The sequence below is a fragment of the Marinomonas sp. 63XJN7_7_ISO-PGPR-S23-202 genome (assembly GCF_056173505.1).
The window spans coordinates 4,290,422-4,405,764 of the sequence record NZ_CM149677.1 but is presented as its reverse complement, the minus strand read 5'-3'; the positions used below and the strand labels follow the sequence as shown (position 1 = coordinate 4,405,764).

The following is a 115,343-nucleotide window of genomic DNA, read 5'->3' as shown; positions in this document are numbered from 1 at the left end:
GTTGTTGTAATACAGTGAGATGGTCCTGATAGAGAGTTGTCATCGTAATCGGCTCTTATTCGTTTAAAAGGTATTTGCTACGTATGCTTAAAGCGTAATGCTCGCTACCCTTGATCCATCAAGAATGCTCAGCATCATGTGTTGGGGGGCGTTAATGATTAGCATACTCTAAAGGAATAGGGCATTTATATCTAGAACCGCAAAAAAGTCCCAAATATGGGCATGATACAGGGGAAGGGCTCTATTGTTGATTAGACCGAAGCTTTGCCCACAGTTTAGTTTTTTCAACCTGTTTATAGACAACATCTGCGACTAAATAACTTGAGGAAACGGCCAAAAAACCTAATAGCCAACTATTATTTATATGGAAAAGATGTTTAAAAACATAGAAAAAGGCAATCGTAAGTATTAACTCAAATGCGCGGTCTATAAACCAGAGCTGGTGGTCAGAGATCATCATTTTTCATCCTTAAAGTGAGTAGATATTAGACTTCTTTATTCTCGATTTTACCCTTAACGAATAAAAAAGCTACTTAATTGGTAAGCATACCTTTGTAACGTACTCTTTTGGGCTGTTGGTTTGGCCTGGTCCCATTTCGTAGATCTCTATACTCGGGTGCTTTTTATCTGGTCGATGGCCTTGTAAGCGCATCATGTTGTAAATCACATGCCACGCCAGAGAAAGATGTTGATAGCTACCATGGTAGAGTAATTGCAGGTATGTTCCGTTAAGGGTGATCCGTTCTGGGTGCAGGTCGCAGGGCTCTACATTTTGTACTAATACCCCCAGAACGCCTTCAAAGTCATGATGAATCGGGTCGGCTTTGCTATAGAGGGTAAATCGATGACCCGTTGTTGGGTTTTGTGGGCCAAGAGCCGTGAATAAATCGTGAAAGCCCTGTTCTATTTTTTGTGGGATGGATTGATCTTTTGCCGTAAAGGGGCGAGTAACCGCATCGAAATGACCAAGTTGCTTGGTGTCTAAAAATGTGTAGGAAGGGTCTGAAAACTCGTAATCCGTGCGTTGGCTGTATTGAACCAAATGAGCGTTTAATCGTAATAGGGAGAGCTCAAGGTCTTTGTTAGCACGAATTTTTAGAAGGGCCGTTTTGTAACGCAATAGAAAAGGGACGCTTCCCGTGAGTTGCAGGTTAATTCCCGTATGGGAGCCTTGTTTAGTAAGGTCGATACTAAGAAACACATCCTTTGGATAAAACGCATTGGCCTCGATGACAGCATGACAGTAGCTGGCGCTGGGGCGAGCCGGTTTCATGAGAATATACCCTTCTTTAATGAGTTTACCTTTCCAACTTAAGCATGAGGGTAACAGGGTGGTTTCTCCAGCGTGGGAGTAGTCATAATGCACTTTTGTGTTCGGTTCAAAGAGCAGCCAAGGTATCCATTGTGGCCAGTTGCTTAGATCTTTTAGGTTTTCTGATACGATGTCAAAAGGCAGGTCAATAACGAGGTTTTGTCTCGCAAAAAATCGGCCTTTAAAAAGATAACTGTAGCCAATGGCCAGACAGGCCAAAGCAATAATAAAGAGAAAGCCTAGCAACATGGTGTCACTCCTTGTTATATGGCGTTGTTATGTTAATTAAGAAAAGAGAAAAAGCGTCTAAACTTAATAGATAAATAAATACCATGAGCGGAATGAACTTATGGCGATTTTTTTGTCTACTATGAATATATTTAGCAGGGTGATGGTGCTTGCCAATACCTCAATCAAGAGACGCCCGTTAAACTGCCTTCGTTAAAAAATAGTCTGATGATGTATTTTTAGCGAACGAATGCGGTTATTGCATAGGAAAAAAACAAATATGAAATCTGAATTAGTATGGGATTGGCCGATTCGAGTCAGTCATTGGTTGATGGCGCTTTTGTTTACGGGATTGATCATAACTGGCAATGAAGGAGGTGACTGGCTCAAATACCATTTTTATATGGGGTATAGTTTGTCGGCGTTAATCATAGCCCGTGTTTTATATGGCATTTGGGGATCTCATTATGCGCGTTTTGGACAGTTTGTACGCTCTCCTAAGGTGGTCTTCTCTTATTTGAAGGGATTGCTTACCGGACATCATGAGCACTATGCGGGTCATAATCCGATTGGCGCATTAATGGTGGTTGTATTATTTCTTGGGTTGAGCCTCCAATGGTTGACGGGACTGTTTACCAGTGATCAGATTTTTTGGTTTGGGCCTTTCAATGGTTATGCTTCCGATGATTGGCTAGATCGTATTTCAACCATTCACCATACATTACCTAATATTTTATTAGCATTAGTCGCCTTACACATCTTGGCCGTTTTGTTCCATGAAATTCATCTTAAGGAACGGTTATTTCTCGCCATGCTGCACGGCAAAAAGAAAGGTCTAACGGGGCCTGTGCAAGTACAGACGCCTCGCTTGGGTATCGTTCTGTCACTGGTCATCGGGCTTGCTTGGTTGGCTGTATTATGGATGATGCCGATATAATCGTCGGTATTATCACAAGAAGAAATGCGCATGTTAGGTTGAATTGTCTATACAAGTCTATTGTTTGATGCTTGAGCGTCGCGATATAATAGCACTTCATTCATCAGCAAACGGATATTCCATTGTCAGAAGACACTCTATCAATGCTTGCGCATTTATTTGATGATATGCCCGATGCGTCACAGCCCATTTATGCCAAACTAAAGCAGGCTATCACCCAAAAAATCAGTCATGGTCAGTGGCAAGTGAATCAGCGCGTCCCATCCGAGGCGGAATGGGTGAAAGCCCTGGGTGTGAGCCGGATGACGGTGAATCGTGCATTGCGGGAATTAACCGCTGAAGGGATATTGGTTCGTCATCAGGGCCTTGGAACATTCGTGGCAGAAAAGAAAGCCCATTCTGCTTTGTTTGAAGTGCATAACATTGCCGAAGAGATCATTGCTCGTGGCCACCAGCACCGTTCGGAGTTATTAGTGCTGGAATCCGCTAAAGCCAGTGTAGAAGAAGCCGTGATGCTCGGGGTGCGCACCAATCATGGTATTTTCCGTTCCGTGGTGATCCATTATGAAGACGATCTGCCGATTCAAATCGAAGAGCGCATCGTGAATGCCAGTCGCGCACCCGATTACGATAAGCAGGACCTTTCCAAACACACCTCCTATGAATACCTAATGACTACTGCTCCCATGACGGAAGGGGAGCATTTGGTCGAAGCGGTGTTGCCAACGCCAACGGAGTGCGAGCGTTTGCAAATTTCGCCTACCGAACCATGCTTACAGATTAATCGTCGTACTTGGGCGGGAGACGATATCATTACCGTGGCGCGCTTGCTGCACCCGGGTTCCCGCTTCCAACTGTTTGGGCATTTTGGACGTTAATTAAGCGTCCAAAATAGTGATAAAAATGCCGTGCCCCTGCGTCAATGTTAGATGCGTATCTTTTGATAACAGCATCATGCTGTGGGCCTTTAGCAGCAAGAGGTCGCCATTATTTTTTTCAACGACACTGTCCTCAGAGACATAAATACCGCAAAACACAGTACGCTCGTCAGTTGGCAATGTTATGGAGTAAGGGGCTTTCACCACCTCCACATTGGCTTGGGTGTCGGCTTCTCGCACCATAATATTGAGGTCTTCAATGGCGCCCTTGATCAGTGTTGCGTGGGTTTTATCGCCTCCCGCAAAACGTGCTATATCAAGTGGCTGAGTCAGGCGATGAGAATAGGGCGGCGTGTTGACTCCCTGGTGAGTCAATATCATCCCCTCACCAGAGAGCAACACCAAGGTGCGATGCAACTCGCTGAAGTCGGAAAATACACCATCTTCTACAACTGAGGCTTGGCTGATACGAAAACGTAGGCCGTTTTTATCTTCATGACGTTGAATTTCTAACGCTTCGCCAAGACCATTTTTCCATGGCATGCGTTGGTAATCGCTCTGCGAAAGAATCTGGTAAGGCAACCGAGTGTTAGGCGTCATACATCACCTTTTTAATGACTTGAATAAAGGCCAGACGGCTGTTTTCTTCTTGCTGGTGGTGGAAGTTTTTAATGATGTGGTTGCCTGCTACGAAGACGTCTTTAACAAGGTTTTCATTGCTGGCAAACAGCCAGCGATTGAGCAGATCTTTGGGTTCGCTTGCCGCCATAAAAGGGTGAGACTCGTCGAGTACCATAAAATCAGCCCGGTTACCTTTCGTTAATCCCAATGATACATCACAGGCTTGATTGCCGCCCTGTAAGGATTGTTGGTAAAGGTTATCGCCAACGCGGGTTTGATCTGCGCGATACAAACGGTTGCGTTGTTGATCGCGTAGACGTTGTCCGTATTCATAGGTTCGCAGCTCTTCGACAATCGATAGGCTCACATGGCTGTCAGAGCCGATGCCCCAACGGCCATTATCTTGTTCAAAGGCGACGCCAGGAAAAATACCATCCCCTAAATTCGCCTCCGTTGTCGGACACAATCCAACGACGGCTTGGCTTTTGGCAATGGCGTGACGCTCGCTCTCGGTTAAATGGGTGGCATGAACCAAACACCAACGCTCATTTAGACCAATTTCGTTATGTAGCCATTCCACAGGTCGCTGACCACTATAAGCCAAGCTGTCTTGGACTTCTTTTTGTTGCTCTGCAATATGAATATGGATTGGGCAAGTATCGCGATACGACGCATTAAGGGTGTTGAGTACCGTCTCAATTTGAGGCTTAGTCACAGCTCGCAATGAATGAAAACAGACGCCCAATTTATGATGTGGGTGATCGTTAAGCTTAGACTGGCAAGCCTGATGCAGCTTGAGATACGACTCTGTCGAGTTGATAAACCGCGCTTGGCCTGCATTGGGCGCCTGACCACCAAAGCCAGAATGGGAGTAGAGCACCGGCAGTAGCGTTAATCCCATGCCAGAGTCGTCCGCCGCCGCAATAAGCTGGTTCGCCATTTCACCCACTTGATCATAGTGCTTTCCACCCAAGCCATGGTGTAAATAGTGGAATTCGCCCACTTGGGTGTAACCCGCTTTTAGCATATCAATATAAAGCTGAGTCGCGATGACGCGCGCGTCGTCAGGCGTCAGTTTCTGCACGATTTTGTACATTAAATCGCGCCAACTCCAAAAGCTATCGTTGGGATTGAGGCAGACCTCCGTCGCCCCTGCCATTACCCGCTGAAAGGCATGAGAATGCAGGTTGGCGATTGTTGGTAGGACGGGGCCTGTCAGTCTCTGGCAGCCTGTCGTTGGTGTGCTGTCTCGCTCAAATGAGAGGAATTGACCGTTTTTGATAGAAAAAAGCACATTATTTGCCCAACCAGAAGGCAATAGCACCCGTTTAGCAAAATAGGTTTGGGGAAGGCTCTCGTTATCAAAGAGATCCGTCTGGTCGTGGTTGGGCATAATCAATTCCTGAGTTGGACAGGGTTACTGTGTGGTTGACAAGTATGAGTGTAATGGAAAATAACTTGTACATACAAGATGACGTTTCTTCTCTTTTTGGCTTTTTTATAAAACCTATTTTTAACTTATTAGTAAATAAGGAATTTTTTAATGTCCATTCTTTTTTTTCGTTTTCCTTGCTTTAAAAACCTCTATTGGATAGAAAAAAAGCTTGCAACAGACGCATTAAAAAATTATGTTTTAGTTAAGTTGTATATACATTTGAGATAACACATCATTTTAAAGGTACGGATCATGACTAAGCCAACTATTTCGCAAAAGCGCTACCGCGCTGGTGTTGTTAAAGCGCCAACGGGTACCACTCTCACCGCCAAGTCTTGGTTGACCGAAGCGCCGATGCGCATGTTAATGAACAATCTCGATCCTGATGTTGCAGAAAACCCAGAAGAATTAGTGGTTTACGGTGGTATTGGCCGTGCAGCGCGTGATTGGGAGTGCTATGACAAGATTGTTGAATCCCTAAAAGAGCTAGAAGCAGACGAGACGCTTTTGGTTCAGTCTGGTAAGCCAGTGGGCGTGTTTAAAACCCATAGCAACGCACCTCGTGTTTTGATTGCCAACTCAAACTTGGTGCCACATTGGGCAAACTGGGAACATTTCAACGAACTGGATGCCAAAGGCCTCGCAATGTATGGACAAATGACCGCCGGTTCTTGGATCTACATCGGTAGCCAAGGCATTGTGCAAGGGACATACGAAACCTTTGTCGAAGCAGGTCGCCAACATTACGATGGTAAGCTAGCAGGTCGTTGGGTATTAACGGCAGGTCTTGGTGGTATGGGGGGCGCTCAGCCACTAGCCGCAACCCTAGCGGGTGCCTGTTCTTTGAACATCGAATGTCAGCAAAGCCGCATCGATTTTCGTCTACGTACGCGCTATGTGGATGAACAAGCCACTGATCTTGATGACGCCATGGCACGTATCAAAAAATACACAGCGGAAGGCAAAGCCGTCTCAATCGCATTATGTGGTAATGCTGCAGACATCCTACCTGAAATGGTAAAACGTGGCATTCGCCCAGACATGGTAACGGACCAAACCTCTGCCCATGATCCGCTAAATGGCTATTTGCCAATCGGTATGAGCTGGGAAGAATACCGTGAGAAATCTCAAACTGAGCCGCAGGCAATTGTTAAAGCCGCGAAACAATCTATGGCGAAGCATGTTGAAGCCATGTTGGCATTCCAAAAAATGGGCATTCCCACCTTTGATTATGGTAACAACATTCGTCAAATGGCCATGGAAGAGGGGGTCGAAAACGCATTTGATTTCCCAGGTTTCGTACCGGCTTACATTCGCCCTTTGTTCTGCCGTGGCGTGGGCCCTTTCCGTTGGGCAGCACTGTCTGGTAATCCAGAAGACATTTATAAAACCGATGCGAAAGTAAAAGAATTGATTCCAGACGATGAGCATCTACATCACTGGTTGGATATGGCCCGTGAGCGTATTCAATTCCAAGGTCTGCCAGCACGTATTTGTTGGGTGGGTCTTGGTCAACGGGCCAAACTTGGCCTAGCCTTTAATGAAATGGTGCGCAGCGGTGAATTGTCGGCGCCAATCGTGATCGGCCGTGACCATCTAGATTCCGGCTCGGTGGCCAGTCCAAACCGGGAAACCGAAGGCATGCAAGACGGTTCGGATGCGGTATCCGATTGGCCGTTGTTAAATGCCTTGTTAAACACCGCGTCTGGCGCGACCTGGGTGTCGTTGCATCATGGTGGCGGCGTAGGTATGGGCTTTTCACAACACGCGGGTATGGTGATTGTCTGTGACGGTAGCGATGACGCAGCTGAGCGTATTGCGCGGGTTCTTCATAATGATCCAGCAACTGGCGTGATGCGTCATGCGGATGCAGGTTACGATATTGCCATTGAGTGTGCGAAAGAGCAGGGGCTGAATTTGCCGATGGCACTGAAATAATGGGTTGTGGAGCGTCAAACAAGCATTGCAAACTCCGACTAACTTAACATTTACGAAATCGTCTTGCAGAACACCGCAACATATTAGAGAGAAACATCATGTTTGAATTAACCATAAAACCGGGTCAATTGAGTCTAAACGATCTGCGCCAAATCAGCCGTCGTCACGTTAAGCTAAGCCTTGATGACAGTGCCATTTCTGCGATTCATGCCAGCACACAGGTGGTGAACGATGTGATTGCAGAAAACCGCACTGTGTACGGTATTAACACAGGCTTCGGGTTGCTGGCCAATACACGTATCGCGCCAGAAGATTTGGAAGAGCTACAACGCAGTATCGTGCTGTCTCATGCGGCAGGCATCGGCGAGTTAATGAATGACAAAACCGTCAAACTCATCATGGCGCTGAAAGTAAACAGCCTAGCCCGTGGGTTTTCTGGTATTCGCCTTGAAGTGATCGAAGCCTTGATGACTTTGATCAACAAAGAAGTCTACCCATGCATTCCGAAAAAAGGTTCAGTCGGTGCATCGGGGGATTTGGCACCATTGGCTCACATGAGCACGGTATTATTAGGCGAAGGCAAAGCCCGTTATCGCGGTGAAATTATTTCCGGGCAAGCGGCGCTGTCTATTGCAGGATTAGAGCCCATTACTTTGGCGCCCAAAGAAGGGTTGGCGCTACTAAACGGCACGCAAGCGTCCACGGCATTTGCCTTGGAAGGTCTGTTTGAAGCAGAAGATCTGTTTGCATCGGCGATTGTCTGCGGATCTTTGTCAGTGGAAGCCGCGCTGGGTAGCCGCAGCCCATTTGATGCGCGTATTCATGAAGTACGAGGCCATCAAACTCAAATTGATGCCGCAGCGGCTTACCGTCATCTATTGGGCGAAACGTCAGAGCTTGGCGATTCCCATAAAGGTTGTGAGAAGGTTCAAGACCCTTATTCACTGCGTTGCCAACCACAAGTGATGGGGGCCTGCCTTGAGCAAATCCGCAGCACAGCAAAAGTCTTGTGTGTGGAAGCTAACTCGGTGTCGGACAATCCATTGGTGTTTGCGGCAGAAGGGGACATCATCTCAGGGGGGAACTTCCATGCAGAACCGGTTGCCATGGCCGCAGACAATTTGGCGTTAGCGATTGCCGAAATCGGCAGCTTGTCTGAGCGTCGTATGGCGTTATTGATCGACAGCAACTTGAGCAAATTACCGCCATTCCTTGTGGACAATGGTGGTGTTAACTCGGGTTTTATGATTGCCCAAGTCACCGCAGCGGCGCTTGCGAGCGAAAACAAAACGTATGCCCATCCAGCGTCGGTAGACAGTTTACCTACCTCTGCCAACCAAGAAGACCATGTTTCTATGGCAACCTTTGCGGCACGCCGTTTGAAAGACATGGCAGAAAATACTCGCGGTATCTTAGCCGTGGAAATTTTATCTGCGGTACAAGGCTTAGATTTCCGTGCACCACTGAAATCCAGTAAACGTCTAGAAAACGCCCGTGCGACTTTGCGTGCTCGCGTGCCTTTCTACGATAAAGACCGTTACTTCGCACCAGACATTGAAAAAGCCAATGGATTGCTTCTGGAAGCGGTTCATAACGAAGCCATGCCAGCGGGTTTACTACCGAGCGTTTAATGGTCGAAATGCATTAAGGAGTAAGCAATGACGACACCTAAGGCCGATTCTCAAACGCCCGTGCTCTTTGATAGCCTATGGCGTGGTGCCCATGTCGCGACGATGAAAGGTGGGAAGTACAGCTCCATTGAAAATGCGGCCATTGGTGTGGTCGACGGTCACATCGCTTGGATTGGCGAAGCCGCTGACTTACCTCATTACCAAGCGCATGCCGAGCATGATTTAGCGGGTGGTTGGGTCACCCCCGGTTTAGTCGATTGCCATACACACTTAGTGTTTGGCGGCAATCGGGCGGGGGAATTTGAGCAACGTCTCAATGGCGTTAGCTATCAAGAGATTGCCCAGCAGGGCGGCGGTATTGCCTCCTCTGTAAGAGCTACCCGTGATGCCAGTGAAGACGACTTAGTCGTCAGCGCTAAACGTCGCTTACAAAGCTTAATGCAAGACGGTGTCACCACGGTTGAAATCAAATCTGGCTATGGTTTATCCCTTGAAAGCGAGCTGAAAATGCTGCGAGTCGCCGCGCGTTTAGAGCAAGAGCTGCCTGTTAACGTGAAACTGACTTGTCTGGCGGCCCATGCCATGCCACCAGAATACACAGATAAAGACGAATATATCGATTACCTTTGCGAGACAGTGTTGCCAAAAGTTGCTGAACTGGGAATGGCCGATGCCGTCGATGCTTTTTGTGAAGGGATTGCCTTTAGTACCGAGCAAGTGGCGCGTTATTTTAACACCGCCGAGTCGTTAGGTTTGCCCGTGAAAATCCATGCGGAACAGTTGTCTTCCTTAGGTGGTACTCGCATGGCATCGTCGTTTAAGGCTTTGTCGGCGGATCATATTGAATTTATTGAAGAAGCTGACGTGAAAGCCATGGCGGATTCTGGCACGGTGGCCGTGTTGTTGCCGGGGGCGTTTTTCACGTTAAAAGAAACCCAGCGCCCGCCAATTGCTTTGCTGCGTCAATATGGTGTGCCGATGGCGATTGCTACGGACGCCAACCCAGGGACGTCCCCCGCGTTATCTTTGCGTCTTATGATGAATATGGCCTGTACCTTGTTCGCGCTGACGCCAGAAGAAGCACTGGCTGGCGCCACTATTCATGCAGCAAAAGCATTGGGAATGGCCGATACTCATGGTAGCTTAGAAGTCGGTAAAGCGGCAGATTTCATCTGTTGGGACGTAGAAAGCCCTGGCGAACTCAGCTATTGGTTGGGTGGCAATTTAATAAAAGAGCGCATTTACTTTGGTAACAAGAGCCACGGAAATAAGGGCTATGGCAACAAATTCAGACAATAAGAATCTAGGAGAAGCACCATGACAACCCCAGCACCTCTCACTCCCCCAGCGTTTGATTTTGTGCAAGGGGGCTCGCCTTTACTGGTTAGCATGCCGCACTGCGGATTGAATTTGACACCAGAGGTGGCAGCAGGTTTGACGGAGAAGGCGAAAAAACTACCGGATACAGATTGGTATATGCCTGAGTTATACGACTTTCTTGTCTCTTTAGGCGTGGGTTTTATTAAAGCAAACTACTCTCGCTACGTGATTGACCTGAATCGTCCCTATGATGACAAACCCCTTTACGCGACCAAAACCACGGGCTTGTTTCCTGATATCTTATTTGACGAAAGCCCCATTTTTGAAGCAGGAAAAACGCCAAGCGCTGAGCACCGAACCTTCTGTAAAGAGCAGATTTGGATGCCCTATCACGACGCGATTGCCCAAGAACTAGCACGTTTAAAAGCCAAATTTGGCTACGCGATTTTATTTGACGCACACAGTATCGCGGCCGAAGTGCCCATGTTATTTGAGGGGCATTTGCCAGACTTTAATTGGGGAACCAACGAAGGCAAGGCTTGTGACAGCACGTTAGCGAATGCCGCCACGCAAATCCTAAGACCCAACTACACACAAGTACTCAATGGTCGATTTACAGGGGGCTATATCACTCGTCATTTTGGCCAGCCACATCATGGGGTTCACGCGATCCAGCTTGAACTCTCCCAAGACACTTACTTAGACGACGAGCTAGCGAAACAGTCGGAATATCAACTGGACGAGCAGAAACGACCTTTTATTACACAACAATTGAGAGATTTGATTGAAGCGTTAATGGTGATTAAGCTTTAGTTAGTTTGTTGATTTGAGGCTAGCGTTATGTATCAAGAAGTATTGGATTTTTGGTTTAACGAGATTGATTCAGAGTTGTGGTTTCAGAAAAACACCGACTTCGATAATAAAATCATCACCAGATTTGGCAAACTTCATCAACAAGCGGTTCAGGGGGAACTGTCCGCTTGGCGTCATTCTCCTAAAGGTGCATTGGCTGAGATAATTTTACTCGATCAATTTTCACGTAATATTTACCGCGACCAACCAGAAGCTTTTGCTGCTGACTCGATGGCGTTAGCACTGGCTCAAGTGGCCATTCAAAACGGTTTTGATCAATCCTTATCGCTTTCAGAACGAAGCTTTTTATATATGCCTTTTATGCACAGTGAATCCGCCGTGATTCATGAAGAGGCCGTAAAGTTGTTTAGAAGCTTGGGAATTGTGAATAATTTGGACTTTGAGCTGAAACACAAAAAAATTGTGGATCGTTTCGGTCGTTATCCACATAGAAATGCCATTTTAGGGCGAAAATCGTCACTTGAAGAATTAGCATTTTTAGAGGAACCTAACTCTAGTTTTTAGCTCAGTCGTCTTTCTATCATATTATTTTCTTCACCTCTCTTAGCGGAGAAATAATCGCCTAACACCGCGAGTCTTTGCCGTGCCAAGGATGTAATACTTTGGTGTCTGTCTTGCATATAAGTTTAAGAAATAGTCTGGGATTTAGAAACAACTTAATAAAACCAAGTCGAGTTCATTCTGGAGTATGCCGCGAGGTCTAAATACCAACCATAAAAAAACCTAGCCTCAGTGCTAGGTTTTTTGTCATCTGCCATTCTGCTAAGCATTGCATACCTAGATGCTGGATATCGCACCTAGACCATTATTTTGTGAAACTGTGCTCTTCCTGCGTTATGCCTGCATACCCATAGGCCGATGCCCGACAATCAACGATATGAATGTTCGAGTGTGGATGAAGATTCCCAATAACCCTCTTAAGCACTGCAAAGGCTTGCCGATGAAAGTTAGCTTTTTCCGCCTTGGTATTGGTCTCATCAGTAACCATGACTTGAAGACGAAAAGCGTTTTTGCCGTGTACCTCTAATGACTGGCCAGCGATGAACCACTGATTCTTGGGTTGGTACTGAATAATCATTGTACACCGCTCAAGATCCTTTTTTAGAGCCTTACAGGTAAGGTTTGAAATCTCCGTAACGAGGTGCTTAGTTAACTCTGCATCGGGTGTTCCCGAAACGATAAGTATGATTCCCGGCATGTCTGTCTCCTATCTGAGTGTTTTTTGTCATCACCATAATAGGTCGATCTTTTTTATTGGAAAAGCGGGAATAAGTGATATCATCTATCGGAAAATAGGGTGGATAAAATGGCACGACTTTTTGATCTTGATCTTCTAAAAACCTTGGTTGTCGTTGCAGAAACCGGTAGTTTGTCGGCAGCAGCACCATGCCTTAATCGCTCACAATCAGCCGTTAGCGAACAGGTTCGCAAACTTGAAGATATGTGCGGCGTAACTCTTCTTGATCGCGGAAAAATGGGGGCTAAGCTGACACCGTCAGGCCAGCGACTTGTCAGATATGCCCATGAATTACTAGCCCTGAGTGACGCGGCACTGCGTGATATGCAGGACGCCCAGCTCGCGGGCAATTTACACTTGGCGATTACTGATTATTTCCGTCCAAATGCCTTGCCAGGACTTCTGAGACGCTTGCGCGACCAATTTCCCAAGTTACATTTGCATGTTTCAATCCGTAAAAGTGCCATAATTGATGACGACACTGGTGAAGAGTTTGATATCGGACTTTCAATGGAGGTCTTGGATGCCGCAACTATTTCCCCTGCAGAAACAGTCAACCATACTTATCTGCGACAAGAGCCTTTGGTCTGGGTGGCAGATAAATCGTTCTCGCTCCCTGACAGCGGTGTCATACCGCTTGTCGTTTTGCCTGATACATGTTCGCTTCAGCGCTTCATCGTAAAGTCGCTTAAATCACACGGGACATCCTATAAAATAGCCCATTCGGCGTCCGGCATAGGTGGTTTGCACATGGCGATAGAAGCAGGATTAGGTGTTACTTGTCTCAACTCCTCTGCCATTCCCCCAAATACAGTGTCACTCAATTCTCTACCGGACTTTCCGAAAATGCCCGATGTTAGGTTTCGTCTTGTCGCGCCGCGTGTTGGTGAACCAGCACATATTTCTGATGTTCGAAGCATGTTAGTTGATTATCTCAGCTAATATCGGACTATCTCCAAACGCATATTAGATGTCAGGTAGCCCCAACAAATTCATATTGAAGTATCATGTTTTAAATCAGTAAGCTTTGCTCATTAAATGAAGCAATACTTCGATGTCTGTCTTACGTATACGGAATCCTCTTATTATAAAAGTGGTAAGAAGGTTTTTATAATATTTGAGGCTTAACCTTAGCTGTTTTAGGTCTGTAAAAAACACGAATAGCGATGATAACGCCTCCTATGAGAAGAATTAAGCCACTGATATCAAGCCCTGTCGGCCAACGATGACGTGTTATTAGGCCAAAAATAACACCAAAGATTGTCTCGAAAACAACAAGTTGAGCAGACAACGCGATGGGAAGACGGCGAGAGGCAATCGTCCATGCCCAAACACCGCCAACAGAGGACATAAATGCCAATGATACGCCCCATACCCATAGTGAACTGGCGGATGCCCAAGATAAGCCTAATTCTGGGATATTAAATAAACCGATAAACGACCCTATGGGAAAGAAAAGTAGCATTTCGATTCCCCCACCAATCAATAGCATTGCGCTCCATACTGAGGAATCCATTGACGGTCTAGCTTTCAAGGCGCTTGCATTCAGTAGCCCAAACCATGTCCATACTATGACGGCTCCAATGGCAAGCATTATGCCTGTATAAGGGAGTGCCAATATCGCCTTTTTGTGAACTGTATAATAGTTACCGTTTACCAGTGCTAGTCCTCCAATAATGAGTATCAAAGGAATAGAAAGCGCACGCCAAGGGATGGATCTATGATATAGGTTACCGCTAATAGATAGGACAATAGGTACAAGGCTTAGTATGGCGGGTGCGATAATTGGGCCTGCAAAGATAGCAGAACTGGATACCAGAAGAAAAAAGCCCACATAGCCTGTAAAAGATAGCCAAGCAATAACTGCCAAATCTTTGATGTCCATTCTACGAAGCTTATTGCGTTTTAAAATAAGAATTATGACTCCAACAAAACCAGAAATAACAAATCTAAAGAGAGCGAAATCAAAAATAGAATACTGTCCAATAACAAAAGGAATAACAAAGTTAAGGGACCAGACGCCTGTGGCAAATAAAGCGGCTAAAATGCCTAGGGCATATAATGAAATATCCCATTCTTTATCTTGATAGACTATTTCTTTATATTGGCTCATAAGGGTGACCTTTAATTGATGGATTTTTGCAGGGCTAAATCTCTAGATCTCAGTAATAAGTGACACTCGTTTCCTGACATCTTCTAGGTCAATTGACAGAATGACAAAGGATAATAATTTCAAAGGGCATGAGAGGAATTCACAAGTGAGTATGGGGTATGCAAAACGTAGTCTCCCTCCGCTGGCGGGGATGATTGCAGCGGATGCTGTCGCTCGGTTGTCCAGCTTTACTGCCGCCGCAGATGAGTTACATGTGACGCCATCGGCTATTAGTCACAGGATAAGAGCTCTTGAAGATTGGCTGGGTTTTGCGCTTTTTACGCGTAATACACGATCCGTCACTATGACATCATTGGGGCGTGATTATCTAAATGATGTGGCTGAATCCTTATCGGGATTGGAAAATATCACCGCCCATGCTCAAGCCCGCGCAGGAAAAAGCCAAGTAATAAGACTACAAACAACGGACTCGTTTGCTAATCGCTGGTTAGTTGATCGGTTACCAACTTTTTTGCAAACTCATCCTAATATATCAGTGCAAATTATTACCCGAGAATACACTGAAGGATTCCGAACGAGCGATGCGGATATTGCCGTTTTGTACGGGCAAGGGGATTGGGATGGCTGCATTGCGACTGCCCTTTTAGAGGAAACGATTTTTCCCGTTGTTAGTCCGAAAATTTTAGAAAACGTACATCACAAGGACGAGATTTTTCAGCATTGTCCTTTAATCCATGATGATAATTTAGGAACAAGCTGGCTTGACTGGTGGCAGGCTGCTGCTATCAATCCTGGGAGTTCTCAAGATTATGAATCAACGGCAGGGCTCCACTACAACCATTCACATTTGGCTTTAAAAGCAGCAGAACAAGGGGGTGGAATTGCATTGGCCAGCGAGCCGTTAGTGGTAGATGCCTTGAGTAGTGGTCAGCTTATTGCGCCTTTTAAATTTAAGCTCTGTACTGAATATGGCTATTACCTATTACAGCGCCACGAAAATCAGCAATATTGTCTTCTGTTTGTTGATTGGCTATTAAATGAAGCAATAAAGGCCAGATAGCAACATCATACTGTTGGTATTTGGCTATTTGCTTGATCTATCGCAATACTTCTTTCCTGAATCCAGCTTAGTCTGATATCACCAACATTTTGCCAGTCATAAACTTGTGTCAGGAGGGGAAGGTGAAGACGACTCAGACGCTACTCGGAAAATACCAAAACCCAGCCACTAAAGATGAATACCTTGTACTTGAGATCAAGGACTTTGATCGTATTGTGAATCATGTTGATCATTCTGAACGGACGTTGGTTCGCTGCCGTTATGAAACCTTTAATGGTGAGGTCTTAGAGCGGGTGGGCGGGCTATCGCATCCGCGCTTTAAAATGTCAACCACTGGCACGGTGCTGGAACAGACGGGTTAAGTTTTCGTATTCGTCTTCTTTATGCTGGATAAAAAAGAGCAAGTTAATCTGCCGACTTGCTCTTTTTTTGTTTGTGTATCAACGGAATTAAATCACGGTTATCACGTCTTCTAATGCCAAACGCGATTTAGGCAACGCGGCGTTAAAGTCTTCTTCCTTGTGGTGGTAACCCATGGCTAGGCCCACGTCACAGCGGTAGCCTTCCAATTCATCTTTGAAAATTTCACTTAGCAATTCATGGTCAACCCCTTCCATTGGGGTGGAGTCGATGCCTAGGCGAGCTAGGGTGTGCATTAGGTTGCCAAGAGCTATGTAGGTTTGTGCTTTGGTCCAGTGGCTAGTATCACCGTTTTCATCTGTGTTCATTTCAGCGAAGGCAAAGCTGCCAAAGGCTTGCTCGCGTTTTTCGGCTTTGGTGCGGCCATCTTGAATGCCTTTATCCACCACTTTGGCGAAGTCCTCACGGGTATAGTGGGTTTTGTGGGCCAATAAAATAATGTGTGAGGCGTCTTTGGAACGTATCTGGTTGAACTGGAATTTGTTTGCAAAGGAGTCTTGAAAGCGTTGTTTGGCCGTTTCACTTTCGATGACGACAAATTTCCAAGGTTGTGAGTTGATGGAAGAAGGGGACAGACGAAGCGCTTGGTAAATGATGTCTAGGTCTTCTTGAGAAATGCGCTTACTCGCATCGTAGTGTTTTGATGTATAACGCTTTTCTAAGTCTTCAATAATCTGATGTGACATGATGGTCTCCGTAAATAGGATAAGGCTCGATATCTGTACGAGCGTGTTGGCATCCATACTAGCTCGGAAAAAGATGAATAAAAACATGGTAATTATTGAATTATTGTCAAAAAAAAATTAATAATTGTATGGTGATTTGTGGAGAGAAAAGTATATGCAGATTGATGATCTGAACGTGGTGTTGAAAGTCGCGCAACTGCGCAGTATCGCGGCTGCGGCCACACACCTTGATATGCAGGCCGCGACGGCGAGTGCGGCGGTTAAGCGGGTGGAAGCGCAGCTTGGAGTAGAGCTGTTTGTGCGTACGACTCGCCAGCTGCGTTTATCCAGCGCGGGTGAGCGTTATTTGCCGCAATGTGCAGCGGCTATTGCCATGTTGGATCAAGCGCAGCAAAGTATTTTCGAAGACTGTAATGAAATCTGTGGCGAAATTCGTATCGCGGTGTCGTCGGATTTGGGGCGTCATTTAGCGTTACCCTGGATCGATGAGTTCATGTTGCAGCATCCAAAAGTCACCATAAGAGCCCATTTAAGCGACAGCAATATCGACTTTTACCGCGATGCGCTGGATATGGCATTGCGCTATGGTCCGCCATCCGACTCCAATTTATACGGTTTTAAAATCTGCAATGTACCGCGTTTTATCGTGGCCAGCCCAGAGTATCTAGATTGCCATGGCGAACCGAAACACCCCGATGAGCTGGCCGATCATCTGGGCTTGTTTTATCAGCTACAAGAGATTCTCAATGATACTTGGCGTCTAAAAGACGAAGAACAAGTTTATAAAGTCAAACCCAAATCCAGCCGCGCTGCAAACGATGGCGATATGGTGCGACGCTGGTGCGTGGCGGGTCATGGTGTGGCTATGAAGTCAGGGTTGGATCTGGCCTATGATTTGTTAGAAGAGCGTCTGGTGCCGATTTTGCAGGATTATACTCTTGATCAAGGAGAGCTTTGGTTAGTTAGCCCCAGTCGTCAATCCATTACGCCGATAGTGCGTTTGTTGCGAGATTTATTCCGTGAGAAAACCCACCAGCTATTGAGTCAAATGGTGGCAAAAGGCGAGACTGTAACTAATTTTGTGTAACTGCCTACCACAACATATTCTATTAAGAATTAAGGATAGGTAGATGCAAATGAACAAAAAAGAACTTGAAGCGTTCGCAAAAGAAGCCGCCAAGGGAATTAAAACGCCTGAGGATCTCAACGAATTTAGCCAAATGCTGAAGAAGATTACCGTTGAAGCGGCATTGAATGCAGAAATGGATGACCATCTGGGTTACGAGAGACATCAAAAGTCCACCTCAACCAATAGTCGTAATGGCAAGAATAGCAAGCGTATTAAGACGGAAGATGGTGAGTTTGAACTGGATACGCCTCGTGACCGAGAAGGCTCTTTTGAACCCAAGCTGGTCAAAAAACACCAATCCCGATTCACTTCTATGGACGATAAAATCCTGTGGCTCTATGCGCAAGGCATGAGTACCCGAGACATCGTCAATGCCTTCGATGAATGGTATGGTGCCGAGATATCTCCAACACTGGTATCACGCGTTACCAATGCGGTCATTGAGCAAGTGACTGAATGGCAAGCACGCCCTTTGGATGCCATCTACCCCATTGTGTATCTTGATTGTATTGTGTTGAAAATCCGCCAAGATAAACGCGTCATCAATAAATCGATCTTCTTGGCACTCGGTATCAACACTGAAGGTCATAAAGAACTCATGGGCATGTGGATTGCGGAGAACGAAGGTGCGAAGTTCTGGCTCAACGTCCTCACTGAGCTTCAGCAGCGCGGCGTAGAAGATATTCTCATCGCTTGTGTTGATGGTCTAAAAGGCTTCCCAGAAGCCATCAATGCTGTTTTCCCACAAACTAACATCCAACTGTGCATCGTACACATGGTACGCAACTCATTGAAATATGTATCATGGAAAGACTATAAAGCAGTGACGGCGGATTTAAAGCAAGTTTACCGCTCCGCAACGGAAGAAGAAGCCTTGCTAGAGTTAGATCGTTTCGGCGACATCTGGGACGATCAATACCCGCAAATTACCAAATCATGGCGCAATCACTGGCATCACCTCAATACGTTGTTTAATTACCCTGACGATATCCGAAAAGCGATCTACACAACGAATGCGATTGAGTCCCTGAACAGTGTTATCCGTAGAGCCATTAAAAAACGTAAAGTCTTCCCAAGCGATGATTCTGCGAGGAAAATGGTATACCTTGCCATTAAAGAAGCCAGTAAGAAATGGACGATGCCAATTCAGAACTGGCGCCAAGCAATGAGTCGATTTATTATTGAGTTCGAGGAGCGTCTCGAAAAGCACCTTAACTAAATGGCAGTTACACAGAATCTGTTACAGGGTCCAAAAGGCTTGATTCAGGCATCTGTTTTAGAAGAATAAAACGCTCTATTTTTATAAAACTTTTTTCTAAAAATCCGCCTTGAAAATACCTTTGATGGACCTATTTTAAGAAGTGTAACGGGGTCGTCTCTATTGAGAGTCTCTGTTACGTCTTTTGATGATTAGTATTTTGCTTCATTTAGGAGGATTTATTATGAACTCAATTGATTTTACCCCACTTTATCGCAGTAGCATTGGTTTTGATCGTTTGGCTTCTTTACTCGACAATGCGCTAACAACCGATAATGTGTCTGCCGGTTATCCCCCTTACAATATCGAAGTGGTTGACGATAATCGCTATGCTATTTCGCTTGCGTTAGCGGGGTTTGAGGAAGGCGATCTAGACATTAAAGTGGAAAAGAATGTGCTAACCGTTCGTGGTGAAAAAGCGGATGCTGGTGAGCACAGATATCTCCATCAAGGCATTGCAAACCGCTCGTTTGAGCGCAAGTTTAACCTTGCCGATTACGTTGAGGTAACCAATGCTGAGTTAAAAAATGGGCTATTGACCATCAGCTTGGTAAAAGAAATTCCTGAGGCAATGAAACCAAGAAAAATTGCCATTAACCAAGCCAATAATGGTGTGCTTGAGCATCAAAAAGAAGACTCAAGACAACAGGATGCAAAAGTAGCCTAAGCAATAAATGGCTTATCACGATGATGGGGCTGTGAGCGATCGCAGCCCTTTTTGTTTGCCCAGCGAAGCTTCGCTTATTGTTTTGTATAATCGAAAGAACGGTTAATGCGCCCTTGAATATGGTCTCCAGCCAAAATAGGTTCAAACTTTGAATCTTCTGGGGGAATACCTAAGTCAATGGGAGAGACGTTCGCGTTGTAGGATGGATCGTAAAAGGTCGCGACAGAAATTCGTTCTTTACCACTTAGGTTTTTGACAGCGTGTTTTGTGGAGACAAAACGACCATTACTCCAACGTTCTAACAAATCACCAACATTGACGACCAGTGAACCTGGTATAGGTGACGCGTCTATCCACTCATTTTTTCTGTTGAGTACTTGTAATCCACCCACATCATCTTGGTATAACAAGGTGATGCAACCATAGTCTGAATGAGGAGCGACACCAAATGCCTCTTCGGATGAGTCAAAGTTGTTGGCTGGGTAGTAAATGGCTTGTGTTCTCTGTAATGGCTTAGTGTATTTTTCGGCAAAAAAGCTTGGTTTAATGCCTAAACTCCAAGCTACTGCTCGTAATAAAATCTCGCCAACCTGTGCGATGGCTTTAAAATAGGCTTCCATAACCGAACGAAATTCCTCTTTTCCTGCTGGCCATTGATTCGCCCCCCTTAATGGTTTGCCTGCTAGCACATCGATGTCACTATCTGGAAGATCTAAGCCTAATTGGAAAAACTCTTTTTGATCTGGTTTGGCTGCCCCCTCCATGAGGGCACCACCTAGAGCATGGTAACCTCGATGGATTTTGCTGGTGGCAACGGACTGCTTTAATTCCGCTGGGGAGGTAAAAAAATCCAGCGATACGCGACGTACCTCTTCAAAGGTAGACTCGCTAATACCATGATTAACAAGATATAAAAAACCGTCTTCAGTAAAGGCTTTTTTGAGTGCATCACCAACGCGGTGTCCCCAACTTTCATCGTGCAGAGCGTTTATTTCTAAATCTATGATAGGTAGTGAATACGCCATATGGGCCACCTGTTCAATGTGCTTTGTGATTTTTATTCGCTGAGTATTTGGCTCTTATTCCCAGAAGGCATTTCTATCCATATAGTTTTGTAGAAATTGCTGTAATCGAGGAGGTTTTGGGCCTTGAAATACATCTTTCGGTGATCCTTTTAGCAAAATCTCACCTTGATCTAAGAACACCACCGTATCGGCTACTTGCGCGGCAAACCCCATTTCGTGCGTGACCACAATCATGGTCATGCCATCATTGGCGAGATCTTTCATTACCTGAAGGACCTCCCCAACCAGTTCTGGATCAAGGGCAGAGGTTGGTTCATCGAATAGCAAAACGGAAGGTTCCATTGCTAATGCCCGAGCAATCGCTACACGCTGTTGTTGTCCACCTGAAAGTTGGGCTGGATAATGGTTGGCACGTTCAGATAAGCCAACTTTATTTAATAAGGCGAGCCCCTTTTCGTTTGCGAGTTTGCGATTGAGTTTTTTGACCCGCACAAGTGCTTCTGTCACATTGCCTAATGCTGTCATATGTGGCCAAAGATTAAATTGCTGGAACACCATTCCCATATTACGTCTTACTCGGTTTAGCTCCTTGGTAGAGGCGAGCTTTCTTTGGTCGGCATTGTCGTTGTAACCAATGAGGTCTCCTTCGATGAGTACTGTGCCACCCGTGTACTGTTCTAAAAATGCAATACAGCGTAGCAGGGTGCTTTTACCCGAACCTGATGGGCCAATTAAACACATGACTTCTGAAGGATGGACATTTAAATTAATGTTTTTTAATACTTGGTTTTCCCCAAAGCTTTTATTCATATTTTGAACCTGAACAATAGGCTCGTTTGCGGAAGATTTGTTCATAATTACCGTTCCATATATTTGCTTAAACGTTTTTCAGCCCAGCTACCAAGTCTAGAGGTGGATTCTGCTAAAATTAGATAAGCGAGAGCCAAAACGGTAAGGGTTTCTGCATAAGCGTAGGTTTGTGAGCCAATGCCTGTCAGCACAAAAGTAAGTTCAGGTACTGTAACGATGGAAAGAACCGCCGTTTCTTTACCAAGAATGATGGTGGTGTTGACCAACCCTGGTACGATCAAAACCATCATCTGTGGTATTTGAATCCGCCACAGAATGTTGGTTGTAGAGAATCCCATTATATTGGCGACTTCCAGTTGTCCTTCGGGAATGGCATTAAACCCTGCTCGGAATAGTTCTGCGTAGTAGGCGCTGCCATAAATAGATAACCCAATAATGCCTGCCTGAATGGGATCAAGATAAATTCCAATTGAAGGGCCACCGTAATAAAGTAGAAATAACTGAATAAGAAAAGGCGTGCTGCGTATTACTTCTACATAGAAACGTATTGGGTAACGGAAAATTCTGGCTTTTGACATCAAGCCGCAAGCAACAATGAGTCCTAGCACCATACCTAACGCACACGCCCAAACGGTGCACCACACGGTGGTAACAAAACCATCTAAAATTTGAGGTAGATGATCGATTATTACTTTAACGTCAAATGCCATCATACGATAACCCTGCTGTTTGATCTTTTTTCCAGCCAGAATCCAAACACTGATATGGCACTGTTTAAAACAAAATAAATGGCCGCTGCTGTTAGATAGAACTGAAATGGCTGGAAGTTACTGGCGGCCAAATTTTGTGCGGTGCGTGTGAGCTCAGCGATGCCCACCACTGAGATTAAAGAAGAGGCTTTTACCAGTAGAATGGTTTCGTTTATTAACCCTGGAATAGTGAGTTTGATGACCTGCGGTAGCTCAATGAAAAAGAGAATATGACTATTACTCAGTCCGACCATAAGAGCGGATTCTTTTTGTCCAGGGGGGAGACTTTGAAAACCGCCTCTTAGAATTTCCGCCATATACGCTCCTGCACATAAACCGATGCATCCTGTGGCTGCAACGAGAGCGGGAATATTAATACCAATAAGTGGCAGGCAGTAATAAGAAATCATCAATTGTACGAGAAGCGGAACGCCCCTAAATAGGGTGATATAAAACCGCGCAAAAAGTTGTAATGGATAGTTTTTTGATAACCGAGCGGAACACATGAGTGTGCCAACGATTAACCCCAGCACCACTGCCATTGTAGAAAGAAACAGCGTCATTTTGACGCCACTCCATAAAATAGGCAGAGCTGCGGGGAGCGTAGAAAAATCTAACATTTACCTGCTCCCCGACGGGTTAAATTTGTGGATCAACTGGTTTTTGAGGAAGTTTCATGGGAACACCAAACCATTTCTCCTGAAGGGCTCTCATACGTCCATCGTTTTCCATTTTGATTATCACCCCATTGACTGCTTTCAAGAGGCTGGCTGAATCAGCACCTTTGCGAGTCACGTAAGCGTAGTAAGTTTTCTTACCGAATGGAGGCATGACGACGGCAAAGTTTTTATGATGACGAGCCATGTAAGCGATATTGGGTAGAGAGTTTGCTACAGCAACCACTCGTCCTGTCATAATCTCTGAATACGCTTGATTATTGTCGATGTACAATTTTACTTGAACGGGCTTTTTGAGGGTTTTAGAGAAGTTTTCTAGTTGGGTTGCTTGGGAAGAGCCTTTGCCTGCCCCTACTGGTTTTCCGGCGATGTCCTCGGGAGAGGATATCTCTTTATTCCCCGCTTTTTTTAGCAGAGCAACAGACGCATCGGCAATCGGCAGCGTAAAGTCATAACGCTTCATACGGGCTTTTGTTATGGTGACTGGGCCGCCGACCATGTCAAATTTCTTGGCATCTAACCCCGGTAAAACACTCGGCCAAGGAAGATCGATATATTTTACTTTAACACCTAATGCTTTACCCACTGCGGTAAAGAAATCTTTATTAAGCCCTTCATGCTTGCCATTTTGTAGAAAGTCGAAAGGGGCAAATTGAAACTCAGTCCCAATGACTAACTCACCTTTTGCTTTTACATCTGAGAGCACATCCGCCTGTACAGCAGCGCTTGTGATGGCTGCTGCAAGGCCAAATAATGCGATTTTTAACGAATTTGCGATAAGACTTTTTTGCATTGCCTAAGATCTCCATAGTGATTTGCTGTTACTAATAATGAATTAATTAAAAGTGTGCATTGAAGATAACTCTTAAGCATAGATAAAAAAACAATCTAGCTTGTATATACATATAACACATCATTTTTTTAACAAACAAGTCCTAAATCTGTTTTATTTTATTTTCTGCTTATCACTTATAGCGAAGTGGCAAAAAACCGTAATAAATGAATGTAAAAGCACTTAAAATGCCCAATAAATGATTTTTTGAACCAATTCGGTGCGATTTTTTTTAAGACTATTTAATACCGATTTTCTAGCACTTCAGACTTTTATTGAATTTTAAATATAAATTTTTTTATAAAGAGCTGTCGACAGAAGAAAAAAATAGTGTATATACTGTTACCCACATATACATGTATATACATCTGATATGATTTTTAGCCATTTATCTAACTGCTTGTTTTAAAGGTGGAAATTGTGACGGAAAAAGAACATTTATCGATAGATCATCTGGTTAATAGGTATGTTGCTAAGCTTGGGAAATATAACGCAGGATTGTCTATTGAAGGGTTAAAGGCTCGTTTTCAGGTTAATCGAGTCGCTAAGTTAGGGAGTAATGAAAACCCTTTTCCAACATCAAGTTCCGTCATGAAGGCTTTAAGTCGTGCGGGGGATTTGTCCCATTATCCTGATGCAAATTGTAGCCTGTTAAGGAAAAAAATAGCTGACAAATTAACGGTTGCCGAAGAGTCCTTGGTCTTCGGTAATGGTTCAGAAGATCTAATCAGTATCATCTCCCGCGCGTTGATCAATGAGGGTGACAAAGTAATGACCATTGTCCCTTCATTTGGATTGCATATTCTCTATCCGACTGCGTGTGGAGCAAAGATGATTATTGCCCCAATGACGGCGCAGCTGGAGTTTGATATCGAAAGAATCACTTCTTTGTTGCGTAGTGAAAAACCAAAGCTGTTTTTTATCGCCAGTCCGAGTAATCCCGTTGGTTGCAGTTTAAGTCAAGACGATGTGAATGATATATTAGCGAATGTCTCTGAGCAGACATTGTTGGTTTTTGATGAGGCTTATTATGAATACGCACAAGGCGAATTGGACTATCCTGATGTACTCGCACTTTTGAAAGCGTCGGGTAAGCCATTTGTGTTACTTAGAACCTTGTCTAAAGCTTATTCCCTTGCTGGCCTGCGAATAGGCTATGGGGTTTTTTATCCTGTGGCCTTGGCTGAATATATGAATAAGGTCAGAACGCCCTTTAATGTGAACCGTCAAGCTCAGGTGGCCGCTATAGCGGCGTTAGATGATGATGATCACTTGGGAAAAACGATCCATTGGAATCATATTGCCCGCAAAAAGATGCAACAAGATTTAAAGCGTTTAGGCGTGTCTCCCTATGAATCAAAAGGGAATTTTCTCTTTTTTTCGACGTCGTGGTTAGCAACAGATCTTGCTGATGAGCTATTGAAGTTTGGCGTGATTGTGAAACCATGGATGGAACCCGGTTATGAATACTTTGTACGAGTTTCTATCGGAAAGGCTGAAGATAACCAACTGTTTATTACGAGTTTAGCTTCTTTGTTGGGGCGTACCACGTTGTCTCATGTTAGCCAGTGAATTGATTTTAAAAGAATAATACATAATGGAGCATACCATGAACTCTGAATGTTTGAAGGAACTGCAAGAACGGCTTAAGCCAGAGCAAATTCGGCAAGATGACGCCATTGATTTGAGTTATCAAAAAGATTGGAGCAGTTGCTCGCCTGTACTACCCATGGCACTTTTGTTGCCGGAGAATGTTCAACAGGTGTCGGACATTATAAAAATATGCGCCAAATATAAGCAGTCTGTCGTGCCTCAAGGGGGGCGAACGGGGTTGACTGGAGCCGCTCGTCCTTCTAAAGCGGATGTCTGTATTAGTTTAGAAAAGCTGAATGGTATTGAAGAGATAGATATACAAGCGAACACGGTGACTGTGTTCGCTGGCACAACATTGCAAACGGTTCAAGAACAAGCGATAGCAGCGGAACGTTATTTTCCTTTGGATTTAGGCTCCAGAGGAAGTTGTCAAATTGGTGGTACTATTGCCACAAACGCAGGCGGAAATAATGTAATTCGTTTTGGCATGATGCGGAATTTGGTCTTAGGACTGGAAGTCGTAACCGCGAGTGGCGAGATACTGAATTTGCAAAATAAGATGCTTAAGAATAACGCAGGGTATGATTTAAAGCAGTTGTTTATCGGCAGTGAAGGCACTCTAGGGATCATCACAAAAGCGACCTTAAAGTTAACCCCAATACCGGGTGATGCTCAAACAGCGCTTTGTGCGTTTGCTCGCTATGAAGACGGTGTTGCACTGTTACATCTTATGCAAAAAGAGTTGAATCAGAATATTCATGCCTTTGAAATGATGTGGCAGGATTTTTATACCATGAGTTGCAGCTGGTCGTGTCCAGATAATCCGCCAATCGAAAATGAGTATGCGTTTTATGTGCTGATAGAATCGAAAGGCGTGAGCGAAGAGGTTTTTCATCAAAGTTTGGAAAAAGCGTTTGAAGAAGAGCTTATACAGAACGCTGTGATCGCTTCGTCATTGCGAGAAAGAGAGCAATTATGGACAATCCGCGAAGCAACCTCTGAGTTTCCAGTCAAACTTTCCCCTATTAATTTTGATATCAGTTTACCCATCGGTAGCATTAATGAATTTGTACAGACGTGTCGTCTTTCTTTGCTAGAGCGTTGGCCAAATGCGTTAGTCGTTAACTTCGGACATATTGGTGACAGTAATTTGCATTTGGCGGTTGATGCGAACTCGGATGTGAATATTACCGAAGAAGAGGTCGATAAAATCGTCTATCAATGTGTGGAAGAGTTTAAGGGGTCTATTTCTGCTGAGCATGGCGTAGGAACGTTAAAGCGAGATTATCTTCACCATTCTGTTTCACCTCAAGCATTAGACATGATGGCGACCGTCAAAAAAGCGTTAGACCCTTTTAATATTTTAAACCCTTCAAAAGTGGTTCTCATATAACGTCACCGAGAGAGGGAGTTTGTCTATGTGTCACTCTATTAGGAATTGCTATGCGGACATTTTATCGAGGTTCTGATCTTTCTAGAATACAGAGCGTCGCAGAGATGGCGGCACTGGCACAGCGCCGCTTACCAAACTTTGCTTGGGAGTACTTGGCTGGTGGCGCGGAAAATGAGCAGACATTGTCACGTAACCAGTCTGATTTTTCGGATATCCGCTTGGCCTCTCACACCTTGGTGCCGAATCACCGACCCGTGATTGATGCGAGGTTGATTGGTTCGAAAAGTGCTCTGCCTATGATGATCGGGCCAAGCGGTTACAATGGAATGTTGTGGCCTCAGGCCGATATTGCGCTAGCGAAAGCGGCCAGTGCTAAGCAAATTCCTTTTTGTTTGAGTACCGTTTCAAATTGTTCCATGGAGCAGGTACGTGAAGCGGTGCCGGATGTCGATTTTTGGTTTCAACTGTATGCGCTGAAAGACCTGCGAGCTAGCCAAGACTTATTAACCAGAGCAAAAGCGGTTGAAGCCAGCACGCTAGTGATTACATCGGATGCGCTTATTGTCGGCAATCGAGAATGGGACAGGCGAAACTTTGTGAGGCCTCGTCAGCTCACCTTGGCGAATAAGTTGAATGTGTTGTTGCATCCTAATTGGATACGACAAGTTATGTGGCCTAATGGTTTACCAACCATGGGCAACCTGTCGCCTTATTTGCCTGAGGGGGAAAAGAGTGCGCTTGGGGCGATGAAATTTATTTCTGAGCAGCTAGATCCTTTGTTGGATTGGGAAAGAGTGGCACAAATCCGCGATCAATGGTCGGGGAATATGATCCTAAAAGGGGTTTTGCATCCAGACGATGCGATTAAGGCGGTCCAGCTAGGGTTGGATGGAATCGTTGTTTCCAACCATGGTGGTCGTCAACTCGATGGTGCGCTGTCGTCTATTCAAGCCTTACAGCAGATCGCGCCTAAGGTGAGGGGGCAAATAAGTATATTGCTCGACAGTGGCGTGCGCCGTGCTAGCGATATTGTGAAAGCGGTCGCGCTTGGTGCCGATGGGGTGTTGTTAGGACGAGCTACTTTATTTGGTGTCGCGTCGGGTGGACAAGTGGGTGTGACTCGAGTGCTGGACATTTTAGAGGAAGAGCTTGTCCGTTGTCTTAATTTGATGGGCGTAAAAGGCCTTGATGATCTTTCGACAGACCATCTTTACTTATCAAGATCATAGCGACTCAGATCGTTGAAGACGGAAACAAGATAACGCTTTCCGCCTTCCTTGGGATCGGCTTTGTTATTTCGCGAACAGCTGCCCCATGTCTTTAAAAGCTTTAAATTCCAAGGCATTACCGCATGGATCGAGGAAGAACATGGTGGCTTGTTCGCCCACTTGGCCTTTAAAGCGAATATAAGGTTCGATGATAAAGTCGGTTTTTTCAGCGGTTAAACGTTCTGCCAACGCTTCCCATTGCTCCCATGTTAATACCACACCAAAATGTGGAACAGGCACATTGTGTCCGTCTACTGCGTTGGTGCCTGCATGCTCTTGATAGGGCATTTTGGGGTGATGATGGATAACGAGCTGATGGCCGAAAAAGTTGAAATCTACCCATTCTGGTGCAGAACGGCCTTCTTCCAGTCCAAAAACATCGCGATAAAAAGCCCGTGCCAGCGGCACGTCATAGACGGGGATAGCAAGGTGGAAGGGCTGTAGGCTCATAATGGGGTCTCCTATGGTGACAGTAAGCGCTGATACATCATTGTGACAGCTAATTTATACTAATGGCGACTTATATTGCTATAGTGACTAAGATAAAGGCTTTTTCACTGAAAGGATGTCGAGGTAGGAATATGGCGGAATTTCTTGTTTTGGGTGCAGGTATGGTTGGTGTGAGCAGTGCTTTGGCTCTTCAGGCTCAAGGACATACTGTCACACTGGTGGACCGAACAGGTGCTGGGTTGGAAACCAGTTATGGCAATGCGGGCATTATTCAAGTAGAAGCAGCAGAGCCTTACGCGTTACCTAGGGAGTTCTCCAAACTCTTCAAGTATCTGTTTGAAGTCAGTAATGATGTGACTTGGCGTTTAAATGGCGTGCTGAACATGGCGCCCGCTTTATGGTCTTATTTACGTCACTCTGCGCCGCAGAAACACGCACAGATCTCGAAAATTTATTCCCAATTGACGTTTCGCTCGACGGCAGACCATGAGGAGCTGATTCGCGATTCTCTCTCTGAAGATCTTATCCAGCGCGATGGGCTAGCCATGTTTTATCGTGAATCGGATGAGTTTGAAAAGGCGACCCAAAAAGCCGAATTTTTACGTCAGGAATATGGTGTGACATCGCGCATTGTGGATGGCAAAGCCTATCAACAAGAAGAGTCCGCGTTAAAAGCGGCACCGGCAGGTGTGGTGTATTTTACGCAAAGTTGGAGTTGTTCGTCGCCTGGCGGCTTAACTCAAGCTTATTGTGAATTATTCGTAGAACGGGGCGGAAGCTTCGTCTCGGGGGATGCCAATACTTTGCAGCATACTGCGAATGGTTGGAGTGTGCTGACAAGTGATGGCGAACGTGAGGCGGAGCAGGTGGTGATTGCCTTGGGACCTTGGTCACCAGAGTTACTGAAACGTTTTGGTTATCAGATTCCAATGGTGTACAAGCGTGGTTACCATGGGCATTTTGCTATGCCTACCCATTTAAATCGGCCTTTTTTAGATACCGCAAATGGCGTGTTAGCGGCCCCCATGAAGCAAGGGTTAAGAGTCACTACAGGGGCGGCCTTAGTACCGATGGATTCTCCTGCGGATACCCGTCAATTAGCGCGTGGTGTCAACGCTCTCAATCAATTAATGGATGTGGGAAAACAAATAGAAGAACCGCAATGGATTGGTACACGACCCTGCATGCCAGATATGTTGCCCCTTGTTGGTGAAGCACCAAATCATAAAGGTTTGTGGTTTCACTTTGGCCATGGTCATCAAGGGTTCACGTTGGGGCCCACAACGTCGGCATTACTGATGCAGGCAATGAATGGTGAATCCAATGAATTGATTACCACACTGTCGCCTCGTGAACGATTGCAATGAGAGTGGCTGAATCGGACGGCTGCTTGTATTGAAAAGATAAGGCTGCGTTAGAAAGATAAAGAGAGGGCGGATGATCAATATCATCACCCTCTTTTTTTTATGGCTGTTGTTGGGCTTTTTGTCGCAGATGCCAAACTAAGCGGTGGATTTTTCGAGTTGGCTCTCATGTGGATGCGAGCTTTGTCCTTTTGCTGCTTTACATAGCAGTATAACAAACAGCGCTAACCCTAGTAGTCTCGCACCGATGATGTGTGGGGAAAAATCCGTTGCGGCTTGTGGCCATGCAATCAATATGGCTGCGATAACGTACAAACCTCGGATGAACCAACTCAAGTTGTTTTTCAACCAGCCTGAAAAGCCAATGCTCATGGCACTTGTTGCTAACGCGGCGATCACAATGGCGGCAATGATGCTGGAGGTTGAACCAATCAATAGAATGCCTGGCATGGTGACAAACAAGAAAGGAACCAACAGTTTCACAAAGCCCAAACGCATGGACTCAATGGCCGTTTCGGTAGGGTCCGCACCGGAAATGGTGGAGGCGGCATAGGCCGCCAAGGCAACAGGTGGTGTGATGGCAGACACTAACCCATAGTAAAAGATGAACATATGGGCTGATAATGGTGCCATGCCCATTTGTGTCATGGCGGGAGCAACGAGAACCGCTAATAATAGATAAGCGGCGGACGTTGGCAAGCCCATTCCAAGAACAAAAGACGCGCCAGCGGTGAGGAGCAACACGGCCCATAAATGCCCATTCCCTAAAGAGATAATCAATCCAGACAACATTAAGCCCAAGCCTGTTAAGTTTAACACCCCAATGATGACGCCTGCCGATGCCACCGCCGCGACAATCGGTAGGATATTGATCAATGTTTCTTTGCAAGCGGCAATAATATCGACAATATTGATGCGTGTTTCTGCTTTCCAAGGGCTGACGAAAAAGCCTGCTAAAATCCCCATGACAGCGGCTTGTGTGGGGGACTCACCAGAAACCATAAGACCAATGAGCACGACGAGGGGCAATAATAAGTAGCTTTTCTTTTTGAGGGTTCTGAGCAGGAGTTTTAAGCCTGCTTCTGTATCTCTTTCAAGATTTAAACGGCCCGCTTCCAGTCTGACAGCGATCATTAAGGCTAAAACATAAAGAAGCGCAGGAATAAGCGCTGCCAGTGCCACTTCTGAATAGGGGATGCCGATGATTTCTGCCATTAAGAAGGCTGCGGCCCCCATGACGGGAGGCATGATTTGTCCAGCAGACGACGCAGCAGCTTCAATAGCACCAGCGAGTTTTGCGCTGTAACCTACCCGCTTCATTAAGGGAATGGTAAAGGTGCCGGTGGTGACGACGTTTGCCACGGCACTGCCATTTAAGGAGCCTAGTAACGCGCTGGATAACGCGGCAGATAACCCAGGCCCACCTTGGACGCGTCCGGTTAAGCCTCGGGCTAAATCAACAAATACCTCGCCTGTGCCTATTTTGGTTAAAATGGCGCCGAATAAACCGAATAGGAAAATATATTCCACCGCGACACCCATAGGAATGCCATAGATGCCTTCGGTAGAAAGCATTAAGGTCGAGGTGAGTCGACTGATGTCGAAACCGCCATTGCCGTATTTTCCCGGTATTAAGTAGCCATAGTAGGCATAGAACAAGGCAAGGGTCATTAAACCAATCAGTGCCCACCCGACGGCCATTCTGACAAACAGAAAAACAACACAGATAAGGCCAATAAATATCCAAGTATCCTGAGGAATGGCAATGGCACCACGCATGATGATGTCCATATAGTTATGCCATAAATAGGGGCCAGGGATAAGAGCAATCACAGCGAATAAGTAAAAGCCAAGGCGAAGCCAGGTTTGTTGATACTTCAACGCAAAAAAGAGCATTGCTGAGGCGGAGACTAGGGAGAAGAATAACGACCTCAATAGCAATGCCGTAATCCCTCCATAGTAAGCGCCATAGAGCACCAATCCGGCGACCACCACGGCGATAACGCTGAATAGGATGGACAGACACGTTCGCTCTTTGTTGCCAACCGTCTTGGTATCAAACAGTAGATCTTTGAGTGTGGTCTTCGCCATGATGACTCTCCTACTGCTTATTCATTTCATCGAAGTATTTTTTCGCGCCAGGGTGCAGTGGAATGGGCGTATTGGGGGCGGTTTTCAGGGAGATTTTTTTCGCCAATGGATGCACTTTTCTTAGCATATCGAGGTGATCAAAAATGGCTTTGGTAATGTTATAAATTTTCGTTTGATCGGCTTTGCCACTGGTGAACAGAACCGCAGGATCATTGATCATGGTGACGGCTTTTTTCTGGTCTGGGTAGGTGCCAGCAGGTAAAGAGTAAACTTGGTAGAAAGGGTATTTCTTGATCAACGCATCGATACTTTCTTTACTGGCTGATAAGAGTGTCATGTGGCGTTGTGAGTCCAAGTCAATCAATGACGCTGTTGGCGCACCAGCCAAAACGACAGCGGCATCTACTTGGCCATTGATCAAGGCTTTTACTCCTTCTGTATAGGATAAAAAGCGCGGTGTGATGTCTTTAAACACACCATATTCTTTAAATAAGCGCGTGGCTAAAACCGCGGCGTTACTGCCTGGAGGTCCCATGCTGACACGTTTGCCTTTTAGATCTTTAAAATCTTTTACTCCTGTGCCTTGAATGGTGGCGACTTGTAAGACCGCCGGATAAAGGTAGGCGATAGCCGCCACATCCAATTTTCCGCTTTTTTTAAATGGGCCGATGCCCTGTTTGGCTTCGTACAAGGTGGAAGAGGAGGATAACCCCAGCGTCATTTGACCTGCGGCCACACGGTAGTTGTTTTCGATTGATGCCCCCGTGACTTCGGCGCGGGCGGTGGTGTCAGGCATGTATTTATTGATGATTTGGGAAATACCTGCCCCCATGACGTAAAAGAGACCACCGGTTCCACCCGTACCAATAGAGATTCGTTCTGTGGCAAGGGCGGGTGTGGCGATCAGTGTGCTGCAAAGCGCACCAACGATAACGGCTTTGTTAAACCATGCTTTCATAAACATAAGATGCTCCAAGGATCGATATTATTGTTATTGTCCTTAGGGCAGTGTATGACAGAAACCTTTCACGAACCTTTCATGGGGTTGACCGTTTCTTGTCATTATTGAGACGGGGACATGGAGGAGCCTAAAGTCTCATCCCATTCATCGTAGATGAGTTGCTTTTTAGCGGAGTCTGTTTGGATCAACAGTTCAAGGCCTAAAGGAATTGGGCGGAAAATACCATGAGGCAGTTTTTGTAAGGCCTGACGACTATTTTGCCCCGTTATATGACGATCTAAAGGTGTGATACCAGAGGCTTCGAGTAAGCTTTGCCCCTGATGAGACAGTAAAAAATCGATAAAAGATTTGGCGGTTTTGGGGTGTTTTGTCTGTCGGTTGATAAAAGCAGTCCGCATGATAATGCTTGTGTAGTCGGTGGGCATTAAGGTGACAATCCACGGGTATTTTTTGCTCCATTGAAAGGCATAAGAACCAACAAGATTGTAGGCAATAAACAGGTCGCCCTTTAACAAGGCTTCAAGCATGGTGTGCGTGTCGGTATAGAGTTGCGCTTTATGATTGCCAAACGCTTCTAATAAGCGTCCATAGGTGCGCGATTGCTGGCTATCGTATGACCAAGCCAAATAGCCAAGTCCGACTTTTTTAATATTAAAGAGGCCGATTTTGCCGTCTAAAAGATGGCCTTTGTTCCGTATTAAGGTGAGTAATTGTTCGCGGCTGGTGGGCAGCGGGGAACCTGCAAGAATGTCAGTGTTGATGACCATTACAATGGGCTCATAAGTAAAGCCGAAGAGTTCTTGTCGCCATTGTGAATCCATTGGTAGAGACTGAGGCAGTGGTGAGTCGTTGCGTAAAGCGAATCCATCGTTGACCAGTTTAAATTGTAAATCCATGGCAGGACTCATCATAATGTCTGGCCGTTCTTGTGGGGCGTCTAAAAAGGTCTGGTAAAGGGCATTGGTATTCAACTCGGTATATTGAATCTGAGTATGAGGATGTTGCGCTATAAATGCCCTAAAAAGAGGGGCAATTAGGGTGTGATCCAGTGCACCATGAACCGTTAAAAGGACGGTTCGCTTGGCTAAACTTGGGTAGCTATAGGTGTCGGTTGTATTAGAAGGCGAGGGAGTGGACGGGTGCGAGTCAGCTCCAGAGGCCATAAAACAGCAAAACAAAAAAGCTAAGTAATATTTCATTGTTTTGATTCCTCAACGCAAAGGAACACAATCTCAACAATTAACCCTGTCGGTTGATTATCTTTTAGGTGAAAGGTGGCTTTGTGGTGCTCTGCTACCTCTTTGGCAATGGAGAGACCAATCCCCGATCCCGCCGCCACATTATCGGCGCTTCTGTAAAAATACTCGAAGATATGAAGTTTATCCTCATCGCAGACACCAACCCCCTGATCTCGTATTTGCAGCGTTGCTTGGTTGGACCGTGCTTGATTCGTTGATTGAGTCATCAATTCCACTTCCACCGTGCCATGTTCGGGGCTGTATTTAACGGCGTTTTCAATGATGTTGTGCAGCATTTGTTTGAGGGCAAATTCATCCCCCAAAATATTGGTTTTAGCGTCACCTACGTAAGCAATTTCGACGTGTTTTTCTAATGCCCAGACAACAAGTTCGCGGCAAGTGTCTTTGATTAACTCATCCAAGGAGAGGAGCGAGAAGGGGTGGCTTTGAAAGCGGTGTGTTAGGGTGGCTCTGTTTAACAATTGATTGACGGTTTGAGTCAGCAATTGGCTGCTTTCTAATATGTTTTCCAGTTGTTGTTTTCTAAGGGCTGAATCTTTTTCATCTAGGGCATTTTGGGCTTGTGAGATGAGCCCAGCAAGCGGCGTTCTAATCTGATGGGCGGACTCGGCCGTGAAGCGTTCTAAACGCTGTAAGGTGTTATCGAGCTGGGCCATAAAGTAATTAATACTACCGACTAGTGGCGCAATTTCGCTTGGCACATGGATATCTAATGCCGACAGATCCAAAGAAGAGCGTTCGGTTATCGCTTGCTTGATGGATTGGAGAGGGCGCAACACTTGCCAAATCACAAACAGTAATAACAACATGGTGATAATGAAAAAGACACTGACAAATTGCAGGGCGATTTGGTTGAACTCTTTAGCGGCTTTTGCGCGGGCTTCCATGGTTTGTCCCACGATCACAAATACGGTTTTACTCTTGTCCGCCTCCAGTAATCGTTTGCTTAAAATAATAAAACGCACCCGCTCACCACGGTAGTTTGATTCATAATAAAGGGGTTTTATTGGTTTATTCTGTTGCGATTCTCTGATGAGTTGGGGAAAGGGAATATCCGGTAAATCTTTATAACCTGTCAAAACCTGGTACTGAGTATTCATAATGGAATAGAAGGCTCGGTCGGAGCTGGATAACGACAGGGTCTCAAAGGCCGATATGGGTAAGTCGATGATGACTTTGCCATTAACTAAGGTGATGTTCTCCGCCATTTGCAATGCCGCGCCGTAAAGTAGCCGGTCATAGGATATTTTCGTGGTGCGGTTGGCATAAATGTGTGCTCCCCAGAGCGCGAGGCTACTGATGAAGAGTAAGACGATGAAGGTCATGACTAATAATTGCCGACGCAATGATCGAGTTTTACTCATGCCTTTTTTCCAGTAGGTAACCTAATCCCCTAATAGTACGAATCTTAAAGTCGCTATCATGGAGCGATTTACGAAGACGGGCGACGTAGATTTCGATAACGCTGGTGTTAGGGTGATCGTCAAAATTGTAGAGATGTTCGATCAATGCTTCTTTGCTGAGCACTTTACCCGTGTGCGTCATAAAGACTTCCAGTAAACGAAACTCTCGCTGTTTGATATCAATAGGCGTGCTATTCACTGTGACTTTACAGGCGTCCAGATCAAGCGAGACGTTGCCATATTCAATGGTATTGAGGGTTTGTCCGTGACTTCGACGCAGTAAGGCTCGGCAACGTGCTTCTAATTCGCCAAAATCAAAGGGCTTAGTCAGGTAATCGTCGGCCCCCAAATCGAGCAGAGTAATTCTGTCTTCCACTTGGTTACGAGCCGTGAGAATGATGACGGGGGTATGAGCATGTTTTTTTCTGAGGCTTGCCAGGATGCGATTGCCCGTTGTATCTGGCAAGTTTAGGTCTAATAACAATAAGTCGTATTGTTGTAAATCCAGCATTTGTTGGGCGGTTTTACCGGTTGCGGCGAGATCAATGCCGTGGCCCATTCGACTCATTCTTTGGCAAATGGCTTCACCGAGAATTTTATCGTCTTCTACTACTAAAATTCGCATGATTCATCACTTTTTATTTACCCTTCATAAGGCTTTGTTTTTATATTTTTCGTCGTTACTTAGCGTATCTTAAGATAAAAAATACCCTAATACCTATACATTCAGATAAAAACCGCTTCGCTCGTCTGTTGATCACCTCTTACTTTTTGCCTATTTGAAGATATGTAGATAATGTCAACTTTAGGATGCAGACTGGAGGTGAATAGCCCATTATAAAAAGCATCTATCATGACCGTAAGGAGTAAGTAGAGATGAGCAAGTCTGTTTCCGATATCATTGTTGATACCCTAAGCGAGGCGGGTGCTAAGCGCTGTTATGGCATTGTTGGCGATACCATTAACCACTTTACTGACGTTCTCAGTCGGTCTGATATTGATTGGGTGCATGTGCGCCACGAAGAAGTAGGAGCCATGGCCGCTGGTGGCGAAGCTTATATGACGGGGCAGTTAGCATTGTGCGCAGGAACATGCGGTCCAGGCAGCTTGCACTTCATTAATGGTATTTTCGAAAGCCATCGTAACGGCTCGCCCATGGTGTTGATTGCTTCTCAGGTGGATCGCCGACAAGAGGGTCTGAACTTTCCTCAAGAAGTGGATCAAAAAGCCCTTTATGATCAATGCTCTGTGTTTTGTGAACGCATTTCTCATCCAGACCAAGCGCGTCGCATTACGGTTCAAGCGGCGCAAGCGGCACTGACAAAAAACGGGGTAGCGGTGATTGTCGTCAATGGCGATATGTTCCAAGAAAAAGTGACTAATGATGTCAATTGGCGGGTACATACCGCTAAACCAACCATTTGTCCTAACCCTTCTGAAATCGCTGAATTAGCTACCATGGTTAACAATGCTGAACGGGTTACCTTGTACGCTGGCATTGGCGCAAAACATGCCTGCGAAGAATTGATTGAGTTGGCGGAGTTATTAAAAGCCCCCATTGTTCACAGTTCTCGCTCGAAAGAATTTATTGAGCCTAACAACCCTTATCAAGTAGGAATGACGGGAATTTTAGGCAACCGTGCGGGGATGGAGGCGGTCATGGATTGTGATTTGCTAATCTGCCTTGGCACCGATTTCGCTTATAGCCAGTTTTATCCAGAGAAAGCGAAGATTGTTCAGATTGATATTGATGCCAGACATTTAGGTAAACGTAGCCCCATTGATCTTGGTTTAGTGGGGGACGTTGCAGATTCTCTCCAAGCTGTGCTACCAAAACTTACGCCGAAAAACGATCAAGCCCATTTAGACAAAGCGTTAACGCAATGGAAAAAAGACAAAGCGGAGTACGTGCAAGAGGCGGAATCTGGACAATCATTGATCCATCCACAAACCGTCGCTCATACTTTGGATAAACTGGCAGCGGACGACGCCATTTTCACGGCTGATGGTGGTTCGCCTATGGTGTGGTTATTACGCCATTTAACTGCGACGGGGAAACGCCGTTTTTTAACCAGTCTGCTCCACGGCACCATGGCCAATGCTTACCCTCAAGCGTTGGGGATTGCTAACGCCTATCCAGATCGCCAAGTGATCGCCATGTGTGGTGATGGGGGAATGAGTATGCTAATGGGGGATTTATTAACACTGGTTCAAGAAAATATTCCCGTTAAATTACTGATTTTTAACAATGAATCCCTTGGCTTTGTTGAAATGGAGCAACGTGTTGAAGGTTTGTTGGATGCCTTTACTGGTTTGAAAAATCCTGACTTTTCAAACCTAGCTCAAACGCTAGGTTTAGAAGGGTTCCGAGTGGATAAAACCGATCAGTTGGAAGAAGCCATGCAACAGTGGTTAGCCACCGATAAACCTGCTCTATTGGATGTCAGAGTCAGCCGAATGGAGTTGGTGATGCCGCCAAAGATTGAAGCGTCTCAGGTCATGTCGACGGCCATGTTTGGCATTAAAGCCGTTCTAAATGGTCGCACGGATGAAGTGGTCTCGTTGATACGTGATAACTTTGTTCGTTAGGGGGTATGATTTTCGACTATAGAAAACGCTAAAAAAGAAGCCAGTTATCAAGGATAACTGGCTTCTTTTTGTGATATGTCACTTACTATTTTAGTAGTCGTTTAATGCAATAAGTGATTTTTAGCCCATTTGCCTGAATGGCTCTCGGCTTAACGAGATTTTAGATAGTCCAACATGGTGTCTGCATCAGAGACTTCAAATGGGTCATTTGGTGCGTCGTCTTGGAAACCATCTTCAGCAAACAGTTTTTTGATTTCGCCGTTTTCTACGTACATAGAATAGCGCCAGCTGCGCATGCCAAACCCTAAGTTATCTTTTTTGACCAACATACCCATTTGGCGGGTAAAGTCAGCATTACCATCAGGTAGCAAGAAAACATGGTTAGCGTTTTGGCTTTTACCCCATTGGAACATAACGAAGGCATCGTTGACGGAAATACAAACGATTTGATCGATGCCTTGTTTTTGAAACTCTTCGTGTAGCTCTTCATAGCGTGGTAGATGTGAATTAGAGCAAGTTGGTGTGAAGGCGCCAGGCAAAGAGAAAACCACAACCTTTTTGTTTTTAAACAACTCGTCTGACGTTAGGTCTTTCCATTCGAAAGGGTTTGGTCCACCTAGCTCTTCATTACGAACGCGTGTTTTGAAAACGACATTTGGTACGGTGGCGATATTTTGCATAACAGTTTCCCCTCTTGTTAATAATCGAGACTCAATATAACGGCTCTGTTTTTACATGACAACGTAATAGGACAATCAATGTAAGGCTTTGATTTTTATTGCAAGGTATTTGGGCTTTTGCTTTTCATTGGCTGGCTTGCTTGAATGAGTAGAGATAGGGCGAGCCGGCGACCTATCTCTATCAATGTTTAACGTGCGACGTTGTTAGCATCAACACCATCAATGGTGACGCCCGACACATTATGGACGTTCCAGAATGTACTGCCTTTTTTAAGATTGCTAAAGGTGACATTATCGAAGTGGCTATCTCGTAGATCTTGAATATCGGTTGGCATGATATTGTTCAAGCGGACATCATTGAAGTTGATGTTTTTATGGTAAGACGAATGAGTAAAGCCTGTCACAATTTGAATGGAGGGCTTTTTCCCTGCGATGCCGTCCACGGACACATGGCTAATGCTAAAGTCAGAGAACTGTGCGGGGGTAGTGGCAGGCTCATACTGGGTGACTTCGTTTGGGTCGCCATACTGGAGCGTTAGTACCACGGCTTGATCCGCTAAGTCCTCCATCGCCGTATTACGAAAAATCACATCAGAGGCACCGCCGCCTATGGCATCGCTGCTTTTGGCTCGCAGGCCTATGTCGGTTTTCACCATGACATTATTTTCCGCCACAATATGCTTGATACCAGAGCCTGTCCGGCTGCCTAAGACAACGCCACCATGGGCGTGATAGATAAAGTTATTAAACAGCCAAGCCCCGTTTACGCCTTGTTCGAACGCGGCTTTAGCGCCAGCTCCTGCGGCAAAGTTAATAGCGTCGTCTCCCACATCGAAGTAGCTGTTCAACACTAAGGTGTTTGTGCCTCGGCTGATATCGATGCCATCCCCATTATTGACGTCGTAGGTTTCCACTTTAATGCTGTTATAAGTCGCATTTTTATTGCTACTGCTGACAATGGCATGATTCGATGGGTTTCGAAATGTGACTCCTTCCACATAGAGGTTAGTGACTTTTCTAAGGTAAACGAGATTAGAGCGCATACTGCCATAGGCTTTGTGTGCAGACATACCGTCTTTGATGCCTTTTTCGACTTGCGATTTAGCCAATAGACCGTATTGAGAATACAGTTTATTACTGCCATGTAAGTAGTGTGGTTGAGCGTGCTGTAAATAGTTTTGGTAATGATCGGTTGATTGTTTCCAACCATCGCCATCAATAATGCCGCTGCCGACAATGCGTACATTGGTGAATTTTTTACTGTCGGTAGCAGGAGATTGCACTACATTGATCAAAGCGGAAGGGGTTTTATTGATCATAGGGTAGTCATCGGCATGGCTGGAGCCGAGTAACTTGGCGCCTTTTGCGAGATGGAGCGTCATGTTGCTTTTTAAGTAAATCGCCCCTGTGACAAAGGTGCCAGCTGGGACAGTGAGTTCACAGTGTGCTGGGCAGCTGGCAATGGCCTGTTGAATGGCGTGTGTGTTGTCGGTTTTGCCATCCCCTTTTGCTCCAAAGGAAGCGATGTTGCGTTGGATAGGGCGCGGGGTGGTTCTCAGTGTTAATACCGGACTGGTGTTAAGTATCTGGCCGTTTTTATCTAGTGCTTGGACCTGAAATTGATAGCTTTTATCAGGAGATAAGTCGCTAATTTTAGCGCTTTGCCAAACGATTTTCTGGGTGAAGTGATTTGGGTTGTTCGTGTAAAAGTGATCAATAAACGGCTTGGCAGCTGAGTAAATGTTGTGGTTTTTCGCCGACCCGATAACATGACTGTTTTCTAAAATCTGATAAGCCTGAATGTCGCTAATATTGTCCGGTGGTGTCCAAGTCAATAGGAGGCTATGGTCGTCGGCACTGGCGGCAGGGGATTGTAAGTGAAGACTCTCTGCGGCTTGGGCCACACCCGCTAGAAGGGCCAGAAGGGCTGGGCCTATTCTCATAAAAGATATGATGTATTTCATGGTCACTTAGTTATCATCCATTAGAGTGCTTGAGTTAGTTTATTATGATCGCACGAGTCATCGCGTCCTATAGTGAAATTTTTTATACTTGTTAATGGCGTTGACGTTTTTATGGCAGATTTACTGTTTCTAAACATACGGCAGGCATCACCGCTAGATGATGTGAGGCGAGGGGAGTTTAGGGAGAGAATGGCTGTAAAGCGTGACTAGAAATAGGATAAGGGCGAGTCGTTGCCGCTCGCCCTTTTTCGCTTCAGTTATTCTTATAGCGCATATTGCTTTGCGGTGTAGTCAAGCGCCCTGAACATCCGCTCAATAATGGTGTCAACGTCTTGTTTGCTACAGACGATTGGTGGCGCACACACCATGGCATCTCCGACGGCGCGAACCAGTAAGCCTTCTTTAATAGCTTGATTTCGGCAAACGATACTGGCGGCTGCGTTGGGGGCTAAGCGTTCCTTTGAGTCTTTGTGTTTGACTAACTCTAAGGCGGCGACCATGTTTTTGGCGCGCGCTTCGCCGACGATCGGGTGCGCTTCTAGGGATTTCCAGCGCTGCTCGAAATATGGACCGACATCTTTCGCCATGTTTTCAATGGTGTGTTGGCTTCGCAGAATATCCAAGGTGGCGAGCCCGGCCGCACAGGCAACGGGATGGCCAGAATAGGTCATGCCATGGGCAAAATCTCCCTTACCCTGGGCAAGAACTTCCGCAATTTTGTCCGATACCATCACACCACCGAGGGGTTGGAAGCCATTGGTGACGGCTTTGGCAAACGTCATCAGGTCCGGCTTAAAGCCATAGGTCTGGCAACCAAACCAGCTACCTGTACGGCCAAAGCCGCAAATGACTTCATCACTGATCAATAAAATGTCATGTTCGTTACAAATGCGCTGAATTTCTGGCCAGTAAGAGTCTGGTGGGATAATCACGCCACCAGCCCCTTGAATAGGCTCAGCGATAAAAGCTGCGACCTTGTCTTCGCCAAGTTCTTCGATTTTCTTCTCTAGCTCACGGGCGGCTTGCAGACCGAACTCTTCTGGTGTCAGATCACCACCTTCACCGAAATAGTAGGGTTGTTGGATGTGGTGTACATAATCAATTCCGGTGTATTGATCGTGCATGAAGGTCATGCCCGATAGGCTAGAAGCGGCCACTGTGCTTCCATGATAGGCGTTGTTACGGGCGATAAAGTGCTTTTTCTCTGGTTTGCCAAGAATCTGATAATAGCGATGGACGATTTTAATATTGGTATCGTTTGCTTCTGATCCAGAGTTGGTAAAAAACACATGGTTTAAATGGTCGGGAGTGACTTGCGCCATGGCCTCTGCCATTTTCACTGCCGTGTCATTAGAGCACTGGAAGAAGTTGTTGTAGAAAGGCAACACTTGCAGCTGCTCATGAATGGCTTCAACAATTTTGGGTTGGCTGTAGCCAAGGTTACAACACCATAGACCCGACATGCCATCAAGCACTTTACTGCCTTCTGAATCATAAAAATAAATATGCTCACCACGGGTAACGATGCGGCCACCGCTTTTTTGATACGCTCCCACATCGGTAAAGGGATGTAGATGGTGGGCCTGGTCTAAGGCGCGCAGAGCCTCTGTTGTTGGCTGTAGAGGTTTGTTGCTCATGGATATTCTCCTATGACAATAAGATTCGTTTGCTTAGGAGTGTTCTCCTTTTTTATGGCAAACAGGTGAAATGCAATAACGCTCCTATGAAGGTGTCATTGTCGTTTATGATATCTATAAAAGGAATCGGTTGGGATTACCCTTTTAGGTAGGGAATGGCAACGCACTCACCGGAATGGTGAGTGCGAGTATATATGCCTATAGTAATAGTGGTTTTCCAAGGTTTATTGGTAACCAACAATGCCTTTGATTTCTAGGAAATCGTGGAAGCCAAACTCGCCCCATTCGCGCCCATTACCGGATTGTTTGTAGCCGCCAAATGGTGCGCGTGGATCGAAATCGTTACGGTTGAGGTAGACGGTACCAGCGCGCATTTTTCTCGCCACAGACCGGGCCCGTTCTAAACTGCCTGATTCAATGTAAGCGGCCAATCCATAAGGTGTATCGTTGGCGATTTGGATGGCTTCTTCTTCGCTGCTATAGGGAATGATACAGAGTACCGGACCGAAGACTTCTTCTTGGGCAATGGTCGAATCGTTACGCACATTAGCGAACGCGGTAGGGCGAATAAAGTACCCTTTATCTAAACCGTCAGGGCGACCAGTACCGCCGACAATCAACTCGTTACCTGCATCAATGGCGCTTTGAATCATGCCATTGACTTTGTCAAATTGCAGTGCGTTGGATAGGGGGCCGATGTCGGTATCTTCTGATAATGGATCTCCGACTTGAGTATTCAACGCTGTGTCTTTGACGAATTGAACTGCCTGATCGTGAAGGGAGGCAGGAACCAGCATGCGTGTTGGGGCGTTGCATGATTGCCCAACGTTACGAAAACAGTGCGTAGCCCCCCAACGAACCGCACCCTCGAAATCGGCATCGTCTAGGATCACAAAGGGGGATTTACCGCCTAATTCCAGCGACACACGTTTGATATTATCTGCCGCCGCTTTAGAGACTTGTACCCCCGCACGGGTTGAGCCCGTTAAGGAAACCATATCAATATCCGGGTGGCTGCTAATGGCGGAGCCGACCTCAGGCCCATCCCCATACACCATATTAAATACACCAGCTGGGACGCCCGCTTCATGGAGAATTTCCGCGAATAATTGAGCTGAAAGAGGCGTCATTTCGCTTGGTTTTAGCACGATAGTACAGCCACAGGCTAAAGCGGGTGCAACTTTACAGGCAATCTGGTTCATCGGCCAATTCCACGGAGTGATAAAGCCACATACCCCAATTGGCTCTTTTACTATATGGCTATCGCCCAGTTCATTTTCAAAGGAGAAGTCCGCTAATACATCCCGAGCAGTGATAAAATGCAACATGCCAATGGGGGATTGTGCTGAACGGCTCATGGAAATGGCCGCGCCCATTTCTGCTGTAATGGCTTGAGCCATGTCTTCGAGGCGAGTTTTATAGACTTCAATGATACGGTCTAAAACGGCTAAGCGTTCTTCTCGGCTTGTTTGTGACCAAGAGGCAAAGGCGTTGCGCGAGGCCATGACGGCTTGATCGACATCGCTTTTGTTTCCCAAACTGACTTGCGCAATGACCTCTTGCGTTGTGGGATTAATCACTTCTTTAATAGACGTGCTGTCGGATGGCACCCAAGTACCATTGATATAGAATTTGTTATAGTGTTTCATGGTGTCTCTTCCTTCACGTAGCGTGTCTATTGATTGTAGTGACCTTGTTAGGTAGAAAACATACCTCCTATGGGGGAGGCGTTTTGGCAATGGATTTGCTTATTGTTTTGTATTCATATAATAAGAGCAACTGGAACTATGTCTTTTTTAGCCCTTTTTAGTCAGCACTCAGCGCGCTTATCCTCCTATTTGGGGACCGAGGCATTTTTGCCTGAAATGGTTTCTATGTTTAAAGCGCTGGTGGATGTCGACAATATCACCATTTTAGCTTATCCATCAAAAACCATGCCTCGAGTGGAATACAATGAACTCCCCAACGGCCTTATGCAGACCTCGATTGATAAGTTTTTGAACGGTACTTTTTTGCTTGACCCTTATTATATGGCCGCAACAAAAGCCCAAAAACAAGGTTTTTTTGCTTTGTCTGAGCTTTCCCCTGAGGGGTTTAAGATGAGTGAGTATTACCACGCTTACTATAAAAACAGTGGTTTAAAGGATGAGTGTGGCTATCTTATTTGGGTAGGCAATGATGATGCGTTTATCAACATTTCGCTAAGCCGAATGGATCAAAAAGCCGTCTTTGATACCGAAACCTTAACTCTGCTCAACGATATTTGTCCGATGGTTGATTGGCTAATGAAACAGCATTGGACGAAAGAAACACACAGTCCTCCTTCGTTTAACTTGCGACAGCGTTTAGAGGTTGCCTTGGATGGCTTTGGGACGAGTTTGTTAACCGATAGAGAAAGCCAAACCGTGGGGATGATTCTGCATGGTTACTCCAATAAAGCCATTTCAGAGCGTCTTCATATCTCTGTTGAAACCGTTAAGTTACACCGTAAAAATGCTTACGCTAAACTGGATGTAACGACGGCTGGCGAGTTATTTAATCTGTTTCTAGATTCGGTCATGAGTATCCAAGACGATATGGAAGGCGATCCATTGAGTTATTATATGAACGCCAAAACCGTCGTTCAGACGTCATGATGGTCAGTATTGAGTTCCGTCCAGCAGCGAGATTCGACCTGTCCCTTAGAATCGGTTAGTAGGGGACGCTGTAGACGAAGCACAAGATACTGGTCTTTCTTTTAGGCCCTAAGGGGCTTTAAGCCTTCTAAGTGTTGTAAAAATAAGGTGAAAATATCCGCCTGATTGTTCGTGTTGAGACGACTGTGGATATTTTTACGGTGAACCTTAATCGTCCCGACACTAATACCAAGTTGGTCTGCAATAGACTTTGAGGAGTGCCCTTTTAGCAGTAGACCAAGTACTTCTTGTTCTCTATCCGTTAAGGCGCCTTTAGCAAAAGTGGTCAGTGCCTGCTTAAGAGGGCTATTTTTCCTGACGTTATCCACATAGGTTTGAGACTGTGCCAGCCAAAACTGCTGAACCAATGATTCAATCATGGGAAAAACCATTTTTAAGTTATTCAACTCACTGCGTAATATGGAGCCAACGGTTTTTTTGCGGCCTAAGGTAATAGCAAATGTGGTTGAGCGATTCAGACTAATTAGAATGTTTATTTCATCGACTAAATCAAATGCTTGATAGCATTGCTGATAGTAACGAGTTTGCTCAAAAGAATCCGGCGCCAAATCGGCTAATCGATGAATCCCCGATGACACGCCTTGTTGTATGGCATTAAAAAGTGGGTCTAATAAATAGAAGTTGTTAAGGTAAGCGTGAAGGGTTGGGCTTTCTTCTGGCGTAATCTTTGGATGGATAAGTATGGGTTTAAAGGTTTTTTTATAAGTGATGAGATTAATATCGTCAAAATAACATAAGCCACTTAAAAAGCTTTCTAAGACACAAGGAAAACTGTGAATTCGCAAATGACTGGTGAGGACGGCTAAGTCTTTCATCAAGTCTGATGGGGAAGTGTGACCGTTCTTGTAAGCTTGTGACATACCCATTCCTCGTCTGATTTTCATCGTTTTTTGGTAGAAGTATACTTATCGTCGCTCCCCTGACAGGCGTTTTATTATAGAGCACACCTACTCTGTGCGTCTTTTTTTGGTGCTTTCACATCGACCTCTTTTATTTTTCAATCCATCACCTATTTTTCTTAGCAAAGCTTGGGCCAAGCATAATGTTTTATGTTGAAAATCATTCCAAACAATAGACGAGGTTTTTTTGCTCCTAAAAAAGGCGCACAAAAGAAGAGAGATATCATTGATTTTGATAGGAAACTAATCGACATCTTTTGCCCTTCTGGTTGGGACTTTTTGTCGATGTCGAAATAAAGCGTTATTCATATACCCACTAGGGGATAGTTACTCTTGATAATTGTTGAGAGTAAGGTGCTTTATAGCGGTATATAATCCAAAAGAGAGTAATGTATATGTTAGTAAATGATGAGAAGCCAACCGAGTTTGATGTGTTTATAACGGACTTTAATGGCAACTTACGTGGCAAACGGTTCCCTGCGAATAGTATGGAAGAAATTATGCACGAAGGGATGAAGTTGCCTTTATCTGTTGTGGCGCTGGATAATTGGGGGAATGACGTTCTCAAAAATGGTTTAGTGTTCGAAACAGGCGACAGCGATGGTCTCTGTCTCCCCGTGCAAAATAAAGCCGTGCCAGTACCTTGGGCAGAACAACCTCGTAAGCAGATACTTGCCATGATCCATAAACCAGATGGTTCGCCTTGTCACTTGGATCCTCGTCAGATTCTGAAAAACATTATTGATCGCTATAAAAAACTGGGTCTAACGCCTGTTGTCGCAACGGAGCTTGAGTTCTATCTTTTAGATCGCGAGTCGGAAACGGCGCAGCGTCCCATTCCTCCTATCGTACGCAACGGTAATGGTCGTCGTTTACAAGAAACGGATTGTTATTCAGTGAAGGAGATGGATGGCTTAGCGGTTTTCTTCGCGGACGTGCGAGAGGCCTGTAATCAACAAAATATTCCAGCAGACACCATTATTTCTGAGTTAGGCCCCGGACAGTTTGAAATTAACATGGTGCACACAGATGATGCGTTACTTGCTGCAGATCATGCCAGTATGTTTAAACGCCTGATTAGCGGCGTGTCCAGAAAACATGGCATGGCGTCGACCTTCATGGCAAAACCCTACCCGAACGAAAGTGGTAATGGTATGCATGTGCATTTTAGTGTGATCGATGAAGAGGGGAAAAATGTCTTTGATAACGGCACAGATGAAGGTTCCGCTTTATTAAAGCAAGCGGTTGCTGGATTACTGAACCATATGGCTGACAGTATGTTGGTGTTTGCCCCTCACCTGAACTCTTATCGTCGTTTCCAAGCGGGTTCGTATACGCCAACCTTCGCTGGTTGGGGGTACGGTAATCGTACGGTGGCGGTACGTATACCAGAAAGCCCTAACGCTGCCCGACGCATAGAGCATCGCGTGTCGGGAGCGGATGCAAACCCTTATTTGGTGTTGGCAGCCGTGTTGGGTGCGGCTCTAAATGGTATTGAAAATAAGATGTCGCCACCGAAGCCGATAGAAGGTAATGCCTACACGTTAGTGGATTTGTATGAAAGCCTGCCGAGCCGCTGGGACGATGCGACAGAATTCTTTAAAGACAGCCAATTTCTAAACGATTATCTAGGCGAAGCCTTTGTTAATGCTTTTTCGGCAGCGAAAGAACAGGAGCAGAATCGTTTGTTTGGGCAAATCTCAGACATTGAATACAAGTCTTATTTATAGGCGCTGTCACAAAAATCATAAACAACGTGGCATGATTAAAGAGTCTTGGGCCAATGGGATAAACACTGGCTCAGGGCTTATGTCTTATCAACCGCATGGTTACAAACCAATTTTGCCGAGTATTTCGGCATTGTCCATACCGACTTACCGATGATTTTTCCAATGTTCGATTGGGGATCCCGCCTGAGGAAAATGTCTTAGCGACTCTGATGATTGTCGTGGTGGCACTATCTGTGCTTATTGCTTTATATGCTATGCGTCGTCAAAAGCGTGTTGTGGGATAAATTGACTAGAGGAGTCGTTAATGAAAATTGGAATTTTAGCGGCAGGGACTACGCCAGAGCACTTGAGTTCAGAGTTCTCTACCTATGCGGATATGTTTATTCAAGCATTGGAGGTCTTGCATCCTGAGGTGTCCTTTGAAGCCTATGATGTGTATGACGATGAATTCCCTGAAAGTCATACTGCTTGTGATAGTTGGTTAATTACTGGGTCAAAATCGGCCGTGTATGAAAACACATCTTGGATGCAAGGTTTACAGGCCTTTATACGCACCATAAATGAGCACAAACAGTCTTTAGTGGGGATTTGTTTTGGCCATCAAATTATCGCGCAAGCGTTAGGAGGCGTGGTAGATCGCTACCAAGGCGGCTGGGGGGTTGGTATCCACCGATACGAAGTAACCGATCAAACCGCTCAGGTACAGTTGGGTAAAAAAAACTTTGCCGTGTGTGCCTTCCATCAAGATCAAGTATTGGAAAAGCCGTCACAGGCAAAGGTGTTTGCTCGGTCTGACTTTTGTGAATTCGCTGGGCTTTTGTATGAAAGTCATATTCTTACCGTGCAAGGTCACCCTGAGTTTTCCCGTAAGTTCGAAGGCTGCTTGCTGGATATGTACGATAAAAGGTTAGCACCAGACATATTGAGCCAAGCAAGGGACAGCCTCTACAGCGAAGATCTGCAATCGAGTCAGATTTTGACTTGGATCGGAGCGTTTTTGACACAAGCTCGCGCCTTTGAGGAAACATTACCCCACTGACAAAGTTGTATCCTGTTTAGAGAAATCAATTGGCTATAGCCATAGAAACGGCAGAGCGCACTAAGTCGTCTTTGGGGACTGCCGTTTGTAATTACCTATGGATAGGGTGATGAATAGAGGGTTTTTTCGCTCTATTCCCTAGTTTGTTTAGCGTTTTAAAAAGCCGCGTTCTTGTAAAAACGACAGCATATGCTCACGTTTTTTCGTTTGCACCGCCGCTGCGGTTTGTTCGGACCAGTTGCTGTTTTTCTGGCTACCGCTGCGACTTTGATAGTAGGATTCCATTTGCGCATCGTAGGCTTTGACATCGGCTTCGCAACGAGTGCTATCGTAGCTGTCTTTGTGGAGAATAACTTCCACTGGTAAACGGGGTTTGAGGTCGGGCTCTGCATCCGGCCAGCCAAGGCACAAACCAAAGACTGGGTATACTTGGTCTGGCAGATTCAGTAGTTTGGCTATTTGGTCGGTATCGTTACGAATGCCGCCAATGAATACAGCGCCTAAGCCTTCTGATTCGGCACCAAGCATTAAGTTTTGGGCAAATAAAGCGGCGTCCACGGTGGACGTGATAAAATGTTCGGTATTGCCTTCTAGTGCCCCAAAGCCTTGTTCAATACAAGCGTACTCCACACGGCTTAAGTCGGCGCAGATGATCAAAAATTCAGCGGCAGATTCGATCCATTTTTGACCGCCAGCTAACGTCGCAATGGTTTGGCGGTTTGTTTTATTGGTGACTTGTACTAAAGAATAGGCTTGAATAAAGCTAGATGACGCTGCCCCTTGAGCACACTGGATCAGCCGATGCAGTTGCGACTCATCGATGGGTTTGTCGGTGTACTGACGGATTGAGCGATGGGATGACTGAGCTTCAAGAATTGGATTCATAAAATATCGAGACTCTTTTAGTGAATTGAATGGCATCGATGTTAGTCAGTTCGCTACCCTAGGTCAAAGTCGCTTGTGGTTTATACGAATTATTCCTATTTAGTAACGTATTCCCTGTGCATTTTGATGACATACTGGAATAATAAGCCATGGGCTTATATGTACTGAGCATATTAACGATATCTAAATAATCAATTTAACAATGATTAGTTTGTCTTATAGTATGCGTTTCCATCCTTGCCATGCTTGTTTTTGATAAAACGCATTTTTACGGACAAAAGTGAATTGGTCCGTCTTTTTTGTTTACGAATTTTACTGAGGTACCCATGAGTGCATTTGAAACTGAACGCGTGTTAAGTGTTCACCATTGGAATGAGAGTTTATTTAGCTTTAAGACAACGCGAAGTGCAAGCTTGAGATTTGAGAATGGCCAGTTTGTGATGATTGGCTTAGAAACGGATACTCGTCCTTTGGTTCGAGCTTATAGTATTGCCAGCCCAAACTATGAAGAGCATTTAGAGTTTTTCAGTATCAAGGTGCCAAATGGTCCTTTAACCTCTCGCTTGCAGCACTTAAAAGTGGGAGATGATGTCTTAGTCAGCCGCAAGCCAACCGGTACGCTGGTGACTCGTGATCTCCATCCTGGCAAGCACTTATATTTGCTATCTACAGGCACCGGACTTGCGCCATTTTTAAGTCTTATCCAAGATTTTGAAGCCTATGAGCAATACGAAAAAATTATTCTTGTTCACGGTGTGCGTCATGTCAGTGAATTGGCTTACGCGGACTTCATTGAAAAAGAGCTGCCAGAGAATGAGTTTTTTGGTGAGCAGGTACGCGAAAAGCTAATTTATTACCCAACCGTTACCCGTGAACCCTTCCGCAATCAAGGCCGCTTGACCGATTTGATTCGCAGTGGAAAACTGGCTGAAGACATTGGTTTGCCACAAATTAATCCTGAAGTGGATAGAGCGATGATTTGTGGTAGCCCTGCCATGTTGAAAGATACCGCAGAATTATTGGATGAACTTGGTCTAAAAGAGTCACCAAAAATTGGTGTGCCAGGGGATTATGTTATCGAGCGAGCATTTGTTGAACGATAAGCGCAATTCATCTATCCATTGAAAAGCCATAAACAAGAAAAGCCCCGACTGGATGATAGTCGGGGCTTTTTTTTCATTGAAAGCATGGTCGATCCAAGGCGTGTTGTATGCGATGGAAGGACGATAAATCACATCCGTTTAACGTCAATTGCTGAGCTTAGAAACGATACTCAGCACCGACTGTGGCTTGTTTAAAGTCAGTATTGGTTTTGCCTGTGCCATTTTTTGTGATGTCTTTAGCGTCTTGATCGACATCATACCAAGTGTACTGGGCATTCAGCAGGAAGTTATCGGTTACTTTAAAGCCTACGCCGGCACCGGCGAATACGCCTTTGTCATCATTGCTATTATTACCAACAGCGGTTTTGTAATCGGTTCTGTACCAAAGTTGTCCCCCTTTGGCAAAGAGCTCTAGACGGTCTCCCACTGGTAAGATGGCTTTTAGCGCCGCTGTATAACCATCGGTACTGGCGCTTGCCAGACGATTACCATAGTCGCCAAAGTCAATATAACTACCTTCCAATGCAAGATAGGGGTTTAAGCGGTAACCAAGTACACCTTCTTTGACGTCGTTATGATCATCAAAACTGTCTTGCCCATCAATTTTTACATAGCCATAGTTGCCGCCAACATAGAAGCCGTGATCATTAGTCATTGTATTGTCTGCTTGAGCCACTGCACTGAAAGAAATGACAGCGGCCGTGCTTGCTAGAACAGGAAAGATCTTTTTCATCTTGAACTCCTCAGTAACATTGATTTTGCTAAAAATAGCGAATTAAAAAACAGAGAAAATGACGTAATCGCTGTGCCTATTAGTAATAATCGGTGTCGAAAAAAATTCTAGCTTTTCGCGGCTTAATACATGTTTGATCCTTCTTTATTGAAGTAATCTGTGTTTATTAAGCCTTTCTTTATACTGTACGGGAGGAATAACCTTTTTATGTATATGGTTTTAAATGCTGATTGACAATAAACCACATATAAAACATATAGTTATGGTCGTTTTCTATTTTGATTCTAAATGATTTAATATTGATCATAATGTAAGGAAAAAGTGGTATTTAGTGCCTTGTTTTTTGAGAGTTTTAATGAATTATTTGAGAGTTAAATGGGAATAGGAACGGACAAAAGAAGCCCTTAAGACGGATCAGCTTTGATACAGAGGAGAAAAGTGAGCTTGATTAGAACTTGTTAGTTTCTTGCAATTTCTAGGGTTGAAGAAACGCCAAAATACCGCATCATGTAAAGATATTCACTGACAAACTTTTACGCATAGTAGAGCTGTTGGTTTTGCAGATAACAGTTTTTAAGGAGAGGTTATGAGTTCTGATAGCAAGTCGAATCAAGAGTACGTTCCACCCAAAGTATGGAAATGGGATACAGAAAGTGGCGGTAAATTTGCCAGTATCAATCGACCTATCGCTGGTTCCACCCATGATAAGAAACTGCCCATTGGTAAGCACCCTTTGCAAGTCTATTCTCTCGCAACACCGAATGGGCAAAAAGTCACTATTATGCTCGAAGAATTGCTGGCACTGGGTAAAACACAAGCAGAATACGATGCTTATTTAATCAATATCGGAGAAGGGGATCAGTTCTCTTCAGGGTTTGTTGAGATCAATCCGAACTCGAAAATTCCGGCTTTAATGGATCACAGTACAACGCCTCCAACCCGTGTTTTTGAGTCTGGGTCGATTTTGCAGTATTTGGCTGAAAAGTTTGATGCACTGATCCCAACAGATCATGGAGCGAAAACCGAATGTCGTAACTGGCTATTCTGGCAAATGGGATCGGCACCGTATTTGGGAGGCGGCTTTGGCCACTTCTACGCTTACGCGCCGACCAAAATGCAGTACCCGATTGACCGCTTTACTATGGAGACCAAGCGTCAGTTAGATGTATTGGATAAACAGCTAGCAAACAATACCTATATGGCAGGGGAGGAATATTCCATTGCGGACATCGCGATTTGGCCTTGGTATGGCAACTTGGTACTCGGTAACTTGTATGATGCAGCGGAATTTCTAGATGTATCTAGCTACAAAAACGTTTTACGTTGGGCAAAAGCGGTGGAACAGCGTCCAGCGGTTCAGCGTGGGCGGATTGTTAACCGTACCTCCGGCGATGCGTATTTAGAAGAACGTCATTCAGCGGCGGATTTTGACGGTGTTTTAAAATAAACAAGATCGTTCGAAAGGATAATGAAAAAGGCAGTGATGTGCTCCCATTGCTGCCTTTTTTGTTGCCCACAATTATCACCATGGGGTTAGTCAAAAGGGTGATCAATGACGGCGGTGGCTTGAAGGGTCAAACTTGGGCTGCGTATGTGGTTTCGAATAAGGTCTTTAGCGGTTTTTACGTCTCGCTTGAGTAGAGCGTCCATCAAGGCTTCGTGTTCTTTTTTATTGGCGTCAAAGACTGCCACATCAACCATGTTCTTTTTTAGCCAAAGGTTACGATAGCGGGACGCTTTTTCATACAAGCTGTCTCGTACCTGCAGTAGCGCGGGAGACTGGCATCCTTCGGCAATGGCAGAATGAAAGTCGTGATGGTACTGCTCCCAACGATGCGGCTCTTTTTCCAGTAAGTCATTGTGGATTTTCATCTTGTGGGCGCACGCGACGATATTGGCCTCCCATTCATCATCACCCCGTTCTATGGCAAGCTCAACACACAATGCTTCTATTTCTGAGCGAGTTTCATAGATATCAATCAATTCCGCTTTGGAGATCGGGTGCACTCGAAATCCACGCTGATTTTCGACGACGACGAGTTGTTTTACCAGTAATTGCGACAATGCTTCGCGCAATGGCCCGACACCAACCTGATAGCGCTCTTTCAAGCGACTCATTCGCAGCTTTTCACCCGGCTGGAAATAGCCCGTTAAAATATCGTTGGTGAGCTTCCCCAATACCTGAGAGGCAAAATTGTCTTTACTGTCAACTTCTTCAATGGGGGGTTGCTTCATCTCTATCGCACTCGCTTGCGTGGTGGCTCTTAAGTCCCCGTTACAACAGGAATCGTTCTGCATTCTAAGGGAAAGCTCTGAAATAGTTAAGGAAGGATTCTTTAAAAAGGTTGACGCCGATCCATAAAATCGACATTATTATAAAATGTCGACATTTTATAATAATGTCGATTTTTATCTTGGAAAGATTAGAATTTCCGTAGCAATCGATAGTGCTCAGCCAAACCGATCTTCTTGGTGTCGATTGTTACCTCAGAGAATTCGTAGAACAAAAATAATAGGAGAGACAAATGCAAGTTCAAAGCAAAGCAAAAAACGCGACAGAGAAGCAAACATCAACCCATGCTGGTAATGCATTTCAAGGGTTTTCCGTCATGGATTATCCCACAAGTAAGCGGCTAAAAGTGGTGACACTGCATGCCGAGACCATGGCGGCCTTTATAGCAGCGGTAGAGGAATGGTCTTTGCAAAATATTGAATACAAGCCTTTTTTACGTTTTGAAGTGGCAGATCGCTTGGATGCCATTACCGATTACACTTTAGGGGCATTTCTAAATGCAACCGTGCGAGATCGAGCGACGGGGGCTTTTCTCCTTAACTACAATGATGAAGCGATTAATGAAACAGGCGAATTACGCACCGAGCTTGATATTAAGTTGTCCACGGCGGTGTCTCACATCATTGGGTTGTCTAATTATGATGCCATGTATGGCCAGTATTACGCGCGTTTTACGGTTCGCCATGTTGATAACTCCGATAGTTACTTGCGCAAAGCGTATCGTCGTATGGAATTGCATAATGATGGCACATACGTCAATGAACGTACGGATTATGTGCTGATGCAAAAACTGAAAGAAGAAAATATGCAGGGCGGTAATTCGTTAATGTTGCACTTGGACGATTGGGCAGAGTTGGATAAGTTTTATCATCATCCACTCGCGAAAAAAGACATCGTTTGGGGGGCACCAAAATCGAAAAATGTGGAAACGAAAGTTGAGCACCCTGTTTTCTTCGAAGAAGATGCCAATGGCAAGCCATTAATGCTATATATTGACCAGTTTGCGGAACCTAGTAACAAAGAAGAGGGCAAGTACTTATATGAGATGGGGGAATCTTTAGAAGCAGACCCGAACTATCTGTCTGTTCCTATGCCCGTTGGAACGATGATGGTATTGCATAACCATTTCTGGTTACATGGTCGTGATCGGTTTATTCCTCATCCAGAACTGTGTCGTGAATTACTGCGTCAGCGTGGTCACTTTACGGAGTAAGCGGGACGTTTGAGACTGCCATCAACGAGATACAAGAGTAATAAATAGGGATCAAGATGGTTTACGATTATATTGTTATTGGTGGTGGCATTGTCGGCGTGTCCACTGCGTGGCAGCTGCAACAGCGCCACCCTGAAAAAAAGATCTTGTTGCTTGAAAAAGAGTCTGTGTTTTCCAAGCATCAAACAGGACATAACAGCGGTGTTATCCACGCTGGGGTTTATTATGCGCCTGGTAGCTTAAAAGCGAAATTTTGTAAGGCGGGGGTCAAAGCGACCATGGCGTTTTGTGATAAACACAATGTGCCTTATGAGCAATGTGGTAAATTGCTGGTGGCAACCACCGAGTTAGAAGTCGAGCGAATGCAGGCGTTATTTAAACGTTGCCAGGAAAATGAGCTGGATGTCGAAATGCTGAGCGCTGAGCAGCTAAAAGAGCGCGAGCCAAATGTGGTGGGGTTGGGGGGCTTCTTTGTCAAAGACACTGCTATTGTGAACTATCAGCAAGTGACCACTAAAATGGCAGAAGAGTTTGTTGAGTTAGGTGGTCAAGCCCTGTTGAATCATGAAGTGGTAGGTTTAAAAGAGTCCCCTGATAAGGTCGTTGTAAACGCCGCACATTATGGTGCGTTTAAGACTTTTGAAGGTCGTTTTTTGATTACTTGCTCTGGTTTGATGGCAGATAGAACCACAAGAATGCTGGGTATTCCTACCGATTTTCAAATTATCCCTTTCCGTGGCGAGTACTACAAGTTGCCTGAGAAATATAACAATATCGTCAACCACCTAATTTATCCCATTCCCGATCCAGATTTACCATTCTTAGGTGTGCATTTAACGCGCATGATTGATGGTAGTGTGACGGTTGGACCCAACGCGGTGCAAGGTTGGAAGCGAGAAGGGTATGGCCGTATTAATATGTCTCTTCGAGATATTGGCGATATGGTTCGTTTCCCTGGCTTTTGGCGGGTGTTGAAAAAAAACTTGAAGACAGGCATGATCGAAACCAAAAACTCTCTTTGGAAACCTGGTTATCTCAAGCTCGTACAAAAGTACTGCCCACAATTAGAGCTATCGGATTTACGGCCTTATCCTGCAGGTATTCGTGCGCAAGCGGTGCTAAAAGACGGCACCTTAGTGCATGATTTTTTATTTGCTGAGAGTCCTCGTAGTTTGCATGTGTGCAACGCTCCGTCCCCAGCGGCCACATCGGCCATTCCTATTGGCCAATATATTTGTGATAAGGTTCAGGGAAGGTGTGAATAAGGAATGTTGGTAGCTTTCTAGGCACACCGTCTTAAGACGATGTGCCTTCCTTATCGTGTTTTATATTTGTATGTAGTGTTGTTGAAAGTTTTCTGGGTCGAGTGGTTTGCTAAAGTAGTAGCCTTGCATGGCATCGCAGCCCAAGCCCTTTAATAGGTTGAATTCGATACTGCTTTCTATTCCTTCACCAACGACTTTCAAGTTCAGTTTCTGGCACAGCTGGATGATGCTTTCGACCATGGTAAACAAGTTTTGATCCTGGCTCATGGTGGAAATAAAAGACTTATCTATTTTTACCTCATCAATGGGTAATTTCCACAACGAATTGAGCGAAGAGTAGCCGGTTCCGAAATCATCAAGTGAGATGGTAATGCCTTGTTTTTGTAGCCGAGCGAGAGTCTCGATGGAGGCCGTATAGTTTTTCATAAAAACCGATTCGGTAATTTCGAGGCAAATCCATTTTTTATCAATCTTGTGCTGTTCTAAAATAGCGAATAAGTCATCTTCAAATGCCAACTCAGCTAATTGAGTCGGGCTGATGTTGATGGATAAAGGGCCGCCTAAGTCAAAATTAGGATTGATGTTGCGCCAATGGGCAAGATCGGAACAGGCTTTATCAATGATATTTAGCCCCAAACCATAAATGAGATTATTTTTTTCCGCCAAGGTAATAAAGACTTCTGGACTGATAAAACCGAATGTTGGGTGATTCCAGCGGGCCAGGGCCTCCGCCCCTTTTAGCTGTTTGTTGGCCCCGACTTTCACTTGATAATAAAGCGTTATATCGCCGTTAGCTGTGTGATCACGAAGATCCATTGTCAGAATCGTTCGTCTATTAAACGAGTCTTGGTCTTTACTATTAAAAATGTGATAACGATTTTTCCCTGCATTCTTTGCGGCATACATGGCGATGTCTGCACGTTTTAAGGCTTCATTAAAATCAATATCTTCTGTGCTTTGAGTAACAATACCAATACTGGAGGTGATGACTAATGTATGAGCATTATCAAGAACGGGTTCACCTATTCGAGAGGCAACTTTCTCAGCCAGTTTATGGATAAGGTCCAGTTCAGGCTCTACTTTGTGGGTGAAAAGGATAATGAATTCATCTCCACTTAGTCGCACCACGAGATCACTTGGTCTGACACAAGCATTGAGCCTTTGTGAAATACTAATCAGTAGTTTGTCGCCAGTTTCATGTCCCATAAAATCATTAACGTCTTTGAAGTTATCGAGATCGATGAAGAAGAAAGACACGAATGATATATCACTATCGGGATCAAGATTCTCGATAAACGATTTTAAGTACGTTCGATTAGCAAGGCCTGTCAAGGTATCGTAATAAGCACCTTTTTCGAGTTTATTCATCAGTAATTGGGTGCGTTTTAGACTAATAAACTCTTTACTCTCATTAAAAAAGCATTGTAAAAACTTGGTGTCACGGGGCTCCCACTCTTTGCTCTGTCCCTCGACTTGCTGGCGCCATAAAGCAAAAGAGCTTCTTGGCTCTAATTGGCGCTTGTTGTCCTTTACAACAATATCTACTGTGCCTGGGGTTCCTCCCCATTGAATGGTTTTCGACACTTCTCTTCGTCCGATAAAAACATAAAAGTCGATGGGGCTTTGGGTCCGCATAATAGATAGACCATACATGTCTTCTAGACCTGGGATGGCGCCAATATCACTGTGTAGTTGGCTCGAGTCATAGTGCAATGAGTCTCTGCCTGTGAATATCTGGGCCAGAGCGTCAGATGTTGTTTGCTCTAAAATAGAGAAGGTATGTTGCTTTAAGAGATAGCACTTTTTGTCATAAATGATGCCAATAAAGTCATAGTGAATCACGCTGTTGATTTTTTCTAATATGGTTTCAAATAAGCTGTGAGACAGGTCGGCTTTTTTGGCTTGAGAAAAAACCGCTTCAATATAAGACTGAGTATTCATTAAAAAAGTGAGCTCTTTTATATTGAAGGAAGGAGTCAGATAAGAGTTGATGATTTCGCCAACAAGCTTACTGGTAATGCGAAGTTGTGATATGACGCGTTGAGATGGCACTTTGGGGGTGTTATGGTGAAACACGACCATTCCCCAAAGTTTATCCCCTTCCATTATGGATAAGGATAACGAGGCTTTTACCCCCATGTTTTTTAAGTAGCTGCGGTGCACATTAGACATGCTGCGCAATGAGGAAGCGCTTTGATCAAGTGGTTCACCACTTGGAAGGATAGAGGGGACGAGTTTAGCTGGTGTCGCGAGTACATTTGCAAAGTATCGAATAATATTAAGTTTATATAGCTCCCGTGCTTGTTTGGGAATATCTTCTGCAGGAAATCGTAACCCTAAAAATTTGACACTCTCTTGTTCTGATACAGACTCAGCAACGACTTCTCCAGACCAGTCAGGATGAAAGCGGTACATCATAACGCGGTCATACTGAGTGTAGTTTTGCAGTTGCTCGGTAATGGTCTGAAACAGTTCTACTTCGTCGTGGACAACTTTCAACAAAGCAACCATATCATCTAATTGGGAAGTTAAAGTGTTTGAATTGATGGTTTCTTGCATCTTGGGCGTAAATTCCAAGCAAACCCAGCCACTTGGACAGTGGGCCATGCACTCCCATTGTGAACCCTTAATCACTTTGTCTTCTGTTAGGGGGAGGGAAACGGTGTATGTTGTTGGCAATGAGTCCAGTTTTTCTCTTTCTTGAAAAGTAAGCCATTTAAACAAGTGGCTACCCAATAGTGCTCGATCATTGATTTTGGCGTCACTAGCTTCTTTGAGAAGGCGAGAGATATTGTCAGAGTACTGAACGATTCGCTGATCCTTTGGGTCGACAACAACTTGAAAACCATGGGATTGAATGCTGCCAATAACTTGAATCCTTTCATTTGCGCACTGCTCCGCTTCTTGTTTGGTGATTTGTCGAGTTTCGATAAGTTGTCTAGTCATTTTCTATCCGTAAAAAATCTCGTTGAGTAAGAGAAAATGTCATCACTGTATATGATATTGAGACCATCATTATTAAGCGTAGCCGCCGTTTATCAGAAAAAAACAAGAGATAAAGTAAAAATGAGCTATAGATAAGATTCTAAATAATGATTTTAATTAACATTATAGGTGCTATTGTCATGAGTGAGTGCACAGTCTCATTACATCCTTTTATACTATCAACCAAGATAGTAGATCAAAAGGACAATAAAAGTCAGTCTTTCTGTGGAGGGAGCTTATATTTTCTCTGTTGGGAGTGGGGGGATGATGAGAAGACTCTAGGTACACTTTTTTGTACAAAAAATGTGCTCTTTGTGCAGATCTTCCTATTTGTCTAACAAAATCAGAAAAAACTTCAAAAAAGGGTTGCAGAAAATCTGTGAATCCTTAATATACGCCCTCGCTGACACGGACAGCGCTTCACACTAAGTGAAGACGAGGTTCGAAAAACGTTAGCACCGCTCTTTAAAATAGATAATCAGATAATTTGTGTGGGCGCTCGCTGAGACCTTCAGAAGATCGACAGGGTTTTGCTTAGTTTACTAGGTGGGGCACTGAGCGATCAAAAAAATTGAAGTCTTACGAGAGTCAAACACGTCAATTCGCTTTATGTTGATTTGTCATTTTTGGTGATGAATCGATTAAGTTATTGTTAGTGTAAGAATTTGAGTGAGCAAGCTTTTAAACTGAAGAGTTTGATCATGGCTCAGATTGAACGCTGGCGGCAGGCTTAACACATGCAAGTCGAGCGGTAACAGGGGAGCTTGCTCCTGCTGACGAGCGGCGGACGGGTGAGTAACGCGTAGGAATCTGCCTAGTAGAGGGGGACAACATGTGGAAACGCATGCTAATACCGCATAATCCTTTAGGGGGAAAGGAGGGGATCTTCGGACCTTCCGCTATTAGATGAGCCTGCGTGAGATTAGCTAGTTGGTGGGGTAAAGGCCTACCAAGGCGACGATCTCTAGCTGGTCTGAGAGGATGACCAGCCACACTGGGACTGAGACACGGCCCAGACTCCTACGGGAGGCAGCAGTGGGGAATATTGGACAATGGGGGGAACCCTGATCCAGCCATGCCGCGTGTGTGAAGAAGGCCTTAGGGTTGTAAAGCACTTTCAGGAGTGAGGAAGGGTGCTTGGTTAATAGCCAAGTATTTTGACGTTAGCTCCAGAAGAAGCACCGGCTAACTCTGTGCCAGCAGCCGCGGTAATACAGAGGGTGCGAGCGTTAATCGGAATTACTGGGCGTAAAGCGCGCGTAGGTGGTTTGTTAAGTCTGATGTGAAACCCCAGGGCTCAACCTTGGAATGGCACCGGATACTGGCAGGCTAGAGTACGGTAGAGGGATGTGGAATTTCCTGTGTAGCGGTGAAATGCGTAGATATAGGAAGGAACATCAGTGGCGAAGGCGACATCCTGGACTGATACTGACACTGAGGTGCGAAAGCGTGGGGAGCAAACAGGATTAGATACCCTGGTAGTCCACGCCGTAAACGATGTCTACTAGCCGTTGGGTTGTAATGACTTAGTGGCGCAGTTAACGCGATAAGTAGACCGCCTGGGGAGTACGGCCGCAAGGTTAAAACTCAAATGAATTGACGGGGGCCCGCACAAGCGGTGGAGCATGTGGTTTAATTCGAAGCAACGCGAAGAACCTTACCTACTCTTGACATCCACAGAAGAACGCAGAGATGTGTTTGTGCCTTCGGGAACTGTGAGACAGGTGCTGCATGGCTGTCGTCAGCTCGTGTTGTGAAATGTTGGGTTAAGTCCCGTAACGAGCGCAACCCTTATCCTTACTTGCTAGCGGGTAATGCCGAGAACTTTAAGGAGACTGCCGGTGACAAACCGGAGGAAGGTGGGGACGACGTCAAGTCATCATGGCCCTTACGAGTAGGGCTACACACGTGCTACAATGGCGTATACAGAGGGCAGCGAACTTGCGAGAGTAAGCGAATCCCAAAAAGTACGTCGTAGTCCGGATTGGAGTCTGCAACTCGACTCCATGAAGTCGGAATCGCTAGTAATCGTGAATCAGAATGTCACGGTGAATACGTTCCCGGGCCTTGTACACACCGCCCGTCACACCATGGGAGTTGATTGCTCCAGAAGTAGATAGTCTAACCTTAGGGGGGACGTTTACCACGGAGTGGTCAATGACTGGGGTGAAGTCGTAACAAGGTAGCCCTAGGGGAACCTGGGGCTGGATCACCTCCTTAAACGATAGAAGGCTTGGTGAGCGTTCACACAAATTATCTGATATCTGTAGTTTAGAGTGTCGTAGTCTGGACCGGGTCTGTAGCTCAGTTGGTTAGAGCGCACCCCTGATAAGGGTGAGGTCGGCCGTTCAAATCGGCCCAGACCCACCAAGTTTTCTTATAACTTTGTTATGATGCCACTCGCATAGTGAACTATGCGTCGCAACATCATGCCGCGTTCTAAGACAACTTTGGTAAGGTTAATAATAAGTTTTAAGTCTTTTAAAACTGGGATCTGCACACGATATGGGGCTATAGCTCAGCTGGGAGAGCGCCTGCTTTGCACGCAGGAGGTCTGCGGTTCGATCCCGCATAGCTCCACCATATCGGTGATCATACAATACGACAAACAAAGCCTTAAGCAAGATGCTTGGACAGTTAATCGAGAAGGGAAATTATTTTCTAATCGGTATCGACTGAGGATTCCTAGTCTCTGACTTAGTGCTTTGCACTAAACTTGCTCTTTAACAATTCGAATTTTGAAATAGACGATAATCAAGCGTCAAACCGGTGGATTGCACTTTTCTCATCTTATTTCCTTCTGATGAGGGGGTGACGATCTAATATCGTAAATCCAGAGAGGGACAAAAGCTCTTTGGTATGTGACTTAAGTAGAGAGCGGAGGTAACTTCACTCTAAAAACTATTTTGGGTTATATGGTCAAGTGACCAAGCGTGCACGGTGGATGCCTTGGCAGTCAGAGGCGATGAAGGACGTGGTAATCTGCGAAAAGCTCGGGGGAGTTGATAAACAAGCTTTGATCCCGAGATGTCCGAATGGGGAAACCCACCCGCTTGCGGGTATCGTATGATGAATACATAGTCATACGAGGCGAACGAGGGGAACTGAAACATCTAAGTACCCTTAGGAAAAGAAATCAATTGAGATTCCCTGAGTAGCGGCGAGCGAAAGGGGATTAGCCCTTAAGTGGCTTTGGTGTTAGTAGAAGATTCTGGAAAGGATCGCTGTAAAGGGTGATAGCCCCGTATACGAAAACGCCTTAGGCATGAAAACGAGTAGGACGGAACACGTGTTATTCTGTCTGAAGATGGGGGGACCATCCTCCAAGGCTAAATACTCCTGACTGACCGATAGTGAACCAGTACCGTGAGGGAAAGGCGAAAAGAACCCCTGTGAGGGGAGTGAAATAGATCCTGAAACCGTGTACGTACAAGCAGTGGGAGCGGACTTGTTCCGTGACTGCGTACCTTTTGTATAATGGGTCAACGACTTATTTTCAGTAGCAAGCTTAACCGCATAGGGTAGGCGTAGGGAAACCGAGTCTTAATAGGGCGTTTAGTTGCTGGGAATAGACCCGAAACCGGGCGATCTATCCATGAGCAGGTTGAAGGTTGGGTAACACTAACTGGAGGACCGAACCCACGTACGTTGAAAAGTCCGGGGATGACTTGTGGATAGGAGTGAAAGGCTAATCAAGCTCGGAGATAGCTGGTTCTCCTCGAAAGCTATTTAGGTAGCGCCTCGCGTATTGCCACTGGGGGTAGAGCACTGTTTGGGCTAGGGGGTCATCCCGACTTACCAACCCCATGCAAACTCCGAATACCAGTGAGTGTTAGCGCGGGAGACACACGGCGGGTGCTAACGTCCGTCGTGAAAAGGGAAACAACCCAGACCGTCAGCTAAGGTCCCAAAGTTACAGTTAAGTGGGAAACGATGTGGGAAGGCTTAGACAGCTAGGAGGTTGGCTTAGAAGCAGCCATCCTTTAAAGAAAGCGTAATAGCTCACTAGTCGAGTCGGCCTGCGCGGAAGATATAACGGGGCTCAAACTGTACACCGAAGCTACGGGTTCATCTTAGGATGAGCGGTAGAGGAGCGTTCTGTAAGCCGTTGAAGGTCAAGCTGTAAGGCAGGCTGGAGGTATCAGAAGTGCGAATGTTGACATGAGTAACGATAAGGGGAGTGAAAAACTTCCCCGCCGGAAGACCAAGGTTTCCTGTCCCATGTTAATCAGGGCAGGGTGAGTCGGCCCCTAAGGCGAGGCAGAAATGCGTAGTCGATGGGAAACAGGTTAATATTCCTGTACTTATGTATATTGCGATGGAGAGACGGAGAAGGCTAGGCCAGCACGGCGATGGTTGTCCGTGTTTAAGGTAGTAGGTTGAGGAATTAGGCAAATCCGGTTCCTCTTAAGACCGAGAATTGATGACGAGCCCTCTTTTGGGTGAAGTGGTTGATGCCATGCTTCCAGGAAAAACTTCTAAGCTTCAGATATACATGAACCGTACCCCAAACCGACACAGGTGGTCAGGTAGAGAATACCAAGGCGCTTGAGAGAACTCGGGTGAAGGAACTAGGCAAAATGGTACCGTAACTTCGGGAGAAGGTACGCCGGCCGGTGTGAAGGACTTGCTCCGTAAGCACTAGTCGGTCGAAGATACCAGGCCGCTGCAACTGTTTATTAAAAACACAGCACTCTGCAAACACGAAAGTGGACGTATAGGGTGTGACGCCTGCCCGGTGCTTGAAGGTTAATTGATGGGGTTAGCGTAAGCGAAGCTCTTGATCGAAGCCCAAGTAAACGGCGGCCGTAACTATAACGGTCCTAAGGTAGCGAAATTCCTTGTCGGGTAAGTTCCGACCTGCACGAATGGCGTAATGATGGCGGCACTGTCTCCACCCGAGACTCAGTGAAATTGAAATCGCAGTGAAGATGCTGTGTATCCGCGGCTAGACGGAAAGACCCCGTGAACCTTTACTATAGCTTCACAGTGAACTTTGAACCTACTTGTGTAGGATAGGTGGGAGGCTTTGAAGATAGGACGCCAGTTCTATTGGAGCCAATCTTGAAATACCACCCTGGTATGTTTGAGGTTCTAACTCAGGTCCGTAATCCGGATCGAGGACACTGTGTGGTGGGTAGTTTGACTGGGGCGGTCTCCTCCCAAAGAGTAACGGAGGAGCACGAAGGTGTGCTCAGCATGGTCGGAAATCATGCATAGAGTGTAAAGGCAAAAGCACGCTTAACTGCGAGACAGACACGTCGAGCAGGTACGAAAGTAGGTCTTAGTGATCCGGTGGTTCTGAATGGAAGGGCCATCGCTCAACGGATAAAAGGTACTCCGGGGATAACAGGCTGATACCGCCCAAGAGTTCACATCGACGGCGGTGTTTGGCACCTCGATGTCGGCTCATCACATCCTGGGGCTGAAGCCGGTCCCAAGGGTATGGCTGTTCGCCATTTAAAGTGGTACGCGAGCTGGGTTTAGAACGTCGTGAGACAGTTCGGTCCCTATCTGCCGTGGACGTTTGAGATTTGAGAGGAGCTGCTCCTAGTACGAGAGGACCGGAGTGGACGAACCTCTGGTGTTCCGGTTGTCACGCCAGTGGCATTGCCGGGTAGCTATGTTCGGACGGGATAACCGCTGAAAGCATCTAAGCGGGAAGCCTCCCTTAAGATAAGATCTCACTGGAACATAAGTTCCCTAAAGAGCCGTTCGAGACGAGGACGTTGATAGGTTGGGTGTGTAAGTGCTGTGAGGCATTGAGCTAACCAATACTAATTGCTCGTGAGGCTTGACCATATAACACCAAAGTGGTTTTACTGGAGATGGTTCCTGACCATTCCAGCACTTCCTCCTTCCATGGAGGTCGTAAGACACACAAAAGACACAGAATACGATCCGGTTTAACGCTTGATTGTCGCTATTTCAAAATGAATTGTTAACAGAGACAAGTAAACGAATTTGCGAGTTATGGACAGGAAAACACAAAGCCGCCATAACAAACGCAAGCCAGTTTTCTTGATGATCATAGAGGCATTGAACCACCTGATCCCATCCCGAACTCAGAAGTGAAAAGTGCCATCGCCGATGGTAGTGTGGGAGATCCCATGTGAGAGTAGGTCGTTATCAAGATTTAATTTGAGAAAGCCCTGATAGCTTATGCTGTCAGGGCTTTTTTCGTTTCAAGAAACGTTTTAAACCATCAGCTGGGTTGAACCACCTGATCCCATCTCGGAACTCAGAAGTGACTCTTTTTTCGCCGCAGGCGCTTGCCATCGCCGATGGTAGTGTGGGCTTGATTGAATTAGAAAGTCATGTGATAGCAGGTCGTTATCAAGATTTAATTTAAGAAGGCCCTGATAGCTATGCTATTGGGGCTTTTTTTCGTCTACAGAAAATCCAAAAAAGTAAAAAGGGGAGTCAACCCCCCTAAAAATTAGACGCAGATCCGTTAGGGCATCGTCTCACGCCGCTCCCAGTTATCGTCATTACTAATCTATGGCTTTGCAGATTGCCACCTTGGCATTGTATTCGCTTGCGCCTGTTTCGCAGGCTCAACGCGTCTGCGCGAATCAAACGCCAAGGTGACGATTGATCTTAGTGTATCTTTTCAAAGAGGAAGCGTGAAATCAACCCTCTGCCTTTACATAGACCCATTGATGGCTCTCACCTTGTCAGGTCTCTCACTGTTTCGCAGGTTCAACATTTCTGCGTGAACTCAATAGTCATGAAAGTCGAATATAGTATCTGTCTCGTGGACTTGACTTAAGAAACAAAACCAATGGTTGTGTAAGTGATAAAAAGACATGCTATTAAGTCTCATTGATCTCGCTTTTATTTCATGGATACTTTTCGATCTAAGAGAATCGGGCCCGTGCCTTCGGTGGCGAGTTTGTCTTGGTCGTTGTAGATGGGACACTGAGTTAAGGACAAGCAGCCGCAGCCAATACAGCTTGTTAGTGAGTCGCGAAGATTTTCTAGATATGCAATTCGGGCGTTTAATTCTTCATTCCAGTTTGATGCAAGAAGCTGCCAATCTTCTTTCGTCGGTGTGCGATTTTCTGGTAGTGAGTCAAGGGCCTGCTTAATGTTATCTAATGTGATGCCGACTTTCTGAGCGGCCTTTATAACCGATATTCGGCGTAAGGTATCTCGATGATAACGACGCTGGTTTCCCTGATTACGCCAACTTTTAATTAAGCCTTTTTCTTCATAAAAATGCAGTGTTGAGACATTAACGCCGCAGCGTTTTGCCATGTAGCCTACGGTTAGTTCCTCTGTTTTCATAATCTTTCCAGTCTTAAAAAAATAAATGAGAAAAAATCTAAAAAAACACTTTACCTCAATATAACTTGAGGTTCTATAGTGAAGACACTTTCTACACAGAAGGCTGCTATGGTGTGTTTTTGCCTTCGTTTATTCCAACCTGACAAGGTAATTAAGGAGAAAAAGTATGAGACTGGAACATCTTAACTTAGTCGTGAAAAACATGGATGAAACGTTAACCTTTTACAAAGCTGTATTTCCTCATTGGCGCATTCGTGCCCAAGGCACATCGAATTGGTATGGTGTCCAGCGCAATTGGGTGCACTTTGGTGATGATTATCAATTTCTTACCTTTAATGATAATGGTGCTGGAGAAAATCGCGACCTTAAGAGTCATCGAGTTGGACTGGCTCACTTTGCTTATGTCACTAATAATCTAGAGGCTGTTATCAATCGTATAAGGTTGGCGGGCTTTCAGGAGGCGCACAGAGGGCCAGAAAATCCACACCGAAAAAATGTCTATTTTATCGACCCATCTGGCTATGAAGTGGAATTTGTTGAGTATTTATCTGACCTGCCTGAAGAGCGTAACAACAGTCATGATCTGGAATAGAGGATTTTGATCTGCTTTGATACGAATGCATTAAAGAAAATAGAAAGCCGCAAGGAAAATAGTTTGCGGCTTTTAAATACCTATAGTTAAGGAAGTCGAGTGCCTAGTATTGGGAGTCTTTTAGGACTCGCTCGCCATAGATTCCATTCTTTGGAATCGGTTTATAGCTAGAATTGGCTGCACGCATAACTCGAATGCCTTCCGCGCCCGCATTACGTGCCGAAATGATATCTCCATCGGCATCACCATAATAAATCTTGATATCATGCTGTTTTATGTATTTCGTTTTTGTATATTCAGTACGGCTAGATCCAGCAAAAATGACATTGTGCATGTTTTTGATATCAAAGGTCTTTTTCAAATACTCTGTCGTAAAATGACACTTAGAGCCAGTGCGACCCGTAATAAAGTAGATACTATCACCACGTTGCTGGTGCATGGCAATTAACTCTTTTGCAATGTGTTTGGGCATACTGAATTTGTCCCACCCACAGTTCGCCTTGTCCCAAAACTTTTGATTGCTTAAATAAGAGTAACCATTTGGTGAGAATTCTTGTTGGCCACGATAAAAGACGGGAGAGCTAAACAAGGTTGTATCATCGATGAGACTGTAACTAATTTTGTGTAACTGCCTACCACAACATATTCTATTAAGAATTAAGGATAGGTAGATGCAAATGAACAAAAAAGAACTTGAAGCGTTCGCAAAAGAAGCCGCCAAGGGAATTAAAACGCCTGAGGATCTCAACGAATTTAGCCAAATGCTGAAGAAGATTACCGTTGAAGCGGCATTGAATGCAGAAATGGATGACCATCTGGGTTACGAGAGACATCAAAAGTCCACCTCAACCAATAGTCGTAATGGCAAGAATAGCAAGCGTATTAAGACGGAAGATGGTGAGTTTGAACTGGATACGCCTCGTGACCGAGAAGGCTCTTTTGAACCCAAGCTGGTCAAAAAACACCAATCCCGATTCACTTCTATGGACGATAAAATCCTGTGGCTCTATGCGCAAGGCATGAGTACCCGAGACATCGTCAATGCCTTCGATGAATGGTATGGTGCCGAGATATCTCCAACACTGGTATCACGCGTTACCAATGCGGTCATTGAGCAAGTGACTGAATGGCAAGCACGCCCTTTGGATGCCATCTACCCCATTGTGTATCTTGATTGTATTGTGTTGAAAATCCGCCAAGATAAACGCGTCATCAATAAATCGATCTTCTTGGCACTCGGTATCAACACTGAAGGTCATAAAGAACTCATGGGCATGTGGATTGCGGAGAACGAAGGTGCGAAGTTCTGGCTCAACGTCCTCACTGAGCTTCAGCAGCGCGGCGTAGAAGATATTCTCATCGCTTGTGTTGATGGTCTAAAAGGCTTCCCAGAAGCCATCAATGCTGTTTTCCCACAAACTAACATCCAACTGTGCATCGTACACATGGTACGCAACTCATTGAAATATGTATCATGGAAAGACTATAAAGCAGTGACGGCGGATTTAAAGCAAGTTTACCGCTCCGCAACGGAAGAAGAAGCCTTGCTAGAGTTAGATCGTTTCGGCGACATCTGGGACGATCAATACCCGCAAATTACCAAATCATGGCGCAATCACTGGCATCACCTCAATACGTTGTTTAATTACCCTGACGATATCCGAAAAGCGATCTACACAACGAATGCGATTGAGTCCCTGAACAGTGTTATCCGTAGAGCCATTAAAAAACGTAAAGTCTTCCCAAGCGATGATTCTGCGAGGAAAATGGTATACCTTGCCATTAAAGAAGCCAGTAAGAAATGGACGATGCCAATTCAGAACTGGCGCCAAGCAATGAGTCGATTTATTATTGAGTTCGAGGAGCGTCTCGAAAAGCACCTTAACTAAATGGCAGTTACACAGAATCTGTTACAGGGTCTCATCGATATCAAAGCCAACAGCAAAAGGTGCTTTGCCTTGGAGCTCTTGTTTGAGATCCGCAACAGAAATCATTTTCACATCCTTTGGCATGCCGGCGGTGGTCATATCAATGGTGGAATAGCCTTTATGAGTGCCTGGTGTTTTCGGATCGGCATTAACCGATAGGCTAGCTATACAAGTCAGTACTAAAGTCATTGAGCGTAAAGTATGGTTCACAGTGTTCCCTCAGTGTTATTGTCATAATAGGGACTTTTGCATGACTGCTGGGTATGTCAATAGCGTGTTAAAAACAGACTCAAAGCACCTATTTATGGAGCATAAACTTTGCTTTTTCGTCTATTTTGCTTTATCTAAGCTTTACTCGCGATGTCGTGCAAAGGTCTATAATGATTCTTATTCTGTAGATAAATCTATCATCTTACTTTGATTCGACTAAAGCGGAGCCAGCACCATCAGTATGGCTCCGCCCAGTAGCCTTTAACGTGATTTCACATCGCTCCAAATTTGTTGGAAAAGTTGCAACTGTTTACCGTCTAGGCTAGGGGTGAATTCCAAACGCTTCATTTGCTCCGGCGTTGGCAGGGCAGGCGGCTTACGTAGAAGAGGATCTAGGTACTGTACAGACGCTTTATTGGGTGTTGAATACATATTGTAATTAGACAACTGGGCCCCAATCTTTGGGTTAAGGATGAAATTGATAAATTCATGAGCTAGTTTCGGATGGGGAGCGCGACGGGGAATCATCATGGAATCTACCCATACTTCGGCTCCTTCTTTCGGGATCATAAACTTTAGATCCTTGAATCCTTGGGGATTGGATTCTTTATCGGCTAGGAAATCTCCGTTATAGGTCATTCCTATCTGAGTCACTCCACGGGCCACCTGCTGTAAAACCGGGGTACCATCGATAAAGCCGGTAAAGTTGCTGCGTTTCTTGGTTTTCAAAACCAATTTGGCAGCATCCACCCAGTTCTGCTGACCAGTACAGTCATAACCTTTGCCTAGGTAGGCGCAGGCCGCACCAAACAGGACCTGACCATCAGAAATCATAGAAAATGGCTGGCCCTCGTTTTCTTTAGGATCAAACAGCAGAGACCAGCTGTCTGGAGCGTGGGGGAAGACCTTGGCATTGTAGACGATACCTGTGACACCCCATTGATAGGGGACGGTGTATTTCTCGCCCGGATCGTAGGAAGGGTTTTTGAAGCGATCCATTACATTGCCTAGATTAGGCAGTTCAGCCTTGTTAAGGGGCTGCACCAGACCCGCTTTGACTAGACGCGGCACGAAATAGTTGGACGGTACTATGATATCGTATTGGGAGTCGCCGCCGGCCTGCAGCTTGGCGTACATTTCATCGAGAGAACCGTAATAACTCTGTACCACGTCAACATGGTACTTTTTCTCAAACGCCTTGATGATAGCCGGATCCATATACTGGCTCCAGTTAAACAAAAATAGCTTTTGATCTGCGGCATGCGCTGTGGTTGACATCAAGAGCGCGCTCCCGAGCCCGACCAACCATCGTTTTGTCTGATTATTCATATTAATGCTCCTGACCACACTCTGTGGATGTTTGATTTAACTAAGACTCTTATGAGTCCTGACGAGGCTGGCGACGCGTCACCAGCAGGCTAATTATTGCGGCCACAATGACCGCACCAATCATAAGTGCTCCTACTGCATTGATTTCCGGTGTTATCCCTTTCTTGACGGCTCCCCAGATATAAATCGGCAGGGTCGAACTTTGCGGCCCTGCGGTAAAAAAACTGATCACGAAATCATCGATCGATAAGGTGAACGAGAGGAAAAAAGCCGAGATTAATGCTGGCTTAATGGCCGGAATAATAAAGTGCAGGGTGCGCTTAATCGGTGAAGCGTATAGGTCCTTAGCCGCATCGAACAAGGTGGCGTCAAGCCCCACAAAACGGGAATAGACAATCAGTGCCACAAAGGGAATCTCGAAAGTAACATGAGAGAGGATCATGGTATCAAGTCCGGGAGACAACCATCCAGTGAGGCTGTTGAGGCGCACAAAGAAGGTCATGTCGGAGATCCCAAAAACAATATCCGGCATCACAATCGGCAGGTAGATAAGAATAATGAGCCAGCCAAGTCTGCGGTGCCGATGCCGGTATAGGCCATAGCCAATCAGGGAGCCGAACAGCAGAGCAATCACCGAAGAAGAGATCGCCAGTATCAGACTATTACTAAGGGCACTCAGTACCTGACTGTCGGAAAATAATTCCCGATACCAGCGCAGGGAAAAGGACTCAAAGGTGGCAGCACTGTTGATCGAGTTAAAGGAGAATAGCACTACCACCGCGAGCGGTAAGTACAAAAAAAACAGCAGTAGCCACCAGTAGATAGTAAGAGAAGCTTTAAAGGAACGTCGACTCATATGACCACCTCCTCACCACCGCCAACCCGTTTGCCGAGTCTGCGTAGTAGAAAAATACCCACTAGAGTGGCCACCAGCATGAGGAGGGCACCAGCAGCGCCGTAGGGCCAGTTAGAAGCACCTGTAAACTGGGTGGCGACCAGGTTGCCGATCATCATGGAGCGCCCGCCGCCCAGTAATTCAGGCACTACGTACATGCCAAAGGCTGGCACGGCCACCAGCACGACTCCAGCCAGCAGGCCGGGCAGAGTCTGCGGAAAAACCGCCGCCCAGAAGGCCTTGACTGGTGAAGCATAAAGATCCCTTGCTGCTTCAATCAGATGGATATCGAGTTTTTCAAAAGCAGAGTAAAGGGGCAGTATCATGAAAGGTAGAAAGTTGTAAACTAGGCCGATGGTCACAGCAAAGTTTGAGGGGAATAGTCCTAGATGGGGCGGAATCCATCCCATCCACTGGGCAAAATTGGACAATGGGGTTTCCGGGGCGAGCAGGTTCATCCAGCCAAACGCGCGGATAACCTGATTGGTCCAGGACGGCAGCACCACCGCCAGCAGCATGATGGGGCGCAGGGAGACTCGGCAGGTGGTGATGTAGTAGGCCAGCGGATAAGACAGTACCACCACCAGGCCAGTGGCTAGCAGAGTCTGCCAAAGAGAGCGCAGCAAGGTGTAAATATTACCAGGGCTCCAGCCCAGAAAGCCGAAACCCGCCAGCTGACGGAACGAGTCCAGAGTGAGTGGCATGCCGGGCTGGCCATAGGTGCCGTTGGTCATGAAAGCCATGCTCACTAGGTACAGACTGGGCAGCACTAGAAAGATGATGATCCATAACGCACCCGGTGCCGTAGTCCATAAAAGGTGTAGCGTTTCGCGAAGCTGTAGGCGGCGTTGGGAGATAGTGAATGACGATTGAGACATGATTACTCCTCGCTGTCCACGGTGACAATATCTTCTGGACAAACACTGATGAGCACCTGTTCCCCGACATTGTAAAACTTCTGGCCCTGATTACTGCTCAGCGCCACCAGAGAGACGTCACCGATCTGTAATCGGTATTCGATAAAGCTGCCTCGGTAGAAATGCTCTTTCACCAATGCCGTAAACTGGTTGGCGTACTGGGCGGCATCGGGCCCTATTTCAATGGTCTCTGGGCGGATCAACACCTTGTTGCCTTGAGTTTGGGTTTCAACTTCAAGGGTCCCCAGTGGGGTTTCCAGTTTATTTGCCTGCCGAGCGGTGATATCGAACAAGTTTGTGTGGCCCATAAAACGTGCCACGAAGGTATTGGTGGGGCGTTCGAAAATCTCCCTGGGTGTACTCAACTGCTGAATCTTGCCCGCATTGAGTACCGCAATTCGGTCCGACATGACCATGGCTTCTTGCTGATCGTGGGTGACGAATACAAAGGTCATCCCCAGGCGGCGTTGTATACGTTGCAGCTCGACCTGCAACTGGCCGCGTAGGCCAGCATCTAGGGCCGAAAGTGGTTCGTCGAGCAGTAATACATCTGGCTCACAGACTAGGGCTCGGGCCAGGGCTATACGTTGGCGTTGACCGCCGGAGAGCTGTTCAATGCGGCGTCCCAGCAGGGGGCTTAACTTGATAAACTCCGCCATGTCTCGCACTCGGCGATCCCGTTCGGCTTTGTCCACACCCTGCATTTTAAGGCCAAAGGCAATGTTGTCTTCAACGTTTAGATGGGGAAACAGGGCGTAAGACTGAAATACTGTATTGATGCTGCGTTTGTGGGACGGTATTTCGGTGACATCCTTGCCGCCGATTTTTACTACGCCGCTATTGGCGATATCCAAGCCTGCCAGAATGCGTAGCAGAGTGGTCTTGCCACATCCTGATGGCCCAAGTAGGGTAAAGAATTCACCGGGGTGAATGGTTAGGTCAACACCATCTAATGCAATGGCATGGCGGCTAAAGGATTTTTTGACACCTTCTAAGGTAATGGATGAAGCTTCCCGTGCGGGGGCACCGGTTGCTCGTTCTTGCTCTGATGTAGTGGGGGACGCCGTTCGCTCTGTTGCCAATGTTTGTGTCATAATAAAAGGGCCTATCAAATTCGCAAAACACTTAGTCTGACAACGTCAGACCTCCAAGGTGAATACTAATCATTAAGCTTTATACAAGGTTGCCAGTACCTGCAACTGAATCCTCATCCTCTGGGGAATACCGGGTAAAAAATCACAGTGCTGGCCGTTGCCGAATCACCTTATTGATTAATTTAATTATGAGCCCAGCTTTTACCATATCGTGGCTAGGGTCGTTATCGGCCCATTTTTACTGGAGGGGTGCTCTACTCCCGTATTGCAAAAATACTACCACTCACTTTTACAGACATGATGTACCCACTTGGGGGTATAGTTTGGGTACTCTATCAGCACTGAAAAACAGGGTTTTATTGCTCTATACATTGCTAGGCCCTCCTGTTGTGGTTAAAGGATTCAGTCAAACAAAGGCATAAGATTTGTTTGTTTTATGACGCCCTGATCAACCCAGTTTAGTTTACAGTTATCGAATAATGGCAAAACTATGCAAGCAGAGCCACCAAATAATGACAAAAATATGAACGCATAGCTATCCGCTAGTGATAAACACTTGAAAGGCTTGTTTTTCAACTGTCCGGTTAATTTTTTTTCGAGCACTGTTGAGTAAGTTGGTTTGTGATAGGGAGCCGAGATGTCTGTCTATATTATAAACGCACCAAATATGGGCAAAATCAATAGCGTTAGAGTGTGATGTTCCATCGACCCATAGGTGAGAAGATATGCCCATAGGTCGATGAAGTCTGATTCATATTAATTGCTAGTTGCTTAAATCAACCATGACTTTAACCATGCCCAGATCCGTCACTAAGGGGGTAATCGTCTCAGATAAACTCGTAAAATGCAGTTTATCTGCCAAGGTTTCTGTCTTGATGTAATCAAGGTGTTGCTGACACCAATGAGCCAGTTCGTCACTCGCTTCAATGCTAATGTCGATACGATCCAATACCTTGTAGCCCTGTTGTTTACGCATTTTCTGAATATGGCTGACTATCTCTCGCATGGCGCCTTCTGCCACCAGTTCTTCTGTCAGTTCTGGGTCGATGCTGATCGACACAAAACGGTTGGATGTGGTGTGCGTACCTGCTTTGGCCTGACGATAGACGTGAATCTCCTCTTGGTTAAAACTTGCCCGTCCACCTCGATTTGCCCGTGGGTTTCTAGATGCCCCAGCTCTTGCTCATTGAGTTGCGCAATGCGTGCTGCATAGTGTTTCATTTGCTTGCCAAGACGTTTGCCCAAAACAGGGAAATTCGCTTTAGCGTAGAAATCGATGAAGTCATTCTCTTGTTGGCTAAAGAATACGTCTTTGATGTTCAGCTCGGTTTGAATGTAATCCGCCAAACGAGCGATGTCGTTTAGTACCTGAGCCTCTTTATGCAATACGGTCAGCGATTTGAGCGGGGTTTTTAGTTTGATTTTCAAATCGTTACGCAATTGACGACCCATTACCAAGATATGCTGAACACGAGCGACACTGGCTTCTAAGTCTTCGTCTTTTAATGCCGTATTCGCTGTGGGGTAGTCACACAAATGCACAGAGTCTGGCCTATCGTTAGCTGAAAAAGGCAGCAGCTCTTGGTATAGATGTTCCGCAAGGAAGGGCGTAAAAGGTGCCATTAACGTACCAAATGTATCCAAACAAGAGTACAAAGTGTCATAAGCCTGTTGTTTGTCTTCATTCCATTCTTTTTGCCAAAATCGGGCTCGATTCAAACGGATATAGCCATTGGTGAGATCTTCGATAAACTCAAATAGCGCAGGCACCACGTTGTAGAGATGGTAGGCTTGCATCTCCTGATTGACCTTGGTTGTTAAGGTTTGCAGGCGAGACAATATCCACTGATCCAAGATGTTATCAGAGGGTTTGTCCGATCCAGTGTCTTGCCATTGGTCGATCTCGGCGTAAGTCGAGAAGAAGCGAAAACCATTGAGCCAAGGCAACAAGACCTGACGCACCATATCTTGTACGCCAGCATCAGAAAAACGTTGCTCTTCCGCCTTTACCAAGCCTGAGTTGATCAAATAGAGACGCAAAGCATCCGCCCCGTAGTGCTCCATCAGAGTATCAGGGGGCGTGTAGTTTTTGAGGCGCTTGGACATTTTCTTGCCATCTTCCGCCATCACGATGCCATTGACGATAACGTTTTTAAACGCTGGTCGCCCGAACAAACATTGGCTGAGAACTTGTAAGGTATAAAACCAGCCTCGTGTTTGATCCACTCCTTCTGCGATAAACGCAGCTGGGAAGTTTTGCTCAAATTGCCCTTTATTTTCAAACGGATAGTGCACTTGTGCATAAGGCATGGCGCCGGACTCAAACCAGCAGTCGAATACTTCCGCAATGCGTCGATAGGTGCCTGGCTCCTCTGGAAGGGAGAAAGTCAGTTCATCAACATGATCGCGATGCAAATCGTCGACAGTGACGCCAGTGTAGTTTTTTAACTCTTCTATAGAGCCAAGGCATAAGTGTTTTCCTGTTGTATCGTTTACCCAGATTGGCAGTGGAGTACCCCAATAGCGGTTACGCGATACCGACCAATCGATCGCCCCTTCTAACCATTTTCCCATTCGGCCTTGCTGGATATGCTCTGGCACCCAATTGATCTGTTCGTTGTTGGCCTGTAGTTCGGCACGCATTTGCTCTACCTTGATGTACCAAGAGGGCACAGAGCGATAGATGATGGGCGTATCGGAGCGAGGGCAAAAAGGATAACTATGGGTGATGGTTTCCTGACGGTACAAAAGATCACGCGCTTTTAATGTTTGCACGATGGCTTTATCCGTGTCTTTCACATACAAGCTCTCGAAGTCTGTCACTTCATGGGTGAAGCGGCCACGGCTGTCCAGAGGGCAAACAGAGGCGTGTAGACCATTGGCTTTGCAGACGCGGTTATCGTCTTCGCCAAAAGCGGGTGCCATGTGGACAATACCTGTACCACTGCCAGTTGAGACAAAATCATCGGCAAATACTTGGAAAGCGCCGGACTCATTCAAGTGGCTAAAATAGGGGAAAAGCGGTTCATAGCGTTTACCACTCAAGTCTGCTCCCACAACTCTATCAAGCACCTCTACATCACGGCCTTTGCACACAGATTCCAGTTGCGCCTCGGCGAGCCAAAGAGTTTTGTTTATAGAGTCATCATGTACTTTGACATAAGGGATATCTGGGCCAACACACAGGGCAAGGTTTGAAGGCAATGTCCAAGGAGTCGTCGTCCATGCTGCAAAATAAGCTTCTTCCTCTACGAGTTTAAACAACACTGTGACTGCAGGGTCTTGAACTTCTTTGTAGTTAGAACTGGCTTCAAAATTGGATAATACGGTTTCCAGCTCAGTGGAATAGGCAATGACCTTGTCGCCTTGGTAGACGAGTCCTTTGTCCCACAATTGTTTGAAGACCCACCAAACGGATTCCATATACCAAGGCTCCATGGTGCGATAATCGTTGTCAAAATCTACCCAGCGGCCAAGGCGCGTGATGGTCTTTTCCCATTCGCTGGCATAACGCTGAACAATGCCACGGCATTCCCCGTTGTAACGGGCGATACCCAGTGATTCAACCGCTTCTTTGGCGGACATACCAAGGGATTTATCGATTTCATGCTCGATGGGCAAACCATGACAATCCCAACCAAAACGGCGGTCTACATGGAATCCTTTCATCGTAAAGTAACGCGGGATGATGTCTTTGATGGTCGATGCCACCAGATGACCATGATGGGGCAAACCCGTTGCAAACGGCGGGCCATCGTAAAACACATAGTCGGGTTTATTTTTCGACGCGGCAAGAGAACGCTTAAAAATCTGTTTGTCCTGCCAAAATGTCAGCACAGCCTGTTCAGCATCCACGAACGAAAAACGCTCAGATGCAGAGGGATTATTCGCCTCGGGGGCTAAATGCGAAGGGGAGTCTTGAGTGCTCATATCGGCTTCCTGTTAACACCCAAGAAGCCGAAAAAAGAAACCCGCCTCTTGGGCGGGTTTGCTTTATTTACTCAACAACGAGCCCACCACTCCTAGGAATGATGATAATAATTCGTTGTTGAGTAAGGGATACGTTTTTCATAGCTCTATTTTTACCTTTGATCAGAAGAATCGTCAAGGGGCTAGTTATTCTTCAACCCCAAGTAATTCTCTATCCCTTTGATCTGGTCTTCCGCGTGGTGGTTGACGTAGAGAACCGTGGTTTCTTTGCCTTCACAAATTTTCTCAATCAGCGCGAGGACAAGTTGGCGGTTCATTATCTAGTATTTATATCAATTCCTGGAAGGACGAAGGGCTCAATACCTAGGATCATGGTGGTGTTTTTTAAGCTAAGGTTTGCCAGCTCAATTACCAATGGCGTTATTTTGTGGTCTGTTAGATATACCTCTTCCTTCTTAGTTAAATCATCACTTTCTTTATTAATCAGTTTTTTTAATTTTTGCCGCTTTTGTATGTCATCAAGATTGTTCAGGTATTCAAAAGCAAACAGCGTCACCATCATGGGGAAGGCATGTTCACTTCCTGCTTCTTCGGTTGTTACTTCTACTGACTCTTTATCCTCTCCGGAGTAAAAATTACGAAGTAGATTAAAGCTGTTATTCAAACGTTTTATCTGACGAGGGTTAGATAACTCGAAATGCTTAAGCCAATAAGTGAAGGCACGTTTTTGTGGCTCGGTGAGTTGTTCTATTTGTTTAATATCTTTTGTGGGAGCTACTGTTTCGTTTTTTTCAATGGGAGAGTCTGTTTCCGACGTTTCTGTGTTGGTTTTTTCAGTATTCTGTCTAGTGACGTTTCCTTCTTGTTCGGTCTTTGCTTCTTGACCAATACCATCTGTCTGGTTTGCTTCATCTGTGTTGTTGGTGTTATTTGTTTTAATAAAGTTTTCATCCTCTTGGGGTAAGATGTCTGCCTTTTCGGCTAGCGCTTTACTTTCTGGTGAACTGGTTTGTTCCCAGAGGTGTTCAAGGTAACTGGATACAGACGCTTCATCGGGCTCAGTCAATACGATAGGAAGGTGGATGATTTTTGCTAAGTAATCGCGAGCGATGAGTCTAGGATCTTCAATGTGATGCTGTGTGGCGAGTTCTTTGTAATTAAGCGCCAGCGCCGCTAGGGCAATGCGTTGGTCTACGGCGATTACCACTATGACATTGTCTAAATCTAGCACCATTCGCACTGCTTCGAGTACTTTAACAATGCCCTTGTGTCCACAGCGGTCTAAATCATCTACCACATATAGCAAGCGTTTTTCATTACCCAAACGTACCTTGGTGAGTTTCTTAATGTGCTCACGCATTACCGGAATTGTGCCTAAGTGTTCGCCATAATCAGGTAATTTTAAGTAGGTTAAAAACTCTTTTGCTAGCGCTCCTGCAAACACTGTCTTAAGTTCTTTCCACGTTGGGTACAAAAAACCGATGAACCAAGCAGTTGAAAAAATGTATATCACCGATTCATTTATTTGCTCAAACAGTGTTTTAAAAAAGTATAAAAAACAAATAGGCGCAAGTGCGAAAACAAGAGGAAATAAGGGAGCTAATATCTTCCATCCCTGCAAACTCCATGCAAACCGTAGCGTTAGAAAAACTTTTTGTATAGGCCAATAGTTTTTTTTCTTATGGTCAGATTTCGGTTCAGGGCTAGATAGCGCCTTAATCATTTCTTGGGCGATGCCTGCTTGCAGATTGTCCGTATGCTCGTACTCCCAAGCATTAAACTCAGCAAATAAAAACTCTGGGGTGTCTGTGTTTTTTTTCGTTTGCAGGGTAGTTTTAAGTAGCTCGACAACAGAAGTTTTACCAACGCCCCAATGGCCTAATAAACCAATGGTCTGATGGTGATGATTATTTTGGTTTTGCAGTAAAGCCGCTAAGGTATTCACTAGATTCTGACGGTTGAGCTTATCTTCTGTCGCATATTGATGGCTGCTGTGGCGATTGCCCGCGATGCTTTCAAAATCATCAACAGAATATTGTAGGGCGCTGGTGTGATCTATAGTGGCGTCATTTTCTTCTTCGTTATTCTTGTCAGAAAAATAGGCTTCCAATTGATCGAGTGTACTTTCTATTGCTTGATTGTCTGGTTTGCCATTAAAAATTCCCTGATAGATAGGCCAAATATTCTCAATCATTTTTTTGATATTTGGCGATTGTTGTTCTGTCGATAACTGGCTTAATGCTTCAGGAAGATGTTTTTCTAGCCAGCGTAAATAAACTTGATCAGGTTGATGCCATAGGGGGGATGCTGATAATACTGAGTGTTCACCACTTTCTAATTGTGCTAAATCGGATTCTAAATCTGTTTTAATATCTGGAAAAAAATCGGTTCTGGCTCTGGCGGCGGCGGTGGTGGCGGCTCTGGCGGCGGCGGCTCTGGCGGCGGCGGCGGCTCTGGCGGCGGCTCTGGCGGCGGCGGTGGAGGCGGCGAAGACGGCGGCTCTGGCGGCGAAGACGGCGGCGTCGGCTCTGGCGGCGGTGACTCTGGCGGCGTCGGCTCTGGCGGCGGCTCTGGCGGCGGCTCTGGCGGCGGCGAAGTCGGGGTTCTTATTATAACGGTTATGGATCAGTAATGCTTGCCAAATGGCCAATAGATGCTTGGTTTTGTCTGGATCCGGCCAATAATAAAAATACGTCTTTGGTCCGGCTGTTTCTGCTAATAATGGAAACACTCGTAATGCGCAACGGGCGGAAAAAAGGACGATAGCTTCTTTTTCCAGTTTTTTTAATCTGGCTTCTAACTGCCGTTTTTCTTCGTCAGTAAAGGGTTGGTTTTTTGGCACAGCAATGTCCTTTGCGACAGTTTTTGTAGGCTCGTTAACCTAATATATCAGCTTTTGAAAACGAGTGTGACGCTATATATGAAGTAGGTGTGCCCTTGTTTTCCAAATAAAGCGTCACATGACTTTTTGTCTAAGGCAGTGGGTCAAATAAAAGCTAGTTATTCTTCTTTAGTCCCAAGTAGTTTTCTATCCCTTTGATCTGGTCTTCCGCGTGGTGGTTGACGTAGAGCACCGTGGTTTCTTTTCCTTCGCAGATTTTTTCGATTAGGGCGAGGACAAGTTGGCGGTTCATGTCGTCGAGACCAAGGCAGGGCTCGTCTAGGATCAATAATGGTGGGTGTTTCACCATGGCGCGGGCGATGAGTAATAAACGTTGGTCGCCGTAGGAGAGTTTGTTAAAGGGCTGGTCAGCGCGGTCTTCCATGCCTAATAGTGCAAGCCATTGACCGGCGATTTTCTTTTGGTTATCGGTGGATTTGCTGTACATGCCGATGCTGTCGTAAAAGCCGGAAATAATGACGTTTTTGCAGCTGGTGCTGACGCGGTACTCCCACTGTAGTGCCGTGGAAACATAGCCGATAAATTGTTTGATCTGCCAGATGCTTTCGCCGTTACCGCGCTGAAACCCAAAGACGAAAATATCGTTGGTATAGCATTGTGGATGATCACCGGTAATCAATGACAAAACGCCCGTTTTGCCACTGCCATTGGGGCCGCTGAGTTGCCAATGTTGCCCTTGTTCTATGGTCCAATCTAGCTTATCGACAATCACGGTATCGCCGTATTTGATGGTGGCTTGCTTGAGTCTGACCAGTGGCTGGTTTGGATCGAGTTCTGGCAGTTTATTCGCTGGGTCGGCGTCTGGCACACTGAGATCGGTGGTTTTCAGATGCAGTAATTGATAAAGCTCGTTAAAAGCATTTTCGTCTTTTTTGTCTACTGTTAGAGCCAGCTTGCCATTGTCTACATACGCAATGTGGGTGATAAAATCTGGCATTTCATCAAATCGGTTAAGCACCATGATCATGGGGGTGGTATCGACTATGCTTGTCAAATGTTCTTGTAGCATGGCAAGGGTATCCACATCCAAGCCGTCGAAGGGTTCATCGAGAATTAATACATCTGGCTTGCTGGACAAAGCGCGAATCAGCATGACTTTGCGCGTTTCGCCTGTGGAGAGTTTACGGAAGGCACGGTCAAGCAATTGGCTTAAACCGAACTTTTCTACCAGTGCTTGAGCCAATTCTGGGTCTTGGCAGTTATCGAAAATCATTTCATGAACGGGCGTGCCGAGGGAAATCACGTCCATGATGTCGGCGTCGTCTTTTTTTAGTTCTTTGGCAATCAGTTCGGCTTGGGCTTCAAAAGACACCAATCCCACATTTTGTGGAAGGCCTGTTATCGTGCCATTTTCAATCTCGCCAACGCCTGCAAGCACAGCCGCCAAGGCCGATTTACCCGCGCCGTTTGTACCGGTAATTACCCAGTGCTGGTCGGGCTCAATGGTCCAGTTAATCTCGCTTAGCGTAAAGCGATCATCAAAGTTCACCGTTACCTTGTTGAAGAGAATATTGTCTAAGCGGATGCTGCCCATGGTATTTCCTAATGTTTTGTTGAGAACAAGAAAGACAAAAAAGCCGAGTTCTGAAGCTCGGCTTTTTAAATGAAAATGACGATGTTATGAGCGAAGCCAATACGAGTCTATTGTTAACAAAGTATTGGCGAGCGCAATAATCGTATTAAACGATTTTTTTCATGTCCGCCATATGACCACGTAAAACAGAGCCTACCGCTTCAACTGGATGAGAGCGAAGCGCTGTGTTTACTTCGATCAAACGAGCGTTGTCTACGCCATTGTCTTCTACAGAAAGTCCTTTACCGATGACGTCAGATTTGATGCCTTTCATGAAGTCAGCCAATAGAGGCACACAAGCATGGTTGTATAGGTAACAACCGTATTCTGCTGTATCAGAGATCGTCGCGTTCATTTCGTACAGTTTCTTACGAGCGATGGTGTTCGCGATGAGTGGGGTTTCATGTAGAGACTCGTAGTAAGCCGATTCTGCAATGATGCCCGCAGCCGTCATGGTTTCAAATGCTAGCTCAACACCTGCTTTCACCATAGCCACCATCAAGATACCGTTGTCGAAGTACTCTTGTTCAGAGATTTCTACGTCGCCAGCAGGCGTTTTCTCGAAGTTGGTTTCAGCGGTATCTGCACGCCATTGAAGCAAGTTTTTGTCGTCGTTTGCCCAGTCTTCCATCATGGTTTTAGAAAAATGACCGCTCATGATGTCGTCTTGGTGCTTGTTGTACAAAGGACGCATGATTTGCTTAAGTTCTTCAGCCAGATCAAATGCTTTGATTTTAGCTGGGTTAGAAAGACGATCTAGCATGTTGGTCACGCCGCCGTATTTCAATGCTTCAGTTACAGTTTCCCAACCGTATTGGATCAATTTAGAGGCGTAACCTGGATCGATGCCTTCTTCAACCATTTTGTCGAAGCAAAGGATAGAGCCTGTTTGCAACATACCACAAAGGATAGTTTGCTCACCCATCAAGTCAGATTTCACTTCGGCGATGAAAGAAGACATCAAAACGCCTGCTTTATGACCGCCAGTACCCACTGCGTAAGCTTTTGCTAGGGCTAGACCTTCGCCTTTAGGGTCGTTGTCTTCGTGAACAGCGATCAGTGTTGGAACACCAAAGCCACGAACGTATTCAGCACGTACTTCAGAACCTGGGCACTTAGGTGCTACCATGATAACCGTTAGGTCGTCACGAATTTGCATGCCTTCTTCTACGATGTTGAAACCGTGAGAGTAAGATAGGCAAGCGCCTTCTTTCATAAGTGGCATAACCGCTTCAACAACAGAAGAGTGTTGCTTATCTGGTGTTAGGTTAAGAACCACATCAGCTGTTGGAATCAAGTCTTCGTATGTACCAACAGTAAAACCATTCTCTGTGGCGTTTTTCCAAGACTGACGTTTTTGAGCGATGGCTTCTGGACGCAACGCGTAAGAAACATCAAGGCCAGAGTCGCGTAGGTTCAAGCCCTGGTTAAGACCTTGTGCACCACAACCGATGACAACCATTTTTTTGCCTTTTAGCGCTTCTACGCCATCCGCAAATTCTGACATGTCCATGAAACGGCATTTGCCCAGTTGTTCTAGTTGCTCGCGTAGCGGCAATGTATTGAAGTAGTTAGCCATGGTAAACATTTCCTAGTTTTTATGTTTAATGTATCGGCCATAACAGCATGCCGATATTAAAAATGGATGACACAGCCGCCAAGCAAGATTCTGATGGCGTTCTGCGAGTAGAGCTAATCTATCCTAGTAACATTTTTTCGTAAATTGATATATTCGCAATATAGTGTCCCACTTTTTGCAAACATGGTTTATTATGAGTAGTTCGTAGGCGAAGGTGTGTTATGAACATTAAAACGATCAAGCAATTTCTTGCGTTAGCAGAGGCATTGAATTTCGGGCGCGCTAGCGACGAATGCCATATCAGTATTTCGGCCTTGTCGCGAAACATTCGACACTTAGAAGATGAGCTAGGCGTTGTGTTGTTTAATCGTGATAATCGCACGGTTGTATTGACTAAAGAAGGACAAAAGTTTCTCAAATACGCCCGTGATACCAGCCGACAATGGAATTTGATCCGTCATGAGCTGACGGACAATCCCGATGAGCTGAGTGGTGAAATCAGTCTCTATGGTTCGGTCACCGCCAGTTATAGTTTCTTGTATGAATTACTGCGCCGTTTTCGTATTGCTTATCCGGCGATTGAGATTAAGCTACGTACTGGTGATCCAGAGCATGCGATCGGGCACATTCTGGATGGTAAAGAAGACATTACCATTGCTGCGCGTCCTGCGAATTTACCCCGTGGTATGGCCTTTAAGCCCATTGCTATTTCACCTTTGTTATTTATTGCGCCACTAGATCAGCAAGTACCGAATGTGCCCACCAATCCTCCTACTAAGCCAGAGGCATGGGCGAACATTCCGATGATCCTGTCGGAAAGTGGCGTGTCTCGAACCCGTGTCGATGAGTGGTTTCGTCAGCATGACATTACGCCACGGATTTATGCGCAGGTAACGGGTAACGAGGCCATCGTGAGTATGGTGAGTTTAGGTTTTGGCATTGGTGTGGTGCCCAAAATTGTCCTAGATAACAGTCCTCTAGTGGATCGAATTAAAGTACTAGAGGTAAAGCCTGAGTTAGCGCCTTACGACATAGGTTTGTTTACCTTGAAGAAAAACTTAAAAAACCCGCTAGTCGAAGCATTTTGGAATTTGATGTAAAGCCTATTTGCCAATATCTCGTTAGAGAGTAATTAGAAAGAGTGATATATGTTTAAGTGGTTTAATGCCTCCATTACGAGAAAAGTGAGTAGTCTTTCTTTTGTTCTGTTGTCTTTTTTGTTTATTGTGATTCTCTATTCTGTCTTAAAGTTGCAGAAAATCAATTATGAAATGCGAGAAGTGGCTCAGATTGATGTGCCTTTATCAGACGTTATTTCAGAGATTGAGCTTATACAACTTAAGCAACATTTATTGATGGAAACCATCCGTCAACAAAAACAAGCTCTTTTCGACCATCCATCACTGAAAAAGAAAGCCTTGCTCGGATTCAATGACTATAGCCAGTCATTGTCTAAACAATTAGCTAAAGCCACACAGGTCATTCAAAATGGCCTGAAACGTGGTGGTGTCCGTATAAAAGTGGCGGATCATCAAACACTGATGAAACAGATTCGTTCATTGCATGTTGAGCGAGAGACTTTTGATCATCTAGTAAACCTGTTTTTTTTACATGGAGACACTGATTTCTCTCTCCATTGGGGCAACATAGAAAAACACTGTCAAAAACTCGATACTCAGTCCGATATGTTATTAAAAAATATCGATCAACTAACCCTCAAGGCGTCTCTTTATACTGAAAGACAAGAGCAAGAGTTGATGATAGTGAACGCGATCTTAGGTATCTCCGCATTGTTCATCGGGACGTATTTGACCTTATATATTGTGCAGTCGGTACGGCGCCGAGTGGGCTCTATTCATTGGAAAATTGAATCTTTACATCGAACAATAGAGGAAGACTCTGATGAAGTGGGTCGCACTGCCTATCAAGATTTAGATGAGTTTAGTGTGCTTGAAGCGGATTTGAATATCTTGACGAATCGGCTTTCTAAAGAGCGTAGCAATCGCTATGAAGTAGAGCGTCAATTGATTGAACTTGCCACTCGAGATAAGTTAACAGGCGCCTATAATCGTCATAAATGGGATGAGCTATTAAAAGAAGAGTTAGCGTTAGCTAATCGTGGCGGTCGATTTAGTCTTGCGCTGATCGATGTTGATTACTTTAAAAAAATTAATGACATGCATGGTCACGGTGTGGGGGACAAAGTGTTGCAATTTCTGGTGACTGAGTTAAGCAAACTCATCCGCGAGACCGACATATTGTTCCGAATTGGTGGGGAAGAGTTTGCCATCCTCCTAAAAAATACAGGTCTGGATGAGGCTGGTAAGCTTGCCGAAGCACTGCGCTTGAAAGTTGAAACATTCAACACACCTTCTCTTCCTAGGTTTACGATCAGCCTAGGTGTAACAGGCAGCCAAGAAAACGACGATCAAGTTAGTATTTTAAAACGTGTGGACACGCTGCTGTACGAAGCGAAAGGGGCAGGGCGAAATCAAGTGAGAATAGGCTAGCTCTCCTATGCCCTATCAGGGGAGTATCAATGAGAGACTTTTGCACGACTACTGCGCTTGCCAATACTTTGTTAAAAACAGACTCAAAATGCTCATTTATAGCTATAAACTCCGCTTTCTCGTCTGTTTTTGCCGCGTCTTGGTGTCGCTCGTGACATCGTGCAAAGCTCTCAATGAGAATTTCAGTTCTAGCGTTTCAAGTTGATAACAAGCCGCTTTGGTAAAGCCTTGAGCATCAAACTCTGTCCAATGATGTTGAAAGTGGCCTGCCATTTTTCTAATAACAGTGTCATTGAAGAGGTTTTTAAAAGGTTCAGACATTGGTTTCGTTTCCTTCAGCGGTATGATCTTAAATTCCACCTACATATGCCGCTATATTGGCACATACCTGTGTCAGTTTCTGTCAGTATAAAAAACACTTTTTGTTGGCCACGTTGATATTCTGACAGACTGCGGTATATACTTTCTAGATCCCATTCACTTGTCAGATAAAGGAGGCCACCCATGCAAGAAATTGCATATCAATGTGAATTAGATTTCGCATTTCATCTTGGTGATCCACGCACAGCGCAAATTTGTTGTTAACGCACAGATTTCGCTGATATTACTATTCTGAACTGATACACAACGTCTGAACATTGTCAGTGCTCATCTGTGCCTATCTTTTGATATGTTGCGCATAGGTGATTTATGTCTTTAATTTCTGTTATCGAATTATCTTATCAAGCGGGTAGTAAGCACCTGTTTGACTCTTTGTCTTTTTCCATTGAATCTGGCGATCGTATTGGCCTTGTGGGTCACAATGGTTGCGGTAAATCAACGCTATTAAAACTTCTTCTTGGCGAGCTGACGCTAGACAGTGGTCAGTTGCATCGTCAGCGGGGGCTTAAGATTGGCTTGGTTGAGCAATTTTTATCCCCAGAGTTAGAAGCCATTTCGGCCCATCAAGCGGTACTGGATAATATTCCGGCGGATGAACAGGTCGTTCGTGGTTATCAAGTTGATACCTTGTTACAGCAACTTGGCTTTGACGAGGCGACCTTACAACGTCCCTTAAACTCTCTCAGTGGCGGGCAGAAAAACCTCGTATTATTTGCTCGTGCCATCATTGAAGAGCCTGAATTGCTGTTGTTGGATGAACCGGGCAACCATATGGACAGCCAGGCGATGTATTGCCTAAAACGTTATTTGAGCTTGCCGGATACGCCGTCGTTTCTGATGATTTCCCATGACCGTGATTTATTGGACTCAGTGACACAACGGACTTTGTGGCTTCGTGATGGGCGTTGTTATGCCTTTCATCTTCCTTATTCACAAGCCAAGGTCGCGCTTGCGGAGTCGGATGAAGCGGCCCGAAAAACGCGGGAAGCGGAAGAAAAAGAAATCGATAAGTTAAAAGCCAGTGCCAAGCGATTGGCGACCTGGGGGAAAGTGTACGACAACGAAGACTTAGCACGAAAAGCCAAGTCTATGGAAAAACGCATCGATAAGTTGGAAATCAATAAAACCTTTGTCACTCAAGGGTCAGGGTTATCGTTAAAAGTGGACAGTGAGTTTTTAAAAACCAAACAAGTCTTTGTTTTTGAAAATGAAACCATTAGCAGTCCGGATGGTCGACCGCTGTTTCGCATTGCCGATCTTAACTTTCGCCCTGGTGATCGTATTGCTCTACTGGGTGTCAATGGGAGTGGTAAATCCAGCTGTATTGAGCACTTGATAAAGGTGCATCAACAAAATGTTGGTGAGCAGAGTGCCACCCGTTTTAATCCTAATGTGCGCATTGGCTATTTTGACCAAGAGCTTGAGCAGTTCAATGTTGAACTGGGAATCGCGGATTGGATCCGGCAAAACTGTACTGCCAGCCAAGAAGAGATTCGTCGTGTGCTGATCCAATGGGGCTTTCCCTACCTTGATCATGGCCGACGAGTCAATGTACTCAGTGGTGGAGAACGGGCACGTATTTTGCTGCTAACCTTTCTGTTGGAGCAACCGAACCTGTTGATCATGGATGAACCGACCAACCATATTGATTTGCAGGGTAAGGAAGAATTGGAGTCTGACCTGACGCAAGAGGGCATCTCTTTGCTGTTTACTTCCCATGACCAGCGGTTTATTGAAAATATCGCCACGCGGTTTTGGTGGATACACAATGGTCAGCTGGTGGAACTGCACGATAGCGATGTTTATTTCACTTCTCAGGGAGGTGACACCGGTAGTAAACCAAGAGCACTCACTGATGCGTCTCCTTTCTCTCCAGAAGAGTCGGTTGCTATAGCGGCCATGACGGAAGATGAGCGAATATTGGAACGTATTTGCGAATTGGAGCGGTTGCTAGAGGAGGATCTGGCTCGTAAACCCAAACGCCAGAAGCCCGCTAAGCAACAACAATGGCAGAAGGAATTGACTGTCTTAAACCAACAACTTGAATAGAACAGCTTTTATTCCTGATGTAAGCAGGGCTTTTCGAGCGTGAAATGCCCTGCTTTCGGCGTTAAATACAAGATAAATGATCGTTACGGAATACCAAGTCATTTGTGGTATCGTCCTTTGAAACGTGTCGATTGAGCGCCATATTTGTTCAACCGTCCTAACAAAAAAGGTGAGCTAAATGAGTAAATTGGCGAAAAAATCTATTGAAACGGCCTTTTCGGGCTTGGAATATCTGCCGAATCGCACACCAGGAATGGCCTTTTCTGGTGGTGCGAGTAAGGCCTTTCTTGAATTATCCCAATATCGAGATGGTGCCATTTATGTGGGGCATTACTCTGGTAACAGTGAGTGGGAGCGGCATTCCGTTGGCGATGAAATTGTCATGGCTTTAGAGGGAACGACTACGCTGGTGTTATTAATCGAAGGTCAGGAAGAAAAGCATCTGCTTAACGAGCAGGAACTATTCGTTGTGCCTAAGAATGTATGGCATAGATTTGAATCGTCGACCCACCTCAAGGTAATGACTGTGACACCACAACCCACTGACCACTCTTTAGAGAGACCAACAGACTCATAACGGTATTTGGTTATCAGACGTGACAAGAGCGAATTAACATAATATAAGACCTGTATAGTGCGTATTGTTTTCAGTCCGATCTTTTTCATTTAACCCATCATAAGGTGAGCAGGTTATGTTTTCAGTGACGGATTCTTCCCATGAAGATTCTCATAACGGTTTGGCTTCTTATCAAAGTATGAAAGACAGTATCTTGCATCATTTGCGTTATACCTTGGTGCATTTGCCTCAGCAAGCTACCCCAAGAGACTGGTGGCTTGCCTTGTCCCTCGCGATCCGTGATCGTATTACAGATGACATGGTAGAAACGCAAGTGTCGCATACGCGAGAGAATGTGCGACGGGTGTATTACCTATCAATGGAATATTTGATGGGCCGAATGCTGATCAATAATGCTCATAATGTTGGTGTGTATCACGAAGCGAAACAAGCCATTGAAGAACTGGGCTTGGATTGGGACAAAATCTGTGATGAAGAAATGGACATGGGCCTAGGAAACGGAGGGCTTGGGCGCTTAGCTGCCTGTTTTCTGGACTCGTTAGCGACCTTAGACTTACCGGCGATTGGCTATGGCATTTATTATGAATTTGGTTTGTTCAAACAAGAGTTCTTACAGGGGAAACAGGTAGAGCATCCTGATACTTGGATCAAATATGGCACCCCTTGGGATGTCATGCGTCCGGAGTATTCGCAAATCATTCAGTTTTATGGCCGCGTGGAAGTCTCTTACGATAGCACTGGTAACTGTCGGCCGAATTGGGTGGATACACGAAGTGTTATGGGCGTACCGTTTGATATTCCCGTCGCCGGCTATGACACGAAAACCGTCAACTTTTTGCGATTGTGGTCTTCCCATTCCACAGAAGATTTTGACTTGGAAGAATTCAACAAGGGCGATTACGTAGAAGCAGTGCATTCTAAAGTCCTTGGGGAAACGATTTCCAAGGTATTGTATCCGAATGACCAAAATGCCAATGGTAAAGAGCTGCGTTTAATACAACAGTACTTTTTTGTGGCATGCTCTTTAGCGGATATTTTACGACGGTTTGAGGTGATGAATTCGGATTGGTCAAGGTTACCAGAAAAAGCCGCCATCCAATTGAATGATACGCATCCCGCCATTGCCATTGTCGAATTGACCAGGACGTTACTGGACGACAAACATTTAAGCTGGGAGACCACCTGGGATATTGTCACGCGCACTTTCGCTTATACCAATCATACTTTACTGCCCGAAGCGTTAGAAAAATGGGGGGTGGAATTATTCGAAAGGGTTCTACCACGACATTTGCAGTTAATCTATGAAATCAACTACCGCTTTCTAAGTGACGTTGAGCAGCACTGGCCTGGTAGGGATGATATCAAACGGGCGATGTCCATCATCGAAGAAGGGGATCATAAAATGATCCGCATGGCCCACTTGGCGGTGATTGCGAGCCATAAGGTCAATGGCGTGGCAGAACTGCACTCACAATTACTCAAAAGCGAGTTGTTCCCTTATTTTGATCAGCTTTACCCTCATAAATTTACCAACAAAACCAATGGCATCACTCCACGCCGCTGGTTATTGAATTGTAATGAAGGGCTGGTGCAACTCTTTGACCAATATGGTATCGAAAACGACTGGCCAAAGAACTTAGATAGGCTGCGTCAGTTAGAAACCTTACAGGATGACGAGGACTTTCTGACCGCTTTTATGGACGTCAAACATCAAAATAAAGTCCATCTTGCCCAGATTATTAAAAGAGAATGTCATATCGACGTGGATCCCCATGCTTTGTTTGATGTGCAAATCAAACGCTTGCACGAATATAAACGTCAGCATTTAACGCTATTAAATATTCTGACGCTCTACCATCGATTATTAAATTCACCCGAGTTAGATATGGTACCGAGAGTCTTTATTTTTGGTGCCAAAGCAGCTCCGGGGTACGCATTAGCCAAAACCATTATTCATGCTATCAACTCCGTTGCGGATGTGATCAATAACGACACACGTATTAATGGGAAATTGAAAGTGGCCTTTCTGCCCAATTATCGAGTTTCCTTGGCATCACATATTATTCCTGCAGCCGATTTGTCCGAGCAAATCTCCACAGCAGGGAAAGAAGCCTCTGGAACAGGGAACATGAAATTGGCATTGAATGGTGCGGTGACTATTGGCACCTTGGATGGGGCGAATGTGGAAATATTGGAAGAAGTGGGACCAGAGAACATTTTTATCTTCGGGCTCAATGTCGACCAAGTCCAAGAACTGGATCGCCATGGCTACCAGCCTTATCAATATTACCAACAAGATGAAGAGCTGAAAGGTGCCTTAGATTGGCTCTGTTCGGGGCATTTCTCGCCAAACGACCCCCATGCCTTTGATGATATTCGAAATAGCCTCCTTCAAGGTGGGGATCCTTATAAAGTCATGGCAGATTATCGAGCTTATGTTGATTGCCAACAACGCGTCTCAGAAGCCTATCAAGACAAAATGCGTTGGGCCAAAATGGCGGTGATGAATACCGCTCGGGTGGGCAAATTCTCATCGGATCGTACCATCCAAGAATACGCTGATGAGATTTGGACATTACCACCTTATTCGGTTTAAAGCGTATTGGCTGCTCTTAGAACCATTAGAAAAAGAGAAAAAAGAACAGATGAAACAAGACATTGTACACATTGCCCTAGTGGTTCGAGACTATGATGAAGCCATTGATTTTTATGTTAATAAGCTAAAGTTTGAGCTGTTGGAAGACACCTACCAGCCAGAGCAAGATAAACGCTGGGTGGTCGTGTCGCCGCCAGGTTCAAAGGGTGTGACTTTGTTATTGGCAAAAGCCTCTAAACCGGAGCAAATGGACTTTATCGGCCACCAAGCGGGTGGTCGTGTCTTCTTGTTTTTAAACACCGATGATTTTTGGCGAGATTACGAACGTATGCTCGCCGAAGGGATTCACTTTATCCGACCGCCTGCCGAGCAGGAATACGGCACAGTGGCGGTATTTGAAGACTTATATGGCAACCTATGGGACTTGCTGCAACTCAAAGACGACCATCCTATTTCTAGCCGAGTAAAAGCGCTCACCTGATATGTCGTTTTATCAGATTATTCCTTCCCCTTTTGTTTTCCAAGGTTAGGACGGGGTGTTCTGGTAGGTCGTGCTTTAGTGCGACATTTGTGGTGATTGTTTTATCGTTGCGTCGATATTTTTACTGCTTGATAATCAATCAGGTACGACTTTTCTCGGCCTTGTTTTATCCCTAGGTTCATTTAGTCTGTGTTAAATATTCCATTTTAGATAAGGAGCAAGCAGATGTTTCATCTTCATGGCGCTCTTTCTGCTCTTCTTTAAAGGTTTCATACCACTATGATTGAACTAACATCCCGCAAAGATTTAGCGCGTCTGCGTCGTCTTGCTTTGGTATCCCAAGGTTTGTTACAGGCCAGTCCGTTTGGTTCGGGGTTGGCTGGGGCGCGAAAGGCAGTGGCGCATTTAGGTTACGTGCAGATCGATACCATTTCTGTGGTGGAGCGAGCACATCACCATGTGCTGCATTCAAGAGTGCCTAAGTTCGAGCCTTCGATGATCAATAAACTGTTGCTGGATGGCGATGTGTTTGAGCATTGGTCACACGCGGCGGCGTTTTTGCCTATAGAGGATTTTCGCTTTTCCTTACCTTATAAGCAGGCACTAAAAAGCGGTCAAACCCATTGGTACAAAGATCCAGATAAAAAGTTGATGGCAGAGCTGTTGGCTCGAGTTGCTTCTGATGGACCGTTACGTTCTCGAGATATCGAAGCCAAATCCAGCAATAACGCGGCTGGCTGGTGGGATTGGAAGCCAGCGAAGAAAGCCCTTGAGCAACTTTATATGCAAGGGGATCTGATGGTTTGTGATCGCGAGGGCTTTCAGAAAGTCTATGATTTAACCGAGCGCGTTTTACCCTCCTATGTGGATACAACATTCCCTAATTTGGAAGAGTTTGGAGATCATTTAATCGATCAGCAGTTGCGTTGTCATGGGCTTGCTTCTTTAAAGGGATTGACCTATCTACGCCGTAATACAGGGCTACGCAAGGTGGTAAAAAATTTAGTAGACGAGCGCTTGGCGCAAGGAGTGTTGGAGCAGATAAAGATTCCTAGTGGCGAAGTGTTTGTCATCGAGCCAGATGCGCTAGAGCGTCGCTTGCCTCGATTAAATAATCGACTGTTGATTTTGTCACCCTTTGATAACAGTGTGATTCAGCGTGACCGACTTAAAAGTCTGTTTCAATACGATTATCAGATCGAATGCTATGTCCCAGAGCCCAAACGCCAATATGGTTACTTTTGTCTGCCGCTATTGTATCGAGGGGAATTTATCGGTCGCATGGATTGCAAAGCCCATCGTAAAGAACGCCGTCTAGAAATCAAATCGCTATACCTAGAAAAACAGAGCTTTGATAACGATATGGTGATTAGCGCCTTCGTTGAAGCCATTAAACTATTCAGTCAATTCCAGCAATGTGATTCTGTGACGTTAACATCCGTTGAGCCTAAGGCTTTTATGCAATCTTTACGAGATGCGTTAGTGCTACAGGTTTAAAGGTTACTCCGCGTTATCTAATCTCGTACTGTCGTTTTTACCTGTCAACAAGAACGATGATTTCCATGACTTTTATTGATAATGTTGCTTTACTAAAAACGCTTGTTTTCTAAGGTTTGTCCCAGTGTCCTGTGATGGTGATCATGGCAAGCATTTTTAGGGTGTTACCAAAGTAGTCTTCATTTTCGATGGACTTGTCTTTGATATTTTCCCAGAGAGCGTTTAGCCAAGCTTGGTTGGATGGATCTATCGTTGCTGACACCGCAAACATGGATACAAATGCCATGGCGTCAAAGCCACTGTTTTTTGAATAGGTCCCATCGAGCGCATAGGTGTCGGCGATTTGTTGGGGATCGGCATGGGTGGTGTTGATGATCCATTGATTGAGAGGTGCTAAAGCAGATAACGCTCTTTTATCACCGTATAGTCGATAGTCCAGTGCGACACGCCATGGATAACGAGCCGCATTCCAAGAGTAGACGCCATCGTCTTCGCTTTCCAGAAACATGGCCTTGGCGGGTTGTGGATGGTTAGGTAGACCGACGATAAAGTCAGGCATAAGCCCGGTTTTGGGACTGTCCGTTTGGCGAATGCTTGCCATGATAGCGTAAGTGGTATCCCTTACTTTGTTCCAACTTTTGTCGTCAGTTGCGTCTGCGTAGGCTTTCAGATGAGAGACCATAAAATCAGAAGATCGGGTAGTGTTAGCATATTGGCCGTCATCGATGTCAGCGACCCAATCGCCTAGGCGAATAAAATGGTTTTCAGGGTCAATCTCATGTTGCTTAATGGCTGTAATGACGTTTATGGCTTCGCGTTTATAGTTTATTTTTCCGGAACTGCCCCATTTTTTGTCGGCTAGTAAAAAGGCATAGGCAATATCCATATCGCCGTCGCTGGCGCTATTACTACCCCCGACTTTATCACCCGCGTTTTTGCAGTTTTTTAACTGGTTCCAAGCCATCAATCCAGGGGCTGATTGGGCGGGGTGATCATGAAAAAAGTCTACCATGCCATCAAAAATGCGCCTTGCCTGTGGGTCAAAGTCTGCCATCATCACGGTAATTAACATACCGTAGCCATGAGCTTCTGATGTCGTTAATGTAGACGCCGCTGTGCCTCCTTCCACTGTCTTTCCATCCGCAGCCATGTCCACTAAATAGCGACTCTCGCCGCACTGTTGACGCAGGTAAGTTGCTTTCCAATGTTGGTAGAAGTAAAGGAGAGTTGTATCAAGTTCGGATTGGCTGTATCTGGATGGTTTTATCACGGATGCTGGCTGATTCGCTTGGGTCGAGCTGGCGCAAAAAATGAGCAATGAATAAGCCAATAACTTGATTAAAGCTTTTTGAAAACGATTCATAATGGGCTAGCCATACGCGATAAGGAATAAGTAGTGTATTGAATCATAGGTTGGCGATAAAACGTTTTATTGAGCCCTTCTCTTTTTTTCTGTCTGTTGAAGTCAGTTCTTAAAATACATGGCCCCTTGATTTTCATAAAATCGCTTAGACATAGCTAAGTAGTAATGCAGGCTCGTGATGGTGGTTGCCTGTTTGTTGCTTTGTTCTTACGCTTGATTTTTTAATGGCTTTTTACGGTGGGGGTGTTTATGTCAGGTCAAGGCTCTGGGGGCAATGTACTTGCCGCTCTTTGTAGCGTTTTTATTCCAGGATTAGGTCAACTGGTGCAGGGGCGTCTTTTTATGGCACTGTTCTTTTTTGTGACGGTCTGTGTGTGCTATACATTAGGGGCAACAGTGATCCTATTCTTTATGTGGGTGGTTGGCGGAATATTGCATCTTTGGTCAATTATTGATGCAGCTCGCTTTTCTCGACAACGCTCAGTTTTATGATGCTTAGTTAAGGTATTAACTGGTAAAGAGTAAGAGATTATCTTATGTATTTTTATAATGTTAATTAGTGCTTGAAGGTAAGAAAAATATTATTAAGAAAAGAGAACTGACTGTACCAGAAGACCAACTGTTTGTACTAAATAATTAGAAATATAACGGTAATAATAGCCATTACTATTATCATATTCTGAGCCAAATGATATTAGTAAAGTTCTCAATGTTGATCTAAAGGCGTTAGTTGATTGGCGCGAGAAGTTAGATGGTCGTTTTAGATACAAATATAAACTGTATTAATGTATCTTTTAGTGCTTAATTATAGTTGTGAAGAAAGAAATTATCATTGATACAGTAGGTTTGTTATGTCAAGTGTCTCTCTAAAGAATAAGTTGTTACTCATTAGTATCGGCTCTGTTTTATTTATCTCTTTGTTATTCACGTGGCAAACCTATGCAAAAATTTCTTCCTTAAGTGATCAATTAAAACAAGATGCTGTTACTGACCTCAAAGATTCCGCTATATCTAAGCTTGAGCTGAATACTCGTATTGCTGGTGAAAAAATTCAAGCTTACATTGAGCAAAACCTTAGTGTCGTTAAAGTTTTGGCTACGCAATTATCTAATAATTTGCATCTTTCTAAGCCTTTGTCTAGAGAGCAAGTCTTGCCTCTTATAACCGCAGCAAAGAAAGACGCGCCCAACGCCAGCGTTCTATATACCTTTTTTGAGCCCAATGCGTTTGATAATAAAGACAGCGAATATGTAGGTAAAGACACCCATATCAGTGCTAAAGATGATGGTTCCTTTAGCATAACAGTGGGTTTAGGTGAAAATGGAAAGGTTATTTATTACCCAGTCGACAGCGCAAAAATAAAATACAATACCACTAAAGACCCTAACGGACAGCGTATTTCTGAGTGGTATTTATGCCCGCGAGATACGAAATCCACTTGTCTTGTTGAACCTTACTTATTCGATTTGCCTGATGGCACTAAAGCTCTCATGACAAGTTTAACTGTGCCCGTTATGGATGGTGGTGTGTTTAAAGGCATTGTCGGTGCGGATCTTGATTTGCCTGTTATACAAGTGTTTGCTAATGAATTATCTAAGGGCCTTTATGACGGGCAAGCCTCTGTCACTATCGTTAGTAAAAAAGGGCTGATTGTTGCTTCGAGCAAATATAAGAAAAGCTTAGGTAAACCATTTAAAACAGTCGATACCAAAAACGGTCAAGCGTTGTTAGCACTGGCTAATAAGGGGGGCGTATTGGAACAAGATGGTCAATTGATTGTTGCTCAGCCTTTAAATCTTGAAAGTACGAATACTAAGTGGCATTTTTTGATTAGCTTGCCCATGTCGGTTGCCATGGCGAAGCTGGATAAAAAATTAGCGCTGATGGCAAGCGTTAAGCAAAGAGCACTCATTGAACAGTTAACATTGGCCGTGATTATTTCTATCGTCGCGACACTTCTAATGTTGTTGATTGTTCGTTCCATTATCCGCCCATTGCAATTACTGAATGAACAAGTGGCTCAACTGTCTGGTAACGATGGAGACCTAACACAAACGTTAGATTTACATTCACACGCCGAATTGAACGAATTAAGCGCTAACTTTAATGTGTTTCTTCAAAAGCTTCGTGACATGGTGAACACATTAAAATCCATTGGGGTAACGGTAAGGACATCCTCTAGTGAAAACGTGAGTGCGAGCAATAGTTCTTTAGCAGAAACCGCACAACAAAAAACAGAGATTGCCAATGTTGTTTTGTCGACTCAAGAAATGTCTAACACGGCCCATGAAGTCGCTGGAATTACCGCTGAATTAGCAGAGAAAATGAAAGAGATGAATCATATGGTTAGTGATTCTCAGCGTAGTATCGTGAGTTCAACGAATACGGTTCAAGAGCTTAGCAGCAGCATGGAAAGTGCCAAAGAGTCCATCGATAAAGTCTCTGCGCGTTCGAATGATATTAATCAAATTCTAGAAGTGATCCGTAGTGTGGCTGAGCAAACGAATTTGTTAGCTCTGAATGCCGCGATTGAGGCGGCTCGAGCGGGTGAGCAAGGTCGAGGTTTTGCTGTGGTAGCGGATGAAGTGCGCAGTCTTGCTTCTAAAACACAAAACTCTACAGAAGAAATTGACAGTTTAATCAGTAACTTGCAGCAAGAAGTGAAAATGGCGGTCAGTAGCATTGCTGACAGTGGTGAAAAAGTTGCGTTATCCGTTAAGTCTACTCAAGAGGTGAACGATAGTCTCGCCGCCGTAGTGAATGAAATAGAACTGATAAATGATCACATTCAACAAGTGGCTGCCGCTGCGGAAGAGCAAAGCCAAGTCAGTATTGATATCACTGGTATGTTGAAAAAAATAGAAGACGCGGCCGAAGTGTTAGCGCACTTTGCGCACCAGACGAATGACAGTAGTGAGCAAGTGACTCAGCAGTTGGATGAGTTGGATAGCCAATTGAATAAACTGAAGAGTTAATAAGGCCAAGTGCCATCATTATCTGTTAAGGTAAAAAAACGGGTGGGCTCAGTCTACCCGTTTTTTTTTTGGGGCCTGTTTACTATTTTTATCCATCCATAAGTGACGAAATAATCGCAATCGAATCAACATCATTACCCTCACTTATCTGGTGATTAATATGAGTTTGTAGAGCGCATTCAAACGAATGTTTGAGCATTACCCTAGATATGATGCAACTTGCGACGATAAATAAGACCAAAGATCACTAAGGTGCCCATCAAACACACTTCGGCGCATAGGGTGGTGGATATGGCGATTTTGTGGCTTTGGGTGATGTCAAAGGTTTGATAGGCGATGGAGCCGAGTAGAGCGGACCCTAGACCAAAGGCGGCTTGTTGTATGGTCGTCAGCATGGCACTGCCTGCTCCAGCATCTTTCGAAGCCACTTCGGATAAGCCGATGCGGAAAAAGCTGCCAACGATAAAAGACTGTCCTAACCCGACAAATAAGGTGGTTGGTAGTAAGGTTGTAATGCCGATATTTGGCCAAAAATGATAGAAAGTCCATGCTAAGCCAAGCAGCCCAGGTATTTGTAAAGCACAACCTAAAAACAGCGTATTGAGCTTGCCAATGCGGTTGGATATTTTTGCCGTGAAAAGAGAGCCTACAAAATACGCCATACCCAGCATGATAAACGCATTCCCGGATTCCAGCGGAGACTTGCCTAAGCCAGATTGAAAAGTGAGGGCGACGGAGAACATAAAACCGCTCCAACTGGCGAACATAAAGATCGCCAGAATAAAGCCAAATTGAATGGAATGAAGACGTAATAGTCTCGGTGGCATTAGCGGGAAGCGCTGACGATTTTCTTGATGCTTTTCAATGTTCCAAAATGCATACAAAAGAGGGATAACACCTAAGAGCATAACGATAAATGGCCATGACCAATGGTATTCCGGTCCAAGCGAGACAGGAATCAGCAGACAAAGCAGTGCTGCTGCAAGAACAAAAGTGCCGGGCCAGTCCACATTGGCAGGGTGTTCTGAACGACTTTCAGGTACCCAAACGCGAGCAAAAATAAGAATGCCGAGACAAACGGGAATATTAATCAAAAAGACACTGCGCCAGCCCAATCCTGCCACATCGCCAGAGACTAAAAAGCCACCGAGAACCTGCCCTAAGACAAATGCCAAACCACCAATGGCGCCATACAGGCCAATTGCAAAAGAGTGACGTCTGCCCGTTAGTGTGACATGCAGAGTGGCGAGGATTTGCGGCACAATCATGGCTGCACCGACACCTTGAACGGCGCGAGCGAACAAGAGTCCATTGATGGAAGAAGCAATCCCACAAGCAAGAGAGGCAATACCAAAGACCCAGACGCCGAGAATAAACAAACGGCGGCGGCCAAAGTTATCGCCTAGTCGTCCCCCCATTGCCAAGCAAACGGCGAAGCTAACGCCATAGGCGGCCACCATTAACTCGAGTTGGATATGGCTGGCATGGAGGGACTCAGCGATGGAAGCGAGTGCCACGTTAACAATGGAGAAATCAATTAATGGCAGTAGCTGGCCTGCCATCAGGATGATCAAACCAGCTTGGCTTAGTGTCTTTGCTGTTGTCGTCATTTTAATCAGATTCTCTTGATTTATCATTGAATGGCCGACAGTATGTTAAAACCGTTAAACAGGTACCAGTGTTTAGTTATCCTAGTATTAAAACTACCTGTTTGGCTTTTTATTCAGCAGACCTATGCTATGGAAGAGAGAGTATGACAACTGCCTTGCTTGATTCCCATCAACAACACCGTACAAAAACCGTTGGCTTTATTGCTCAAGATAATCGCAAAGAGCTTGGGTTGTATTTGCGTCGGCGCCGGGAAAGTTTAGATCCTTCGCGCCTGGGTATTTTGCACAGTGGTCGGCGACGTACGCCCGGTTTACGGCGTGAAGAAGTGGCTATGCTGGCAGACGTGAGTACCACTTGGTACACCTGGTTGGAACAAGGTCGAGAAGTGAATGCTTCTGCTGCCACCTTAAGTGCGATAGCCAAAGCGTTGCAATGTAGTGAGGTAGAAACTGCCCATGTATTTACCTTGTCTGGGTTGTCCCGACCGGCTGAGCACCAGCGAGAATGTCAGAAGTTATCGTCAGTGAATCAAATGATTCTCGACCAACTGAATCCCATGCCTGCGATAGTGCAAAATGCGCGTTTTGATATTTTGGGCTTTAATCAAGCTTATCGTGAGTTAATGGGGGTGGATTTAGCGTCGTTACCGGATGAACATCGTAACTGTATGTATTTAGCCTTTACTAATGATGAGTGGCTTATACGAATGGACAATAAGGAGGTGATTTTGTCACGTATTGCGGGGAGCTTTCGTGCGGCAATGGCAAACTATATGGATGACTCTAGCTGGCAAGCTAGATTGAGCATGATGCAAGCCGCTTCAGCTGAGTTCAACCGCTACTGGGAGCAATATGAAATCCTTGATGTTGAAAATCATGTGAAGAAGTTTCTTATTCCAGACCTTGGTAAGATGGCTTTTCATCAGGTTAACTGGTGGTCTGCCCCGAAAAATGGTGAACGCCTAATGGTGTATGTGCCGGACGATGAGGACACCAAAGCCAAACTGGAGCGTTTGGTGATTGGCTAAAGCTATCCTATTAACTGATACTCTATTGATACTGGAAAGCTTTGGTATTCATGCATATTCTCTAACAACACGCAGAGTAAGGAAAAAGAGATGGATTATACTGTAACGCTACAGGCTGACAAAAGAATGCTTTCAGGTGTTGGCAGAAAACCTATTCATCAGGAGGGCAGTATTGGTATAACGGCTTGCCAATTTGGTGAAGAGCCTGCACCAGAAGGCTCTTATAAGTTGTATACCAGTAATGTGGCGGCAAATAATGAAGATACAGATGTGTTTGCTTTCGATATGCCTCAATCGATACCTGAAGGAGCGCATGTTCGCTTCAATCTAGCCATACAAATTGATATTAATAATGCTGTTAACGTCCAAATCCGAATCAACTCTGATAAGACAATAGAGTGGCGCTGGTTAGCCTATATTGGGGAGTCTTCTGATTGGAGTGAAAATAATACTGACGCTAGTTGGCAAGACAATGGGCATGAATATTTGATCTATATGGTTAATCAGCAGAACGAAAAGAACTTTTGGATATACGTAGGACGCGTTCCAATGGTATACAATTTGCCACCTGCTTTTTTTCCTCCTGATTCGCCCATCCCTAAACCGTTACAACCGACGGTTGAGATTGGCGGACGCAAATTTAAATTGCCAAGAACGCTCTTTGATAACTAGGCAAAAGTGGCTAAGCAAATGACTGATAGACGGCACGATGAATGCTATTGTGCTGTTACTCCTCTTCTTTTCTTCTCTTCCCTTTGTCAATAAGACAACTGACACCAAACTGATACTGCTAAAAATGCCCCCGCCTGTTTTACTGAAATGGTAATGGGAACACCCCCCATTTTAGCTTGAGTAACAGGAGCAAGATATGACACTTTCAATTCACCCTTCCGTTGGTGTGGCTCGATTGGGCAATGCAGAAGGTAATAATTTTGTTTTAAACCCCACGAAAATTGGTGGTTTGCCCCATGAACACGATGAGAACATGCAACCAACGACGGAAGTTATCAACTTTAAAGATGAAGCGGGCCGTATTCGTCGCCAAGGACAGGTATTTAAAGTCTTTGATGAGTCTGGTGAAGAGTTAACACTGCAATCGCCTAATGTTGAGCGTATTGAGTGGACGGTGCATTTAGCCAATAAAAAAGCCGCATGGTATGACTTTAACGAACTTAATGGCAACCTACTTTACGGAGAAGAAAATAGTTATAGAAACAGAAAAACGGAGCTACGCAATCCATCGGTTGGCTGTAACATCGATGATGCAGAGAGACAGAAACTGATTATTGATCTTGGACCACGAACAGTATCAGGATCTGCTGAAAGTATGGCATCTCATCCGGTTATCAAAGCTGAGTTTGATATAAGTAGTATACCAGATGACTACTATACAAAAGATAAGTATGGACCAAACGTAAAAGAAGAGGATAGATACTTTCCGCCAACAGATGTGAAACAAGGGGAAGATTTTAAAAGCTTAGGAACGCTTATTATGAATAAGCATGGTCATTTGATTGTATTGGGAGGTTATGGTCGCGCTGGTGGTAATACCAATTTAGAAGGTTACGGCGGTGGTAATGATTGGTTTGACGATATTTCGGACGGACCTGTCTCATGTACTGTTACCTTCAAAGGCGGTTCTAAATCCGATCCGGTTAAAGCTTGGGTTGTGGTGGGGTCCCCCGACTTTGCTCCTGAAATCGTCAATATTTCTACCTTAAATGATACCTTTTTTGATGTCGGCGTACGGAATTTTAACTTGGTTCCAGATATATATGATCTGGAAAAATATAAGAATCGTTATGATCAGGATGGTTATCATTACAATAAAAATGGTTATGACAAAGACGGTTATGATTCAGATGGTTGTAATGAGAGTGGCTATAATAAGAATGGCTATCAGAAAGGCTTTAATGAAAACTATATCGCCAACTACGAGCGAGATATCCTTCCTATTATTCAGCGTATTAGTCAATATCAGTGGGTAGCGAATGTGCAATCCATGAGCGGTTTCTTTTCTTATCAGTTTGATTATCGTGACAACAGTGAGGCAAGAAAGCCGGAACGGATGAAGTACTATAACTATTTTCGTCAGCTGGATAAGAAAGTCATTGGTGATTATGATCAGCCCCAGCAGCAGCTTATGAGTGGGGATTCTGATGGAAATAGATTCCCCATGATGCCACTGAACTCGGGCAGCAACTCAGTAAAAAGCGCCAATGCGTATGATCTAACTAACAATGTAGTGGAAAAGTTTCTTGCCTTAGATGCCACGCAAATGTTTTTGTTAAAGCAGTGGGCTGAAGGGAAATTCAGTGTTGGAGACTGCCAAGCTTTCCCTGTTGACCCTATGGATGTTGCCAGTATTGGTAATTGCGTGGGCTTGCCTATGTGTCCAGGCATTGAAGTGACATGGAGCCTACAGAATCCGGCCTTGTACGAAGATGCATATAAAATTAAGCACTATAAGAGTATCGATGATTACGCTGAAACTGGCTTATCACCGGGTCGAGATGAATGTGAAGGTGGTGGTTGTGAACCAGGGGATTTAACCAAACGTATGGCATGCCCTTGGCAGGCGGATTTCTTCAATTGCACAGTGCAGACGATTAATTTTAATGAGCCTAAAGTCAATAAGGCGACTCAGACAGAGACGAGTCGCACTTTCAAAGAGACGGATGTCCAATGGAGTGGATTGCCCGAAGGCGTTAGCGTTTCCCCTGTTATCACGGCCTCAGCAACGAAAGAAGTTGGAAAAAATGACAGTAAGCCGCTTCCTCCAAACTACTACAGTTATTGGTGGCCGCCACAAAGCCCTTGGGATGTGCTAACTGGGGAAATGGACGCTAAGGGTCAGCTCCTGAGTCATTTTCCTGCTGGTCAGCAAATCAACTATGCTCGTGGAATTAATAGCTATGGTCAGATGGTGGAGCACTGGTCTGCGCTGGCTTTTATTCGGGATCAAAACTCGAAAAATGAAGGCTTCCCCTATTTCACTGAATCAGAAAGAAACCACGAACTGTTTGAATACAGAGAAATAGGCGTGGGGCAAATCAGTGGGAACCCTAAAGATAACGAGACTACCTTACCTGTGCTTTTCATTAATGATAAAAAAGTGCCTTTTGGAACCGTCAAGGATGAATTAAGGGATATTAGTAGCGGGGAAACGGAGAAAGGTAGAAATATGGCGAAATATCTGGAAGAGCGAGCCTTCAAGCCTGTTCGCTCGACAAATATTCTTCCACGTTCAGGCACTCGGGCGAGAGGTTAGTAATGGAAACGTATGATGCCATTATCATAGGAGGCGGCCCCGCTGGGGCCGCTTGTGCGCTCTCCTTGATGTTGTTCCACGATAAAAAAGTGTTGTTGCTTGAACGTGGCGATTTCACACAACCGCGTATTGGAGAGCAGGTTTCTCACAGTATCTTTGATTTTTTGGAGTATCTGGACATACCACGAGAGGCGTTTGGTGTAGGGTGTTTTACACCAAATTATGGCAAAGAGAGCTATTGGGGCAGTGATGTGGAGACTCATCATTTCAGCCTGTTCACGGCACAAGGTAAAACCTATCAACTGGATCGCGCGCGTTTTGATGAGACCTTGCTGATGACAATATCAGAACGAGGAGGCACGATTATTCCTCGCTGTAAACAAATTAGCATGGCGCAACAAGAAGGCCGTTGGCAAGTTCAGTGTGTTCATCCTGAACAGGGTACGCTGCACTATCAAAGTGAGTATTTGATCGATGCCTCTGGTCGACAGACAAAAATAGGTCAATCACTAGGAATTGAACGTGTCGTGACCGATCAGCTTGTGGGCATTGGGGCCTTTGTCGAGCATCCCGAGCATGTTTTCGAACAGCAACAGAAAATTGAAAGTTGCGAATATGGCTGGTGGTATATGGCTGGCTTGTCGAAAGACCTTGCTGTGGTAACCTGCTTTACCGATATGGATATCATGAAAGAGAAGCAACTTAACCGTCAGGAGGTTTGGAATCAATGTCTCGCTAAGACAACTGCTATTGGTAACTCTTTGCAGGGCTGTATCTCTACGCAGCCAAAGCTTTGGGTAAAACAAGCCAACAGTCAGTATTATGCTTCAGATTTCCCAGAAAAGTTTGTTGCCGTTGGTGATGCGGTCGCCTCTTTTGACCCGATTTCTTCTATGGGAATAGGGTTTGCAATGCTCAGTGGTTGCCATGGTGCTTATGCGCTAATGCATGAACAAAAAACAGCCGTTCGGGATTATCAACAAGATGCCATACTGACTTTTGATGAGTACTGCGAAACCAAATGGGACTTTTATAAAAAAGAGCAACGTTGGCCTAATCACCCTTTTTGGCAGCGTCGTCTAATTAAGCCCAGTAAACAACAACATAGAGTAAGCGCCTAGTTTGTGCCCGTTTGCTTGGAGAGAAGTGATTGTAGCCACGTTGCGTGGCTTCCATTGCACACCTTAATCTAATACATGCTGTGCGAGTGCAACTAAATCACTGTCTTAAACACCATGGTCTACTATAGGGTTCGATCTTTTGTTGTGAGTAAGTGAAGGCCGTAAGTTTGCTTCTGAATTGTGTTCCATGATGGTGGATTCAATAAATAATCGAATGTCCGATTGAAACGTCGATTTTAGCTTGGTACATAGACACTGGATTCGTTTATACACCTGCGTGTCGTCTTCACTGATATGCCAATCGATTGTCATATAGTTGCCTTGTTGGTGGCAGCGTTTCTGTGTGCCATCTAACATGGAATGAATTTTTGTGCTGTGTGTTGGTTTTTTCATTTCGATAACAATCGCTAAGATATTCTGAGTATGAGAACCTGAGAATACTGTTGGAGAGCTTGTAGGTTCGTTATCAATTAGGAGTAATTCAACCGAAATACCGTAAAACTTAGCGAGTTGTGTTGCTGTGCGATAGAGGACATTCATCCCCAGTTCCGCTCGCTTAATGGAGGAAACGGAAACGAGAAGGCTTTGCTTCAAGCATGCTTCAGCGACTTTTTCTTGGCTTAAGCCTCGCTGTTTTCTTTGTGCTTTTAACACATCAACATTTAATGAAATACGTCCATCCTTGTTGCTCATGATTCTCTCCAAAAAGTCTTTGCTAAGTAACCAATAGCCTTTTTTATTCTATGGATGGCAGCGGTCCCGCTTGTCATCAACAGTTGAACGCTTAAGTTAGTAAGGTTTCTTTCAAAGGGCAATTACACAGGATTACACTAGCAGGGTATGCGGTCGCTTATGTTATGGTTTGTTATGACGGCAGGGTTGTACCAACGTCCCTCCCAGTGACTTGAATAAGTGAAAAAGTATGGTGTTGTCCGCAATATCCATATTTTTATTGCTTTTGTTTTTTTTCAGACAGTGGACAATACGTCTTGTAAAAAACACGCTGACATATGGCTGTTTAGAAGCACTATGAGTAGCTTTTTGTGGTAATAAAGAGGGAGATGACGTTGTTCGCGTTGATAAAAAAAGAGTGGTTTTTGGCGGGGATGTTGCTAGTGATTGCCTTGGCGGCGTTATTGCCTAAGGTGGGGGCAAGTGGTGGTGTGTTGCACTTGGATCAAGTGACGCAATGGGGAATTGCCCTTGTTTTCTTTTTACATGGTATTGGTCTTTCGCCCCGAGATATACGCAAAGGCTTAAGTAACTGGCGACTTCATCTGTTTATTCAATCCGCTACCTTTGTCATTTACCCTCTGGTTTGGCTTGCGTTAGGGCATTGGTTTGAGACTTTTTTACCTAAAACGTTGGCGTTTGGCTTTTGTTATTTACTGGTTCTGCCAAGTACCATTTCCTCTTCTGTGGCGATGACAGCAATAGCCGGTGGTAATGTGCCTGGGGCGATTTTTAATGCTTCCTTATCCAGTGTGTTAGGGATTTTTCTTACGCCACTTTATGTTCAGTTATTTATGGGCTTTACTGGTAGTCATGCGGACTTTGGTGGCACCGTTGCTCATATTGCCTTGTTATTATTTGCCCCAATGGTGGCGGGTCAACTGCTGCGTCCGCTAATCGGTCAGTGGGTGAGTCGTCATAAAGCGATCACCGGGAAACTGGATAAATGGGTGATCTTGCTGATTGTCTATAATGCATTTTGTGATTCGGTTGTGCGTGGTATTTGGCATGATTTTACCCTAGTCACTTTATTGTATGCGGTGGGGCTATGTGCCTTGATATTGGTTTCCATGATCGCGCTATTGTATTTCTTAGGCCATCGCTTTCAATTTCACGAGGACGATCAATCCGCCGCCTTATTTTGTGGTACGAAAAAGAGTCTTGCAGCAGGTGTGCCTATGGCAAAAGTAATTTTTGGCGCAAACCCTATGCTAGGCATGCTGTTACTGCCTATTATGATTTATCATCCGCTGCAAATCTTTGTGTGTGCGTTACTGGCCAATCGGTTTTCAAAGCGTAAGGCGGCGATAACATCTGCCGCATAACATAGGATGTTCTTTGTATCTTGGTGTTGATTTAAAACAGGATACTTTTTTATCTCATTATTTTGCAGGTCAAAATGAATTTGGATTCTATTGAGGTTGATAACACCTCTAAAAAGACGCAGTACTTGCGTGTGATCTTAATGGGGATTGCTGCATTTATTGTCAATACCACAGAGTTTGTGCCAGTGGGGTTGTTATCGTCCATTGCTAAAGATTTTGCTATAACACCCGCTCATGCCGGTTGGATGCTAACCGTATATGCGTGGATTGTGGCGTTAATGTCACTGCCCTTGATGCTGCTAACGGGGAAAATGGATCGTAAGACCCTGTTGATTGCAAGTTTTGTGTTGTTCTTTATCAGCCATATTTTGTCTGTCTTCGCTTGGTGTTTTGAGGTCTTATTGATCAGCCGTATTGGTATTGCCTTTGCTCATGCCGTATTTTGGTCTATTACGGCTTCCATCGCGATTCGGGTGGCCCCTTGGGGGAAGAAAAACTTTGCCTTGAGTGTACTGGCGACGGGAACAGGGCTCGCTATGGTACTGGGTGTGCCATTAGGTCGTTTGATTGGTGAGTCGCTAGGGTGGCGCATGACGTTTGCGACAATTGCTGTGGCGTCGTTTGTGATGATTATCGCGCTATTTCGGTTACTGCCAAGTTTACCCAGTTTGTTCTCTGGCTCCTTGAGTAAAGTGTCTGAGTTGATGAAAAAGCCCATTTTGTTGAACATGTACTTTTTTATCTTTTTGATGTTCACGGCGCATTACACGGCTTACAGTTATATTGAGCCTTTTTTAAAAGTCGTCGGGCATAACTCGGCGGGATTCACCACATTAATTCTGCTCTTGTTTGGTGGTGCAGGCATCATTGGCAGTGTGGTATTTGGTTATCTTGGTGAGCGAGCCAATAAGCAATTGTTGATTGGTAGTACCGTGATCGTGACCTGTTCTACGGCCCTTCTGTATTTTGCTGCTCAGCATAGTAGCTATATGATTGCTTTGATTATCCTATGGGGCGCGGCCATGATGACCATTGGTCTTGCCATGCAAGTGCGTGTGTTTAATGTGGATGCTAACGCCTCTGACATTATTATGTCGTTGTTTTCCGGCATTATTAACTTGGGGATTGGTGCGGGGGCTTTATTTGGCAACCAAGTAATACAACATATTAATCTACAAAGTGTCGGTGTGGCGGGCGCACTATTTGGTGTTGTTGGTTTAGTGGTACTTTTCTTCTTGTTACGTCGAGTCGCCAGAGAGCCGCAAGTGCCAGCTGAAATGTGTTAGTTGATCCAGAAAGGATGTTTAAAAAGGCGCGAATAAATGGCTTTATTCGCGCCTTTTTTGCATTGCTAAAATAGCAATGATCTCTTCTAAAAATTCATCTTTTGCGATGCCTGAGTGTGACGTTACCATTTGTTTATTCTAATAAATAACCGTGATAACTCACTAAGAAGGTATAGATGGAAGCATGTGATCTTAACGCAGCCGAAGCGCGCCGTTTAATGGCACAAAAGTCATTGTCCGTGATGGAATTGGCGCAAAGCTGCATTGTTCGAATGAATTCGGTGAATCATGCGGTGAATGCGATTGTCGCTTGTGATCCAGACGATTTTATGGTCCAAGCCAAGCAAGCCCAACAAGCCATTGATAAAGGTGAGCCTTTGGGAGCGTTACACGGTTTGCCATTGAGCGTGAAAGACATGGTTGACTTAACAGGATTCCCAACGACGTTCGGCAGCACCATCTACAAAGACAATATGGCGACCTCCGATGATCCTATGGTGGCGCAATTACGCCAAGCAGGGGCCTTGCCGCTGGGCAAAGCCAATAATCCGGAATGGAGTGCTGGTGGTAATACACGCAATGCGGTATATGGTGCGACCGCGAATCCATTTGATGTTACCCGCTCGGCGGCGGGATCCTCTGGTGGTTCAGCCGTGGCGTTGGCTTGCGGCATCACTCCATTAGCAACGGGATCCGACACGGGGGGCAGCTTGCGTAATCCAGCGGCTTTTTGTGGTGTGGTTGGCTTTCGTCCGTCACCAGGTGTGGTGCCCGGGCACAGTCGGCCGATTGGTTTAATTCCATTGCCAACCAATGGGCCGATGGCGCGTTCTGTCGAAGATGTGGGGTTGATGTTATCGCAAATGATTCGTCCTGATCGCCGTGACCCTTGGGTGTCTGTGGTGGAAGGGGTTGGGCAACACAATGGGGATGCTTATTGCCATTTGCCTGACTTTGATTTGAGCAGCGCTAAGGTGGCTGTTACCCATAATTTTGGTTTTGCCATGACGGAAAAGCTAATCAAAGAATCCTTCCAAGAAAAAATTGATCAGTTTGGCTCGGTCTTTGCGAAATGTGACCAGGCCCACCCTAACTGTGATAACGCAGATCATATTTTTGCGGTGCTAAGGGCGCTTAACTTTTCCGGTCATCATCGAGAGTTGTCCCACCAATACCCAGATCAAATGGGGCCAAATATTCTGATGAATATTAAAGAAGGGGAGTCATACAGTGCATTAGACGTAGTGAGTGCACTAAACAAACAAACGCTTATGTATCGTGCGTGGCAGATATTTTTTGAAGAGTATGATTTTATTCTGGCTCCCACGACGACCATTAGTCCACGAGACTGGCACGAACTTTACCCAGAGCAGATTGATGGTAAGCCGACACAAAGTTATTATCACTGGCTTGCGATGGCATACGCTTCGACTTTAACAGGGCATCCGTCTGTGACCTTGCCTGTTGGGCGAGATAAAAACAATATGCCGTTTGGTTTACAGATTATTGGCCGACGAGGCGACGACTTATCTACCTTGGCGTTTGCCAAATCGTTAGAAGCCCTGTTAGAGAAAACGCCCGATTTGGCGCGTCCAAGGGTCGATATCGCCATGTTATCCCGTTTACCCGCGCTCAAACATGCCGAGGGTTTTATGGGGTTTTAATTTTCTATAGATCTTTAATGGAGTCTGTAAGTGACTGACTATATTCATACCCCTGTTGTGCAGTCGCTTATTGCGTTGCAGGAAATTACTTGGTTCAACCCGAAAAAAGCACGCTTTGCAGAGGTGCAATCGACGTTGTCACTGCATAGGTCAGACATGCTCGATGCTTCCGATAGACTAACGCGTTTTGCGCCCTACCTCGCGCAAGTTTTTCCGGAAACGGCTGCCACAAATGGCATTATCGAGTCTGAATTGAGAGCCGTGCCGGCTCTGCAACTTGCCTTGTCGGATGTGATGAATTTAGACATACCGGGTCGCTTATGGATGAAATGCGACAACCAATTGTCGATTGCTGGTTCCATTAAGGCACGTGGTGGCATTTATGAAGTCTTGTTGCATGCAGAGCGTTTAGCGTTAGCGAATGGCTTGTTACATACTGGTGATGACTATTGTCTTTTTGCTTCAGAACCTTTTCGTGCCTTATTTTCAAAACATCAAATTATCGTCGGGTCGACCGGTAACCTTGGCTTAAGCATCGGTATCATGAGTGCCAAATTGGGCTTTGATGTCACGGTTCATATGTCGTCGGATGCCCGTGAATGGAAAAAGGTGTTGTTGAGGAGCAAAGGCGTCAATGTCGTTGAACATACTGCCGATTATGGTGTGGCAGTGGCGCAAGGACGGCAAGAAGCCATGCAACAAGACACGGCATATTTTATTGATGATGAAGATTCTAAGTCGTTGTTTTTGGGCTACAGTGTGGCCGCGTTACGACTGCAAAAACAGCTGGTCGAGCAGGGGATTATGGTTGATGAAAACCATCCTTTATTTGTCTACTTGCCTTGTGGTGTGGGTGGCGCGCCTGGCGGCATTACCTTTGGTTTAAAGCAAGTGTTTGGCGATCATGTGCATTGTTTTTTTGCTGAGCCGACCCATTCTCCTTGCATGGTGTTAGGTATGGAAACGGGTTTGCATAATGCTATTTCCGTACAAGAGTTGGGCATCGATAACCAAACCTGTGCCGATGGGTTGGCCGTTGGCCGACCTTCTGCCTTTGTGGGCCCCATGATGGATACACTGCTCAGTGGTGTTTATACTGTTTCCGACGACAACCTATATCGTCACTTGGCTATGCTGGTGGACACTGAAAACATGCCAGTAGAACCATCCGGTGCTGCGGGGATAAGCGGTGTGCTGCGTATATTAACCGCCGGACGTGGCTATCTTATCGATCACCAACTGGATGATAAACTGCCACAAGCGACGCACATTATGTGGGCCACTGGCGGAGACATGGTGCCGCAAGAAGAGAGAGAAAACTACTACCAAAAAGGTCAAGCCTTGTTGCTTTGACGTTTGCTAAGGTGTGTATGGTTAGCTCGACTAGGCTCTTTCAGGCGTGGTTAATATATTGTTGGCTCTATGTTTTCTTCAAACTGCATTTTTTCGATCATGTAATCCAAAAAGACCCTCACGGCAGCGGGTAGGGTGCGTCCTGATAAGGTTTGCACTTCAATGTTGCGGATGTCCATACCGCGATCTCGAATGGGAATGGCGACCAATTCATTCCCCGCCAGTTGATGGCGCATGGAGATTTCACCTGCGAGATGGATACCACCCTCATAGGTCGTAAAGCGGTTCAATGTTGCCATGTTATTGGAGACCAGCACAGGGTCGAATAACAGGTTTAAGCGGCTGCAGCAGATATCAAATAACTGTCTGACGGTGGTGTTTTCTTCCGGTAAGGCAATTGGGTAGGGTTGTAGCTGGGCAAGAGTGACGGTTTTTCTGTGGGCCAGAGGGTGAGAGGGATGAAAGACGGCAACCACTGGAGAAGGCTGTCGGTAAGCCACTTTAATGTCTTTAGCAGGAGACAAATTTAGTGTGACTCCAATGTCTGCATCCCCGTGACTGACGCGTCGTGATACTTCTGCGGGTGAGCTGACATTGATGTGAAAATGAATGCCTTGGTGTTTTTTGCGAAAATTTGCAATGTTGCGAGGTAAAAACTCCATGGCAAAACCTTCCGAGCAAGAGATTTTCACATGACCTCGGTTTAGGCCCTCTAATGCAGCAATTTCCGATACGACCCTGTCCGATTCTAGTGCATTTTTACGTGCATACACGGCGAGCATTTCCCCAGCAGCACTCAATTCCATCCCTCTAGGACGGCGTTCGAAGAGGGTTGTACCGAGAATGTCTTCTAGACTATTTATCTGTCTGCTTATCGCGCTGGCTGCCACATTTAGGTGCAAGGATGCTTCGCTGATCGATCCGTACCTCGCCACCTCTAAAAAATAGCGAAGGGCTGTATCTTGTAGACGTAATGCCGCTTTCATCTTGATTTTCCTATATTTTATGGATTTTACCGGCTTTTTATAAGATTTAACGCTTTTTCTATTTCGCCATAGCCATGCCTTTTTGGCAATGATTCTTTGCATTTTTTTTCATTGTGGCAACGGTTTTTTTTACTTAGTGTGAACAAAAGTTGCATACGATCAGATTAAGTTAAGCCGTCCAAAAGGAATAAAACCGATGAAAAAATTAGCTCTTTTTAGGTCCCTCTCGCGTTTTTCGTTGCTCAGCTCTGTATTTATTTGTTCGCTCGTTGTATTACCCACTACTGCGCTGGCAAATAAAGCGGATAATACTCTCGTTTATGCCTCTGACACGGAACCGGAGAACGTCAGTCCTTACCACAATAACGTGCGGGAAGGCGTTATTCTTTCCCACTTAGCTTGGGATACACTGATTTATCGGGATCCCAAAACAGGTAAATATGAAGGGGATTTGGCAACAAGCTGGAAATGGCTGGACAGCACGCATTTGTTGCTGAATTTACGTAAAGGTGTGACGTTCCAAAATGGCGACCCTTTTACCGCCGATGATGTGGTCTTTACTTTTGATTATATGAACTCCCCGCAAGCAAAAGCTGTCACCGCCCAAAATATTAGTTGGATAGACCATGTCAAAAAAATCAACGATTACACCGTTGTTTTAGTGCTTAAAAAGCCCTTTCCTGCGGCGCTAGAATATTTATCTGGACCGACGCCTATTTATCCAGAAAAGTATTATAAAAAAGTCGGCTTAAAGGGTTACTCAAAAGCGCCTATCGGTACAGGTCCGTATAAGATTACTGCCGTATTAAGTGGTCAAGGTGTCAATTTAGAACGCAATGCTCACTACTTTACTGGCGGCCCCATTAAAAAACCCGCGATCAAGTATATTAAATTTAGGGTCATCCCAGATCCTGACGCGCGTATTGCACAACTTATGACGGGCTCCGTGGACTGGATATGGCGAGTGCCTTCAGATCAAGCGGATAAGATGAAAAACATGCCAAATATCCAGGTAAAAAGCGGTGAAACCATGCGTATCGGTTACCTGGCAATGGATACAACCAGTGCGTCATTAAAAAATTCACCATTTAGAAAGAAATTGGTTCGTGAAGCCGTGAATTATGCCATTGATCGTAAGGCGTTTGCTGACCAATTGGTTCGCGGTGGCAGTCGTCCTTTGTATACGCCTTGTTTTCCTAGTCAGTTTGGTTGCGATGTGTCTGCTGCCAAAAAATACCCATATAACCCCGCTAAAGCCAAAGCTTTGCTGGCTGAAGCTGGGTATCCCAATGGCTTTACTACCGATTTTTATGCCTATCGTGAACGAGGTCTAGCTGAAGCCATGCTGGGGTATTTACTTGCTGTTGGCATTAAAGCGAAGTTGCACTTTATGACCTATGCCGCACTGCGTACAGCCCAGCGTGCAGGACATGTTCCCATTGCATTCCAAACCTGGGGATCTTACTCAGTGAATGACATCTCGGCGTCTACCAGTGTGTTTTTTGAAGGTGGTGCGGATGATATTAATAAAGATCCCAAAGTGATCAGCTTGTTAAAAAAAGGCGATACAACGGTTGATCCTGCCATGCGTAAAAAAGACTACAGTGCCGCAATAAAACGTATTACAGACGAAGCTTATTGGGCGCCTATGTTTACCTATTCTAGTAATTATGCGTTTGATCGAGACCTGAATTTCACACCTTATCCTGATGAATTACCACGCTTTTATGAGTCAACTTGGAAATAAGATGGGGGGCGCTCATTTTACTTGTTGATGGGCGCAACCATTTCATCCAATCACGTCGTTCATGGCAATTCCTGTAATGGCATGGTTTATCTAAGTGATTTGTTATTTATGAGGAGTTTCTATGTTGGTGTTTGTGACTCGTCGTTTGTTGGTTGCTTTGAGTGTTGCTTTGACTGTCTCCATCGTGAGTTTTTTATTGCTGCATTTTTCTGGCGATTTAGCGACGTCTATTGCTGGCCCCGATGCCTCGGCTGAGCAGGTAGAAAAAATTCGTGTCGAATTTGGTTTAGATCAACCGATTGTGGAGCAGTATTTTCACTGGTTGGTTTCGGCTGTACAGCTTAATTTCGGCCGCTCTTATTACTTTCAAGATTCGGTGATCTCTTTGATTAGTGAGCGTTTGCCGATCACTCTAAAATTAGGCGGGTTGGCGTTGGGCTTGGCTATTTTGCTGGCTATTCCTCTTGGGGTCATTGCTGCGATTAAGCAAAATACTTGGATTGACCGTCTTGCTTTAAGTTTCGCGGTGGTGGGTCAAGCCATGCCCAGCTTTTGGTTCGGTCTGACCTTGATCATTGTGTTTGCAGTGAACTTACACTGGTTGCCCGCTGGCGGGAACTCATCCTGGCAACATTTTGTGTTACCTGCGATTTGCCTTGGTTACTACGCCATGCCTGCCATGATGCGTTTAACCCGAACGGGCATGTTAGAAGTATTGAACTCTGACTATATCCGCACCGCACGCTCTAAAGGGTTGAGCGAATCAACAGTGGTATTAAAGCATGCACTCAGAAATGCGGTCATTCCTGTTGTTGCTTTGGCAGCAGTTGAGCTGGGTTTTATGCTTGGTGGTTCCGTGATTGTAGAGTCCGTGTTTTCTTTAAGAGGGTTAGGACAACTGGCCTGGGATTCGATTTCCCGCAATGACTACCCTGTTGTGCAAGCGGTAGTTCTGATCATTGCGGTGTTTTATATCGCGTTAACTTTTTTTGCAGATGTGCTCAACGCTTTGCTTGATCCACGTCTGCGTGTTCGCTAAGGGGGTCTCTATGTCCAACCTGACACTTACTGCCAATTCGGCAATAACATCGTTACCCGTTGTGCCGGAGTGGCGTCGCATTATGAACCGCTTTTTGGGACATCGTGGGCTAATGATTGGTTCCGTCATTCTTGCCGTGATTATTTTGGCGGCACTCTTTGCTCCTTGGTTAGCCCCCCATGAT

Annotated in this window: 89 protein-coding genes, 2 tRNA genes, 3 rRNA genes and 1 pseudogene (2 of these 95 running past the window's edge); 52 read left to right on the top strand and 43 right to left on the bottom strand. The window is 45.2% G+C overall.

Annotated features, from left to right (window positions below):
- Both pepQ and AC0VYG_RS20270 read right to left on the bottom strand, forming a co-directional pair.
- Positions 1-43 carry the start of a Xaa-Pro dipeptidase gene (pepQ, locus tag AC0VYG_RS20275; protein WP_475429697.1) on the bottom strand. The gene continues 1,250 nt to the left of window position 1, outside the view, so the window shows 43 of its 1,293 coding nt (coding positions 1-43); it begins with the start codon at positions 41-43; the stop codon falls past the left edge of the window.
- A gap of 486 nt (positions 44-529) precedes the next feature.
- Positions 530-1,561: a GyrI-like domain-containing protein gene (locus tag AC0VYG_RS20270; protein ID WP_475429696.1), complete on the bottom strand. Its 1,032-nt coding sequence runs from the start codon at positions 1,559-1,561 to the stop codon at positions 530-532.
- 259 nt (positions 1,562-1,820) lie between these two features.
- Between AC0VYG_RS20270 and AC0VYG_RS20265 the strand changes: the two genes are divergently transcribed.
- Both AC0VYG_RS20265 and hutC read left to right on the top strand, forming a co-directional pair.
- A complete protein-coding gene (locus AC0VYG_RS20265; protein ID WP_475429695.1) occupies positions 1,821-2,477 on the top strand; it encodes a cytochrome b/b6 domain-containing protein in 657 nt (218 codons plus the stop codon).
- A gap of 122 nt (positions 2,478-2,599) precedes the next feature.
- Positions 2,600-3,355, top strand: coding sequence for a histidine utilization repressor (gene hutC, locus AC0VYG_RS20260; protein ID WP_475429694.1), 756 nt, complete (start codon positions 2,600-2,602; stop codon positions 3,353-3,355).
- Here the strand turns inward: hutC and AC0VYG_RS20255 are convergent, their stop codons facing one another.
- A complete protein-coding gene (locus tag AC0VYG_RS20255; RefSeq protein ID WP_475429693.1) occupies positions 3,356-3,955 on the bottom strand; it encodes a HutD/Ves family protein in 600 nt (199 codons plus the stop codon).
- Positions 3,945-5,369 carry a formimidoylglutamate deiminase gene (locus AC0VYG_RS20250; RefSeq protein ID WP_475429692.1) on the bottom strand — a complete coding sequence of 475 codons (1,425 nt, stop codon included), beginning with the start codon at positions 5,367-5,369 and terminating at the stop codon, positions 3,945-3,947. The genes AC0VYG_RS20255 and AC0VYG_RS20250 overlap by 11 nt, the downstream gene beginning before the upstream one ends.
- A 294-nt stretch (positions 5,370-5,663) precedes the next feature.
- On the opposite strand from AC0VYG_RS20250, the gene hutU reads away from it, so the two are divergent.
- The 5 genes from hutU (at position 5,664) to AC0VYG_RS20225 (ending at position 11,677) form a co-directional block, all read left to right on the top strand.
- Positions 5,664-7,349 (top strand): urocanate hydratase, encoded by a 1,686-nt coding sequence (gene hutU / locus AC0VYG_RS20245; protein ID WP_067019105.1) that lies wholly within the window; start codon positions 5,664-5,666, stop codon positions 7,347-7,349.
- A 98-nt stretch (positions 7,350-7,447) separates the two neighbouring features.
- On the top strand, positions 7,448-8,980 hold the full coding sequence (gene hutH / locus AC0VYG_RS20240; RefSeq protein ID WP_475429691.1) for a histidine ammonia-lyase: 1,533 nt from the start codon (positions 7,448-7,450) through the stop codon (positions 8,978-8,980).
- Positions 8,981-9,007: 27 nt separating this feature from the next.
- Positions 9,008-10,279 carry an imidazolonepropionase gene (hutI, locus tag AC0VYG_RS20235; RefSeq protein WP_475429690.1) on the top strand — a complete coding sequence of 424 codons (1,272 nt, stop codon included), beginning with the start codon at positions 9,008-9,010 and terminating at the stop codon, positions 10,277-10,279.
- Positions 10,280-10,297: 18 nt separating this feature from the next.
- Positions 10,298-11,113, top strand: coding sequence for an N-formylglutamate deformylase (hutG, locus tag AC0VYG_RS20230; protein ID WP_475429689.1), 816 nt, complete (start codon positions 10,298-10,300; stop codon positions 11,111-11,113).
- Positions 11,114-11,140: 27 nt separating this feature from the next.
- Positions 11,141-11,677, top strand: a complete 537-nt coding sequence (locus AC0VYG_RS20225; protein ID WP_475429688.1) for a DUF924 family protein — start codon at positions 11,141-11,143, stop codon at positions 11,675-11,677.
- Positions 11,678-11,978: 301 nt separating this feature from the next.
- Here AC0VYG_RS20225 and AC0VYG_RS20220 read toward each other — a convergent pair whose 3' ends face one another.
- Entirely contained in the window at positions 11,979-12,371 is a 393-nt protein-coding gene (locus tag AC0VYG_RS20220) for a tautomerase family protein (RefSeq protein WP_475429687.1), read from the bottom strand.
- 108 nt (positions 12,372-12,479) lie between these two features.
- Here AC0VYG_RS20220 and AC0VYG_RS20215 point away from each other — a divergent pair, with 108 nt between their 5' ends.
- Entirely contained in the window at positions 12,480-13,352 is an 873-nt protein-coding gene (locus tag AC0VYG_RS20215; protein ID WP_475429686.1) for a LysR family transcriptional regulator, read from the top strand.
- Between the two features lie 166 nt (positions 13,353-13,518).
- Here the strand turns inward: AC0VYG_RS20215 and AC0VYG_RS20210 are convergent, their stop codons facing one another.
- The gene (locus AC0VYG_RS20210; RefSeq protein WP_475429685.1) at positions 13,519-14,523 is read right to left on the bottom strand and encodes a DMT family transporter; all 1,005 of its coding nucleotides are present in this window, start codon (positions 14,521-14,523) and stop codon (positions 13,519-13,521) included.
- A 151-nt stretch (positions 14,524-14,674) separates the two neighbouring features.
- Between AC0VYG_RS20210 and AC0VYG_RS20205 the strand changes: the two genes are divergently transcribed.
- Positions 14,675-15,583, top strand: a complete 909-nt coding sequence (locus AC0VYG_RS20205) for a LysR substrate-binding domain-containing protein (protein ID WP_475432561.1) — start codon at positions 14,675-14,677, stop codon at positions 15,581-15,583.
- 122 nt (positions 15,584-15,705) lie between these two features.
- On the top strand, positions 15,706-15,945 hold the full coding sequence (locus AC0VYG_RS20200) for a hypothetical protein (RefSeq protein ID WP_199478744.1): 240 nt from the start codon (positions 15,706-15,708) through the stop codon (positions 15,943-15,945).
- Positions 15,946-16,032: 87 nt separating this feature from the next.
- Here AC0VYG_RS20200 and AC0VYG_RS20195 read toward each other — a convergent pair whose 3' ends face one another.
- On the bottom strand, positions 16,033-16,689 hold the full coding sequence (locus tag AC0VYG_RS20195) for a nitroreductase family protein (RefSeq protein ID WP_475429684.1): 657 nt from the start codon (positions 16,687-16,689) through the stop codon (positions 16,033-16,035).
- 154 nt (positions 16,690-16,843) lie between these two features.
- On the opposite strand from AC0VYG_RS20195, the gene AC0VYG_RS20190 reads away from it, so the two are divergent.
- From AC0VYG_RS20190 to AC0VYG_RS20180, 3 genes are all read left to right on the top strand, one after another.
- A complete protein-coding gene (locus AC0VYG_RS20190) occupies positions 16,844-17,776 on the top strand; it encodes a LysR family transcriptional regulator (RefSeq protein WP_475429683.1) in 933 nt (310 codons plus the stop codon).
- A gap of 49 nt (positions 17,777-17,825) precedes the next feature.
- Complete coding sequence (locus AC0VYG_RS20185) at positions 17,826-19,037, top strand: IS256 family transposase (RefSeq protein ID WP_475432512.1); 1,212 nt, start codon at positions 17,826-17,828, stop codon at positions 19,035-19,037.
- 223 nt (positions 19,038-19,260) lie between these two features.
- Positions 19,261-19,743, top strand: coding sequence for an Hsp20 family protein (locus tag AC0VYG_RS20180; protein ID WP_199478740.1), 483 nt, complete (start codon positions 19,261-19,263; stop codon positions 19,741-19,743).
- A gap of 74 nt (positions 19,744-19,817) precedes the next feature.
- On the opposite strand, the gene AC0VYG_RS20175 is transcribed toward AC0VYG_RS20180, so the two are convergent.
- Genes AC0VYG_RS20175 through AC0VYG_RS20155 form a run of 5 tightly spaced genes read right to left on the bottom strand, consistent with a single transcriptional unit; the run spans position 19,818 to position 23,797 of the window.
- Positions 19,818-20,768 carry an isopenicillin N synthase family dioxygenase gene (locus AC0VYG_RS20175; RefSeq protein ID WP_475429682.1) on the bottom strand — a complete coding sequence of 317 codons (951 nt, stop codon included), beginning with the start codon at positions 20,766-20,768 and terminating at the stop codon, positions 19,818-19,820.
- Between the two features lie 54 nt (positions 20,769-20,822).
- Entirely contained in the window at positions 20,823-21,623 is an 801-nt protein-coding gene (locus AC0VYG_RS20170) for an amino acid ABC transporter ATP-binding protein (RefSeq protein WP_475429681.1), read from the bottom strand.
- Positions 21,624-21,625: 2 nt separating this feature from the next.
- Positions 21,626-22,291 (bottom strand): amino acid ABC transporter permease, encoded by a 666-nt coding sequence (locus tag AC0VYG_RS20165; RefSeq protein WP_475429680.1) that lies wholly within the window; start codon positions 22,289-22,291, stop codon positions 21,626-21,628.
- Positions 22,288-22,947 carry an amino acid ABC transporter permease gene (locus AC0VYG_RS20160; RefSeq protein ID WP_475429679.1) on the bottom strand — a complete coding sequence of 220 codons (660 nt, stop codon included), beginning with the start codon at positions 22,945-22,947 and terminating at the stop codon, positions 22,288-22,290. The genes AC0VYG_RS20165 and AC0VYG_RS20160 overlap by 4 nt, the downstream gene beginning before the upstream one ends.
- A 19-nt stretch (positions 22,948-22,966) precedes the next feature.
- Complete coding sequence (locus AC0VYG_RS20155) at positions 22,967-23,797, bottom strand: transporter substrate-binding domain-containing protein (RefSeq protein ID WP_475429678.1); 831 nt, start codon at positions 23,795-23,797, stop codon at positions 22,967-22,969.
- A gap of 459 nt (positions 23,798-24,256) precedes the next feature.
- Between AC0VYG_RS20155 and hisC the strand changes: the two genes are divergently transcribed.
- From hisC to AC0VYG_RS20140, 3 genes are read left to right on the top strand one after another with little or no spacing between them, the layout of a single operon-like run.
- Positions 24,257-25,408 carry a histidinol-phosphate transaminase gene (hisC, locus tag AC0VYG_RS20150; protein WP_475429677.1) on the top strand — a complete coding sequence of 384 codons (1,152 nt, stop codon included), beginning with the start codon at positions 24,257-24,259 and terminating at the stop codon, positions 25,406-25,408.
- A gap of 37 nt (positions 25,409-25,445) precedes the next feature.
- On the top strand, positions 25,446-26,822 hold the full coding sequence (locus tag AC0VYG_RS20145; RefSeq protein ID WP_475429676.1) for an FAD-binding oxidoreductase: 1,377 nt from the start codon (positions 25,446-25,448) through the stop codon (positions 26,820-26,822).
- Between the two features lie 50 nt (positions 26,823-26,872).
- Positions 26,873-28,051 (top strand): alpha-hydroxy acid oxidase, encoded by a 1,179-nt coding sequence (locus AC0VYG_RS20140; protein ID WP_475429675.1) that lies wholly within the window; start codon positions 26,873-26,875, stop codon positions 28,049-28,051.
- Between the two features lie 63 nt (positions 28,052-28,114).
- On the opposite strand, the gene AC0VYG_RS20135 is transcribed toward AC0VYG_RS20140, so the two are convergent.
- Positions 28,115-28,540: a VOC family protein gene (locus AC0VYG_RS20135; protein ID WP_067019084.1), complete on the bottom strand. Its 426-nt coding sequence runs from the start codon at positions 28,538-28,540 to the stop codon at positions 28,115-28,117.
- Between the two features lie 131 nt (positions 28,541-28,671).
- Between AC0VYG_RS20135 and AC0VYG_RS20130 the strand changes: the two genes are divergently transcribed.
- Positions 28,672-29,907, top strand: coding sequence for an NAD(P)/FAD-dependent oxidoreductase (locus tag AC0VYG_RS20130; RefSeq protein ID WP_475429674.1), 1,236 nt, complete (start codon positions 28,672-28,674; stop codon positions 29,905-29,907).
- A gap of 135 nt (positions 29,908-30,042) precedes the next feature.
- Here the strand turns inward: AC0VYG_RS20130 and AC0VYG_RS20125 are convergent, their stop codons facing one another.
- The 5 genes from AC0VYG_RS20125 to AC0VYG_RS20105 all read right to left on the bottom strand — a co-directional run bounded on the left by AC0VYG_RS20125 (position 30,043) and on the right by AC0VYG_RS20105 (position 36,243).
- Positions 30,043-31,995, bottom strand: coding sequence for a TRAP transporter permease (locus tag AC0VYG_RS20125; RefSeq protein WP_475429673.1), 1,953 nt, complete (start codon positions 31,993-31,995; stop codon positions 30,043-30,045).
- 10 nt (positions 31,996-32,005) lie between these two features.
- A complete protein-coding gene (locus AC0VYG_RS20120) occupies positions 32,006-32,959 on the bottom strand; it encodes a TAXI family TRAP transporter solute-binding subunit (protein ID WP_475429672.1) in 954 nt (317 codons plus the stop codon).
- Between the two features lie 98 nt (positions 32,960-33,057).
- Positions 33,058-34,155 (bottom strand): ABC transporter substrate-binding protein, encoded by a 1,098-nt coding sequence (locus AC0VYG_RS20115; RefSeq protein ID WP_475429671.1) that lies wholly within the window; start codon positions 34,153-34,155, stop codon positions 33,058-33,060.
- A complete protein-coding gene (locus tag AC0VYG_RS20110) occupies positions 34,152-35,579 on the bottom strand; it encodes a sensor histidine kinase (protein ID WP_475429670.1) in 1,428 nt (475 codons plus the stop codon). Before AC0VYG_RS20110 ends, AC0VYG_RS20115 begins: the two co-directional genes overlap by 4 nt.
- Positions 35,572-36,243, bottom strand: a complete 672-nt coding sequence (locus AC0VYG_RS20105) for a response regulator (RefSeq protein ID WP_475429669.1) — start codon at positions 36,241-36,243, stop codon at positions 35,572-35,574. The genes AC0VYG_RS20110 and AC0VYG_RS20105 overlap by 8 nt, the downstream gene beginning before the upstream one ends.
- A 251-nt stretch (positions 36,244-36,494) precedes the next feature.
- Between AC0VYG_RS20105 and AC0VYG_RS20100 the strand changes: the two genes are divergently transcribed.
- Positions 36,495-38,207, top strand: a complete 1,713-nt coding sequence (locus AC0VYG_RS20100; RefSeq protein ID WP_475429668.1) for a thiamine pyrophosphate-dependent enzyme — start codon at positions 36,495-36,497, stop codon at positions 38,205-38,207.
- Between the two features lie 149 nt (positions 38,208-38,356).
- On the opposite strand, the gene AC0VYG_RS20095 is transcribed toward AC0VYG_RS20100, so the two are convergent.
- The 4 genes from AC0VYG_RS20095 to AC0VYG_RS20080 form a co-directional block, all read right to left on the bottom strand.
- On the bottom strand, positions 38,357-38,887 hold the full coding sequence (locus AC0VYG_RS20095; protein WP_475429667.1) for a redoxin family protein: 531 nt from the start codon (positions 38,885-38,887) through the stop codon (positions 38,357-38,359).
- A gap of 188 nt (positions 38,888-39,075) precedes the next feature.
- Positions 39,076-40,851 carry a glycosyl hydrolase family 28 protein gene (locus AC0VYG_RS20090; protein WP_475429666.1) on the bottom strand — a complete coding sequence of 592 codons (1,776 nt, stop codon included), beginning with the start codon at positions 40,849-40,851 and terminating at the stop codon, positions 39,076-39,078.
- A 263-nt stretch (positions 40,852-41,114) separates the two neighbouring features.
- Positions 41,115-42,488 carry an aminotransferase gene (locus AC0VYG_RS20085; protein WP_475429665.1) on the bottom strand — a complete coding sequence of 458 codons (1,374 nt, stop codon included), beginning with the start codon at positions 42,486-42,488 and terminating at the stop codon, positions 41,115-41,117.
- Between the two features lie 224 nt (positions 42,489-42,712).
- Entirely contained in the window at positions 42,713-44,137 is a 1,425-nt protein-coding gene (locus tag AC0VYG_RS20080) for an aldehyde dehydrogenase family protein (protein ID WP_475429664.1), read from the bottom strand.
- A gap of 138 nt (positions 44,138-44,275) precedes the next feature.
- Here AC0VYG_RS20080 and AC0VYG_RS20075 point away from each other — a divergent pair, with 138 nt between their 5' ends.
- Positions 44,276-45,124, top strand: coding sequence for a response regulator transcription factor (locus tag AC0VYG_RS20075; RefSeq protein ID WP_475429663.1), 849 nt, complete (start codon positions 44,276-44,278; stop codon positions 45,122-45,124).
- 101 nt (positions 45,125-45,225) lie between these two features.
- On the opposite strand, the gene AC0VYG_RS20070 is transcribed toward AC0VYG_RS20075, so the two are convergent.
- Positions 45,226-46,044, bottom strand: coding sequence for a LuxR C-terminal-related transcriptional regulator (locus AC0VYG_RS20070; RefSeq protein WP_475429662.1), 819 nt, complete (start codon positions 46,042-46,044; stop codon positions 45,226-45,228).
- Between the two features lie 434 nt (positions 46,045-46,478).
- Here AC0VYG_RS20070 and AC0VYG_RS20065 point away from each other — a divergent pair, with 434 nt between their 5' ends.
- Together AC0VYG_RS20065 and AC0VYG_RS20060 are read left to right on the top strand one after the other, a co-directional pair.
- Entirely contained in the window at positions 46,479-47,813 is a 1,335-nt protein-coding gene (locus AC0VYG_RS20065; RefSeq protein WP_475432560.1) for a glutamine synthetase family protein, read from the top strand.
- Positions 47,814-48,117: 304 nt separating this feature from the next.
- Positions 48,118-48,852, top strand: coding sequence for a glutamine amidotransferase-related protein (locus AC0VYG_RS20060; RefSeq protein ID WP_475429661.1), 735 nt, complete (start codon positions 48,118-48,120; stop codon positions 48,850-48,852).
- 147 nt (positions 48,853-48,999) lie between these two features.
- On the opposite strand, the gene nfsA is transcribed toward AC0VYG_RS20060, so the two are convergent.
- Entirely contained in the window at positions 49,000-49,737 is a 738-nt protein-coding gene (nfsA, locus tag AC0VYG_RS20055; protein ID WP_475429660.1) for an oxygen-insensitive NADPH nitroreductase, read from the bottom strand.
- A gap of 326 nt (positions 49,738-50,063) precedes the next feature.
- On the opposite strand from nfsA, the gene AC0VYG_RS20050 reads away from it, so the two are divergent.
- Positions 50,064-50,840, top strand: a complete 777-nt coding sequence (locus AC0VYG_RS20050) for a ferredoxin--NADP reductase (RefSeq protein ID WP_067019032.1) — start codon at positions 50,064-50,066, stop codon at positions 50,838-50,840.
- Positions 50,841-50,997: 157 nt separating this feature from the next.
- Here AC0VYG_RS20050 and AC0VYG_RS20045 read toward each other — a convergent pair whose 3' ends face one another.
- Positions 50,998-51,573, bottom strand: coding sequence for a porin family protein (locus AC0VYG_RS20045; RefSeq protein WP_475429659.1), 576 nt, complete (start codon positions 51,571-51,573; stop codon positions 50,998-51,000).
- 586 nt (positions 51,574-52,159) lie between these two features.
- On the opposite strand from AC0VYG_RS20045, the gene yghU reads away from it, so the two are divergent.
- Positions 52,160-53,020 (top strand): glutathione-dependent disulfide-bond oxidoreductase, encoded by an 861-nt coding sequence (yghU, locus tag AC0VYG_RS20040; RefSeq protein ID WP_475429658.1) that lies wholly within the window; start codon positions 52,160-52,162, stop codon positions 53,018-53,020.
- 86 nt (positions 53,021-53,106) lie between these two features.
- Here yghU and csiR read toward each other — a convergent pair whose 3' ends face one another.
- Positions 53,107-53,808, bottom strand: coding sequence for a DNA-binding transcriptional regulator CsiR (csiR, locus tag AC0VYG_RS20035; RefSeq protein WP_199478600.1), 702 nt, complete (start codon positions 53,806-53,808; stop codon positions 53,107-53,109).
- Positions 53,809-54,098: 290 nt separating this feature from the next.
- Between csiR and glaH the strand changes: the two genes are divergently transcribed.
- Both glaH and lhgO read left to right on the top strand, forming a co-directional pair.
- Positions 54,099-55,079, top strand: a complete 981-nt coding sequence (gene glaH, locus AC0VYG_RS20030) for a glutarate dioxygenase GlaH (RefSeq protein WP_475429657.1) — start codon at positions 54,099-54,101, stop codon at positions 55,077-55,079.
- Between the two features lie 56 nt (positions 55,080-55,135).
- Positions 55,136-56,344: an L-2-hydroxyglutarate oxidase gene (gene lhgO, locus AC0VYG_RS20025; RefSeq protein WP_475429656.1), complete on the top strand. Its 1,209-nt coding sequence runs from the start codon at positions 55,136-55,138 to the stop codon at positions 56,342-56,344.
- A gap of 60 nt (positions 56,345-56,404) precedes the next feature.
- Here the strand turns inward: lhgO and AC0VYG_RS20020 are convergent, their stop codons facing one another.
- On the bottom strand, positions 56,405-59,290 hold the full coding sequence (locus AC0VYG_RS20020) for a bifunctional diguanylate cyclase/phosphodiesterase (protein WP_475429655.1): 2,886 nt from the start codon (positions 59,288-59,290) through the stop codon (positions 56,405-56,407).
- A gap of 722 nt (positions 59,291-60,012) precedes the next feature.
- Here AC0VYG_RS20020 and AC0VYG_RS20015 point away from each other — a divergent pair.
- The 5 genes from AC0VYG_RS20015 (at position 60,013) to rrf (ending at position 65,464) form a co-directional block, all read left to right on the top strand.
- Positions 60,013-61,549: ribosomal RNA gene (locus AC0VYG_RS20015) — 16S ribosomal RNA — on the top strand.
- Between the two features lie 73 nt (positions 61,550-61,622).
- Positions 61,623-61,699, top strand: a tRNA-Ile gene (locus AC0VYG_RS20010).
- A 137-nt stretch (positions 61,700-61,836) separates the two neighbouring features.
- Positions 61,837-61,912 (top strand) — tRNA-Ala (locus AC0VYG_RS20005).
- Between the two features lie 334 nt (positions 61,913-62,246).
- Positions 62,247-65,131, top strand: a 23S ribosomal RNA gene (locus AC0VYG_RS20000).
- Between the two features lie 218 nt (positions 65,132-65,349).
- A 5S ribosomal RNA gene (gene rrf, locus AC0VYG_RS19995) occupies positions 65,350-65,464 on the top strand.
- The 16S, 23S and 5S rRNA genes sit together here with 2 tRNA genes alongside, the layout of an rRNA operon.
- Positions 65,465-66,166: 702 nt before the next feature.
- Here rrf and soxR read toward each other — a convergent pair.
- On the bottom strand, positions 66,167-66,619 hold the full coding sequence (gene soxR, locus AC0VYG_RS19990; RefSeq protein ID WP_475429654.1) for a redox-sensitive transcriptional activator SoxR: 453 nt from the start codon (positions 66,617-66,619) through the stop codon (positions 66,167-66,169).
- 166 nt (positions 66,620-66,785) lie between these two features.
- Here soxR and AC0VYG_RS19985 point away from each other — a divergent pair, with 166 nt between their 5' ends.
- On the top strand, positions 66,786-67,211 hold the full coding sequence (locus AC0VYG_RS19985) for a VOC family protein (RefSeq protein ID WP_475429653.1): 426 nt from the start codon (positions 66,786-66,788) through the stop codon (positions 67,209-67,211).
- A 103-nt stretch (positions 67,212-67,314) separates the two neighbouring features.
- Here AC0VYG_RS19985 and aphA read toward each other — a convergent pair whose 3' ends face one another.
- The gene (gene aphA, locus AC0VYG_RS19980) at positions 67,315-67,896 is read right to left on the bottom strand and encodes an acid phosphatase AphA (protein WP_475429652.1); all 582 of its coding nucleotides are present in this window, start codon (positions 67,894-67,896) and stop codon (positions 67,315-67,317) included.
- Between aphA and AC0VYG_RS19975 the strand changes: the two genes are divergently transcribed.
- Positions 67,889-69,100: an IS256 family transposase gene (locus tag AC0VYG_RS19975; protein ID WP_475432512.1), complete on the top strand. Its 1,212-nt coding sequence runs from the start codon at positions 67,889-67,891 to the stop codon at positions 69,098-69,100. The two genes, aphA and AC0VYG_RS19975, sit on opposite strands and share 8 nt — an antisense overlap.
- Positions 69,101-69,121: 21 nt before the next feature.
- On the opposite strand, the gene AC0VYG_RS19970 is transcribed toward AC0VYG_RS19975, so the two are convergent.
- From AC0VYG_RS19970 to ilvC, 9 genes and pseudogenes are all read right to left on the bottom strand, one after another.
- A complete protein-coding gene (locus AC0VYG_RS19970; protein ID WP_475429651.1) occupies positions 69,122-69,349 on the bottom strand; it encodes a hypothetical protein in 228 nt (75 codons plus the stop codon).
- 261 nt (positions 69,350-69,610) lie between these two features.
- On the bottom strand, positions 69,611-70,678 hold the full coding sequence (locus AC0VYG_RS19965; RefSeq protein ID WP_475429650.1) for an ABC transporter substrate-binding protein: 1,068 nt from the start codon (positions 70,676-70,678) through the stop codon (positions 69,611-69,613).
- 49 nt (positions 70,679-70,727) lie between these two features.
- Positions 70,728-71,534: an ABC transporter permease gene (locus tag AC0VYG_RS19960; RefSeq protein WP_475429649.1), complete on the bottom strand. Its 807-nt coding sequence runs from the start codon at positions 71,532-71,534 to the stop codon at positions 70,728-70,730.
- Positions 71,531-72,451 carry an ABC transporter permease gene (locus AC0VYG_RS19955; protein ID WP_475429648.1) on the bottom strand — a complete coding sequence of 307 codons (921 nt, stop codon included), beginning with the start codon at positions 72,449-72,451 and terminating at the stop codon, positions 71,531-71,533. The genes AC0VYG_RS19960 and AC0VYG_RS19955 overlap by 4 nt, the downstream gene beginning before the upstream one ends.
- A 2-nt stretch (positions 72,452-72,453) precedes the next feature.
- Positions 72,454-73,584, bottom strand: coding sequence for an ABC transporter ATP-binding protein (locus AC0VYG_RS19950; RefSeq protein WP_475449875.1), 1,131 nt, complete (start codon positions 73,582-73,584; stop codon positions 72,454-72,456).
- Between the two features lie 763 nt (positions 73,585-74,347).
- A pseudogene (gene ileS, locus AC0VYG_RS19945) lies at positions 74,348-77,514 on the bottom strand (isoleucine--tRNA ligase).
- Positions 77,515-77,830: 316 nt separating this feature from the next.
- Positions 77,831-80,356 (bottom strand): KAP family P-loop NTPase fold protein, encoded by a 2,526-nt coding sequence (locus tag AC0VYG_RS19940; protein ID WP_475429646.1) that lies wholly within the window; start codon positions 80,354-80,356, stop codon positions 77,831-77,833.
- A gap of 154 nt (positions 80,357-80,510) precedes the next feature.
- The gene (gene modF, locus AC0VYG_RS19935) at positions 80,511-81,950 is read right to left on the bottom strand and encodes a molybdate ABC transporter ATP-binding protein ModF (protein ID WP_475429645.1); all 1,440 of its coding nucleotides are present in this window, start codon (positions 81,948-81,950) and stop codon (positions 80,511-80,513) included.
- A 145-nt stretch (positions 81,951-82,095) separates the two neighbouring features.
- Positions 82,096-83,568, bottom strand: a complete 1,473-nt coding sequence (gene ilvC, locus AC0VYG_RS19930) for a ketol-acid reductoisomerase (RefSeq protein WP_475429644.1) — start codon at positions 83,566-83,568, stop codon at positions 82,096-82,098.
- 221 nt (positions 83,569-83,789) lie between these two features.
- On the opposite strand from ilvC, the gene ilvY reads away from it, so the two are divergent.
- Positions 83,790-84,668 carry an HTH-type transcriptional activator IlvY gene (gene ilvY, locus AC0VYG_RS19925; RefSeq protein ID WP_475429643.1) on the top strand — a complete coding sequence of 293 codons (879 nt, stop codon included), beginning with the start codon at positions 83,790-83,792 and terminating at the stop codon, positions 84,666-84,668.
- A 48-nt stretch (positions 84,669-84,716) separates the two neighbouring features.
- Entirely contained in the window at positions 84,717-86,078 is a 1,362-nt protein-coding gene (locus AC0VYG_RS19920; RefSeq protein WP_475429642.1) for a GGDEF domain-containing protein, read from the top strand.
- A 102-nt stretch (positions 86,079-86,180) separates the two neighbouring features.
- On the opposite strand, the gene AC0VYG_RS19915 is transcribed toward AC0VYG_RS19920, so the two are convergent.
- The gene (locus tag AC0VYG_RS19915) at positions 86,181-86,399 is read right to left on the bottom strand and encodes a hypothetical protein (protein WP_475429641.1); all 219 of its coding nucleotides are present in this window, start codon (positions 86,397-86,399) and stop codon (positions 86,181-86,183) included.
- A 369-nt stretch (positions 86,400-86,768) separates the two neighbouring features.
- On the opposite strand from AC0VYG_RS19915, the gene AC0VYG_RS19910 reads away from it, so the two are divergent.
- The 5 genes from AC0VYG_RS19910 (at position 86,769) to AC0VYG_RS19890 (ending at position 93,659) form a co-directional block, all read left to right on the top strand.
- Positions 86,769-88,508 carry an ABC-F family ATP-binding cassette domain-containing protein gene (locus tag AC0VYG_RS19910; protein ID WP_475429640.1) on the top strand — a complete coding sequence of 580 codons (1,740 nt, stop codon included), beginning with the start codon at positions 86,769-86,771 and terminating at the stop codon, positions 88,506-88,508.
- A 178-nt stretch (positions 88,509-88,686) separates the two neighbouring features.
- Positions 88,687-89,085 carry a cupin domain-containing protein gene (locus AC0VYG_RS19905; RefSeq protein ID WP_475429639.1) on the top strand — a complete coding sequence of 133 codons (399 nt, stop codon included), beginning with the start codon at positions 88,687-88,689 and terminating at the stop codon, positions 89,083-89,085.
- Between the two features lie 115 nt (positions 89,086-89,200).
- Positions 89,201-91,681 carry a glycogen/starch/alpha-glucan phosphorylase gene (locus AC0VYG_RS19900; protein WP_475429638.1) on the top strand — a complete coding sequence of 827 codons (2,481 nt, stop codon included), beginning with the start codon at positions 89,201-89,203 and terminating at the stop codon, positions 91,679-91,681.
- Positions 91,682-91,730: 49 nt separating this feature from the next.
- Positions 91,731-92,162 (top strand): VOC family protein, encoded by a 432-nt coding sequence (locus tag AC0VYG_RS19895; RefSeq protein WP_199478696.1) that lies wholly within the window; start codon positions 91,731-91,733, stop codon positions 92,160-92,162.
- Between the two features lie 279 nt (positions 92,163-92,441).
- Positions 92,442-93,659, top strand: coding sequence for a winged helix-turn-helix domain-containing protein (locus AC0VYG_RS19890; protein WP_475429637.1), 1,218 nt, complete (start codon positions 92,442-92,444; stop codon positions 93,657-93,659).
- A gap of 109 nt (positions 93,660-93,768) precedes the next feature.
- Here AC0VYG_RS19890 and AC0VYG_RS19885 read toward each other — a convergent pair whose 3' ends face one another.
- Positions 93,769-95,022 carry a family 8 glycosyl hydrolase gene (locus tag AC0VYG_RS19885; protein WP_475429636.1) on the bottom strand — a complete coding sequence of 418 codons (1,254 nt, stop codon included), beginning with the start codon at positions 95,020-95,022 and terminating at the stop codon, positions 93,769-93,771.
- A 249-nt stretch (positions 95,023-95,271) separates the two neighbouring features.
- Here AC0VYG_RS19885 and AC0VYG_RS19880 point away from each other — a divergent pair, with 249 nt between their 5' ends.
- The gene (locus AC0VYG_RS19880) at positions 95,272-95,514 is read left to right on the top strand and encodes a hypothetical protein (protein WP_475429635.1); all 243 of its coding nucleotides are present in this window, start codon (positions 95,272-95,274) and stop codon (positions 95,512-95,514) included.
- A gap of 359 nt (positions 95,515-95,873) precedes the next feature.
- Positions 95,874-97,997: a methyl-accepting chemotaxis protein gene (locus tag AC0VYG_RS19875; protein ID WP_475429634.1), complete on the top strand. Its 2,124-nt coding sequence runs from the start codon at positions 95,874-95,876 to the stop codon at positions 97,995-97,997.
- A gap of 203 nt (positions 97,998-98,200) precedes the next feature.
- Here the strand turns inward: AC0VYG_RS19875 and AC0VYG_RS19870 are convergent, their stop codons facing one another.
- The gene (locus AC0VYG_RS19870; protein WP_475449874.1) at positions 98,201-99,634 is read right to left on the bottom strand and encodes an MFS transporter; all 1,434 of its coding nucleotides are present in this window, start codon (positions 99,632-99,634) and stop codon (positions 98,201-98,203) included.
- Between the two features lie 116 nt (positions 99,635-99,750).
- On the opposite strand from AC0VYG_RS19870, the gene AC0VYG_RS19865 reads away from it, so the two are divergent.
- The 4 genes from AC0VYG_RS19865 (at position 99,751) to lodB (ending at position 105,027) form a co-directional block, all read left to right on the top strand.
- The gene (locus AC0VYG_RS19865) at positions 99,751-100,635 is read left to right on the top strand and encodes a helix-turn-helix transcriptional regulator (RefSeq protein WP_475429632.1); all 885 of its coding nucleotides are present in this window, start codon (positions 99,751-99,753) and stop codon (positions 100,633-100,635) included.
- Positions 100,636-100,725: 90 nt separating this feature from the next.
- Complete coding sequence (locus AC0VYG_RS19860) at positions 100,726-101,307, top strand: hypothetical protein (RefSeq protein ID WP_475429631.1); 582 nt, start codon at positions 100,726-100,728, stop codon at positions 101,305-101,307.
- Between the two features lie 196 nt (positions 101,308-101,503).
- Complete coding sequence (lodA, locus tag AC0VYG_RS19855) at positions 101,504-103,906, top strand: CTQ-dependent lysine 6-oxidase LodA (RefSeq protein WP_475429630.1); 2,403 nt, start codon at positions 101,504-101,506, stop codon at positions 103,904-103,906.
- Positions 103,907-103,908: 2 nt separating this feature from the next.
- Entirely contained in the window at positions 103,909-105,027 is a 1,119-nt protein-coding gene (gene lodB / locus AC0VYG_RS19850) for a lysine-epsilon-oxidase maturase LodB (RefSeq protein WP_475429629.1), read from the top strand.
- Positions 105,028-105,132: 105 nt separating this feature from the next.
- Here the strand turns inward: lodB and AC0VYG_RS19845 are convergent, their stop codons facing one another.
- Complete coding sequence (locus AC0VYG_RS19845; protein WP_475429628.1) at positions 105,133-105,720, bottom strand: helix-turn-helix domain-containing protein; 588 nt, start codon at positions 105,718-105,720, stop codon at positions 105,133-105,135.
- Positions 105,721-106,088: 368 nt separating this feature from the next.
- On the opposite strand from AC0VYG_RS19845, the gene AC0VYG_RS19840 reads away from it, so the two are divergent.
- The 4 genes from AC0VYG_RS19840 to AC0VYG_RS19825 all read left to right on the top strand — a co-directional run bounded on the left by AC0VYG_RS19840 (position 106,089) and on the right by AC0VYG_RS19825 (position 111,387).
- Positions 106,089-107,084 (top strand): bile acid:sodium symporter family protein, encoded by a 996-nt coding sequence (locus AC0VYG_RS19840; RefSeq protein WP_475429627.1) that lies wholly within the window; start codon positions 106,089-106,091, stop codon positions 107,082-107,084.
- Positions 107,085-107,158: 74 nt separating this feature from the next.
- Positions 107,159-108,370: a sugar transporter gene (locus tag AC0VYG_RS19835; protein WP_475429626.1), complete on the top strand. Its 1,212-nt coding sequence runs from the start codon at positions 107,159-107,161 to the stop codon at positions 108,368-108,370.
- A 176-nt stretch (positions 108,371-108,546) separates the two neighbouring features.
- Entirely contained in the window at positions 108,547-110,034 is a 1,488-nt protein-coding gene (locus tag AC0VYG_RS19830; protein ID WP_475429625.1) for an amidase, read from the top strand.
- Positions 110,035-110,064: 30 nt separating this feature from the next.
- Positions 110,065-111,387 (top strand): D-serine ammonia-lyase, encoded by a 1,323-nt coding sequence (locus AC0VYG_RS19825; RefSeq protein ID WP_475429624.1) that lies wholly within the window; start codon positions 110,065-110,067, stop codon positions 111,385-111,387.
- Positions 111,388-111,437: 50 nt separating this feature from the next.
- Here the strand turns inward: AC0VYG_RS19825 and AC0VYG_RS19820 are convergent, their stop codons facing one another.
- Positions 111,438-112,373: a LysR family transcriptional regulator gene (locus AC0VYG_RS19820; protein ID WP_475429623.1), complete on the bottom strand. Its 936-nt coding sequence runs from the start codon at positions 112,371-112,373 to the stop codon at positions 111,438-111,440.
- A 196-nt stretch (positions 112,374-112,569) separates the two neighbouring features.
- Here AC0VYG_RS19820 and AC0VYG_RS19815 point away from each other — a divergent pair, with 196 nt between their 5' ends.
- The 3 genes from AC0VYG_RS19815 to AC0VYG_RS19805 form a co-directional block, all read left to right on the top strand.
- Entirely contained in the window at positions 112,570-114,120 is a 1,551-nt protein-coding gene (locus AC0VYG_RS19815; protein WP_475429622.1) for an ABC transporter substrate-binding protein, read from the top strand.
- A gap of 121 nt (positions 114,121-114,241) precedes the next feature.
- Positions 114,242-115,159 (top strand): ABC transporter permease, encoded by a 918-nt coding sequence (locus tag AC0VYG_RS19810; RefSeq protein ID WP_475429621.1) that lies wholly within the window; start codon positions 114,242-114,244, stop codon positions 115,157-115,159.
- 10 nt (positions 115,160-115,169) lie between these two features.
- Positions 115,170-115,343: the 5' portion of an ABC transporter permease gene (locus AC0VYG_RS19805; protein WP_475429620.1), read on the top strand. It continues 735 nt past the right edge of the window; only the first 174 of its 909 coding nucleotides appear in the window; it begins with the start codon at positions 115,170-115,172; its stop codon lies off the right edge, out of view.

What these genes read in the sequence shown, in the direction of transcription:
- AC0VYG_RS20020 (WP_475429655.1), bottom strand. Translation starts at nt 59,290, where the DNA reads ATGACTAGACAACTTATCGAAACTCGACAAATCACCAAACAAGAAGCG.
- AC0VYG_RS20155 (WP_475429678.1), bottom strand. Translation starts at nt 23,797, where the DNA reads ATGCAAAAAAGTCTTATCGCAAATTCGTTAAAAATCGCATTATTTGGC.
- modF (WP_475429645.1), bottom strand. Translation starts at nt 81,950, where the DNA reads ATGGGCAGCATCCGCTTAGACAATATTCTCTTCAACAAGGTAACGGTG.
- AC0VYG_RS20165 (WP_475429680.1), bottom strand. Translation starts at nt 22,291, where the DNA reads ATGATGGCATTTGACGTTAAAGTAATAATCGATCATCTACCTCAAATT.
- AC0VYG_RS20255 (WP_475429693.1), bottom strand. Translation starts at nt 3,955, where the DNA reads ATGACGCCTAACACTCGGTTGCCTTACCAGATTCTTTCGCAGAGCGAT.
- AC0VYG_RS20190 (WP_475429683.1), top strand. Translation starts at nt 16,844, where the DNA reads ATGCAGATTGATGATCTGAACGTGGTGTTGAAAGTCGCGCAACTGCGC.
- AC0VYG_RS20205 (WP_475432561.1), top strand. Translation starts at nt 14,675, where the DNA reads ATGGGGTATGCAAAACGTAGTCTCCCTCCGCTGGCGGGGATGATTGCA.
- AC0VYG_RS19920 (WP_475429642.1), top strand. Translation starts at nt 84,717, where the DNA reads ATGTTTAAGTGGTTTAATGCCTCCATTACGAGAAAAGTGAGTAGTCTT.
- hutH (WP_475429691.1), top strand. Translation starts at nt 7,448, where the DNA reads ATGTTTGAATTAACCATAAAACCGGGTCAATTGAGTCTAAACGATCTG.
- AC0VYG_RS19820 (WP_475429623.1), bottom strand. Translation starts at nt 112,373, where the DNA reads ATGAAAGCGGCATTACGTCTACAAGATACAGCCCTTCGCTATTTTTTA.
- lodA (WP_475429630.1), top strand. Translation starts at nt 101,504, where the DNA reads ATGACACTTTCAATTCACCCTTCCGTTGGTGTGGCTCGATTGGGCAAT.
- AC0VYG_RS19870 (WP_475449874.1), bottom strand. Translation starts at nt 99,634, where the DNA reads ATGATAAATCAAGAGAATCTGATTAAAATGACGACAACAGCAAAGACA.
- lodB (WP_475429629.1), top strand. Translation starts at nt 103,909, where the DNA reads ATGGAAACGTATGATGCCATTATCATAGGAGGCGGCCCCGCTGGGGCC.
- AC0VYG_RS20075 (WP_475429663.1), top strand. Translation starts at nt 44,276, where the DNA reads ATGTCTTTTTTAGCCCTTTTTAGTCAGCACTCAGCGCGCTTATCCTCC.
- AC0VYG_RS20080 (WP_475429664.1), bottom strand. Translation starts at nt 44,137, where the DNA reads ATGAAACACTATAACAAATTCTATATCAATGGTACTTGGGTGCCATCC.
- soxR (WP_475429654.1), bottom strand. Translation starts at nt 66,619, where the DNA reads ATGAAAACAGAGGAACTAACCGTAGGCTACATGGCAAAACGCTGCGGC.
- AC0VYG_RS19830 (WP_475429625.1), top strand. Translation starts at nt 108,547, where the DNA reads ATGGAAGCATGTGATCTTAACGCAGCCGAAGCGCGCCGTTTAATGGCA.
- AC0VYG_RS20185 (WP_475432512.1), top strand. Translation starts at nt 17,826, where the DNA reads ATGAACAAAAAAGAACTTGAAGCGTTCGCAAAAGAAGCCGCCAAGGGA.
- AC0VYG_RS19815 (WP_475429622.1), top strand. Translation starts at nt 112,570, where the DNA reads ATGAAAAAATTAGCTCTTTTTAGGTCCCTCTCGCGTTTTTCGTTGCTC.
- AC0VYG_RS19910 (WP_475429640.1), top strand. Translation starts at nt 86,769, where the DNA reads ATGTCTTTAATTTCTGTTATCGAATTATCTTATCAAGCGGGTAGTAAG.
- AC0VYG_RS20250 (WP_475429692.1), bottom strand. Translation starts at nt 5,369, where the DNA reads ATGCCCAACCACGACCAGACGGATCTCTTTGATAACGAGAGCCTTCCC.
- yghU (WP_475429658.1), top strand. Translation starts at nt 52,160, where the DNA reads ATGAGTTCTGATAGCAAGTCGAATCAAGAGTACGTTCCACCCAAAGTA.
- glaH (WP_475429657.1), top strand. Translation starts at nt 54,099, where the DNA reads ATGCAAGTTCAAAGCAAAGCAAAAAACGCGACAGAGAAGCAAACATCA.
- AC0VYG_RS20105 (WP_475429669.1), bottom strand. Translation starts at nt 36,243, where the DNA reads ATGCGAATTTTAGTAGTAGAAGACGATAAAATTCTCGGTGAAGCCATT.
- AC0VYG_RS20110 (WP_475429670.1), bottom strand. Translation starts at nt 35,579, where the DNA reads ATGAGTAAAACTCGATCATTGCGTCGGCAATTATTAGTCATGACCTTC.
- AC0VYG_RS19835 (WP_475429626.1), top strand. Translation starts at nt 107,159, where the DNA reads ATGAATTTGGATTCTATTGAGGTTGATAACACCTCTAAAAAGACGCAG.
- AC0VYG_RS19965 (WP_475429650.1), bottom strand. Translation starts at nt 70,678, where the DNA reads ATGAATAATCAGACAAAACGATGGTTGGTCGGGCTCGGGAGCGCGCTC.
- AC0VYG_RS19865 (WP_475429632.1), top strand. Translation starts at nt 99,751, where the DNA reads ATGACAACTGCCTTGCTTGATTCCCATCAACAACACCGTACAAAAACC.
- AC0VYG_RS20270 (WP_475429696.1), bottom strand. Translation starts at nt 1,561, where the DNA reads ATGTTGCTAGGCTTTCTCTTTATTATTGCTTTGGCCTGTCTGGCCATT.
- AC0VYG_RS20125 (WP_475429673.1), bottom strand. Translation starts at nt 31,995, where the DNA reads ATGGCGAAGACCACACTCAAAGATCTACTGTTTGATACCAAGACGGTT.
- nfsA (WP_475429660.1), bottom strand. Translation starts at nt 49,737, where the DNA reads ATGAATCCAATTCTTGAAGCTCAGTCATCCCATCGCTCAATCCGTCAG.
- lhgO (WP_475429656.1), top strand. Translation starts at nt 55,136, where the DNA reads ATGGTTTACGATTATATTGTTATTGGTGGTGGCATTGTCGGCGTGTCC.
- AC0VYG_RS19955 (WP_475429648.1), bottom strand. Translation starts at nt 72,451, where the DNA reads ATGTCTCAATCGTCATTCACTATCTCCCAACGCCGCCTACAGCTTCGC.
- AC0VYG_RS19875 (WP_475429634.1), top strand. Translation starts at nt 95,874, where the DNA reads ATGTCAAGTGTCTCTCTAAAGAATAAGTTGTTACTCATTAGTATCGGC.
- AC0VYG_RS19900 (WP_475429638.1), top strand. Translation starts at nt 89,201, where the DNA reads ATGTTTTCAGTGACGGATTCTTCCCATGAAGATTCTCATAACGGTTTG.
- AC0VYG_RS20130 (WP_475429674.1), top strand. Translation starts at nt 28,672, where the DNA reads ATGGCGGAATTTCTTGTTTTGGGTGCAGGTATGGTTGGTGTGAGCAGT.
- AC0VYG_RS19950 (WP_475449875.1), bottom strand. Translation starts at nt 73,584, where the DNA reads ATGACACAAACATTGGCAACAGAGCGAACGGCGTCCCCCACTACATCA.
- AC0VYG_RS20050 (WP_067019032.1), top strand. Translation starts at nt 50,064, where the DNA reads ATGAGTGCATTTGAAACTGAACGCGTGTTAAGTGTTCACCATTGGAAT.
- AC0VYG_RS20195 (WP_475429684.1), bottom strand. Translation starts at nt 16,689, where the DNA reads ATGTCACATCAGATTATTGAAGACTTAGAAAAGCGTTATACATCAAAA.
- AC0VYG_RS20060 (WP_475429661.1), top strand. Translation starts at nt 48,118, where the DNA reads ATGAAAATTGGAATTTTAGCGGCAGGGACTACGCCAGAGCACTTGAGT.
- AC0VYG_RS20180 (WP_199478740.1), top strand. Translation starts at nt 19,261, where the DNA reads ATGAACTCAATTGATTTTACCCCACTTTATCGCAGTAGCATTGGTTTT.
- AC0VYG_RS19905 (WP_475429639.1), top strand. Translation starts at nt 88,687, where the DNA reads ATGAGTAAATTGGCGAAAAAATCTATTGAAACGGCCTTTTCGGGCTTG.
- AC0VYG_RS20095 (WP_475429667.1), bottom strand. Translation starts at nt 38,887, where the DNA reads ATGCAAAATATCGCCACCGTACCAAATGTCGTTTTCAAAACACGCGTT.
- AC0VYG_RS19895 (WP_199478696.1), top strand. Translation starts at nt 91,731, where the DNA reads ATGAAACAAGACATTGTACACATTGCCCTAGTGGTTCGAGACTATGAT.
- AC0VYG_RS20135 (WP_067019084.1), bottom strand. Translation starts at nt 28,540, where the DNA reads ATGAGCCTACAGCCCTTCCACCTTGCTATCCCCGTCTATGACGTGCCG.
- AC0VYG_RS20100 (WP_475429668.1), top strand. Translation starts at nt 36,495, where the DNA reads ATGAGCAAGTCTGTTTCCGATATCATTGTTGATACCCTAAGCGAGGCG.
- AC0VYG_RS20160 (WP_475429679.1), bottom strand. Translation starts at nt 22,947, where the DNA reads ATGTTAGATTTTTCTACGCTCCCCGCAGCTCTGCCTATTTTATGGAGT.
- AC0VYG_RS19810 (WP_475429621.1), top strand. Translation starts at nt 114,242, where the DNA reads ATGTTGGTGTTTGTGACTCGTCGTTTGTTGGTTGCTTTGAGTGTTGCT.
- ilvC (WP_475429644.1), bottom strand. Translation starts at nt 83,568, where the DNA reads ATGGCTAACTACTTCAATACATTGCCGCTACGCGAGCAACTAGAACAA.
- AC0VYG_RS20070 (WP_475429662.1), bottom strand. Translation starts at nt 46,044, where the DNA reads ATGTCACAAGCTTACAAGAACGGTCACACTTCCCCATCAGACTTGATG.
- AC0VYG_RS20210 (WP_475429685.1), bottom strand. Translation starts at nt 14,523, where the DNA reads ATGAGCCAATATAAAGAAATAGTCTATCAAGATAAAGAATGGGATATT.
- AC0VYG_RS20225 (WP_475429688.1), top strand. Translation starts at nt 11,141, where the DNA reads ATGTATCAAGAAGTATTGGATTTTTGGTTTAACGAGATTGATTCAGAG.
- AC0VYG_RS19880 (WP_475429635.1), top strand. Translation starts at nt 95,272, where the DNA reads ATGTCAGGTCAAGGCTCTGGGGGCAATGTACTTGCCGCTCTTTGTAGC.
- AC0VYG_RS20090 (WP_475429666.1), bottom strand. Translation starts at nt 40,851, where the DNA reads ATGAAATACATCATATCTTTTATGAGAATAGGCCCAGCCCTTCTGGCC.
- AC0VYG_RS20175 (WP_475429682.1), bottom strand. Translation starts at nt 20,768, where the DNA reads ATGGCGTATTCACTACCTATCATAGATTTAGAAATAAACGCTCTGCAC.
- AC0VYG_RS19915 (WP_475429641.1), bottom strand. Translation starts at nt 86,399, where the DNA reads ATGTCTGAACCTTTTAAAAACCTCTTCAATGACACTGTTATTAGAAAA.
- ilvY (WP_475429643.1), top strand. Translation starts at nt 83,790, where the DNA reads ATGAACATTAAAACGATCAAGCAATTTCTTGCGTTAGCAGAGGCATTG.
- AC0VYG_RS20220 (WP_475429687.1), bottom strand. Translation starts at nt 12,371, where the DNA reads ATGCCGGGAATCATACTTATCGTTTCGGGAACACCCGATGCAGAGTTA.
- hutI (WP_475429690.1), top strand. Translation starts at nt 9,008, where the DNA reads ATGACGACACCTAAGGCCGATTCTCAAACGCCCGTGCTCTTTGATAGC.
- AC0VYG_RS19985 (WP_475429653.1), top strand. Translation starts at nt 66,786, where the DNA reads ATGAGACTGGAACATCTTAACTTAGTCGTGAAAAACATGGATGAAACG.
- csiR (WP_199478600.1), bottom strand. Translation starts at nt 53,808, where the DNA reads ATGAAGCAACCCCCCATTGAAGAAGTTGACAGTAAAGACAATTTTGCC.
- AC0VYG_RS20170 (WP_475429681.1), bottom strand. Translation starts at nt 21,623, where the DNA reads ATGAACAAATCTTCCGCAAACGAGCCTATTGTTCAGGTTCAAAATATG.
- hutU (WP_067019105.1), top strand. Translation starts at nt 5,664, where the DNA reads ATGACTAAGCCAACTATTTCGCAAAAGCGCTACCGCGCTGGTGTTGTT.
- AC0VYG_RS20115 (WP_475429671.1), bottom strand. Translation starts at nt 34,155, where the DNA reads ATGAAATATTACTTAGCTTTTTTGTTTTGCTGTTTTATGGCCTCTGGA.
- AC0VYG_RS20145 (WP_475429676.1), top strand. Translation starts at nt 25,446, where the DNA reads ATGAACTCTGAATGTTTGAAGGAACTGCAAGAACGGCTTAAGCCAGAG.
- AC0VYG_RS19845 (WP_475429628.1), bottom strand. Translation starts at nt 105,720, where the DNA reads ATGAGCAACAAGGATGGACGTATTTCATTAAATGTTGATGTGTTAAAA.
- AC0VYG_RS19890 (WP_475429637.1), top strand. Translation starts at nt 92,442, where the DNA reads ATGATTGAACTAACATCCCGCAAAGATTTAGCGCGTCTGCGTCGTCTT.
- AC0VYG_RS20120 (WP_475429672.1), bottom strand. Translation starts at nt 32,959, where the DNA reads ATGTTTATGAAAGCATGGTTTAACAAAGCCGTTATCGTTGGTGCGCTT.
- AC0VYG_RS19860 (WP_475429631.1), top strand. Translation starts at nt 100,726, where the DNA reads ATGGATTATACTGTAACGCTACAGGCTGACAAAAGAATGCTTTCAGGT.
- AC0VYG_RS20065 (WP_475432560.1), top strand. Translation starts at nt 46,479, where the DNA reads ATGTTAGTAAATGATGAGAAGCCAACCGAGTTTGATGTGTTTATAACG.
- AC0VYG_RS19840 (WP_475429627.1), top strand. Translation starts at nt 106,089, where the DNA reads ATGACGTTGTTCGCGTTGATAAAAAAAGAGTGGTTTTTGGCGGGGATG.
- AC0VYG_RS19885 (WP_475429636.1), bottom strand. Translation starts at nt 95,022, where the DNA reads ATGAATCGTTTTCAAAAAGCTTTAATCAAGTTATTGGCTTATTCATTG.
- AC0VYG_RS20140 (WP_475429675.1), top strand. Translation starts at nt 26,873, where the DNA reads ATGCGGACATTTTATCGAGGTTCTGATCTTTCTAGAATACAGAGCGTC.
- hutG (WP_475429689.1), top strand. Translation starts at nt 10,298, where the DNA reads ATGACAACCCCAGCACCTCTCACTCCCCCAGCGTTTGATTTTGTGCAA.
- AC0VYG_RS19960 (WP_475429649.1), bottom strand. Translation starts at nt 71,534, where the DNA reads ATGAGTCGACGTTCCTTTAAAGCTTCTCTTACTATCTACTGGTGGCTA.
- AC0VYG_RS20045 (WP_475429659.1), bottom strand. Translation starts at nt 51,573, where the DNA reads ATGAAAAAGATCTTTCCTGTTCTAGCAAGCACGGCCGCTGTCATTTCT.
- AC0VYG_RS20265 (WP_475429695.1), top strand. Translation starts at nt 1,821, where the DNA reads ATGAAATCTGAATTAGTATGGGATTGGCCGATTCGAGTCAGTCATTGG.
- AC0VYG_RS20085 (WP_475429665.1), bottom strand. Translation starts at nt 42,488, where the DNA reads ATGAGCAACAAACCTCTACAGCCAACAACAGAGGCTCTGCGCGCCTTA.
- AC0VYG_RS19975 (WP_475432512.1), top strand. Translation starts at nt 67,889, where the DNA reads ATGAACAAAAAAGAACTTGAAGCGTTCGCAAAAGAAGCCGCCAAGGGA.
- AC0VYG_RS20215 (WP_475429686.1), top strand. Translation starts at nt 12,480, where the DNA reads ATGGCACGACTTTTTGATCTTGATCTTCTAAAAACCTTGGTTGTCGTT.